This window comes from Streptomyces tatrensis, assembly GCF_049310065.1.
Taxonomy (GTDB): Bacteria; Actinomycetota; Actinomycetes; order Streptomycetales; family Streptomycetaceae; genus Streptomyces.
The window spans coordinates 795343-909275 of the sequence record NZ_JBMDLB010000011.1 but is presented as its reverse complement, the minus strand read 5'-3'; the positions used below and the strand labels follow the sequence as shown (position 1 = coordinate 909275).

The 113933-nt window shown below is 72.7% G+C and carries 102 protein-coding genes, 1 pseudogene and 1 riboswitch (2 of these 104 only partly in view); of the genes and pseudogenes, 52 read left to right on the top strand and 51 right to left on the bottom strand.

Annotation, left to right across the window (positions count from 1 at the left end; all coding sequences use genetic code 11):
- From ACODT5_RS19770 to ACODT5_RS19760, 3 genes are all read right to left on the bottom strand, one after another.
- Window positions 1–1283, bottom strand: partial view of a fibronectin type III domain-containing protein gene (locus ACODT5_RS19770; protein WP_422520639.1) — the 5' portion only. Its footprint begins 1078 nt before the window's first position; 1283 of the gene's 2361 nt are visible here — the first part of the coding sequence; it begins with the start codon at window positions 1281–1283; its stop codon lies off the left edge, out of view.
- Window positions 1284–1372: 89 nt separating this feature from the next.
- Complete coding sequence (locus ACODT5_RS19765) at window positions 1373–2587, bottom strand: alpha-L-fucosidase (RefSeq protein ID WP_422524969.1); 1215 nt, start codon at window positions 2585–2587, stop codon at window positions 1373–1375.
- 53 nt (window positions 2588–2640) lie between these two features.
- Window positions 2641–3621, bottom strand: a complete 981-nt coding sequence (locus ACODT5_RS19760; protein ID WP_422524968.1) for a hydroxyacid dehydrogenase — start codon at window positions 3619–3621, stop codon at window positions 2641–2643.
- A gap of 455 nt (window positions 3622–4076) precedes the next feature.
- On the opposite strand from ACODT5_RS19760, the gene ACODT5_RS19755 reads away from it, so the two are divergent.
- The 9 genes from ACODT5_RS19755 to ACODT5_RS19715 all read left to right on the top strand — a co-directional run bounded on the left by ACODT5_RS19755 (window position 4077) and on the right by ACODT5_RS19715 (window position 12417).
- Window positions 4077–5198, top strand: a complete 1122-nt coding sequence (locus tag ACODT5_RS19755; RefSeq protein ID WP_422520638.1) for an Orn/Lys/Arg family decarboxylase — start codon at window positions 4077–4079, stop codon at window positions 5196–5198.
- A 212-nt stretch (window positions 5199–5410) separates the two neighbouring features.
- Window positions 5411–6256, top strand: coding sequence for a CAP domain-containing protein (locus ACODT5_RS19750; protein ID WP_422520637.1), 846 nt, complete (start codon window positions 5411–5413; stop codon window positions 6254–6256).
- A gap of 231 nt (window positions 6257–6487) precedes the next feature.
- Entirely contained in the window at window positions 6488–7051 is a 564-nt protein-coding gene (locus ACODT5_RS19745) for a hypothetical protein (RefSeq protein ID WP_422520636.1), read from the top strand.
- Between the two features lie 331 nt (window positions 7052–7382).
- Entirely contained in the window at window positions 7383–8150 is a 768-nt protein-coding gene (locus tag ACODT5_RS19740; RefSeq protein ID WP_422520635.1) for a thioredoxin family protein, read from the top strand.
- Complete coding sequence (locus tag ACODT5_RS19735) at window positions 8147–8776, top strand: TlpA family protein disulfide reductase (RefSeq protein ID WP_422520634.1); 630 nt, start codon at window positions 8147–8149, stop codon at window positions 8774–8776. Before ACODT5_RS19740 ends, ACODT5_RS19735 begins: the two co-directional genes overlap by 4 nt.
- A 32-nt stretch (window positions 8777–8808) precedes the next feature.
- Entirely contained in the window at window positions 8809–9606 is a 798-nt protein-coding gene (locus ACODT5_RS19730; RefSeq protein ID WP_422524967.1) for a cytochrome c biogenesis CcdA family protein, read from the top strand.
- Window positions 9607–9667: 61 nt separating this feature from the next.
- Window positions 9668–10246, top strand: a complete 579-nt coding sequence (locus tag ACODT5_RS19725) for a hypothetical protein (RefSeq protein WP_422520633.1) — start codon at window positions 9668–9670, stop codon at window positions 10244–10246.
- Window positions 10247–10273: 27 nt separating this feature from the next.
- Window positions 10274–11005, top strand: coding sequence for a response regulator transcription factor (locus ACODT5_RS19720; RefSeq protein ID WP_422520632.1), 732 nt, complete (start codon window positions 10274–10276; stop codon window positions 11003–11005).
- A complete protein-coding gene (locus ACODT5_RS19715; RefSeq protein ID WP_422520631.1) occupies window positions 11002–12417 on the top strand; it encodes an ATP-binding protein in 1416 nt (471 codons plus the stop codon). The genes ACODT5_RS19720 and ACODT5_RS19715 overlap by 4 nt, the downstream gene beginning before the upstream one ends.
- 94 nt (window positions 12418–12511) lie before the next feature.
- Here ACODT5_RS19715 and ACODT5_RS19710 read toward each other — a convergent pair whose 3' ends face one another.
- The 8 genes from ACODT5_RS19710 to ACODT5_RS19675 form a co-directional block, all read right to left on the bottom strand.
- Window positions 12512–13144: a TetR/AcrR family transcriptional regulator gene (locus ACODT5_RS19710; RefSeq protein WP_422520630.1), complete on the bottom strand. Its 633-nt coding sequence runs from the start codon at window positions 13142–13144 to the stop codon at window positions 12512–12514.
- A 133-nt stretch (window positions 13145–13277) separates the two neighbouring features.
- On the bottom strand, window positions 13278–14138 hold the full coding sequence (locus ACODT5_RS19705) for a 3-hydroxybutyryl-CoA dehydrogenase (protein WP_422520629.1): 861 nt from the start codon (window positions 14136–14138) through the stop codon (window positions 13278–13280).
- 110 nt (window positions 14139–14248) lie between these two features.
- Entirely contained in the window at window positions 14249–15424 is a 1176-nt protein-coding gene (locus ACODT5_RS19700; protein ID WP_422520628.1) for an acyl-CoA dehydrogenase family protein, read from the bottom strand.
- Between the two features lie 139 nt (window positions 15425–15563).
- Complete coding sequence (locus ACODT5_RS19695) at window positions 15564–16739, bottom strand: acyl-CoA dehydrogenase family protein (RefSeq protein ID WP_422520627.1); 1176 nt, start codon at window positions 16737–16739, stop codon at window positions 15564–15566.
- A 65-nt stretch (window positions 16740–16804) separates the two neighbouring features.
- The gene (locus ACODT5_RS19690) at window positions 16805–18916 is read right to left on the bottom strand and encodes an acetate--CoA ligase family protein (protein WP_422520626.1); all 2112 of its coding nucleotides are present in this window, start codon (window positions 18914–18916) and stop codon (window positions 16805–16807) included.
- A gap of 1 nt (window position 18917) precedes the next feature.
- Complete coding sequence (locus tag ACODT5_RS19685) at window positions 18918–19109, bottom strand: ferredoxin (protein WP_422520625.1); 192 nt, start codon at window positions 19107–19109, stop codon at window positions 18918–18920.
- A gap of 10 nt (window positions 19110–19119) precedes the next feature.
- Complete coding sequence (locus ACODT5_RS19680; RefSeq protein ID WP_422520624.1) at window positions 19120–20427, bottom strand: NADH-ubiquinone oxidoreductase-F iron-sulfur binding region domain-containing protein; 1308 nt, start codon at window positions 20425–20427, stop codon at window positions 19120–19122.
- Window positions 20424–20903 (bottom strand): hypothetical protein, encoded by a 480-nt coding sequence (locus ACODT5_RS19675; RefSeq protein WP_422520623.1) that lies wholly within the window; start codon window positions 20901–20903, stop codon window positions 20424–20426. The genes ACODT5_RS19680 and ACODT5_RS19675 overlap by 4 nt, the downstream gene beginning before the upstream one ends.
- 404 nt (window positions 20904–21307) lie before the next feature.
- On the opposite strand from ACODT5_RS19675, the gene ACODT5_RS19670 reads away from it, so the two are divergent.
- From ACODT5_RS19670 to ACODT5_RS19640, 7 genes are all read left to right on the top strand, one after another.
- Window positions 21308–22597, top strand: a complete 1290-nt coding sequence (locus tag ACODT5_RS19670) for an aromatic ring-hydroxylating oxygenase subunit alpha (RefSeq protein ID WP_422520622.1) — start codon at window positions 21308–21310, stop codon at window positions 22595–22597.
- 63 nt (window positions 22598–22660) lie between these two features.
- On the top strand, window positions 22661–23791 hold the full coding sequence (locus ACODT5_RS19665) for a polyamine ABC transporter substrate-binding protein (RefSeq protein WP_422520621.1): 1131 nt from the start codon (window positions 22661–22663) through the stop codon (window positions 23789–23791).
- Window positions 23792–23915: 124 nt separating this feature from the next.
- Window positions 23916–24737 (top strand): ABC transporter permease, encoded by an 822-nt coding sequence (locus ACODT5_RS19660; RefSeq protein ID WP_422520620.1) that lies wholly within the window; start codon window positions 23916–23918, stop codon window positions 24735–24737.
- Window positions 24734–25564 (top strand): ABC transporter permease, encoded by an 831-nt coding sequence (locus ACODT5_RS19655; RefSeq protein WP_422520619.1) that lies wholly within the window; start codon window positions 24734–24736, stop codon window positions 25562–25564. The genes ACODT5_RS19660 and ACODT5_RS19655 overlap by 4 nt, the downstream gene beginning before the upstream one ends.
- Before the next feature lie 5 nt (window positions 25565–25569).
- Entirely contained in the window at window positions 25570–26673 is a 1104-nt protein-coding gene (locus ACODT5_RS19650; RefSeq protein WP_422520618.1) for an ABC transporter ATP-binding protein, read from the top strand.
- A 54-nt stretch (window positions 26674–26727) separates the two neighbouring features.
- Window positions 26728–28044 (top strand): flavin monoamine oxidase family protein, encoded by a 1317-nt coding sequence (locus ACODT5_RS19645; RefSeq protein ID WP_422520617.1) that lies wholly within the window; start codon window positions 26728–26730, stop codon window positions 28042–28044.
- A gap of 100 nt (window positions 28045–28144) precedes the next feature.
- A complete protein-coding gene (locus ACODT5_RS19640) occupies window positions 28145–29482 on the top strand; it encodes an aldehyde dehydrogenase family protein (RefSeq protein WP_422524966.1) in 1338 nt (445 codons plus the stop codon).
- On the opposite strand, the gene ACODT5_RS19635 is transcribed toward ACODT5_RS19640, so the two are convergent.
- Both ACODT5_RS19635 and ACODT5_RS19630 read right to left on the bottom strand, forming a co-directional pair.
- On the bottom strand, window positions 29472–29951 hold the full coding sequence (locus ACODT5_RS19635) for an Ohr family peroxiredoxin (RefSeq protein WP_422520616.1): 480 nt from the start codon (window positions 29949–29951) through the stop codon (window positions 29472–29474). The two genes, ACODT5_RS19640 and ACODT5_RS19635, sit on opposite strands and share 11 nt — an antisense overlap.
- A gap of 75 nt (window positions 29952–30026) precedes the next feature.
- Window positions 30027–30090: riboswitch (guanidine-III (ykkC-III) riboswitch) on the bottom strand.
- Window positions 30091–30148: 58 nt separating this feature from the next.
- Window positions 30149–31168 (bottom strand): AraC family transcriptional regulator, encoded by a 1020-nt coding sequence (locus ACODT5_RS19630; RefSeq protein WP_422520615.1) that lies wholly within the window; start codon window positions 31166–31168, stop codon window positions 30149–30151.
- A gap of 244 nt (window positions 31169–31412) precedes the next feature.
- Here ACODT5_RS19630 and ACODT5_RS19625 point away from each other — a divergent pair, with 244 nt between their 5' ends.
- A complete protein-coding gene (locus ACODT5_RS19625; RefSeq protein ID WP_422520614.1) occupies window positions 31413–33554 on the top strand; it encodes a hypothetical protein in 2142 nt (713 codons plus the stop codon).
- Between the two features lie 11 nt (window positions 33555–33565).
- Here the strand turns inward: ACODT5_RS19625 and ACODT5_RS19620 are convergent, their stop codons facing one another.
- Both ACODT5_RS19620 and ACODT5_RS19615 read right to left on the bottom strand, forming a co-directional pair.
- Window positions 33566–36031: an ATP-binding SpoIIE family protein phosphatase gene (locus ACODT5_RS19620; protein WP_422520613.1), complete on the bottom strand. Its 2466-nt coding sequence runs from the start codon at window positions 36029–36031 to the stop codon at window positions 33566–33568.
- A gap of 304 nt (window positions 36032–36335) precedes the next feature.
- On the bottom strand, window positions 36336–37217 hold the full coding sequence (locus tag ACODT5_RS19615; protein WP_422520612.1) for a S1 family peptidase: 882 nt from the start codon (window positions 37215–37217) through the stop codon (window positions 36336–36338).
- Window positions 37218–37755: 538 nt separating this feature from the next.
- Between ACODT5_RS19615 and ACODT5_RS19610 the strand changes: the two are divergent.
- Window positions 37756–38925 (top strand): annotated as a pseudogene (locus ACODT5_RS19610) (collagenase); the annotation flags it as partial.
- Window positions 38926–39441: 516 nt separating this feature from the next.
- Here ACODT5_RS19610 and ACODT5_RS19605 read toward each other — a convergent pair.
- Together ACODT5_RS19605 and ACODT5_RS19600 are read right to left on the bottom strand one after the other, a co-directional pair.
- Window positions 39442–41862 (bottom strand): polysaccharide lyase 8 family protein, encoded by a 2421-nt coding sequence (locus tag ACODT5_RS19605; RefSeq protein ID WP_422520611.1) that lies wholly within the window; start codon window positions 41860–41862, stop codon window positions 39442–39444.
- Window positions 41863–42016: 154 nt separating this feature from the next.
- Complete coding sequence (locus tag ACODT5_RS19600; RefSeq protein WP_422520610.1) at window positions 42017–43171, bottom strand: substrate-binding domain-containing protein; 1155 nt, start codon at window positions 43169–43171, stop codon at window positions 42017–42019.
- Window positions 43172–43382: 211 nt separating this feature from the next.
- Here ACODT5_RS19600 and ACODT5_RS19595 point away from each other — a divergent pair, with 211 nt between their 5' ends.
- A complete protein-coding gene (locus ACODT5_RS19595) occupies window positions 43383–45173 on the top strand; it encodes a glycoside hydrolase family 35 protein (protein ID WP_422524965.1) in 1791 nt (596 codons plus the stop codon).
- A 34-nt stretch (window positions 45174–45207) separates the two neighbouring features.
- Here the strand turns inward: ACODT5_RS19595 and ACODT5_RS19590 are convergent, their stop codons facing one another.
- Window positions 45208–46281 (bottom strand): peptidoglycan DD-metalloendopeptidase family protein, encoded by a 1074-nt coding sequence (locus ACODT5_RS19590; RefSeq protein WP_422520609.1) that lies wholly within the window; start codon window positions 46279–46281, stop codon window positions 45208–45210.
- A 322-nt stretch (window positions 46282–46603) separates the two neighbouring features.
- On the opposite strand from ACODT5_RS19590, the gene ACODT5_RS19585 reads away from it, so the two are divergent.
- Both ACODT5_RS19585 and ACODT5_RS19580 read left to right on the top strand, forming a co-directional pair.
- The gene (locus tag ACODT5_RS19585) at window positions 46604–47812 is read left to right on the top strand and encodes a sensor histidine kinase (protein ID WP_422520608.1); all 1209 of its coding nucleotides are present in this window, start codon (window positions 46604–46606) and stop codon (window positions 47810–47812) included.
- Window positions 47809–48444, top strand: a complete 636-nt coding sequence (locus tag ACODT5_RS19580; RefSeq protein WP_422520607.1) for a response regulator — start codon at window positions 47809–47811, stop codon at window positions 48442–48444. Before ACODT5_RS19585 ends, ACODT5_RS19580 begins: the two co-directional genes overlap by 4 nt.
- A gap of 13 nt (window positions 48445–48457) precedes the next feature.
- Here ACODT5_RS19580 and ACODT5_RS19575 read toward each other — a convergent pair whose 3' ends face one another.
- Window positions 48458–49240 (bottom strand): lytic polysaccharide monooxygenase auxiliary activity family 9 protein, encoded by a 783-nt coding sequence (locus tag ACODT5_RS19575; RefSeq protein ID WP_422520606.1) that lies wholly within the window; start codon window positions 49238–49240, stop codon window positions 48458–48460.
- Between the two features lie 12 nt (window positions 49241–49252).
- Window positions 49253–50059 carry a hypothetical protein gene (locus ACODT5_RS19570; RefSeq protein ID WP_422520605.1) on the bottom strand — a complete coding sequence of 269 codons (807 nt, stop codon included), beginning with the start codon at window positions 50057–50059 and terminating at the stop codon, window positions 49253–49255.
- A gap of 338 nt (window positions 50060–50397) precedes the next feature.
- Here ACODT5_RS19570 and ACODT5_RS19565 point away from each other — a divergent pair, with 338 nt between their 5' ends.
- The 3 genes from ACODT5_RS19565 to ACODT5_RS19555 all read left to right on the top strand — a co-directional run bounded on the left by ACODT5_RS19565 (window position 50398) and on the right by ACODT5_RS19555 (window position 53480).
- Window positions 50398–51591 carry a serine hydrolase domain-containing protein gene (locus ACODT5_RS19565; protein ID WP_422520604.1) on the top strand — a complete coding sequence of 398 codons (1194 nt, stop codon included), beginning with the start codon at window positions 50398–50400 and terminating at the stop codon, window positions 51589–51591.
- Between the two features lie 129 nt (window positions 51592–51720).
- Window positions 51721–52251: a hypothetical protein gene (locus ACODT5_RS19560; RefSeq protein WP_422520603.1), complete on the top strand. Its 531-nt coding sequence runs from the start codon at window positions 51721–51723 to the stop codon at window positions 52249–52251.
- A 35-nt stretch (window positions 52252–52286) separates the two neighbouring features.
- On the top strand, window positions 52287–53480 hold the full coding sequence (locus ACODT5_RS19555; protein WP_422520602.1) for an MFS transporter: 1194 nt from the start codon (window positions 52287–52289) through the stop codon (window positions 53478–53480).
- A 51-nt stretch (window positions 53481–53531) separates the two neighbouring features.
- On the opposite strand, the gene xdhC is transcribed toward ACODT5_RS19555, so the two are convergent.
- The 5 genes from xdhC to ACODT5_RS19530 form a co-directional block, all read right to left on the bottom strand.
- Window positions 53532–54422 (bottom strand): xanthine dehydrogenase accessory protein XdhC, encoded by an 891-nt coding sequence (xdhC, locus tag ACODT5_RS19550; RefSeq protein WP_422520601.1) that lies wholly within the window; start codon window positions 54420–54422, stop codon window positions 53532–53534.
- Between the two features lies 1 nt (window position 54423).
- Window positions 54424–56826 (bottom strand): xanthine dehydrogenase molybdopterin binding subunit, encoded by a 2403-nt coding sequence (gene xdhB / locus ACODT5_RS19545; RefSeq protein WP_422520600.1) that lies wholly within the window; start codon window positions 56824–56826, stop codon window positions 54424–54426.
- Window positions 56823–58322: a xanthine dehydrogenase small subunit gene (locus tag ACODT5_RS19540; RefSeq protein ID WP_422520599.1), complete on the bottom strand. Its 1500-nt coding sequence runs from the start codon at window positions 58320–58322 to the stop codon at window positions 56823–56825. The genes xdhB and ACODT5_RS19540 overlap by 4 nt, the downstream gene beginning before the upstream one ends.
- Before the next feature lie 346 nt (window positions 58323–58668).
- Entirely contained in the window at window positions 58669–60006 is a 1338-nt protein-coding gene (locus ACODT5_RS19535; protein WP_422520598.1) for a cytochrome P450, read from the bottom strand.
- Window positions 60007–60009: 3 nt separating this feature from the next.
- Window positions 60010–60228, bottom strand: coding sequence for a hypothetical protein (locus ACODT5_RS19530; RefSeq protein WP_422520597.1), 219 nt, complete (start codon window positions 60226–60228; stop codon window positions 60010–60012).
- 372 nt (window positions 60229–60600) lie between these two features.
- Between ACODT5_RS19530 and ACODT5_RS19525 the strand changes: the two genes are divergently transcribed.
- The 3 genes from ACODT5_RS19525 (at window position 60601) to ACODT5_RS19515 (ending at window position 64351) form a co-directional block, all read left to right on the top strand.
- Window positions 60601–62013: a family 2B encapsulin nanocompartment shell protein gene (locus ACODT5_RS19525; RefSeq protein WP_422520596.1), complete on the top strand. Its 1413-nt coding sequence runs from the start codon at window positions 60601–60603 to the stop codon at window positions 62011–62013.
- Between the two features lie 101 nt (window positions 62014–62114).
- Entirely contained in the window at window positions 62115–63440 is a 1326-nt protein-coding gene (locus ACODT5_RS19520) for a family 2 encapsulin nanocompartment cargo protein terpene cyclase (protein WP_422520595.1), read from the top strand.
- Between the two features lie 14 nt (window positions 63441–63454).
- The gene (locus ACODT5_RS19515; protein ID WP_422520594.1) at window positions 63455–64351 is read left to right on the top strand and encodes a geranyl diphosphate 2-C-methyltransferase; all 897 of its coding nucleotides are present in this window, start codon (window positions 63455–63457) and stop codon (window positions 64349–64351) included.
- 64 nt (window positions 64352–64415) lie between these two features.
- Here ACODT5_RS19515 and ACODT5_RS19510 read toward each other — a convergent pair whose 3' ends face one another.
- The 6 genes from ACODT5_RS19510 to ACODT5_RS19485 are packed head-to-tail and all read right to left on the bottom strand — an operon-like array spanning window position 64416 to window position 69799.
- Window positions 64416–65159 carry a DsbA family oxidoreductase gene (locus ACODT5_RS19510; RefSeq protein WP_422520593.1) on the bottom strand — a complete coding sequence of 248 codons (744 nt, stop codon included), beginning with the start codon at window positions 65157–65159 and terminating at the stop codon, window positions 64416–64418.
- Window positions 65156–66469, bottom strand: a complete 1314-nt coding sequence (locus ACODT5_RS19505; RefSeq protein WP_422520592.1) for a methyltransferase domain-containing protein — start codon at window positions 66467–66469, stop codon at window positions 65156–65158. Before ACODT5_RS19505 ends, ACODT5_RS19510 begins: the two co-directional genes overlap by 4 nt.
- The gene (locus tag ACODT5_RS19500) at window positions 66466–67305 is read right to left on the bottom strand and encodes an iron-containing redox enzyme family protein (protein WP_422520591.1); all 840 of its coding nucleotides are present in this window, start codon (window positions 67303–67305) and stop codon (window positions 66466–66468) included. Before ACODT5_RS19500 ends, ACODT5_RS19505 begins: the two co-directional genes overlap by 4 nt.
- Window positions 67299–68078 (bottom strand): dihydrodipicolinate synthase family protein, encoded by a 780-nt coding sequence (locus tag ACODT5_RS19495; RefSeq protein ID WP_422520590.1) that lies wholly within the window; start codon window positions 68076–68078, stop codon window positions 67299–67301. Before ACODT5_RS19495 ends, ACODT5_RS19500 begins: the two co-directional genes overlap by 7 nt.
- 10 nt (window positions 68079–68088) lie before the next feature.
- Window positions 68089–68625, bottom strand: a complete 537-nt coding sequence (locus ACODT5_RS19490; protein ID WP_422520589.1) for a DUF6190 family protein — start codon at window positions 68623–68625, stop codon at window positions 68089–68091.
- On the bottom strand, window positions 68615–69799 hold the full coding sequence (locus ACODT5_RS19485; RefSeq protein ID WP_422520588.1) for a pyridoxal phosphate-dependent aminotransferase: 1185 nt from the start codon (window positions 69797–69799) through the stop codon (window positions 68615–68617). Before ACODT5_RS19485 ends, ACODT5_RS19490 begins: the two co-directional genes overlap by 11 nt.
- Before the next feature lie 334 nt (window positions 69800–70133).
- On the opposite strand from ACODT5_RS19485, the gene ACODT5_RS19480 reads away from it, so the two are divergent.
- Complete coding sequence (locus ACODT5_RS19480; protein ID WP_422520587.1) at window positions 70134–70742, top strand: TetR/AcrR family transcriptional regulator; 609 nt, start codon at window positions 70134–70136, stop codon at window positions 70740–70742.
- Between the two features lie 77 nt (window positions 70743–70819).
- On the opposite strand, the gene ACODT5_RS19475 is transcribed toward ACODT5_RS19480, so the two are convergent.
- Window positions 70820–71398 carry a YceI family protein gene (locus ACODT5_RS19475; RefSeq protein WP_422520586.1) on the bottom strand — a complete coding sequence of 193 codons (579 nt, stop codon included), beginning with the start codon at window positions 71396–71398 and terminating at the stop codon, window positions 70820–70822.
- A 36-nt stretch (window positions 71399–71434) separates the two neighbouring features.
- Window positions 71435–71767: a rhodanese-like domain-containing protein gene (locus ACODT5_RS19470; protein ID WP_422520585.1), complete on the bottom strand. Its 333-nt coding sequence runs from the start codon at window positions 71765–71767 to the stop codon at window positions 71435–71437.
- Between the two features lie 94 nt (window positions 71768–71861).
- Between ACODT5_RS19470 and ACODT5_RS19465 the strand changes: the two genes are divergently transcribed.
- Window positions 71862–72317, top strand: a complete 456-nt coding sequence (locus ACODT5_RS19465; RefSeq protein WP_422520584.1) for a MarR family winged helix-turn-helix transcriptional regulator — start codon at window positions 71862–71864, stop codon at window positions 72315–72317.
- A 135-nt stretch (window positions 72318–72452) separates the two neighbouring features.
- Here ACODT5_RS19465 and ACODT5_RS19460 read toward each other — a convergent pair whose 3' ends face one another.
- The gene (locus tag ACODT5_RS19460) at window positions 72453–72863 is read right to left on the bottom strand and encodes a Fur family transcriptional regulator (protein WP_422520583.1); all 411 of its coding nucleotides are present in this window, start codon (window positions 72861–72863) and stop codon (window positions 72453–72455) included.
- A gap of 331 nt (window positions 72864–73194) precedes the next feature.
- On the opposite strand from ACODT5_RS19460, the gene katG reads away from it, so the two are divergent.
- Both katG and ACODT5_RS19450 read left to right on the top strand, forming a co-directional pair.
- Complete coding sequence (gene katG / locus ACODT5_RS19455; RefSeq protein WP_422520582.1) at window positions 73195–75426, top strand: catalase/peroxidase HPI; 2232 nt, start codon at window positions 73195–73197, stop codon at window positions 75424–75426.
- A gap of 191 nt (window positions 75427–75617) precedes the next feature.
- Entirely contained in the window at window positions 75618–75968 is a 351-nt protein-coding gene (locus ACODT5_RS19450; protein ID WP_266902336.1) for a hypothetical protein, read from the top strand.
- Between the two features lie 55 nt (window positions 75969–76023).
- Here the strand turns inward: ACODT5_RS19450 and ACODT5_RS19445 are convergent, their stop codons facing one another.
- Together ACODT5_RS19445 and rpmG are read right to left on the bottom strand one after the other, a co-directional pair.
- Window positions 76024–76287: a type B 50S ribosomal protein L31 gene (locus tag ACODT5_RS19445; protein ID WP_422520581.1), complete on the bottom strand. Its 264-nt coding sequence runs from the start codon at window positions 76285–76287 to the stop codon at window positions 76024–76026.
- An 84-nt stretch (window positions 76288–76371) separates the two neighbouring features.
- Window positions 76372–76536 (bottom strand): 50S ribosomal protein L33, encoded by a 165-nt coding sequence (rpmG, locus tag ACODT5_RS19440; protein WP_385377693.1) that lies wholly within the window; start codon window positions 76534–76536, stop codon window positions 76372–76374.
- 73 nt (window positions 76537–76609) lie between these two features.
- Between rpmG and rpmB the strand changes: the two genes are divergently transcribed.
- The 3 genes from rpmB (at window position 76610) to ACODT5_RS19425 (ending at window position 79254) form a co-directional block, all read left to right on the top strand.
- Window positions 76610–76846, top strand: a complete 237-nt coding sequence (gene rpmB, locus ACODT5_RS19435; RefSeq protein ID WP_422520580.1) for a 50S ribosomal protein L28 — start codon at window positions 76610–76612, stop codon at window positions 76844–76846.
- On the top strand, window positions 76846–77151 hold the full coding sequence (rpsN, locus tag ACODT5_RS19430) for a 30S ribosomal protein S14 (protein WP_422520579.1): 306 nt from the start codon (window positions 76846–76848) through the stop codon (window positions 77149–77151). The genes rpmB and rpsN overlap by 1 nt, the downstream gene beginning before the upstream one ends.
- Window positions 77152–77283: 132 nt before the next feature.
- Complete coding sequence (locus ACODT5_RS19425; protein ID WP_422524964.1) at window positions 77284–79254, top strand: potassium channel family protein; 1971 nt, start codon at window positions 77284–77286, stop codon at window positions 79252–79254.
- Here the strand turns inward: ACODT5_RS19425 and ACODT5_RS19420 are convergent.
- Window positions 79242–79688, bottom strand: a complete 447-nt coding sequence (locus tag ACODT5_RS19420; RefSeq protein ID WP_422520578.1) for a hypothetical protein — start codon at window positions 79686–79688, stop codon at window positions 79242–79244. The two genes, ACODT5_RS19425 and ACODT5_RS19420, sit on opposite strands and share 13 nt — an antisense overlap.
- 1185 nt (window positions 79689–80873) lie before the next feature.
- Here ACODT5_RS19420 and ACODT5_RS19415 point away from each other — a divergent pair.
- The 4 genes from ACODT5_RS19415 (at window position 80874) to ACODT5_RS19400 (ending at window position 83554) form a co-directional block, all read left to right on the top strand.
- Window positions 80874–81947 carry an urease accessory protein UreH domain-containing protein gene (locus ACODT5_RS19415; RefSeq protein WP_422520577.1) on the top strand — a complete coding sequence of 358 codons (1074 nt, stop codon included), beginning with the start codon at window positions 80874–80876 and terminating at the stop codon, window positions 81945–81947.
- On the top strand, window positions 81944–82162 hold the full coding sequence (locus ACODT5_RS19410) for a cation transporter (RefSeq protein ID WP_422520576.1): 219 nt from the start codon (window positions 81944–81946) through the stop codon (window positions 82160–82162). The genes ACODT5_RS19415 and ACODT5_RS19410 overlap by 4 nt, the downstream gene beginning before the upstream one ends.
- 64 nt (window positions 82163–82226) lie before the next feature.
- Window positions 82227–82841, top strand: a complete 615-nt coding sequence (locus ACODT5_RS19405; protein WP_422520575.1) for an RraA family protein — start codon at window positions 82227–82229, stop codon at window positions 82839–82841.
- A 389-nt stretch (window positions 82842–83230) separates the two neighbouring features.
- Complete coding sequence (locus tag ACODT5_RS19400; RefSeq protein WP_422520574.1) at window positions 83231–83554, top strand: universal stress protein; 324 nt, start codon at window positions 83231–83233, stop codon at window positions 83552–83554.
- A 94-nt stretch (window positions 83555–83648) separates the two neighbouring features.
- Here the strand turns inward: ACODT5_RS19400 and ACODT5_RS19395 are convergent, their stop codons facing one another.
- The 10 genes from ACODT5_RS19395 to ACODT5_RS19350 form a co-directional block, all read right to left on the bottom strand.
- Window positions 83649–85061, bottom strand: coding sequence for an ammonium transporter (locus ACODT5_RS19395; RefSeq protein WP_422520573.1), 1413 nt, complete (start codon window positions 85059–85061; stop codon window positions 83649–83651).
- On the bottom strand, window positions 85058–86431 hold the full coding sequence (locus tag ACODT5_RS19390) for an ammonium transporter (RefSeq protein ID WP_422520572.1): 1374 nt from the start codon (window positions 86429–86431) through the stop codon (window positions 85058–85060). Before ACODT5_RS19390 ends, ACODT5_RS19395 begins: the two co-directional genes overlap by 4 nt.
- 48 nt (window positions 86432–86479) lie before the next feature.
- Window positions 86480–87502, bottom strand: a complete 1023-nt coding sequence (locus ACODT5_RS19385) for an urease accessory protein UreD (protein ID WP_422520571.1) — start codon at window positions 87500–87502, stop codon at window positions 86480–86482.
- The gene (gene ureG, locus ACODT5_RS19380) at window positions 87499–88122 is read right to left on the bottom strand and encodes an urease accessory protein UreG (protein WP_422520570.1); all 624 of its coding nucleotides are present in this window, start codon (window positions 88120–88122) and stop codon (window positions 87499–87501) included. Before ureG ends, ACODT5_RS19385 begins: the two co-directional genes overlap by 4 nt.
- A 76-nt stretch (window positions 88123–88198) precedes the next feature.
- A complete protein-coding gene (locus ACODT5_RS19375; RefSeq protein WP_422520569.1) occupies window positions 88199–88930 on the bottom strand; it encodes an urease accessory protein UreF in 732 nt (243 codons plus the stop codon).
- Complete coding sequence (gene ureC / locus ACODT5_RS19370) at window positions 88927–90651, bottom strand: urease subunit alpha (protein WP_422520568.1); 1725 nt, start codon at window positions 90649–90651, stop codon at window positions 88927–88929. Before ureC ends, ACODT5_RS19375 begins: the two co-directional genes overlap by 4 nt.
- A 2-nt stretch (window positions 90652–90653) precedes the next feature.
- Window positions 90654–91199 (bottom strand): urease subunit beta, encoded by a 546-nt coding sequence (locus tag ACODT5_RS19365; RefSeq protein ID WP_422520567.1) that lies wholly within the window; start codon window positions 91197–91199, stop codon window positions 90654–90656.
- A gap of 23 nt (window positions 91200–91222) precedes the next feature.
- Window positions 91223–92122, bottom strand: coding sequence for a sirohydrochlorin chelatase (locus tag ACODT5_RS19360; RefSeq protein WP_422520566.1), 900 nt, complete (start codon window positions 92120–92122; stop codon window positions 91223–91225).
- Between the two features lie 3 nt (window positions 92123–92125).
- Window positions 92126–92431, bottom strand: coding sequence for an urease subunit gamma (locus ACODT5_RS19355; RefSeq protein ID WP_243332378.1), 306 nt, complete (start codon window positions 92429–92431; stop codon window positions 92126–92128).
- A 99-nt stretch (window positions 92432–92530) separates the two neighbouring features.
- Window positions 92531–93499, bottom strand: coding sequence for an urea transporter (locus tag ACODT5_RS19350; RefSeq protein WP_422520565.1), 969 nt, complete (start codon window positions 93497–93499; stop codon window positions 92531–92533).
- 310 nt (window positions 93500–93809) lie between these two features.
- On the opposite strand from ACODT5_RS19350, the gene ACODT5_RS19345 reads away from it, so the two are divergent.
- Window positions 93810–94757 carry an SLAC1 family transporter gene (locus ACODT5_RS19345; RefSeq protein ID WP_422520564.1) on the top strand — a complete coding sequence of 316 codons (948 nt, stop codon included), beginning with the start codon at window positions 93810–93812 and terminating at the stop codon, window positions 94755–94757.
- Window positions 94758–95125: 368 nt separating this feature from the next.
- Here the strand turns inward: ACODT5_RS19345 and ACODT5_RS19340 are convergent, their stop codons facing one another.
- Window positions 95126–95839, bottom strand: coding sequence for a YoaK family protein (locus ACODT5_RS19340; RefSeq protein ID WP_422520563.1), 714 nt, complete (start codon window positions 95837–95839; stop codon window positions 95126–95128).
- Between the two features lie 381 nt (window positions 95840–96220).
- Between ACODT5_RS19340 and ACODT5_RS19335 the strand changes: the two genes are divergently transcribed.
- The 6 genes from ACODT5_RS19335 (at window position 96221) to ACODT5_RS19310 (ending at window position 101238) form a co-directional block, all read left to right on the top strand.
- Complete coding sequence (locus tag ACODT5_RS19335) at window positions 96221–96655, top strand: VOC family protein (RefSeq protein ID WP_422520562.1); 435 nt, start codon at window positions 96221–96223, stop codon at window positions 96653–96655.
- 29 nt (window positions 96656–96684) lie between these two features.
- On the top strand, window positions 96685–97377 hold the full coding sequence (locus ACODT5_RS19330; protein WP_422520561.1) for a Rossmann-fold NAD(P)-binding domain-containing protein: 693 nt from the start codon (window positions 96685–96687) through the stop codon (window positions 97375–97377).
- A 63-nt stretch (window positions 97378–97440) separates the two neighbouring features.
- Window positions 97441–98334: an IS982 family transposase gene (locus ACODT5_RS19325; protein ID WP_422520560.1), complete on the top strand. Its 894-nt coding sequence runs from the start codon at window positions 97441–97443 to the stop codon at window positions 98332–98334.
- A gap of 281 nt (window positions 98335–98615) precedes the next feature.
- Window positions 98616–99824, top strand: a complete 1209-nt coding sequence (locus tag ACODT5_RS19320) for an RNA ligase (RefSeq protein ID WP_422520559.1) — start codon at window positions 98616–98618, stop codon at window positions 99822–99824.
- Between the two features lie 4 nt (window positions 99825–99828).
- Window positions 99829–100806 carry a phosphatase domain-containing protein gene (locus ACODT5_RS19315; RefSeq protein ID WP_422520558.1) on the top strand — a complete coding sequence of 326 codons (978 nt, stop codon included), beginning with the start codon at window positions 99829–99831 and terminating at the stop codon, window positions 100804–100806.
- A 66-nt stretch (window positions 100807–100872) separates the two neighbouring features.
- On the top strand, window positions 100873–101238 hold the full coding sequence (locus tag ACODT5_RS19310) for a PIN domain-containing protein (RefSeq protein WP_422520557.1): 366 nt from the start codon (window positions 100873–100875) through the stop codon (window positions 101236–101238).
- A gap of 22 nt (window positions 101239–101260) precedes the next feature.
- Here ACODT5_RS19310 and ACODT5_RS19305 read toward each other — a convergent pair whose 3' ends face one another.
- A complete protein-coding gene (locus ACODT5_RS19305; RefSeq protein ID WP_422520556.1) occupies window positions 101261–101758 on the bottom strand; it encodes a hypothetical protein in 498 nt (165 codons plus the stop codon).
- 236 nt (window positions 101759–101994) lie between these two features.
- Here ACODT5_RS19305 and ACODT5_RS19300 point away from each other — a divergent pair, with 236 nt between their 5' ends.
- From ACODT5_RS19300 to ACODT5_RS19290, 3 genes are all read left to right on the top strand, one after another.
- Window positions 101995–102369, top strand: coding sequence for a YbjQ family protein (locus ACODT5_RS19300; RefSeq protein ID WP_112451056.1), 375 nt, complete (start codon window positions 101995–101997; stop codon window positions 102367–102369).
- A 156-nt stretch (window positions 102370–102525) separates the two neighbouring features.
- Window positions 102526–103854 (top strand): MFS transporter, encoded by a 1329-nt coding sequence (locus ACODT5_RS19295; protein ID WP_422520555.1) that lies wholly within the window; start codon window positions 102526–102528, stop codon window positions 103852–103854.
- A 312-nt stretch (window positions 103855–104166) separates the two neighbouring features.
- The gene (locus tag ACODT5_RS19290) at window positions 104167–107604 is read left to right on the top strand and encodes an endo-alpha-N-acetylgalactosaminidase family protein (RefSeq protein ID WP_422520554.1); all 3438 of its coding nucleotides are present in this window, start codon (window positions 104167–104169) and stop codon (window positions 107602–107604) included.
- Here ACODT5_RS19290 and ACODT5_RS19285 read toward each other — a convergent pair.
- Both ACODT5_RS19285 and ACODT5_RS19280 read right to left on the bottom strand, forming a co-directional pair.
- Window positions 107582–108532 carry a helix-turn-helix domain-containing protein gene (locus ACODT5_RS19285; RefSeq protein WP_422520553.1) on the bottom strand — a complete coding sequence of 317 codons (951 nt, stop codon included), beginning with the start codon at window positions 108530–108532 and terminating at the stop codon, window positions 107582–107584. The two genes, ACODT5_RS19290 and ACODT5_RS19285, sit on opposite strands and share 23 nt — an antisense overlap.
- Before the next feature lie 32 nt (window positions 108533–108564).
- Window positions 108565–109539, bottom strand: a complete 975-nt coding sequence (locus ACODT5_RS19280; RefSeq protein WP_422520552.1) for a DMT family transporter — start codon at window positions 109537–109539, stop codon at window positions 108565–108567.
- A gap of 113 nt (window positions 109540–109652) precedes the next feature.
- On the opposite strand from ACODT5_RS19280, the gene pdxR reads away from it, so the two are divergent.
- The 4 genes from pdxR to ACODT5_RS19260 all read left to right on the top strand — a co-directional run.
- Window positions 109653–111215 (top strand): MocR-like pyridoxine biosynthesis transcription factor PdxR, encoded by a 1563-nt coding sequence (gene pdxR, locus ACODT5_RS19275; protein ID WP_422520551.1) that lies wholly within the window; start codon window positions 109653–109655, stop codon window positions 111213–111215.
- Between the two features lie 159 nt (window positions 111216–111374).
- Entirely contained in the window at window positions 111375–111842 is a 468-nt protein-coding gene (locus ACODT5_RS19270; RefSeq protein ID WP_422520550.1) for an LPXTG cell wall anchor domain-containing protein, read from the top strand.
- Between the two features lie 8 nt (window positions 111843–111850).
- Window positions 111851–112516 (top strand): SigE family RNA polymerase sigma factor, encoded by a 666-nt coding sequence (locus tag ACODT5_RS19265; RefSeq protein ID WP_422520549.1) that lies wholly within the window; start codon window positions 111851–111853, stop codon window positions 112514–112516.
- 719 nt (window positions 112517–113235) lie between these two features.
- A protein-coding gene (locus ACODT5_RS19260) for an AraC-like ligand-binding domain-containing protein (RefSeq protein ID WP_422520548.1) crosses the window boundary here: on the top strand, window positions 113236–113933 show its 5' portion. It continues 289 nt past the right edge of the window; the window shows 698 of its 987 coding nt (coding positions 1–698); its start codon is at window positions 113236–113238; its stop codon lies off the right edge, out of view.

Genomic DNA, 113933 nt, shown 5'->3' with positions numbered 1-113933 from the left:
GGCCGGTAGTTGTAGGCCGGCAGGCCTTTGGCGACCCGGCCGACCCGGCCGTCGTACGTGGCCTTCGGGGTGCCGGTCTGCTGGATCGCGGAGCGGATCGCGGTGAGCCGCTCGTCGGTCACGCCCATGCGCGGGTGCCGCAGGCTGCCGAGGCTTGCGGTGGCCAGGACCTCGCCGTGCTTTCCGGTGAGGGCGAACCCGGTCGCGCTCCCGAGGTCCCCGGCGCTCAGGGTGAGCGCGCCGACCGTGTCGTCGGCGCCGAACGTACGGACCTTGCGGGCCTCGTCCGGCTTGCCCTCGGCGACCTCCGGGCCGCCCGCCAGCAAGGTCACCGGAGTCTTGTCGCCGGCTTCGAGCCGCCATGCGAGACGGGCGCTCCCGTCCGTCGCGGTGGCCGTCAGCACGTTCGTCCGCTGCTCGTCCAGGAAGCGCGCGGGCATGGTGACGGTCTCGGCGGCGGTGGTGGCGAGCCTCGTGCCGTCGGCGGCGAGAGCGACGACCTTGTACGTGTACCGCTTGCCGGGGAGGGCGGAGCCGTCCTCGGCGGTCCAAGCGGCCGGCACCGTGCGGATCAGGGTCTTCGGGCCCGGCGTGAACTCCCGGTCGGCCGAACGGTGGACCTCGTAGGAGGCCGGAGGCTGCTCCTGCGGCAGCGCGGCGAAGTTCCAGGTGAGCTGGACGGCGCCTGTCGGCTGGACGTTGGCGCCCACGACATCGCCCTCGACGCGCTCGACCCTGACGTTGTCCACGAGCATCCGGCCGGTGCTCCGCTCCAGGGCGAGGAGCAGGTTCAAGGCCGGCGCGCCCGGTCGCGCCAGGACCACCGCGCCGGCCTTGCGCCAGGGGGTGTCTCCCGTGACCCGGCCGACGAGGGCGTCGTGGCCGAAGTTGCGCGCCCACAGGTCGCCGCCGTAGCCGGACAGGCCCACCGCGCGCTCGTCGAAGGTGATCCGGTAGGCCCGGAACGTGCCGGTGTCCGGGACGGGGACGTCCTGGCCGATGGCCGCCTTGTCGTGCGGGTCGCCGAGGTCGAGGGCGAGCGCCCGGCTGCCGTCGGGGCCCGCGCCGTCGACGACCTGGGCCCGACCACTGGCCCGGGTCTCGTTCTGCGGCCAGCCGACGATCGAGCCGTCGGCGCCGGCCTGCTCGAAGTCGCCGTTGACCACGAGGTTCGCGGCGGCCCCGGCATGGGCGGGCGCCGGCATCGAGACCGCGAGCACCCCCGCGACGGTCGCACCGGCGACGGCGGCCCTGCTCAGCCGGGACGGTAGGGCTCTGGGCATCTCTTCTCCGATGGATCAGTGGGGGAGCTGGTCGTGCACCAGCTGCCGGACGGCGAGTCACATGCGCGCGGAGCCGGAGCCGGAGCGGGTCAGCCGGCGCCTTCGCCGCGGTAGAGCTCGATTTCGCCGTCCAGTTCGAGGGCGATGACGGTGGCGTACGGGTCGCAGCGGGCCGGGGCGTCGATGCGTACGACCCCGGGCACCCTGCGCGAGGGGAAGCCGCCGACGACCCGGTGGCCGAGCTCCTCACCGGTGCCGAGCACGGAGATCTTCCGGACGGTGTTCCTCAGGCCCCGGACCTCGACGAAGTGGCGCGGGACGTCGAAGCAGACGAGGAAGAGGGTGCGGCGGTCCCCGCCGAGCATCGAGGGCCCGTAGTGGTGGCCGTAGGGCATGCCGCGCCCCGTCGGATAGACGGCCTCCTGGTTGCGGCGGATCCACTGGCCGAGGCCTTCGAGCCGTTCGGCGTGTTCCGGCGCGATCGTGCCGTCTTCCCGGGGGCCCGTGTTGAGCAGGAGGTTGCCCCCGTGGCCGATCGTCTCGGCGAACACGCGGACCAGCTCTCCGACGGACTTGTGCGCCGTGTCCCGCGGTTGGTGGCCCCAGGCGTCGCCGATGGTGTAGCAGAGCTCCCAGGGCCCCTCGGGCGGCAGGATCGGCACGCCGAGCTCGGGTGTCGCGTAGTCGCCGTGACCGAGCATCCGCCCGTTCAGGATCGTGCGGGGCCGGCGCCGGAGCACCTCCTCGCGCAGCTCCTCCATCCGCCATTGGTGCGCGTCGCGTTCCCAGGCTCCGTCGAACCAGAGGAGGTCGGGTTCGTAGCGGGAGAGGAGCTCCCTGATCTGCCCCCGGTGCACCTGTTCGAGGTAGCGCTCCCAGCGTTCGGGTTCCTCGTCGCCGGGTGCGGGCATCGCGAACCGGTTGTCGACCCAGGGCCGGTGCAGCGCCGAGGGCCGGACGGTCGGGTAGTCGGGGTGACTCCAGTCGGAGTGGGAGAAGTACAGGCCGACCCGCAGGTCGCGCCGGCGCAGCGCCTCGGTGAAGGGGCCGACGAGATCGCGCGCCGCGGGGGAGCGGCCGACGACGGAGAGGTCGGTGCGGCCGGTGTCCCACAGGGCGACGCCGTCGTGGTGCTTGGTGGTGAGCACGGCGTACTTCGCGCCGGCCCGCTCGAACAGGCGGGCCCAGTCGTCGGGGCGGTAGCGCGCGGCCGTGAACCCTTCGAGCTGCTTCATGTAGGCCTCGCGGGTGAGGTCGCCGCCGAAGAAGGACCAGGACTCGGCCACGCCGTCGACGGCGTAGATCCCCTAGTGGACGAAGATGCCGAGTTTGGCCCCGGTGAACCAGGGCTGCATGGTCATGCCGACCGGTCCAGGTCCGCGCGGCGCACGGGATGGGCGAAGGGGAGCCCCGCCGCGTACCGGGCCAGCTCCTCCACGGCCAGGTCGGCCATCCGGCGCAGTTCCGTCCCGAACGAGCCCGCGAAGTGCGGGGTGAGGAACACGTTCGGCAGGTCGTACTGGGGCGAGTCGGCGGGCAGGCATTCGGGCTCGGTCGTGTCGAGGACGGCCCGGATGCGGCCCGTCCGCAGCTCCTCGGTGAGCGCCTCCTGGTCGACGAGCGAGCCGCGGGCGGTGTTCACGAAGGTGGCGCCGTCGCGCAGCAGACCGAGCCTGCGCCGGTCGATCATGTGCCTGGTCTCGGGAGTCGCCGGCGCGTGGAGGCTGACGACGTCGCTGACCGCGCACAGCTCGTCGAGCTCCGCCCGGCGCACGCCGAGCCGCTCGGCCGCCGCCCCGCTCAGGTACGGGTCGTGGACGACGACGTCGAAGGAGTACGGGGCGAGGAGTTCGATCACCCGGCGCCCGATGCGGGAGGCCCCGACGATGCCCACGGTGCGCCGGTAGTTGCCCACTTCGGGGAATCGGGCGCGCCAGTCCTGCTCGCCGCGGACGCGACGGTACTCGTCCCGGACTTCCAGGAGGCCCTTGTTGGCGAAGAGGATCGCGGCCACCGTGTACTCGGCGACGGGAAGGGCGTTGGCCGCGGCGGCCGATGACACCTCGATGCCCCGGTCCCAGCAGGCTTCGGTGATGTGCCAGCGAACCGATCCGGCGGCGTGGACCACGGCCTTGAGCCGCGGGGCGCAGGCCAGGACCAGCTCGTCGATCTGCGGGCATCCCCAGGACGTGAGGAGCACCTCGGTCTCGCGCAGCGCGCCGAGTACGCCGGCCCGGGAGAAGTCGTCGGTGACCAGGGCCGGTTCGACCTCCGAGACGTCGGCGAGCCGGTTCAGGGTGACCTCGTCGAGCAGAGAGGGAGCCAGGGCGGGATCCATGGCGATCAGCAGCCGCGGACGGTGTGGCTTCACCGGCGGGAGCGTCGCGGGGCTGTGCGGAGGCGTGGCGGTCATGGCGAGGACCATATTGATCGCTTAAATGATCGGCAAGATCGATAGAGCGATCGATCGAAACGAGTTCAGCGACCGTGTTGAGCGGTACGGACGCAATCCTGCTGCTCCAGGCTGCGTTCAGGTCGAAGTTGCGGGCTTGGGCCTCCTGTTGTGGGACGGTGCGAGGTGAATCGATCGACCACATTGGTCGTTAGATCGAAATATCGATCTCTCCTCTTGACTGCGATCGTCGTGGTGGCCAAAATTCGAGGCATCGCACCGGACCGCTCGCGGAACCCCCGGGCGATGTCACCGCAAACCGCCTGGGACAGGCGGAATTACGCGTCCCACCGGGGCCCGACTCACGAGCGCACGGAACACCGCTCGACCGCCCTGCCCCGGTGCTCGACGCCCTGGTCGTGTCCGGCCTCGACGCCCACTGGCTGCGGCCGACCCTCGACCTGGCGCACGGAGTGGCGCACTGCGTACGGGCCGAAGACCTGGCGGCCACGGCCGGCGGACGCGGCGACATGGCCGCCCTCGTCGTCTCGCCCACCCGGTACGGAGCGGTGGCCGACGTCCGATCGCTCGCCGAGGCCGCCCACACCGCCGGGATCCCGCTGATCGTGGACGAGACCTGGCGGTCCCCGCTCCCCGGCCGGCACCCGGCACTCCTGCCCGACGCCCTCGCGCACGGCGCCGACCTCTCGATCACCTCCGGCCCCACTCCCGTCCTGCGACTGGGCGACGGGCCGTACGCCGAACTGATCGGCCCCCTGATCGAACGTGCCGTCGACCTCACTCGGGGGCCGAGCTGCGCGGACCTGCCGGACCTGCCGGACCTGCCGGACCTGCCGGACCTGCCGGACCTGCCGGCCCAGCCGTTCGCCCGGGGCGGGGGCCACGTCCCCGCCCCGCTCGAGGCGGCCGCCTCGATCACCGCGGCCATTCGGCGGGAAGGGCGCTTCTCGCTCGTCGCGGACGGCTTCGGCGACCTCGCGGGGATCGCCGGTGCCGACCCGCTGCGCATCGCCGTCAACACCCGCGTCGGAGGCCTCGGCGGTCGTGACGCGCTCCGCGGACTCGGTGCGGCGGGCCTCGGCCGAAGCGTCGACGGGGCCACCGACACCGTCCTGACGCTGGCGCTGGGTACCGGCCCCGTACCGGACGTCGACCGGCTCCTCGACGCGCTGCACGCCCTGCCGCCCGAGGCGCAGGGCACCGCGCAACCGCTGCGGGTCGAACTGCCGGAGCAGGGGCCGTGTCGTCTCAACCTCCGGGCGGCCGTCTTCGGCGGCCACCGCGTGGTGCCCTGCGCCGAGGCGGTGGGACGCGTGTCCGCCGACACCGTGACCGCGTGCCCGCCCGGCGTTCCGGTCCTGCTGCCCGGCGAGGTCGTCACGGCGGAGTCGGTCGCGTACCTGCGACTCCTCGCCAGGTCGCGGGGCGGCCGGGTGTACGGCGCTGCGGACGCGGGCGTGGAGGCGCTGCGCGTGGTGGACGAGCCGGCCTATCCCTGGTGAGTGAGTGAGTGAGTGAGTGAGCGAGTAAGTAGGTGAGTACGGACCGGTCCTCATCAGCCTGGTCGAGCTCGCCCGGTTGACGGCGCCGACCTGTGCCGAGTCTGCGGGCTTCCTTAAGGGACCTTGAAGAAGGCCTCCGGGCCGCCGTTTTCGCTGGTCATCAGCCTACGCTCGGGGACCGTCCTTCCTTCTCGCCGAGAGGTGCCACAGGCATGAGCCGCAGCCGAACCCCCGGAGCCCCGTCCCGCGTCGAGGCGCGACGGAAGAAGACGGTGCGCACGCGCATCGTGCTGTCCCTCACGACGGCGGCCGCGGCGGTGGCGGTCGGGGTCGCGGTGGCCGCCCCCGACGACGGTGGCCGTGCGACCGGGCCGAACTCCCGGGCAGCGGGCTCCGGTAGCGAAGAGGCGGTGGCAACCCCCTCTCCCGCCGCCCCCACGCTCTCCGCCGCCGCCGCGTCCGCGACGGGCGCGATGCCGTCCGCGACGCCCACCTCCGCCGCCACCGGATCCGCCACCCCCACGAAGTCGGCGGCGGCGAGCCGCCCGGCCCCCGCGGCATCGACTCCGGCCGTCAAGCCGCCCAAGCCCCCCACCCGTACGCCCTCCGCGACCACCGGTGGCGGTTCGGGCGGTTCGGGTGGCTCGGGTGGTTCCGGCGGCTCCTCCGGTGCATCCGGTGTGGAGTCCGCAGTCCTGTCCATCGTCAACAAGGAGCGGGCCGCGGCCGGTTGCGGCGCGCTGAGCGCGAACGCCAAGCTGAGCGCCGCGGCGCGGGCGTACAGCGACACCATGGCCCGCAGCGGCGTCATGTCCCATACCGGGCCCGACGGTTCCACCATGACCAGCCGTGTGGAAGCCGCCGGATACGGCTGGTCCCGCCTGGGCGAGAACATAGCCCGCGGTCAGGCGGACGCCGCCGCGGTCATGAAGGCGTGGATGAACAGCCCCGGCCACAAGGCCAACATCCTCAACTGCGGGTTCAAGGAGATCGGCATAGGTTTCCACAAGGGCGACGGAGGGCCCTGGTGGACGCAGAACTTCGGGGCGCCGAGGTAGGAACTCCCCGCCGCCCCGCCCCACCCCACTCCTCCACCTCCCCCAGCCACTTCCACCTGCCGCCCCGTCTCCCCACGGGGCCCGGCACACGTCCTCCGGCCCGTACGCGGGTCCGGAGGACGTCGGCGTTCCCGGCCGGATCGGGGTCCGGCCGGCGTGCGGGCCGGCCGGCCGCGTCCTTTCGGGGGGAGGCGGTGACGCGCGGGCCGGCGGGTCGGTCACTATGGGGCCGTGCCCCGAATTCCGCGCTACTTGCTCATATGGCTGTCGTGCACCGCCGCCAGCGTGACCGCCGTGCTCGCCACGGTGCAGTTCGTGGTCGGTTCGACCAGGCACACGCCTCCCGTCGCGCGGTCCGCCCCCATGGTCGTCGACACCCCGCCGGCCTGGCAGGCGACGCAGGGCCAGTCCCCGAGCCCGCAGTCCCCGAGCGCCACCCCCGGTGCTTCGCCCTCCGCGACCGGGCGGCCGTCACCCCCGGCTTCGACGCCCACGTCCGCGAAGGCCACGACGGGAACTCCGCGACCGCCGGCACCCACACCGCGCGTCGACTGCGACGAGGGCGGACCGGGCCTGCACACCGTCCCCTCGGAGGGCGGCAAGGTCACCGTGCGCTACGGCAGCCGAGGCGTGTGCCTGATCTCCGCGGTGCCCAGCCGGGGCTACAAGGCCGGCACCTCGCAGACCGCGGACGACACCCTGACCGTCACGTTCTCCAGCTCGGACCACCGTTCGGTCATCACGGCGACGATCAACCCGTCGGCAAGGGCCAGCGTGCGCGAAACGTCCTTCTGACCCGGTCCGCGCCACTCGACACCCTCACCCCGCTTTTTGGGGGTTCCACACCCTTGTGCACGCTCATCGCCCGAGCTTCATGAAGCGGAAGGTGAGCTGTTCCTTAGGGGAACCTCAAGATCGCGCTCACCCGGTTCCAGCGGCTCCCAGCGGTCCTATGCTCGCGTCAGCCGAGCGGCCTTCGGCGTCCGGGCACGACTGCCCGGGCACGACTGCCCGGGCAACTCCGTCCAGCCGCCGCACCGTCGAGCCGTCGCGCCACCGGGTCCACCGATCCGGAAGGCGTCTCGCGCTTCCCGTACTCCGAACCGTGCCTTGGGGTGTCTTCGCCATGACTTCTCGCATACTCCGACCCGTCCGCGCAGCCCGTCGCACCACGCGCCCGCGCTCCGCCCTGGTGACCGCGGCGGTGCTCGCCGCCGGGCTGACCGCGGCGTGCGGCCCGTCCACCCAGACCACCGGGGCCGCCGCCCCGGCGGCGGCCGGACAGCCGTCGCAGGCCCTCCCGGCCGGGACGGAGTCCGCCTCCGCGTCCGCAGAGGCGTCCCCGTCGGCGTCCGCCACGCCGCCGCCGCCGTCGGCATCGGCATCGGCTTCCGCGTCGGCCAGGGCCTCGGCCACCCCCTCGCGCGCCCAGCCCGCCAAGCCCGCCAAGCCCGCCCCCAAGCCGTCCCGCACCTCCGCCGCGCCCGCCCCGGCTGCCCGGATCCCGGGCCCCGGCTACGACAGTTCGGCCGACGCACAGAAGCTGATCGACGCGGCGCTGCGCGCGGCCAAGGCCGACGGGCGCATGGTGCTGCTCGACTTCGGCGCCAACTGGTGCGGCAACTGCAAGGCGGCCGACAAGGTGTTCGCCCAGCCGCAGACGGCATCGCTCCTCGGAGCCTCGTACCACCTGGTCAAGGTGGACATCGGCGGCAACAGCTCCGCCAACTCCGCCCTCCTGCGCAAGTACAGCCCCTCCGGCGGGACGTACAAGATGCCCGTCCTGGTCGTGGTCTCGCCGTCCGGCACCGTGCGCACCGACACGCACGTCACCGGCAATCCCGCCCTGACCTCGGACGGCATCGGCTCCTTCCTCCGCAAGTGGGCGTCATGAGACGTGCGGTCCCACGCGCCACCGTCCTGGCCGGCGCCGGCCTCGCGGTGGCGCTCGCCGGGTGCCTCTACGCCGCTGCGGGCGCCGCCCCCGACGGCGGCGACGGCAGCGACGGCGGGGAGCCGGCCGGCCCGGGGAACGCCGCCGTCAGGCCCATGTCCGCGGCCGCGGTCGTGGACGCGGGCGCCCGACCGCAGGCGCCTGCACTGGAGGGCGCCGACCTGGACGGAAAGCCGCTCGGCCTCGCCGGGTTCCGGGGCCAGGTCGTCGTCCTCAACGTCTGGGGATCGTGGTGCGGGCCCTGCCGCGCGGAGGCCGACGACCTGGAGCGGCTCAGCGGGGAGACCCGTACGCAGGGAGTCCGGTTCCTCGGGATCAACACCCGCGACCGGGACCGTGCGGCGGCGCAGTCCTTCGTCCGCGCGCACGGCCTGGGGTTCCCCAGCCTCCACGACCCCACCGGCGAGCTCCTGCTCCGCTTTCCGCCCGCGCTCCTCAACCCGCAGACCATCCCCTCGACCCTGGTGATCGACCGCCACGGCCGCATCGCCGTCAGCATCGGGGGAGCGGTCACCGACGAGGAACTGAGGCCCCTGCTCACCCGCGTCGCGCAGGAGGCGTCATGACGGCGCTCACCGGCGTGACGGCGCTGACCGCTCTGACCGGCATGGCGACGGCCGCGGAGATGGTGGCGCTCGCCCCCGCGGACGCCGCGCCCTCCCTCCTCCACGGGACGCCGGCCGTCGCCGCCCCCGTGGCCTTCTTCGCGGGACTGGTCTCCTTCCTCTCGCCGTGCGTACTGCCGCTCGTGCCGGGCTACCTGAGCTACGTGACCAGCCTGTCGGTGTCCGACCTGGCGGACGCCCGCGGCGGGCAGCGCGGCCGGATGGCGGCAGGCGCGCTGCTCTTCGTCCTGGGCTTCACGGCCGTCCTGGTCTCCGGAGGCGCCCTGTTCGGGTACACCGGACGCACCCTGCTGGCCCACCAGGAGGTGGTCACCCGGGTGCTCGGCGTCTTCACCGTGCTGATGGGGCTGTCCTTCATGGGGTTCCTGCCGGGTTTCACCCAGCGGGAGTTCCGCAGCCACCGGCGGCCCGTGCTCGGTCTGGCGGGCGCGCCGCTGCTGGGGGCGGTGTTCGCGGTCGGGTGGACCCCCTGCATCGGCCCGACGCTGGCCGCCGTACAGGCGCTCGCCTGGAGCGAGGCGAGCGCGGCCCGCGGAGCCCTGCTGATGGCGGCCTACTGCCTCGGGCTGGGCCTGCCGTTCATCCTCGCGGCCCTGGCCTTCCGCCGGGCCCTGGGCGCCTTCGGCCTGGTCAAACGGCACTACCAGTGGGTCCTGCGGATCGGCGGCGGCATGCTCGTCCTCGTCGGCGTCCTGCTGGCCACGGGCGTGTGGAACGACCTGGTGTACCGGCTCCAGTTGTGGAGCGCGGCGTACACCACGGCCGTCTAGCGCCGGGCTCAGCCCTCTCTGCCTCTCCCTTGCCCCTCCCTCCCCTGACGAAAGCACGGCCATGAACGTGTCCCCGTACGCGCACCACTCCCGCAAGGCCCGCCTCGCGGCCGTCCTGCTCTCCCTGACCGCGCTCACGGCCTGCGGCGGGCAGCCCGCGAAGACCGGCTCCGCGCCCACGACGAGCTTCACCGAGAACGGGGTCACCGTGACCCTCTCGGTCTCGGACTGGCAGCCGCCGAGGGCCACCCTGACCGCGGTGTTCACCCCCGAGGAGAAGGGCTTCCACCTCTACAGCACCGAGTTGCCCGCCACCGGCATCGAGGGCGTGGGCCGGCCGACCTCGATGGACGTCACCGGCGTCCTGCGGGCGGACGGGAAGCTGAAGGCCGCGGCGGACGTACGGACCATCCGCGTGCCCGGCGTCGACGCCCGGGTCCCCGTCTACCCGGACGGACCCGTCACCACCACACTGGCCGTCCGCCTGGACGGCAAGGGCGACGGGGGCGGCAACGGCGACGCGACCGTCCTGCTCGGGTACGCGAGCTGCAGCTCCGAGGAAGGCTGCACCATTCCGGTCTCCGACCGCCCCGTCCACCTGCACGTCACCGACGAGGGCCCGGCCTTCGCGGACCGATAGGAACGAACGTTCACCTAAGGTGTGCCCATGCCGAGCGTCCTGGTCGTCGAAGACGACCCCAGCATCCGCCAGTCACTCATCGAAGTCCTGGCGGAGCACGGGTATGCCGTCCGCAGCGCGGGCGACGGGTTCGGCGCCCTGCGCGAGGTCACCCAGTCGCCCTTCGACGCGGTGGTCCTCGACCTGGGGCTGCCCGATCTGGACGGAGGAGACGCACTGCGCATGATCCGGGGCATCTCCTCCGTTCCCGTGCTGGTGGCCACCGCACGCGACGACGAGGCGGAAATCATCCGGCTCCTCAACGCGGGCGCCGACGACTACCTGGTCAAACCCTTCTCCGGGGGACAGCTCATCGCACGACTCTCCGCCGTCCTGCGGCGTACCAGCCACCTGCCGCCCGCCCGTGCCGCACACGGAGCCGGGGGTCCGCGCCCGCCGGCGGCGGCCGAACCGCTGCGCCCCACCACCGTGGGCGAACTGGCGGTGGACCCCGGCGCCCGCACCGCACACCTGTCCGGCCGCGAGCTCCGGCTCACCCGGCGCGAGTTCGACCTCCTGGCCTTCCTCGCCCACCACACCGGCCAGGTCGTCTCCAAACGGCGGCTGCTGACCGAGGTCTGGCGCGAGCCGTACGTGGACGACCAGACCGTCGACGTGCACCTGTCCTCGCTGCGCCGCAAGCTCGGCGAACGCGCGGCCGCCCCGCGCTACCTGCTGACCGTCCGCGGCGTCGGCATCAAGCTGGTGGCGCCGCGGTGAGACGCTCCCTGGCCGGAGTGGCGCTCGCCGTCACGTCCATGGTCGCCCTCTCCTTCCTCATACCGCTTGCCGCCCTGGTGATGTCGCTCGTCAAGGAGCAGAGCGTCACCGCCGCCGAGCAGCGGGCCGCCGCCCTGGCCCCCGTACTGACGCTGACCACGGATCCGTCCGCCCTGCGGGAATCCGCCGCCAGCCTGGACGCGGCCGAGTACGTGGTCGTCCACCTGCCCGACGCCCCCGTCCTCGGCACGTCCCGGGCCCCCGCGGCGCTGCTCGAACGGGCCGAGCAGGGCCGCGAGTCCATATCCGAACGGATTCCCGGCGGCTGGATCTGCCTGCAGCCGGTGGTACTGCCCGGCGACCAGGTCGCCGTCATCGAGAACTTCGTCCCCGAACAGGAGCTGACCCGCGGGGTCACGGCCTCCTGGGCGGTCATGCTCCTCCTCGCCGTCGGACTGGTCGGCGGTTCCGTACTGGTCGCCGACCGCCTCGGCGCGAAGGTCGTCCGGTCCTCCAAGAGGCTCGCCCACGCCTCCCAGGCCCTGGGCCAAGGCAATCTGGACGCCCGCGTGGACCCCATGGGCCCACGGGAACTGCGCGACGCGGGCATCGCCTTCAACACCATGGCCCACCGCATGACCGAGCTCCTCGCCGTCGAGCGCGAACTGGTCGCCGACCTGTCCCACCGGCTGCGCACCCCGCTGACGGCCCTGCACCTGGCCACGGAACGCATGGCCGGCTCACCGGAGTCGGCCAGGGTCGAGGCCGCCGTGTGCGCACTGGAAACGGAACTCCGGGCCATCATCACCGCGGCCCGCACCCCGCTCGCCGTGGGTCCGATGGGGCAGGGCATGCTCGGCCCGGAAACCGGTACGGAAGCCGGTACGGAACACCAGGCCGCGCGCCCCGGACCGGCCGGACCGCGCTGTGAGGCGGCGGACGTCGTACGCGGCCGCACCGCCTTCTGGGCGGTCCTGGCGGAGCAGCAGAACCGCCCGTGCTCCCTCGACCTCACCCAGGAGCCGTCGGCCGTCGGCCTCTGCGAGGACGACGTGGCCGCCGTGGTGGACGCGCTCATCGGGAACGTCTTCCGGCACACTTCGCCCGGCACCCCCTTCGCCGTGCGCGTCGCCCGCACCGCCCAGGCCGTGGAACTGGTCGTGGAGGACGACGGTCCGGGCATCCCCGAACCGGACCAGGCCCTCTCCCGCGGAAGCAGCACCGGCTCCTCGGGGCTCGGCCTCGACATCGCCCGCAGGGCCGGCTCCGTCACGGGCGGCTCGGTGCGCATCTCCCGCGGCCCCCGCGGCGGCGCCCGGATCACCGTGGTCTTCGGCCTCGCGGCACCCCTGCCGTCCCGGCGCGGGCCGCGCGCCTCCCGGCGGCGTACGGGCTGGCCGCGCGGGCGGTGAAGCCCCGCGGCGGCGCGCGGGTGAAGCCCCGCGGCGGCCTGCCGCTGAAGCCCCGCGGCGGACCGCCGGTGGAGCCCCGCGGCGGACCGCGCCGTCAGACCGCCGGGACCTCCGACGCGACCTCGGGGAAGACGGGGGCGATCCCGAGGGCCGGCGCGATCGCCCGCCAGATCGTCGACTGGGCCGTCGCGATGTCGAGCCGGGGGTCCTCCAGCATCAGCCGGTTGCCGAGGCCGTCGCACAGGGCCAGCACCAGCGTGCCGACCTCCGCGACGTCGCAGTCGGTGAACTCGCCCGAAGCGATGCCCCGTTCCACGACTCCGGCGACCCAGGCGTGCAGCTGGTCGTACAGGTCCACGGCGAGGTCCCGCGCCGCGCCGTCCCGCAGGGCGCGCACCCACAGCTCCTGCCAGAGCTTCCAGTCCTGGCGCAGCTCGGCGTCCGTGGGCAGCATGCTCCGTACGATCCGGGCCAGGACGGCGGCTGCCGGGAGCGAATCGTCCTCGCTGCCGGTGTCCGTACCGGTCTTGGCGAAGGAGTGCGTCATCGCCTCGGCGAAGAGCTTCTCGCGGGTGTCGAAGTGGTAGTGCAGCAGGGCCTTCGAGACACCGGCGGCCTCGGCGACCTTGCGCATGCTGACGTGCTCGAAACCGATGTCGGCGATCACTTCGCACGCGGCCGTGAGGATCCGCTCACGCGTTTCGAGTGCCCGCTCGGCCTTGGTCACGTGGGCTGCTCCCCGTGTCGGCACCCGTCGGATGGGGTGCGTGGGTGGGTGGAAGGGCCCCGGCGGCCCCGCCCGCCGGACCCCCATCCTCGCGCATGGGGCTTCCGGGCTCCGGTCCGCCGGGGCATCGCGGTCAGGAATAGGTGTGGAAACCCCGGCCGGTCTTGCGGCCGAGCAGGCCCGCGTCCACCATCCGCGCCAGCAGGGGCGGCGGTGCGTACAGCGGCTCGCGGTACTCCGCGTACATCGACCGGGCAATCGCCTGGACGGTGTCCAGCCCGATGAGGTCGGCCAGCGCCAGCGGCCCGAGGGGGTGCGCGCACCCCAGGGTCATGCCCCGGTCGATGTCCTCGGCCGACGCGGTCCGCGACGCGGCCATCCGTACGGCGGCGAGCAGGTACGGAACGAGGAGCGCGTTCACCACGAACCCGGCCCGGTCCTCGGCGTGGACGACCTGCTTGCCCAGCACGCCGGAGGCGAACTCCCGCGCGCGCCGGACGGTTTCCGCGGAGGTGAGCAGGGAGGGCACCAGCTCGACCAGGGGCAGCACCGGGACGGGATTGAAGAAGTGGAGGCCGACGACCTGCTCCGGCCGGGACGTGGCCGCGGCCAGCCGGATCACCGGGATGGAGGAGGTGTTCGTCGCGAGGACCGCGTCCCTGCGCCCGACGGCGCGGTCGAGCCGGGCGAAGACCTCCAGCTTCGCCCGCTCGTCCTCGGCCACCGCCTCGACGACGAGGTCCCGGTCGGCCATCCGGTCCATGTCCGTGGTCATCGCGATCCGGCCCACAGCGGCGTCGCGTTCGGCTTCGGTGAGCTTTCCGGCGGCCGTGGCGCGGGCCAGGGAGCGGACGATCCGCTCCCGGCCGGCGTCCGCGGCACTGCGGCTCGTCTCCACCACCACCACGTCCCGCCCGGCGCGGGCACAGACCTCGGCGATGCCGGAGCCCATCAGACCGCACCCCACGATCCCGACGCGTTCGACATCGGTCATCGGCTCTCCCTCTCCCTCTCCCTCTTCGGACTCGGACGGTTCTCCTACGGACGGATGCGGCGGCGGTCCGGGCCGCGGACCGCGGGCGCGGCCCGGACCGCCGCTCCCGGTCACACGGAGGACGGCATCCGCAGCACGCCGGTGCCGCGCTTGACGAGTTCGCCCGCGACGATGAGGCGCTGGATCTCGGAGGTGCCCTCCCAGATGCGGTCGACGCGCAGTTCGCGGTAGAGCCGCTCGACGGGGTACGAGCGGTCGTAGCCGCGGCCACCGAAGATCTGCAGGCAGCGGTCGACGACCCGGCCGGACGCCTCGCTCGCCGACAGCTTGGCGATGGCGGCCTTCGCGTGCAGCGTCTTGCGGTCGAGGACGCCCTCGTCGACCTCCCAGGCGACCTGGTGGGTGTAGGCGCGGTTGACGGCGATGTCGACGGCGCAGTCGGCGAGCATGCCCTGGATCAGCTGGAAGTCGGCGATGGGGGAGCCGAACTGGCGGCGGTCGACCGCCCAGTCGCGGGCCAGTTCCAGGGCCCGCTCCGCCGCCCCGATCGTGCGCGCGGCGATCATCAGCCGTTCCTCGGTGAACCAGGAGCGGGTGATGTCGTAGCCGGTGCCCACCTCCCCGAGCACGGCGTCCGCGGGCAGGCGGACCTCGGTGAAGGTGAACTCGGGGTGCTCGTAGACGAAGGTGTGCATCCAGCGGGGCACCCGGGTCATCTCGATGCCCGGGGTGTCCTTGTCGACGAGGAACAGGGTCGGCGCCCGCTCCTCCCCGGCGGCCGCGAGCACGATCATGAAGTCCGCGTGGTCGCCGACGGTGACGAACCACTTCTCGCCGTTCAGCACCCAGCCGCCGTCGTGCGTACGGGTCGCCGTGGTCCGCAGGCTCTGCGGGTCGGAGCCGGCCTCGGGCTCGCTCACCGCGTAGCAGTCGCGGCGCCGGCCCCGGATCACCGGGACGAGGTACCGCTCGCGCTGCTCCGGCGTGCAGAAGGACAGCGCGTTGGCGGGACGCCACACCATGTCCCACAGGGCGCCGGTGAGCCGTCCGAGCTCGGCCTGGACGGTGACCTGCTCCAGGATGCTCAGGCCGGCGCCGCCCCACTCCGCGGGCATGTTGACGGCCTGGAGGCCGCTGTCGAGGACGGCGTCGCGGATCTCGGTGTGGGCCTGCGGGGGCAGGCCGTTGTTCTCCTCGCAGTCGAGCTCGTACTTCATGATGAACCCGGTGAGGGCGCGCGCCGAGTCGCGGAGCTCTTCCTGACGGGCGGTGAGGCGGAAGTCCATGGTGTGTTCGTCCTCGTGGTCGTGGTCGTGGTCGTGGTCGGGGTCCGGGTCCGGGTCCGGGTCGGGGTCGTGGTTCGTGGTGTGGTCGTGGTGACGGGGGCGGCAGGCGCGGTGGCGCAGTCGGCGGTGCAGGGGTCCGTCAGGAGCGGCCGGGCAGCGCGAGTGCCCCCGTACCCCGCTTGACGAGCTCGTTGGCGATGATCAGGCGCTGGATCTCGGAGGTGCCCTCCCAGATCCGGTCGACGCGCAGTTCCCGGTACATCCGCTCGACGGGGTACGAGCGGTCGTAGCCGCGGCCTCCGAAGATCTGGACGCACCGGTCGATCACCCGCCCCGCGGCCTCGCTCGCGGCGAGCTTCGCCGTCGACGCCTTGGCATGCAGGGTCTTGGGGTCGGTGTGCGGCTGGTCGGCCTCCCAGGCGACCTGGTGGGTGTAGGCGCGGTTGACGGCGATGTCGACGGCGCAGTCGGCGAGCATGCCCTGGATCAGCTGGAAGTCGGCGATGGGGGAGCCGAACTGGCGGCGGTCGACCGCCCAGTCGCGGGCCAGTTCCAGGGCCCGCTCCGCCGCCCCCACGGTCCGGGCGGCGATCATCAGACGCTCGTCCGTGAACCACTCCTTCGTCAGCTCGTAGCCGTTGCCGACCCCGCCGAGCACGTCCTCGTCGGCGACGAAGACATCGGTGAAGGTGAACTCGGGGTGCCCGTTCACCGCGGAGTGCATGAACCGGGGGACCCGCGTCATCTCGACGCCCGGCGCCTGCTTGTCCACGAAGAAGAGGGTCGCGGCCCGCTCCGGGCCCGCATCGGCCTGCACCAGCAGGAAGTCGGCGATGTCACCGCAGGTCACGAACCACTTCTCGCCGTTGAGCAGCCAGCCGCCCGCGGTGCGGGTCGCCGTGCTCGTGCACGAGCCGGGGTCCGAGCCCGCCCCGGGTTCGGTGACCGCGAACGCGTCGAAGCGCTCGCCCCGGATGACGGGCAGGAGGTACTTCTCGCGCTGCGCCCCGGTGCCGTGGGCGAGGACGTTCGCGGGCCGCCAGGGAATGTCCCAGAGGCAGTTGGTGACCTTGCCGAACTCCTCCTCGACGATGACCTGGTCCAGCAGGGACAGGCCGGCCCCGCCCCAGGCGGCGGGCATGTTGATCGCGTAGACGCCGGCGTCCATGGCGGCGCGGGTCAGTTCGCGGACCGTCTCGGCGGGCAGCGGGCCTCCCGCCTCCTCGGACTGGTCCTCGTACCCCATCAGGAGGCGTGCGTAGGCGGCGGCGCGGGCCTTGAGGTCGGCCTGCTCGGGCGTGTAGCGGAAGTCCATGGCGTTCTCCAGGGCCTAAGGGGGTTGAGCGAGGGAGGAGTTGAGGTGTGGGAGTGGTGGACGGGTCAGCCCAGGACGGCCCGTGCGTCCAGCGCCAGGGCGCCGTCCGGGCGGACCAGCAGCGGGTTGACCTCCAGCTCGGCGATCTCCGGATGCGCGGCGGCCACCGTCGTGATGCGTTCGATCACGGCGGCCGCGGCGGCGACGTCGACGGCGGGCCGGCCGCGGACACCCGCGAGCAGGGCGGCGCTCCGCAGCCCCCGCAGCAACTCCTCGGCCCGCCGCGCCGGTACGGGCGCCAGCGCGAAGGCCACGTCGCGCAGGGTCTCGGTGAGGACCCCGCCGAGCCCGACCATGGCCACCGGTCCGAAGCGGGGGTCGTGGTTCACGCCCACGATCAGCTCGACGCCGTCCGAGAGGTCCGCCATCGCCTCGACCGAGTACGAGCCGGCACCGAGCCGGGCGCGCATGTCCCGGTAGGCGGCGAGGAGCGCGTCCCGGTCGGCTAGGCGCAGCGCCACGCCACCCGCGTCGGACTTGTGCAGGAGGTGCAGGGCCTTCAGTACGTACGGGCCCTCGAACTCCGCGGCCGCGGCCCGTACTCCGGCCTCGTCGCTGACCTCACGGGCGGCCGGGAACGGCACGCCGGCGGCGCCGAGCAGCCCGCGCACCCGGTGGTACCCCGGGTTCCGCAGCGGCGCGGCGGCGGGGGGCAGGGCGGCGAGCGCGGGCAGCGCGGGCAGCGCGGGCGGCGTCTGCGGCTGCGGTGCGGAACCCGCGGCCCGGCCGGTCATCGCCGACAGCGCGCGGGCGGCGTCCTCGGTGGCGGCGAACACCGGTATCCCGGCCCAGGCCAGCACCCGGCAGCTCGGCGAGCCGGGGTACATCGACTGCACCACCAGGGGCTTCGGCGACTCCGCGAGGTGGGTGACGATCTTCTCGGCGGCCCGCATCTCGCCCTCCGCGAGCACGGAGCCGCCCGCCTGGCCGCCGCCCAGACCCCCGTCGGACGCGGCGTACCCGCCGAAGTAGCCCGTCATCAGGACCGCGTCGACCTCCTCGGCGGCGAGCAGGTGCCCGACCCCGTCGGCGTACGAGAGGGGCTCCTGCTCGCCCATCCCCGCCAGGTCGACCGGATTGCCGACCGCGGACTGCTGCCACAGCACGGTCCGCAGCCCCGCCTGGGTCGCCTCCGCGAGCTCCGGTACGTGGAGACCGGCGTCCTCGGCGGCGTCGGCCGCGATGGCCCCGTGTCCGCCGCCGTCGGTGAAGACCGCGGTCCGGCGGCCTCCCGTACGAGGTCCGGGCCGGCTGCTCACGGCGGCCAGTACGACGGTCATCTCCCGCGGCGTGCGTACGAGTTCCACCCCCGCGTCGCGGCAGGCGGCGGCCACGACGTCGGCCGAGGTGGTGAGCGCCCCGGTGTGCGACCGGGCGCTGCGGGCGGAGGCGGAGCCGCGCCCGGCGGTGAGCAGGACCACCGGTTTGCCCGCCGCGGCGGCGGCCGTGGCGAAGGCCCTGCCGTCGCCGAAGTCCTCGGCGTACACGGCGATGGCGCTGGTGGCCTCGTGGCGGGCGCAGTCCTCGACGAGGTCGACGAGGGTGACGTCGGCCTGGTTGCCGAGGGAGACGAACCGGGAGAAGCCCAGGCCGTGCGGAGCGCCGCGCAGCTGCAGTTCGAGGGCGAGGTTGCCGCTCTGGCTCAGCAGGGCGGTGCCGCCGGGCGCGAAACGGTCCGAGGCGAGGTACAGCTCGGTCGTGTTGTCGGCGATGCCCAGGCAGTTGGGGCCGACGAGCACGGCTCCGGCCTCCCGGACCCGGGCGACGACCGCGCGCTGGCGGGCCGCTCCCGCCGGGCCGGCCTCGGCGAAGCCGGCGGTGATGCCGACGATGGCCTTCGCCCCGCAGGCCAGGGCGTCCTCCACGGCCGCCTCGAAGCCGCTGCCGGGGACGGAGATCACCACCAGCTCGACGGGTTCGCCGATCGCGGCGAGGGACGGGGCCGCCGGCCTGCCGAGTACGGTGCCGCCGCGCCGGTTCACCAGGTGCACCGGGCGCCGGCCATCGGCGCGCAGCGCCTGGGAGGCCACCGCGTGGCCGTACTTCGCGGGGTCGTCGCTGGCGCCGACCACGGCGACCGAGCGCGGGTCGAAGAGAGCCGTCAGATCGCGTCCCATGTCACTTATCCACTCGGAGGGCGGAGTTGGGGCAGCTCGCGGCGCAGGCGCGCGCCGCTTCCTCGGCGCCGGGCGCCACGGCGACGGCGATGACCTTCGCGTAGCCCCACTCGTCGAGTTCGACCAGGTGGGGTGCGTGTTCCTGGCACAGTCCGTAGCCCTGGCAGCGGGTGGAGTCCAGCAGGAGTTTCACGGTGTTCCTTTCAGCACGGGCAAGCGGGGTACGACGCGTCGTCCATGGCCGCGTCGTCTGCGGCCGGGTCGGCGACCTCCGGTACGGCCACGGCGAGGCGACCCCCGTGGCCACGGCCGGGCAGGGCGGCGGCGCAGCGTGGACAGGGCTCCCGCAGGTGGGACCGGACGGATCCGGGGAAGGCGGTCAGCAGGCTGCCGGCGATGCCGGCGGCGGCGTCGAGCAGGCCGCACGCGCCGCGCCCGCGCAGCCCCAGCGACCACCGCTCCAACCGGGCGGGGGTGCCGGGCGGGGCGGCGCCCGCGGCGAGGGCGTACACGGCGTCGCGGACCGCCGCGGTGCCCGAGACGCAGACCCCGCACTGCCGTGCGCTCTCCGCCGCGAGGTGGCCCACGGCGTCGGCGGCGGTGCCCACCGGGCAGGCCCCGGCGGCGAGGAAGCGGATCGCTCCGCAGCCCAGTGCCGTGCCCGCCGCGGCGAGCGCGCCCGGTTCGAGGGGGAGGTCCAGGGCGCGGGCGTCGACGAGTCCGCCGAACAGGCCGCCCATCAGGGCTCCGGCCGGGTCGGGGCCGCCGAGCTCGGCGGCCAGCGTGCGCAGGGGGACGCCGTAGCGGACTTCGGTGAGGAGGGGGGCCGCGCTCCCGCCGGACAGCGTCACCAGGGTGGAGCGGGCGATCGACTGCCGGAGGCCGGGGTGGGCGGCGGTGAGGGCGATGCGGGCGAGCGTCTCGACGTTGGACACCAGGGTCGGTGCGCCGCCGACCCCGCGCTCGAAGGGGCGGGGCGGTTTGGCGGTGGGCAGGGCCGGGCCGCCGTCGATCCGGCGGACGACCGCGCTCTCCTCCCCGGCGACGTACGTGTGGGCGGTCTCGACGACCTCGACGGGAAGGTACGGCTCCCGTTTGGCGAGGGCCCGGCGGACGCGGTCGGCGGCCACCGGGTCCGAGAGGTAGACGTAGCCGCGTACGGCGCCGGTGACCGCGGCGGCGCGGGCGAGGCCGTCGAGGACCAGATGGGGCCTGGCGCGCAGCAGCCAGCGGTCCTTGACCGAACCGGGCTCGCCCTCCTCGCCGTTCGCCACCACCACCGGGGAGCCGCCGCGCTCGCGGACGGCACGCAGCTTGACGGCGGCCGGGAAGCCGGCCCCGCCGCGCCCGCGCAGACCGGATGCGGCGAGGTGGCGCAGCAGCTCGTCCGGGCCGGTGGCGTCGGCGTAGCCGCCGGTGGCGAGGTACGCCCCGGCGTCCTCCGCCGCGTCCGGCGCGGCTCCGAGCACGGAGCCCGGTGACGGCCCCGCTGGGAATCGGATCGTGGTCATCTGCTGTTTCCTGTACTGGAGTTGGCGCGCAGGGCCCGTACGGCGCCCTCGAGTGCGGCGCGGTCCACGGCGGTTCGGACGTATCCCGTTCCCGGGAGGCCGATGAGCATGCGGTGGTGGTCGAGGACCACCTCGCCGGCGAGCAGGGCGGCGGCCGGGCTGCCGCCCCTGCCGCCCTGCCCGGCGCCGTTGGCAACGGCGGTGACCAGCGCGGTGACTTCGGCCAGGTAGCGCAGCCAGTCGCGCCGGCTGCCGCGCAGGACCAGGCGCTCCAGGCGGCGCCGCTCCGAGGCCACCAGCTTCGGGGGCGGTTCGGGATCCAGGGGGTGGGTGGGCCCGGTGAGCCCGTTGGCCGCACTGGGCCCCGTACGCCCCGGACGGTGTGAGGAGGCGCGCAGGGCGGCGACCGCAGCGGGTAGTTCCCGCTCCGGTTCGGGGGTGAGCCCGAGCCAGTCCAGACGCCGACGACCGCTCATGCGTGCCTCCGGGAGGGGTGGGGGTGCCGCGAGCGACGGGCCGGTGACGGGGGACCGGGGGCGGGGTGGGATGCCCGGGGTTCACCGCGGGGGCGCCGATGGCGTGCGGCAGGGAGGGATGGAGTGGGGGTGCGGGCCCGGGCGGGTGCCCGGGCGGCGGGGCTGCATTCGGCCAGACAAAAGGCTCAGAAGAGGATGAACACCGGTGCAGCGACGAGAATTACGCTAGCTGACCGATCGGTCAGCGTACAAGTCTTGACCCGGCGGAAATCAGCCAGCAATCTGGCTGTCCAATCGGTCAGCAAGGCCTGGGTGTTCGCCCCGGCCCGCTGCCCACCGCTGTGCCGTCTCGCTGTCCGCCGCCGAGACCGATCGCCTCACCGCCGGTACGGAGGAGTCACCCGATGCACTCCAGAGCCCCCGAGAAGCCCCCGGCCGACCAGCCGGTCCCGCCCGACGAGCAGGTCCCGCCCGACCAGCCGGCCGCGGACCGCCAAACGGTCCCGGACGTCCCCGGGCCGGCCCTGTCGGCCCGCTACTACACCGATCCCGACACGGCCGCCGAGGAGATCCGGAACGTCTTCGCGAAGGCCTGGCAGCTCGTCTGTCACGAGTCCGACCTGCCGAACCCGGGCGCCCGGCTCGCCGCCACCGTCGCGGGCCGCGAAGTGCTCGTGGTCCGCACCGAGGACGGCGCCCTCGCCGCCCACCTCAACGTGTGCCGCCACCGCGGAACACGCCTGGTCACGGCCCCCGAACCGGCCGGCAAGGCGATCCGCTGCCCCTACCACGGCTGGACCTACCGCCTCGACGGAAGCCTGGTCGGAGCCCCGGAGGCGCGCCAGATCCCCTGCCTCGACAAGCCCGCGCTCGGCCTGTTCCCGGCCCGCGTCGAATCCTTCCTCGGCTTCGTGTTCGTCAACCTCGACCTCGACGCGGTTCCCCTGGCGCGGCAGTGCGCCGGGCTCGCCGAGGCAGTCGGCCACTACGCGGGCGCCGGACTGGTCCCGGTCGGCCGCGCACGGATCCACGACCTGGCCGGAGCCGAGGTGCAGGAGGCCAACTGGAAGGTGACGGTCGACAATTACCTGGAGGGCTACCACGTGCCGGTGGCCCACCCCGGCCTGATGCGGCTGCTCGACTACCAGGCGTACACCTGCGAGATCGAGGAGTCCTACGCACTGTTCGCCTCGCCCCTGAGGGACAAGCCGTCCTCGAACTGGGCCGAGCGCCTCTACCAGCGCATCGCCGCCCCCATGCCCGGCCTCGCCGAAGCCGACCGGCGGGTCTGGAGGTACGCGGTCATCTACCCGAACACCCTGATCGACTTCTACCCCGACCACGTCCTGGCCTGGACGGCGATCCCGACGGCGGTGGACCGGGTGGCCGTCCCCGGCGCGTTCTACACCCGGCGCGGCACGAGCCTGCGCACCCGCCTCGCCCGCCGCCTGAACATCCACATCGGCTGGATCACCAACGACGAGGACGTCGAGCTGGTCGCCCGCGTGCAGCAGGGGCTCTCCACCCCCGGCTTCGAGCCCGGCCCGCTGTCCCGCCGCGAGTCGGCGGTCGCCTGGTTCGCGGGCCGCATCCGAGCGGACCTGGCCGCAGGTGCCGCTCCCGCCGTCGCCCCTCCCGGCACCGATCCCGCCCCGGACGGCACCGATCCCGCCCCGGCCGACACCGAGCGCTGAACCACCCCTGAGGCACCTTTCGTTCACTCCCCGCCCCACGGCCCCCTACGGAGAGGACCCCGCATGTCCCCCGAGGCACACCCCCTGTCCAGACGCTCCCTCCTCCGCGCCGGCACCGCCGCCGCCCTCGGCCTCGCGGCAGCGGGCTGCGGATTCGCGTCCGATGACGATCCGGCCGGCAAAGCGGCCGGGGAGACGCCGATCGACGTCAAGGTCGACGGCGACCTCGTCTACTTCAACTGGGCCGACTTCGTCGACCCGGCCGTCTTCGAAGGCTTCGAGAAGGAGTACGGCGTCAAGGTCGTCCAGTCGAACTTCGACTCGATGGAAGGCATGGCCGCCAAGCTCAACTCCGGGAACCAGTACGACATCATCTTCCCCACGGCGAAATGGTCCCAACGCCTCGCCACCGGGGGCAGGTTGCGGACGATCGACCACACCCGGCTGAAGAACGCCGAGGCCGTGTTCGGCGGCTACGACTACTTCGCCGACCCCTGGTACGACCCCGGCTCCCGGCACACCGTGCCGTTCACCATGTACAAGACCGGCATCGGCTGGCGCCGCGACCGGCTCGGCGACCTGACCGGTTCCTGGGACGACCTGTGGAACGAGCAGGCCAAGGGCAAGGTCTTCGTGCTCGACGACCGCGACGAGGTGCTCGGCATGGGCGCGCTCAAGCTCGGCCTCGGCCTCACCACCGACGACCAGGACGAGCTCGCGCGCGTCACCGACACCCTGCGCTCGCTCCGCCCCCGCCTGCGCGGCTTCTCCAGCGACAGCTACAACAACCTGCTCAACGGCAATGCCGACATGACCCAGGCGTGGAGCGGGGACATGGCCGCCATGCTCGCCCAGGCGGAGGACCCCGCCGTCTTCGGCTTCGAAGTCGCCCGCGAGGGCGCCCCCGTCAACTCCGACTGCTACGCCATCCCCGCCAACGCGCAGCATCCCGGCACCGCGATGCTCTTCATCGACTACATGCTCCGCCCCGAGAACGTGAAGAAGAACATCGAGTACATCGGCTACCCCATGCCGGTCCGCGGCAGCGAGGACACGTACACCGCGCTCGTGGAGCCCTTCCCCCAGTGCCAGGTGACGGCGGCCGACCTCAAGGACGACCTCTACTTCCGCAACGGCACGGCGGAGGGCGAGCAGCACCGCGACGCCGCCTGGACCGCTGTGAAGGCCGGCTGACATGGCACGACCTGACCCCCGGGACCTACGGGAGGATCCCCGGGATCCGCAGGGCCGATCCGGCCCGGCCCGTCCGCCGCGCGGGGGACGGGCCCGGTCGGAGGCGAGGCTGTGGACCTGGTTCATGCTCCCCGGCACCCTGTGGATGACCGGCTTCCTCCTCGCCTCCCTGCTCCTGGTCGCCACCCTCGCCTTCGGCACCACCGACCCCCTCGGCAACCCGCGCTTCGGGCTCAACTTCGAGAACTTCGCCGCGCTCGCCGATCCGGCGTACCGCACCGTCCTGCTGCGCTCGCTCGGCTACGCGCTGATCACCTGCCTCATCTGCCTGGCCGTGGCCTACCCCGTCGCCTACGCCATCGCCCTGCGCGGCGGCCGCTTCAAGAACCTGCTGATCGCCGCGATCGTCGTCCCGTTCTTCGCCAACTACCTGGTGCGGATGTACGGCTGGTCCGTCGTGCTCTCCGACGACGGACCAGCGCTGAGGGCCCTGCGCGCGCTCGGCCTCGCCGACGGCGACACCAAGATCCTCCAGACCGGCCCGGGGGTCGTCGCCGGACTCGTCTACGGCTTCGTCGTCTTCATGATCATCCCGCTGTACGCGGCCATGGAGCGCATGGACACCTCGCTCATCGAGGCCGGACGCGATCTCTACGGCGGCCCCCTGAGGACCTTCCTCTTCGTCACCGTGCCCGCCACCCGCCAGGGCGCGGCCGCCGGCTGCGTCCTCGTCTTCCTGCCCGCCATGGGCGACTTCGTCAGCGCACAGCTCATGGGAGGCCCCGACCAGATCATGATCGGCAACCTGATCCAGGACAAGTTCTTCCAGGGCCAGAACTGGCCGCTCGGCTCGGCCCTGACCATCCTGCTGATGGGGGTCCTGCTGCTCGGGATGCTGGGCTACCTGAGGCGCACCCGCAAGGACGAGGCGGAGGCGGTCCGATGACCCCGCGCCGCCGCCGCGGAGCCGAACGCCGGCCCCGGTTCGCCATCGCCGTCACCGCGGTCTTCTTCGCGCTGCTCTACCTCCCCGTCGGCGTCGTCGTCCTGTTCTCCTTCAACGCGCAGAAGTCCCTCACCGTCTTCGAAGGGGCGAGCCTGCGCTGGTACGCCGCGTTCCTCCGCGACGACGCGCTCATCGGCTCGCTCGGCATGAGCCTGCGGGTGTCCCTGGTCGCCATGGCCGCCTCGCTCGTCCTCGGAGTGGCCCTCGCCCTGGGACTGGTCCGCGGCCGCGGCCGTCTCGGCTCCTTCGCGGGCCTGGTCATGCTCGTACCGCTGATCACCCCGGAGATCGTCACCGGCGTCGCCGCGATGATGCTCTTCAAGGGCCTCGGTATCACCCTGTCCACCGCCACCGTGATGCTCGCCGAGATCACCTTCTCCATCTCCTACGTCACGGTCATCCTGCGTTCCCGCATCGCCGCCCTCAACCCGGAGGTCGAGGAGGCGGCGATGGACCTCGGAGCCACCCGCCGACAGGCCCTGCGGCTGGTGACCCTGCCCGCGCTGCTCCCCGGCATCCTCGCGTCCGGGGTACTGATCTTCGCGCTGGTCTTCGACGACTTCGTCCTCGCCTACTTCACCACCGGCGTCGACCCGCAACCGCTCTCCGTCCGCATCTACTCGGCGATCAGGTTCGGCGTCCAGCCCACCATCAACGCCGTCGGCACCCTGATGCTCGTCGGCTCCATCGCCCTCATCGCGTTCGCCCTCGCCATCCCGCGCCTCTTCGGCCGCCGGGGCGGCCTCGACCTGCTCCCGGGGAAGTGACACCCATGCAGCACCCGAACCCCGATCCGCCCGCGGACGCGCACCCCGCCGTCCGCCTCGACCGGGTCGCCAAGCAGTACCGCAACACGGACGCCTACGCCGTCCACGACGTCACCCTCGACATCGCCCCGGGCGAGTTCTTCTCCCTCCTCGGCCCCTCCGGCTGCGGCAAGACCACCCTGCTGCGCATGACCGGAGGCTTCATCGACCCCACGGACGGCAGCGTCCTGCTCGACGGCGAGGACGTCACAGGTCTGCCGCCCAACAAGCGCAACGTCAACACCGTCTTCCAGAGCTACGCCCTCTTCGACCACCTCTCGCTCGCCGACAACGTGGCCTTCGGCCTCAAGCGCAGCGGCGTCCCCCGCGCCGAGATCCGCCAACGCGTCGGCGACATGCTGGACCTCGTACAGCTCGGGGAACTGGCCGGCCGCAAACCGCCCACGCTCTCCGGCGGCCAGCGCCAGCGCGTCGCCCTCGCCCGCGCCCTGGTCAACCGGCCCCAAGTCCTGCTCCTGGACGAGCCGCTGGCCGCCCTCGACCTGAAACTGCGCCGCAGGATGCAGGTCGAGCTCAAGCAGATCCAGCGGGAAGTCGGCATCACCTTCGTCTTCGTCACCCACGACCAGGACGAGGCCCTGACCATGTCGGACCGCCTCGCCGTCATGAACGAGGGCCGCATCGAGCAGTGCGGCACACCGGAGGACGTGTACGAACGCCCCACGAGCAGCTTCGTCGCCTCCTTCATGGGCACCTCCAACCTGGTCCCGGGGACCTACCGCTCCGGCCGTGTCCTCCTCGACCAGGGCCCCGCCCTGCCCGTCGGCACCCGGTCCGGCGTCCCCGACGGCAGCCGGGTCAGCCTCTCGATCCGCCCCGAGAAGATCTGGCTCTCCGGCTTCGAACCGGGCATGGCCCAGGTCAGCGGAGTCGTCCGGGAGACCGTGTACTCCGGCCCGACCACCACCTACCTCATCGAACTGGCCCCGGGCGTCACGGTGTCCGTCCTGGAGCAGAACACCGTCCGCTCCCGCATGGAGGACCGCTGGAGCGGCGGCGAGCGGGTCGAGATCGGCTGGAACCCCGAACACTGCCTGGTCCTCGACTGACCGCTCCCCCCAGAGCTCCGCTGCCATCCGGCACCGACCGAAGGAAGCACACCCATGAACCACGACGTCATCGTGCTCGGCGCCGGACTGGCAGGTCTCGCCGCCGCGCGCGACCTGGCCGCGGGCGGGGCCGACGTCCTCGTCGTCGAGGCCCGCGCCCGCGTCGGCGGACGCGTCGAGCAGACCACCCTCCCCGACGGCCGGCTGGTCCAGCTCGGCGGGGAGGTGGTGGGCCGGGCCCACACCGCCTACACCACCCTGGCGGCGGAGCTGGGCCTCACCCTGGTCCCCAGCTACGTCGCCGAGCCCGGCGCCCTCGTCCGCGCCACCCCCGAAGGGGTCTCGGCCACGGACCCGCCCCACTGGTTCGGCCCCGGCGACGACGCCTGCCATGCCAAGGTCACCGCCGCCTTCACGGGGCTCGCCACCACCGTCGACCCGGCCGACCCCTGGTCCCATCCCGAGGCCGCGCACCTCGACCGGCTGTCCGTCGGCGACTGGCTCCGCGCCCAGGGCGCCACCCCGGCCGTCGTACGCCTGTGGGAGATCGGCCAACTCGCCCTCGCCGACGGCTCGTGCGAACGGACCTCCCTGCTGGCGGCCCTCCGCAAACACGCCGCCGTACCCGGCACCGGCCACTACGAGTACGACGCGTGGGAGGGCCTGCGCGTCGCCGAGGGCTCGGCGACCGTGGCCCTGCGCATGGCCGAGTCCCTCGGCGGCCGGATCCGTACGGGCTCACCCGTCGAGGAGGTCGCGATACGGCGGCCCGGCCGCAGCTCCGTACGCCTGGCCGGCGGCGAAACCCTCACCGCCGCCGCCGTGGTCAGCGCCCTCCCGGCCGGCCCGCTCCGCTCGGTCGCCGTCACCGGGGTGTCCGACGAGCGGCTCTCCTCCCTGCACCGCCAACGCCACGCCCTCGCCGCCAAGTTCACCGCCGCCTACGCCAGACCCTTCTGGCGCGACCGGGGCCTCAGCGGCCTCTCCGAAAGCGAAGGGGTCCTCGGCAGCACCTGGCCGCAGAGCGAGGGCATCCTCTCCGCCCTCGTCCCGCCGGAACGCTACGGCGTCCTCCTCGGCATGCCCGCCCCCCTGCGCACCGCCGAACTGCTGGCCGACATCGCGCGCCTCTACGGCGACGAGGCGTACCGGCCGATCGCCACGTTCACCCGCATGTGGGGCACCGACCCGTGGACCCAGGGGTACGTCACCCAGTGGACCCCCGGAGACGTCATGGCCGTCGGCCCCCGGCACGGCACCCACGAACCCCCCTTCTACGTCTGCGGATCCGACCAGTGGGTGGCCGGCTACATGGAGGGCGCCGTCCGCACCGGACGCGCCGCCGCCGAGGAGGCGCTGCGCCGTGGCTGACACCGCGCACGACCCCGTGGAGCCCCCGCACCACCCTGTCGGGCCGCCCCTGCACAACCACATCGGGGGAGTGGACCGGCCCGCCGCCTCGGGCGCGACCATGACCCTCACCGACCCCGCCACCGGCCGCGTGCACCGCCACGCCCCGCGCTCGGGCCCCGCCGACACGGACGCGGCCTGCTTCGCCGCGGCGGCCGCGTACGGGCACTGGTCCACCACCACCCCGGCAGAGCGGCAGCGGGCTCTCCTCGGCATCGCCGACGCCATCGAGGCGCATGCGGAGGCCTTCACCACCGCCGAGACCGGGGACACCGGCAAGCCCGCCGAGCAGTTCCGGGACGACGAGCTGCCCGCGATCGCCGACGCCGTCCGCTACTTCGCCGGAGCCGCGCGGAACCTCCCCGGCGCCGCCGCGGCCGAGTACACCGAGGGCCGCACCTCCCTGCTGCGCCGCGAACCGGTCGGGGTCTGTGCCCAGATCACCCCCTGGAACTACCCGCTGATGATGGCCGCCTGGAAGATCGCTCCGGCCATCGCCGCCGGAAACACCACCGTGCTCAAGCCCGCCGACACCACCCCCTCCTCGTCCGTGCTCCTGGCCCGGATCGCCGCGGAACACCTGCCGCCGGGCGTGCTCAACGTCGTCTGCGGAGACCGCGACACCGGCCGCGCCCTCACCGCCCATCCGGCGGTCGCCCTGATCGCCGTCACCGGCAGCGTCCGGGCCGGACAGGAGATCGCGGCGGCCGCCGCGGCCGGCCTCAAGCGCGTCCACCTGGAACTCGGCGGGAACGCACCCGTCATCGTCCACGAGGACGTGGACGTGAAGGCCACCGCCGCCGCCCTCGCCGCGGTCGCCTACTACAACGCCGGCCAGGACTGCACCGCGCCCACCCGGCTCCTGGTCCACCACCGGATCCACGACGCGTTCCTCGCGGCCTTCGCCGCCGAGGCAGCCGGGCTCCGCGCGGGCGCCGACTTCGGCCCCCTCAACAACACCGCCCAACTGGCCTCCGTACAGGGGCTGCTGGACCGTCTGCCGCCCCATGCCGGGATCGTCACCGGCGGCAGCCGGCTCCCGCGCCCCGGCTTCTTCCACGAACCCACCGTCGTCGCGGGCGTCCGCCAGGACGACGAGATCGTGCAGGAGGAGATCTTCGGACCCGTAGTGACCGTCCAGCCCTTCGCCGACGAGGCCGAGGCCCTGTACCTCGCCGACGGGGTGCGCTTCGGCCTGGCCGCGAGCGTGTGGACCACCGACCACGACCGCGCGATGCGCGCCACCCGCTCCCTGCACACCGGAATCGTCTGGGTGAACACCCACGGCACCACGGTCTCCGAGATGCCCCACGGCGGAGTCAAACACTCGGGCTACGGCAGCGACCTCTCCCTGTCCGGTCTCCTGGACTACACCCAGGTCAAGCACGTCATGCTGTGAGCGGGGGCTCCGCCTCACCGGGGGCGGGGTCGTGACCGGGGTCGTCCAGGGCCAGGAGCGTCAGCGGTACGTTGCCGCGTACCGCCTGCGAGTAGGGGCAGACCGCGTCCGCCCGGTGCAGCAGCGGCTGGAGGTCCGCCGCCCGCCAGCCGGGGAGGCTGACGGTGAGGGCCACCGCGAGGCCGTAGCCGGCAGGCGTGTCCGTGGTGCCGAGCTGCACTTCGCACGCCACGCGCGCGGCGGAGGCGTCCGCCCCGAACTCGGCGGCGACCTCCGCGAGCGCGGAGGTGAAGCAGGCGGCGAAACCGGCCGCGAACAGCTGCTCGGGGTTGGTGGTGCCCGGGACCTTCTTGCGCGGCGGGGCCAGGCGGACGTCCAGGCGCCCGTCGTCGGTGCGGACGGATCCGGTACGTCCCCCGGCGGCGTGCGCGGTCGTCCGGTACAGGCTGCGGGTGAGTGGCGCGGTCATGGCGTACGGCCCATCTTGCTCGACGAGGACGCTGCCCGGGTGCGGACAGCGGAAGGCGCCGCTCGTGCGGCACCTCGCGCGTCGTCGTGCGTAACCGGGTACGGCGCATCTCGTCCGGGGCCTCGGGTCTCGCGTCGGCCGCCGGACAATCTAGCAACGCGGACGGCCCTCCGGGGCGCCGCCCGCGGTGACCCTCCTCACCCGCGGCCGGCCCCGTCGCGATCCGCGGACGCGGGCCGGTACCGGCTCCGGTACGCCCCCGGAGGCATGCCCTCCCACCTGTTGAAGGCGCGGACCAGGGCCGTCGCACCGCTCAGGCCGACGAGCGGCGCTATCCGGTCCAGCGGCAGGTCCGTGGTCTCCAGCAGCCGCCCGGCCCGGCCGTGGCGGGCGGTGTCGAGGAGCGCGCGCCACGAGGTGCCCTCCGCCTGCAGGGCCCTGCGCAGGGTCCGGACGCCGAGGCTGAGCTCCCTGGCGGGTCCCTCGATGACCGCGTCCGCGAGCGCTGCGCCCTCCAGCCACTGCCGTACGCGCTCGGCGACGGTCACCGCCGCGGACAGCCGGTGCAGGAGCCGGTCGGCGTAGGCCCGGTGCAGGGCGTTGAGCGCCGGGTCGTAGAGGGGGCGGCGCCGGTCGAGGTCCGCGTCGGCGACCGTGATCGCGGTCTCCGCGGCGCCGAAGGTGACGGGGCAGCCGAGGACGTGGGCGTAGGGCTCCGCCGAGCCCCGGCGGGGATGGGCGAACGACACGGCCACGGGCGCCCAGCCGTCGCCGGCGATCCAGCGGCCCGCCCGCACCATGCTGCTGACGATCGCCTCCACCCGCTGGGGGTGCATGGCCGCCGGGCCGGCGGCCGGCCGGTAGCAGACCCGGCCGACGCCGCCCTGGCGGTCCAGGGTCACCCGGCCCGACCGGCTCACCAGCGGGTGGTAGCGCTCGGCCGCCCGCGCGGCGTCCGCGAGGCTGGCGCAGGTGAGGACGAGGTGGCCCAGGATGTGCAGGCCCTCGGGCCTGATGCGGTCGCCCACGAGGAGCCCGGTGTGCGGGCCGGCGCCCACCGCTGCGAGTACTTCGTCCCACAGCGCGCGCACCTCGCCGAAGTCCGGCCGGTCCGTGGGGGAGGCCCGGGGAGCCGGCCCGCCGGCGCCCTCCGCCGTGGCGCTCAGGACGGCGAGGGCGTAGCACGCGGTGACGAGGGGCGGCTCGTTGGCTGACACGTCGGTCAGTCAATGCGGGCGCACCGTCCCCGTCAACACCGCCCGCGGGGCGGCGCCGGGTGCCGGTCCGGAGAGTCAACGCCTTGGCCGCCGGGGTGAATGACGGCGCCGCGGGCAGCTCCTAAGGTCGGCCTTCGGCCCTGGTCCGCGCCCCTGCCGGGCTCCTGTCGTGCCCGTGCGGCGCCCCTGCCGCGCCCTTGTCATGTCTTGTCATGAACGCATCGTGAAGGAGAGAGGGATGGGGATGAACCGACGAAGAGCCCTCGGGCGAAGCCGGTACCTGGTAACCGGCCTGGTCCTCGCGCTGGTCGCCCTGCTGCTCGGCCCCCAGGCCGCCGGCGCGGCGGCGGGCACGCGGTGGTGGGAGCCCGTGGCCCGCCCGGCCCCCGACTCGCAGGTCAACGTCGCCGGGGAGCCGTTCACCGGCACCGACGCCCAGGGCCGGGTCCGCGGATACGTCGACGGGCACGTGCACCTGATGTCCGATGAGGGCTTCGGAGGACGCCTGGTCTGCGGAAAGGTCTTCTCCCCGGCGGGGGCGGCGGACGCCCTCAAGGACTGCCCCGAGCACTACCCCAACGGCGTCCTCGCCCTCTTCGACATGATCACCAAGGGCGGTGACGGGCGGCACGACCCGACCGGCTGGCCGACGTTCCGCGACTGGCCGGCCCACGACTCCGCCACCCACCAGCAGACGTACTACGCCTGGGTGGAGCGGGCCTGGCGGGGCGGCCAGCGGATCCTGGTGAACGACATGGTCACCAACGGCGTCATCTGCTCCCTCTACTTCTTCAAGGACCGCGGCTGCGACGAGATGACCGCGATCAGGCTCCAGATCCAGAAGACGTACGAGCTCCAGGACCACGTCGACGCCATGTACGGCGGCGCCGGCAAGGGCTGGTTCCGGGTCGTCACGGAGCCCGACCAGGCGCGCAAGGTCATCCAGGAGGGCAAGCTCGCCGTGGTCCTCGGGGTGGAGGCCTCCGAACCGTTCGGCTGCAAGCAGGTGTTGGACGGCGCCCGCTGCACCATGGCCGACATCGACCGCGGACTCGACGAACTGCACCGGCTGGGCGTGCGCAGCATGTTCCTGTGCCACAAGTTCGACAACGCCCTGTGCGGCGTCCGGTTCGACTCGGGCACCCAGGGCATGGCCATCAACGTCGGCCAGTTCCTGTCGACGGGCACCTTCTGGAGCACGGAGCCCTGCCCCGGCGCCGAGCACGACAACCCGATCGGCTTCGGGCTCGCCGCCGAAGGCCACGAGGCGGGCCACGCACAGGCGGCCGCCGCCGCGACGGCCGAGGACACCGGAGCCTCCGGGGCCGATACCGAGGCCGAGGCCCGGATCCGGAGCGCCCTGCCGGAAGGCGTCGAACTGCCCGACTACGGCGCCTCCTTGCAGGCCGCCGCCGCGCAGTGCAACCGCCGGGGCCTGACCGCACTGGGCGAGTACGCGGTGCTGGGCATGACCAAGCGCAACATGATGCTGGAAATCGACCACATGAGCGTCAAGGCGGCCAACCAGGCGCTGCGCATGCTCGAAGCCGAACGCTACTCCGGCGTGCTGTCCACCCACGGCTGGATGGACGACAACTGGACCGAGCGGGTCTACCGCCTGGGCGGCTTCATCACGGGCCACATGTACGAGGCGCCCGCCTTCACCGCCGAGGCGCGCAGGCACGCCGCCCTGCGGGCCACGTACGGAGCCGGGTACGGGATCGGCACCGACATGAACGGCTTCGCCTGGCTCCCCGGCCCCCGGGCCGCGGCCGGGAACCCCGTCGTCTACCCCTTCCGCAGCCCCGACGGCGGCTCCGTCCTCGACCGGCAGGTCACCGGCTCGCGCGTCTGGGACGTCAACACCGACGGCGGCGGCACCCACTACGGCCTCGTACCCGACTGGATCGAGGACATCCGGGTCACCGGCGGCCAGGACGTGGTGGACGAGCTCATGCGGGGAGCCGAGGGATACCTGCGCACCTGGGAGGGAGCCGACGGCCACACCACCCCGTACGTACCGCTGGTCCGCGGCCACCGCCCCCACGCCGGCCACCTCGCCTCCTCACGCTCCCTGCCCGCCGGGTTCACCCACGAGGGGGTGTGGAAGGTGCTGCGGGACCCCGCGCCCGGCACGGTCCGGCTCTACGAGTGCAAGGTGGTGAACCACTCGCTGCTGACCCGCGACCCGGGATGCGAGGGCCAACAGCCCCTCGGCGCGGTCGGATACGTGTACACCAGCGCGGTGCCGGGATCGGTGCCCCTCTACCGGTGCTACGCACCCTCCGTGTTCGACCACTTCGTCTCCAACAGGGCCGACTGTGAAGGGCCTTACGTGAAGGAGGGCCTGCTCGGCCACGTCATGCCGGTGGCGGCCGCTCCGTAGCGACCGGCCCGTCAAGCGGGGGGCAGGGCCTGTTCGGACCAGACGGTCTTGCCCCCCACCGTGTAGCGGCTGCCCCAGCGGTGCGAGAGCTGGGCGACGATGTACAGGCCGCGGCCGCCTTCCTCCTCGCTCCTCGCACGCCGCATCCTCGGCTGGGTGTTGCTGGAGTCCGAGACCTCGCACGTGAGGGTGTCCGCCCGGATCAGCCGGAGCCGGACCTGACCACCGGCGTGGCGAATGGAGTTGGTGACCAGCTCGCTGACGATGAGCTCCGTGCTGAAGGCGAGCTCGTCGAGGTCCCAGGCGGTCAGCTGGTCCAGGACGAGTCGGCGCGCGTCGCCGACGACCGCCGGGTCGGCGTCGAGCACCCAGGTCGCGACGGAGGCGTCGTCCACCGCCCGGGTACGGGCCAGCAGGAGGGTGACGTCGTCCTTCAGCCGGCCCGGCGGCAACCCTTCCACGATGTCGTGCCGGGCCTCGCGCAGCGGCCGGCCCAGTACGTCCGCGCGCAGCAGGCGCTCCGCCAGGTCGCGCATTCCCTCGTCGACGTCCCCCGCTCCGCGTTCGATCAGGCCGTCGGTGTACAGGGCGAGGACGCTCCCCGGAGGCAGATCGCGTTCGACCGGCTCGAAGGGCCAGCCGCCGACCCCCAGGGGCGGCCCGGGGCTCAGCTCGACGTACTCCACGGTTCCGTCCGGGCCGACCACGGCCGGCGGCGGGTGTCCGGCGCTCGCCATGACGCACCTGTGGGTCACCGGGTCGTAGACGGCGTACAGGCAGGTGGCACCGGCCGGTCCGCCGCGCAGCAGCGTGCCCGCCTCGCCGTCCTCCGAGTCCTCGCTCTCCGCCTCGGCGGCGACCTGCAGGACCATGTCGTCCACGTGCGCCAGCAGTTCCTCGGGTTCCAGTTCCAGGTCCGCCATCGCCCGTACGGCGCTGCGCAGGCGCCCCATCATGGCCGTGGCGTGCAGCCCGTGACCGGCGACGTCCCCGACCACCAGGGCGACCCGGGCCGACGACAGGGGGATGACGTCGAACCAGTCGCCGCCCACTCCGCTGTCCGCGTCGGCGGGCAGGTAGAGGCCGGCGGCCTCCAGCGCGGGCGTTTCCGAGGTGGCCGGCGGCAGGAGGCTGCGCTGCAGGCCCACGGCCGTGCGGCGTTCCTTGGTGTACCGCCGCGCGTTGTCCACGGCGACGGCCGCACGGGCGGCGATCTCCTCCAGAAGCACCAGGTCGTCCTCGACCAGCGGGGGAGCGTTCCCCGTGCGCCAGAGCGTGATCCGTCCGAACCTGATGCCCCGCACGCACAACGGCGCCGTCATCGCCGAATGCGCACCCGGTACGGCCGTGGCCCACTCCGGGGCGGCGTCGCCCGGGGGCGCGGTGGGACGGGTTCCGAGCCCGGTGACCAGCTCTCCCCGGCACTCCCGCACCAAGGGTCCGGCCGGCTCGGGCGCGCCCGCCGCGAGGGGAGCGGCGAAGCGGGCCGTACCCGTACGCAGCACGTCCGCGTCCGCTCCGGCGACGGCCATCCGGATGAAGGGCCGCGCGGGATGCCCGTCAGCGGCCGGCTCGCCGCCGGTCAGAACGGTCTCCGCGAGATCCACCGCGGCACAATCGCCGAAGGCGGGCGCCAGGATCTTGACCAGGTCCTCGACGGTGCGCAGGACGGACAGCGAACCGCCCAGCGCGCCCGTCGCGCGGTACAGCAGGTCCAGGCGCCCGCGCGACCGCTCGTGGTCGGTGACGTCCGTGAACACCGCCGCCACACCCATCGGACGGGCGTCGGGTTCCTGCAGCCGGAACGCCTGGATGGTCACGACCCGGCCGCCCCTCGAGTCGTCCAAGGTGCGCGCGGTCGCGTTGAAACCGATCAGGGGGCTCCCGCTGCGCAGCACCTCCCGCAGCCGGTCGTCGATGATCCGCGCGTCCTCGGCCCACAGGAAGTCGGCGAGGCGCCGGCCCCTCAGGTCGACGGGCACCCCGGTGTACGGCAGCAGGTGCGTGTTCGTCCGGAGCAGGCGCAGGTCCGCGTCGAAGACGGCCAGGCCCACGCGGCCCTGCAGGAACAGTTCGTGCGTGAAGGCGTGGTCCTGCCGCCAGCGGGCGACGAGCTCCAGGGGTGCGCCGAGTACGAGGCAGCGGGCCTGGTTCCCAGAGGCGCCGTCGTTCAGCGGAACGACGCGGAAGCCGATCTCGACCTCGCCTCCCGCCCCGTGCCGCAGCACGGCCCGGCCCTCCCACCCAGCCGCTGCGCCCTGCCCGCCCTGCCCGCCCTGAGCCAGAACCGCTGCCCAGCTGCCCGCGTCGGCCAGGAGCTCCCGCGCCGGCCGTCCGCACACGTCTGCGGACCGGCGCTCCAGCAGGGCTTCGGCGGCCGGTGTCCAGGCGACGACGGTCCCGGCACCGTCCAGCAGCGCCGCGGCCGTGTTGGTGACAGCGAAGGGATAATCCTGGTTGCCCTCAGTGGCGCGCATGCGTGCCCATCTCGTCCGCCGGTCCCGCTGTGCCCATGCTGGTCGAAGTCCGCAACGAGGGCCAGGGGCGCTACGCCATCCGGTACCGGCTCACGGGTGTCAGCCGTCAGCGGAGGCCTGGGCGTCCCGGTTCTCCCCGGATCCGACACGGTCGGGCCGATTCAGCCACTCGTAGACGCCGGTGGCGAGCACCCCGCAGGCCGAGGGGACGGCCAGAGACCGGTGCCCGCCCCGGATGTGACTCCGGGGCGGGCACCTTCCGGGCTGCTGGGGGACGGGGCCCCCGGGGCGGTGCCGGCCGGTCTCAGAGGAGGGACACCCGGTACTTGGCGAGGGCCTCCGGCACCGGCTGGTAGAACGTCGTGCCGCCGACCGAGCAGTTGCCGCTGCCGCCGGAGGTGATGCCGAGCGCCTTCGTACCGTCGTACAGCGCGCCGCCCGAGTCGCCCGGCTCCGCGCACACGTTGGTCTGGATCATGCCGCGCACCGTGCCGCCGCCGCTGTAGTGGACGGTGGCGTTCAGGGCCGTGACCGTACCGCTCTTCGTGCCGGTGGTGGAGCCGCTCCGCTTGACGGGCTCGCCCACGTAGGCGTTGGCGGCGGTGAAGCCGCCGGGGTGGCTGAGCGAGGCGTTGTCGTAGCGGACCAGCGCGTAGTCGTTGCCCGGGAAGCTGGACCCGACGGTGGGGCCGATCAGCGTGCTCTGGGCGGAGTTGGTGTACCAGGTCTTGACCACGTTGCCGCAGTGGCCGGCGGTCAGGAAGGAGTACGTGCTGCCGCTGACGACGTTGAAGGCGGCCGAACAGCGGTAGCCGCCGCCGTAGATGGCATCACCCGGACCCAGGAGCCGGGTGAACTTCCCCGGGGTGCGCTCGATCCGCAGCGCACCCGCCTCGGCCCCCGCCGCCCTTCTGATCTTCGCGAGGTCGGCTGCCGAGACCGTGCTGTCGGCCGTCACGACGACCCGGCCGGCCGCCTGGTCCACGTGCCATGCGGTGCCGCCGACCTCGGCGCCCAGGACGGCCTGGTCGACCTTGGCCAGCTGCGTCGCCCCGAAGGACTGCGGGGCGGCTGCCTGAGCGGTGGGCAGGGTGAGCGCGGCGGCCGTCAGCAGGCCCGTGGCCACGGCGGTGAAAGCGGCTCGCCTTGCTGTGCGGGTGGGGGAACTGGTGCGCGTGATCCTCACTGATCTCCTCCTCGGAGCGTCGGGGCCCGTGGGGTTGGGGGCCCTGTGAGGCGCATTCAGGGATTGGCGTGTCCCTGACAGGCGCTGCCAGTGAAGTATGTGGAGGCGCGCCGTCGCGCACAAGACTGCCGCCGACGGAGGTCGTCCGCCCGGCCCGCCCCGCGTGCACGTGGCCGAGAAAAGCCCATGGCGCCTAGGGGGTTCTCAGTGCAATTTCACATTGCTATGTTACGCGTCACTGCCTCATCCACCCCTGCCGCCCTGTCAGGAGACCTCGTTGCGCGCTCCCGGATCCGTCCGTACTTCCCTGCTCACCGCCGCGATAGCGGCGACGCTCGCCCTGTCCGCGCTCCCCGCGGCCCAGGCCGCCACCGTGCCCGCCCCGGCATCCGCACCCGCTGCCGCGGCGAAGGCGGGACCCGCGCCGGCCAAGTCCAAGTCCGCGTCCGGCCGGGACAAGCACGACCGGGTGGAGCGGGCCGCCACCGCCGCGAACGCCACCCAGGCCGCAGGCGGCGGCTCCTGTCATTCGCCGAAGTGCAAGGCCGAACTGGAGGCGCGGCTCTTCCCGTACACGTACACCTACGACAAGGGCGCGCTCAAGGTCCGCACCGCGCTCGACCGGGCCACCGTCGACCAGCTCTACTACGCGAGCAAGCAGGTCAAGACGCAGTTCCACCGCGTCCTCGGCACCGACCAGCCGCTCGCGGGCGACACCAACGCCAGCCTCAACATCGTGCTCTACGCCTCGCGCGCCGACTACGTGGCCTACCAGCCGGTCCTCACCGGTCTGAGCACCGACAACGGCGGCATGTACATCGAGTCCACGGCGACCTTCTACACCTACCAGCGGCGCGTGCCCCAGGACTCCTCCCTGACCCTGGAAGAGCTGTTCCGCCACGAGTACGCCCATTACCTGAACGGCCGGTTCGCCGTCCCGGGCACCTTCGGCTCCGGCGCCTGGTACAGCGGTGACCGGACCACGGCGATGGACGAGGGGACGGCGGAGTTCTTCGACGGCGCCACCCGCGACGACGGGATCGCGGTGCGCAAGTCCCTGGTCCAGGGGGTCATCGAGGACACGGCGACCGGCGGCCCGCGGATGTCCGTGGACCAACTCCTCCACGCGACCTACGCCGGGGACGGCTTCCGGTTCTACGACTACGCCGGCACCTTCTACGAGTACCTGTGGCGGGACAAGCCCTCCGAACTCCAGGCCATGTACCGGTTCCTGCGGTCCAACGACGTCACCGGCTTCGACGCCTGGCGGGGTCGCCTCGGCGCCGACGCGGCGGTCCAGAGCGGCTACGACGCCTTCCTCGACGAGCAGATCGCCAAGGTCGGCGAACTGTACGTGCCGAACACGGCGTTCCAGCCCACCGGGACCCTGACCCATGACACCGCGGCCCAGGTGCAGTCGGCGCTCACCGCGGCGAGCGGGACCACGCCGCAGTGCACGGACACGGGCGCCGCCGGCACCAACCGGCGATTCGTGTGCACCGGGCAGCTGACGACCGCGCTGAGCGGCGCGACCAACCCGGACCTGGTCTTCAAGGACATGTCCGCTGCCGCCGACAGCCGGCTGATCGAGCGCGCCCTCGGCAGCGGCACCAACTTCCAGGACATGAACTGCTGGTTCGGACCGGCCGCGATCGCGGGCAGCGCCGGCACCTCGCCCTACACCTGTGAGGGCCCGCTGCGGGGCTGATCTCCGCCCCGCGACCCGGCAGGGACGTCAGCGCCGGACCATCAGTCCTCGCTGCATGGTCACGACCACCGCGTGGGTCCGGTCGCTGACGTCCGGTTCGGCGCATACCCGTAGCGGGTGGGCTTGCGAACCAGCAGGCTTGTCCACCGGCCGGTGGACTCGGTGCACCCCGGGGCGACCCGCCGCTACCGGCAGGCGGGCTTCCTGCCCCACCCGCAGATGCGCATGGTCGGCACCGTCGACCGGTCCCGCGGGTCGGCCGCGGCGAGTCCGAGCCGGCTCCGTACCTGGTCGGCGGCCACTTCCTCTGACGGGCGCGGGCGCGCGTCGCAAACCCCGGCCGCCTAGTGGCGAAGGTGAGTGCGGCGGCCAGGGCAGTGGGGGCGATGAGTCGGACGTTGCTTCGTTGCACGGTGTCCTCCTGGGAGTGGGGAGTGGGGGAGAGCCGGGCTGGCAACGTTGTCAGCCCACCGGCGAAAGGCGCGCCGCCATCGGCGGGCGCCCTCACCGGGCGGTTCAGCCGAGCCGGACCGTGATGGACTGCGGCGCCCCGGCCTGGGCCGTGAGGTCGCCGGACGTGAGGGTCAGCGCATCGCCGGTGGTGGCCCCGGTGACGGTGGACGGCTTGGAGAGGACCTTGGAGACGCGGCGGTTCCACCGGACCTCCAGCGAGGTCGCCTGCCGGGCGGGGTCCGAGACGACGACGGTCGCGGTTCCGTTCCGGTTCTCCCGGATCAGGACGGAGGCGGGGGCGTTCGTGGTGAGCTTGTCCACGGTGCCCGGCGTCCAGAAGTTGACGGCGGTGAAGCCGAGCCCGGCGACGCGGACGCCCTGCTGGTCGGCGGTGTTGGCGAGGATCTTCAGCCGGCCCCGGTCGCAGGAGCGCTGCTCGGTGGTCCGCGCGCCGGCGCCCGGCAGGATGACGTAGGCGTAGCCGGCGTCCACGGGGTCGGTGCCGTGGTCGGTGACCAGGGTGAGGTAGCGGCGGGTGACCGGGTCGGCGGAGCCGCCGGTGTTGATGTCCTTCCAGGCGCCGGTGCGCTCCTCGCGTACGGCGCCGAGCCTGGTTCCGGCGGGGAAGACGTAGCCGGCCTGGCCTTCGATGTGCGCCCACTCGGCGTCCTCGAAGGTGGCCGTCCAGCCCTGCGTGGCCGGCTGCTGCCTGCCGTCGACGGTCAGGGCGGGGGCGCCGGTGGTTCCGAGGTGGCGGTTGTCTACGGTGGTCTCGACGGGGAACCCGTCGGTGGAGCCGATGCCGGCGCCGAGGCAGACGATGGAGTCGTCCAGCCAGAACCAGGACTTCTTGGCGCTCATCGTGCTGGCCAGGCCCTTGAGGTGCTGGCCCGTGGCACCGAACTCGCCGTCGGTGGTGCCGCCGACCCAGGCCGCGTCCGGGCGGGGACCGCCCCAGTTGCCGCCCTGCCCGTCGGCGAGGGGCTTGCGGGAGGCGGTGATGCCGGGCAGCCGGTACGGGTCGACCGTGGGCCAGTACGCGTCGGAGTACTGCTCGAGTCCGAAGTCGGCGCCCCACCAGGACAGCCAGCCCGCGCCCGTGTGGTAGCCGCGGGCGTGCTCGCCGTTGCCGAACTCGTAGTGCGCGATGCGCCGGGACGCCATGCTGACCGAGGCAGCCCAGCCGCGGCGCCGGTGGGTGACCCGGTCCATGTTGTGGAAGAGCCGGTGCCCGACGGGCTCGGGAGCCGCGGTGACCGAGGTGTCGTCCTGCAGGCCCTGCAGCAGCGAGGCCCGGATCAGGCTCAGGCCGGGGTTCTTGAGGGCTGGGTAGTGGTAGTCGCGCCGGAGCCAGCCCTTGACCATGGCGCGCCACCGCGCGTTCTCCTCCGGGGAGGCGCCCTGGCCGAGGAGGACGAGGGTGGCGAGGAGGCCGTGGGCGCGCAGGTGGTCGCTGCCGCCCTGACGGCTGATGCCCCAAGAGGAGACGTTGTCCATCATCAGGCCGTTGTAGATGAACGGTGCGACGGCCGATTCCACGGTGTCGAGGAAGAGCTGGGTGTTGGGGTCGTTCAGCTGCCAGGTGGAGCCGCGCAGCAGCGCGAGGATCCGGCCCACGCCGTCGTGCAGCACCGAGCCGTAGCCGCCGATGTACGGCACGGAGGTGTGCTGGATGAAGGAGCCGTCGGCGTAGAAGCCGTCGCCGGAGGTGACGTACGGGAAGACGGGCGTCAGGGCCCGGGCGGCCAGGGCGATCTTGTCGGGGTCCTCGCCGACGACCCCGCGCAGGATGATGCCGCGGCACAGGTCGACACGGTTCGCGCCGGTGCTGGTTCCGGTGTACGAGGCCACGGCCGAATCGGGCAGGAAGTGGTCCACGGCCGCGCAGAAGCGGGTCTTCTGGTCTTCCGTCAGGTGGTCGTGGATCAGTACGCAGGTGTCGATGAGGGCCTGCGGGGCGCCGATCTGCCAGTTCCACCAGTTGCCGTACGGGACGGTGGCCGGGTTGTACACCTGGTCATGGACGTGCTCGAGTCCGGTGATGACCGCGTCGAGCAGGGCGGTGTCGCCGGTGAGCCCGGTTCCGGGCTGGCAGAAGGCCTGGGCCATGACGTTCAGCCTGGTGTAGCTGTCGTTCATGCGGGCCGAGAAGGCGTACGACTCCGCGTCGAGGTCCGGATCCGGGTCGGTCCAGATCACGCCGGGCCACAGGGAGCCGCCGGCGGGGGCCATCGTGGAGAGGTGACCGCGGGCCGTGGCGCCGAGGTTGGCGAGCAGCGTTCTGAAGGGTTCGGCCGTCGGACTGAATCCGGTGCCCAGGATCAGGTTCCGCCATTTCGCGCGCAGGGCGGCGAACTCCTCGTCGGTGGCGGCCGCCCCGGCCGCCGTGGCCGGGAGGGAGGTCCATCCCGTGAGCCCCAGCGCGAGGGCGCTTCCCCCTGCCGCATGCAGGAAGGTACGACGGGGCCAGGCGGAAGAAGTCATGGAGGAACGAATCTGGTGCGGCGGAATCCGGTGCGGCGTTGGTCTCGCTGGTTGGCCAGACTTCGATTCCGGTGACCGGAAGTCAATGCTCCGCTCCCATTCGGTCAAGAAGCGGTCACCGGGCCTCCGTTCGGGTCACCGGGCCGCCGTTCGGTCAGCGAGCCGCCGTTCGGGCCGGCCGTCCGCGGAGCCGGGTCCCGTCCGCGACGGGGGAGGGGATGCCGCAGGAGCTGCGCACCTTCAGCCGCGGCAGCAGCGCGACGTGCGAACTCTCGGCCCCGGGGTTCTCCAGCCGGCGCAGCAGCAGGTTCAGCGCTGCTTCGCCGACCGCGCCCTTGACGGGTCCGACCGAGGTCAGGGGCACGTCCGCCAGCGTCGCCAACTCGTCGTCGTAGCAGACGATCGAGAACTCTTCCGGCACGCGCAGGCCCCGCTCGGTCAGCCGCTGGAGCAGGTCGATCGCGGCGGAGTCGGGGTGTACGAGAGCGGCGCGCACCTCGCCCGCGCGAGCGAGGTCGAGCAGCCGGTCGAGGCGCCGCTCGAAGCCGTCGGCCCCGCCCGGCCCCAGCCCCCCTATGGCGGGGGAGAGGTCGTCCTCGGGCAGCCCGAGGGACCCGACCGCGGCGCGGTACCCCTGCCGCAGGGCGGGCGAGGTGTGCGTGGCGCGGGACAGCAGGGCCACGCGGCGATGACCGAGGGCGGCGAGGTGGCGCACGCCGGCGGCGGCGCCGTCCGCATGGGCCGAGCTGACCCGGTCGATCTCCGCTCCGGGCGAGCCCGCCGGCACGTGCCGTTCCACCAGCACGGCGGGGACCGGCAGGTCCGCGAGCTCCTGGAGGTCGCCGGGGCCCGGGCCGTCCACGCCCCAACTGGGGGTGAGGAGCAGGCCGGTGGCGCCCGCCTCGATGAGGGTGTCGATCCGCGTCTTGTCCTGGTCCCTGTCGTACTCGGTGGTCGCGACGAGCAGCCGGGCGCCGACATCGGCGGCTGCGTCCCGGGCGCCGCGAATGACCGACGGGTAGAAGTACCCGGCCGCCGGGACCACCATCCCGAGCACGAGCCCGCGGGGTGCGACCGCGGGCACCTCGCCCGCCGGGCGTGCCTCACGGGGGCTCAGCCGCGCGGTCGGCCACAGCGCCGACCCGTGCAGTCTCCGTACGAGCCCCGCGTCGCAGAGCGCCGCGACGTCCCGCCGCGCGGTCTCCACGGAGATCCCGAGCTCGGTGGCGAGGTCGGAGATCCGCACGCTCCCGTACTCCCGCACGAGCCGCAGCACCCTCTTGTGCCGCTCGTCGACCCTCTCCCGCATGCGATCTCCCTTGACCCCTCGGGCTGCTTCAGCCTAGCGTGATCCGTGGCCCGTAGAAAGCGCTTTCTATGCGGGGCTCGCCTCCTGCCGGAGCCCCGTCGGCCGACGAGTCGAGCACCACCGGAAGTCACCGAAAGAGAGCGCTCACGTGAAGCCACCCCACCCGCCGGTCACGACGTCGATCACGGCGCCCGCCGCGGCGCCCGTCGCGGTGCCCGCCGCGACCCCGGTCACGACGCTGGCCACGGACGCGACCGGCTTCCTGCGGAACGGCCGCCCGCACCGGATCGTCTCCGCGGCCATCCACTACTTCCGGGTGCACCCCGACCTGTGGGCCGACCGCCTGCTGCGCCTGCGTGCCATGGGCGTGAACACCATCGAGACCTACGTGGCCTGGAACGTCCACGAGCCCAGCCCCGGCGCGTTCACCTTCGACGGGCCGAACGACGTGGCGGCCTTCGTCCGGACCGCCGGCGACCTGGGCCTCGACGTCATCGTCCGGCCCGGCCCCTACATCTGCGCCGAATGGGACTTCGGCGGACTGCCCGGTTGGCTGCTGGCCGACCGCACCATCCGGCTCCGCCGCCGCGACCCCGCGTACCTGGCCGCCGTCGACGCGTGGTTCGACACCCTGGCCCCCGTACTGGTCCCCCTCCTCGGCAGCCGGGGCGGGCCGGTACTGGCCGTGGGCGTCGAGAACGAGTACGGCAGCTTCGGCAACGACACCGGCTATCTGGAACACCTCCGCGACGGCCTGGTCCGACGGGGCATCGACTGCCTGCTGTTCACCACCGACGGCGCCGATCACGGGTTCCAGCTCGGCGGCCGCATCCCCGGCGTCCTGACCACCGGCACCTTCGGCTCGCGCCCCGAGAGCTCGCTCGCGACCCTGCGCGCGTACCAGCCGGAAGGGCCGCTGGTCTGCGTGGAGTACTGGCACGGCTGGTTCGACCACTGGGGCGAGCCGCACCACACGCGCGACGCCGAGGACGCCGCCGCGACCCTGGACAGCCTGCTCGCCGCAGGCGCCTCGGTGAACATCTACATGGGCCACGGCGGCACCAACTTCGGCTGGTGGAACGGCGCCAACCACGACGGCGCCACCTACCAGCCCGACGTGACCAGCTACGACTACGACGCCCCCGTCGGCGAGGCCGGCGAACTCACCCGGAAGTTCCACCTCTTCCGCGAGGTCATCGCCCGGCACACCGGCCCCGTCACCCACGAACCCCCCGCTCTGCCCCCGCGCGTGGTTCCCCGGCTGCTCTCCGTGGACGGCCGCGCCTCCCTGGCCGACTCCCTGGACGCACTCTCCAAGCCCGTGCACCACGTCGAGCCGCTGACCATGGAGGAAACAGGCCAGTCCCTGGGCCTGATCCACTACCGGACCCGCCTGCGCGGACCCCTGCCCGAGGCGGCGCTGCGCATCGACGGACTGGCCGACCGGGCCCAAGTCTTCCTGGACGGACGGGAGATCGGGCTGCTGGAGCGGGACGAGCCGCTCGCGGCCCTGACCGTCGCCGTGCCCGAAGGGGGTGCGGAGCTCGACATCCTGGTGGAGAACCAGGGGCGGATCAACTACGGCCCCCTGCTGGCCGATCGCAAGGGCATCCGCGACGGTGTCAGGCTGGACAACCAGTACCAGTTCGGCTGGGAGATCAGGCCGCTGCCCCTCGAGGACCTGTCCGGACTCGAGTTCGGCCACGGCGAGCTCCCGGACGGCCCGTCCTTCCACCGGGTCACCGTCGAACTGGACTCCGCAGCCGACGCGTTCATCGCCCTCCCGGGCTGGACCAAGGGTCTGGTCTGGCTGAACGGCTTCGCCCTGGGCAGGTTCTGGGAGCGCGGCCCGCAGAAGACGCTGTACGCACCGGGTCCCCTGTGGCGTGCGGGCGAGAACACCCTGGTGATCCTCGAACTCCACCGGCCCGGGGCCACCGTCGAACTCCGCGACGCACCGGACCTCGGCACGGAGGCGCCCGCGCCCATTCCCGTCTGGTAGGCCGCACCGACCGGTGCCGAACGGGCCCCCGCGGTCAGAGCCCGGCGCCCTGGCCGCGGAGGTAGGCGACGGGATCGATGTCGGTGCCGTAGCCAGGACCGGTGCGGACCTCGAAGTGCAGGTGGGGGCCGGTCGAGTTGCCGGTGCTCCCGGAGAGGCCGATCTCGGTCCCGGCGGTGATCTGCCCACCGGGACCGACGGCGATCGTGGAGAGGTGGGCGTACTGGCTGTAGAGGCCGTCCGCGTGGTGGACGACCACCTCGTTGCCGTACGCGCCTCCCCAGCCGGCCCGCACGACGGTGCCGTCGGCGACGGCCAGGACGGGGCTGCCCGCGGGTACGGCGAAGTCGACACCGGTGTGGTAACCGCTGCTCCAGGCACCCGCGACCCGGTAGCCGGTGGTGACCGGGGCCGCGACCGGCGCTCCGGCGAACGCGGAGAGGGGACCCGGCACGTTCGGAGCCGCCGGAGCGATCGGGTGGGGCGCGGTGTCGACGGGCTCGCTCCCGACCGACAGGCGGACGCCGGGCTCGGGGAGCGCCTGCGGGGAGTCGCCCAGCACGTTCCGGTTGTCCTCGAACAGCCGCTGCGGCCCGCCTTCGACGTTCAGCGCGGCGGCGATGGAGCCGAGGGTGTCGCCCTGCCGGACCTTGTACGTGGCGTGGGGCGGGTCGGCCGGTCCGACCGGCTCCTTCGACGGCGAGGCGGCCGGTTCCTGAGCGTCCGCGCCGGCGTCGGGTACGGGCCGGGCATCGGGTACGGACTGCGCACCGCCGGCGGCCGAGGTCAGGCCGACCGCCCGGAAACAGACCGGCCACGCGCCGGGGCCCTGGCTCAGCAGGACCTGCCGCGCGACGCCGATCTGCTCCTCCTTGGCCGCCCCGTCGGCGCCGGCCGCGTAGGCGCCCCCGCCGAACTCCAGCCAGGTGGACGCCGTGAACTGCAGGCCACCGAAGAAGCCGTTGCCGGTGTTCGCGGCCCAGTCGCCGCCCGCCTCGCACTGGGCCATCGCCTCCCACACGTCATCGGTGGCCGCCTGCGCCCCGGACGCGGGCAGGACGGCGACCGCCGCGCCGCCGACCACCGCCAGGGCCGCGAGACGCCGCACCCCCAACAGGACCGAGGAGGCCGGGCGGGCGGAGGCGCGGTGGCGGCGGGGGCAGTGGGGAGGGCGGGGACGACGGGGACGACGGGGGCGGAGCGACATGCGGAAGGGGCCTTTGCTGGGAACGGGAAGCTGTCTGCGGGGAGGTCGCCCCACCGTACGAATCGCGGCCAGGGCACCGGGACGCAGAAGACCGCGCCGGCCACGGACGAAAGTCGACCGGGCGCACGGCCGGGGGCAGACGAAAGTAGGGGATCGTGCGACAAGAGTGGATGCGGCTCCGAGGGCCGGCGGAATGCCCGGTTTCGGCGGCTATGCTCCCCGCATGGCAGCGCAGGATTCCCCTAGCCCGAGCCCGAGCGAGGACTCGGCGACGGGCAGCCGGCGCCCGTCGCGCGTCGACGTCGCGGTAGCCCTCGCGGCCTGCGCGTACGGGGTGGGCGAGGCGTTCGTGTTCACGGGCAGCGGTCTGCTCACGGGCCGCCCCGAGTGGGCCGCCGTCGCCGCGGGCCTCCTCGGACTCCTGCTGGTGTGGCGCTCGGTCGCGCCCCTGCTGGTGACCGCCGCCGTGCTGGCGGGCCACGTGACCCGCAACGCCACCGCGGCCCTGGTGGTGGTGATGTACACGATGGGCTCGCGCTACCGGTCGAGGCCGCGACTGCTCGCCGGGTTCGGCGTCGCCGCAGTGGCCTCCGAGCTCTGGGCGGTGGCCGCGAGCGGCTTCGGTCTGTCCCCGACGGACGGGATCGCCTACGTCGCCGCACCCCTGCTGATGGGCCTGCAGACCGCGGCCCGCAAGGACCTCATCGTCAAGGAGCAGGCTCGCTCGGCTGCTCTGGAACGCGCGCAGGACCTCCTGACCGGGCAGGCCCGCGCGGAGGAGCGGACCCGCATCGCGGGCGAGCTCCACGACGTGGTCGCGCGCCGGATCAGTCAGCTCGTACTCGCCGGCGGCGCGCTCCAGGTCGGCGCCGAGCGGGGCACGCCATGGGTCCGTGCGGAGGCCGAGCGGATGCGGCGTACCGGCGTCCTGGCGCTGGAGGAGATGCGGGAGGTCGTGGGGGTGATGCGGAGCGGCGCCGACGCGCCCGTGGTGCCCGCCCCCTCGATGGCGGACCTGGAGTGCCTCGCCGAGGACTTCCGGCACGCGGGAATGGACGTACGCATCGTGGTCCGCGGCCGCACGCAGGACCTGTCGTCCGTCGTGCAGAGCGCCGTCCACCGGGTCGTCAGGGAGGCCCTGACCAATGCGCTCAAGCACGCCCCGGGCGCCCGGGTCCTCGCCGAAGTCGACCGGGGTCCCGCGGCGATGACGGTACGCGTGGACAGCGGCCCCGCCGCGCCGGGCCGGGAGAGCGGCCTGCCCTCGGCGGGCTTCGGGCTGGTCGGCCTCGCCGAGCGGCTGCGGCTGCTCGGCGGGACCTTCACCGCGGACCGCACGGCGGACGGCGGCTTCCTGGTCCGGGCGAGCGTGCCCCTTCACCGTCCGGACGCCGAGGGCGGCCCGGAGACCCACGAGACGGAGCCGAAGTGATCAAGGTACTGCTCGTGGACGACGACCCGTACGTCCGGCACGGACTGCGGACCATCCTGGAGGGCGACCCCGGTATCGAGATCGCCGCCGAGGCCGGCGACGGCCACGAAGGCGTCGAGGCCTTCCGGTCCCACCGCTGCGACGTGGCCCTCGTCGACATCAGGATGCCCCGCATGGACGGCCTGGCCGCGACCCGGGCCCTCCTCGCCCTGCCCAGCCCGCCCGCCGTGATCGTCCTGACCACCTTCCGCCTCGACGAGTACGTCAGCGAGGCCGTGCTCGCCGGGGCCGCGGGATTCCTCCTGAAGGACACGCCGCCCGGGGAACTCGTCCGCGCCGTGCGCACGGTGGCGGACGGCCACGCGATCCTCTCGCCCGAGGTGACCCGGCAGGTCCTGGACACCGTACGGCGGGGACGGAACCTGCCCACCACGGACGAGCAGGCCAAGCTGGCGGCCCTGACGCCCCGCGAGCTGGAGGTCCTCACCCTGCTCGGCCGCGGCCTGTCCAACGCCGATGTCGCCGGCCGGCTGTTCGTCAGCGAGAGCACGGTGAAGATGCACGTCAGTCGTGTCCTCACCAAGCTCGCCCTCGACAACGGGCTGCGGAGCGGTGCTGCCTGCTCGAACTGACCAGGTGAGCTGCCTACTTGACGAAGGTGACGTCGGAGACGGCGTAGAAGGTCTCGGCGGAGCCGGCCTCGCGCTGCCAGATCGTGTAGATGATGTGGTTGCCGTCCTTCTCGGGCAGCTTCACCTTGAACTTGTAGTTCCCGGAGTAGACGTTCTTGTTCCGGGTCTCCGTCTTGTCGGAGAGGTTCGGGTCGCTGACGTAGGCGAAGGGGATCGGTTCGAGGTCGTCCCACTTCAGGGGCTTGGAGAGGTCGGCGCCGTCCTTGGTGACGTAGTACTCGATGTGGCCGCCGGCGTGGTGCGCGGTCGCGTGGTAGCTGAGCTCCACCTCGGCGCCGGAGCGGAGGGTGGACCGGGTCCAGTCGGCACGCGGCAGGTCGAAGCCGGAGTACTCGCCGCCGCCGTTGTCCGCGGAGGCCAGCTTGCCGTCCGGGATCAGCGTGCGGTGCTGACCACTGACGCCGTCCACGGTGCTGCTGCCCTGCAGGACGCTCTGGGGCTGGTTGAAGGCGTTGGCGACCGTGGCCCTCGCCGCGGGGCCGCCGCCCTGGTTCTTGACGCCCTCGGCGAAGGCGGCGCGGCACGCGGGGTCCTTGATGCTGACGGACTCCGGGTTCAGGCCGGTGCCGTCGTCCTTGACGTTGCCCCAGTCGTTGCCCTTGTGACAGATGGCCTGGCGGCTTTCGAAGGGCGAGCTCGGGTACCCGTGGGCGCTGGCCGGGGCCACCGAGGCGAGGACGCCGGCGGCGATCGCGGCAGCGGCGAGGGAGACGGAGACGGTGGTGCGCTTGTTCATGATGCTGTAGCCCTACTTGCCGCTGGTGATGGTGACTTCGTTGGTGAACTCGCCCGTGTGGTGGCCCACCGGGCGGACCTTGACCTTGTACGTGACGCCGGCCCCGGTCCCCAGCGGCAGCACCTGCTTCAGCTGCTTGACCGGGACGCCGTCCTTGGACAGCCGGCTGTCGCCGAAGATGGCGGTGGCCGCGAGCTTGCCGTTGACGTGGATCTCGTAACGGTCCGACGGGGCGCCGCCGGTGGGGATCGACAGGTCGGCGAAGTAGAGGTCGACCTTGTCCTTCTTCGACCAGGTCTTCGCCGTCAGCTCGGCGGAGGCCTCCTCCGCGGAACCCGCGCCGTCGGACTCGGTGCAGGCGCCCAGTGGGGCACCGTTGAGGGTGATCTCGCCGACCGGGTGGAGGTGGTGGTGCGCCTCGGACAGGGTGTTGTGCAGACCGAAGCCGTACTCGGGAAGCGACTCGCCCGCCTTGAGGCTGCCGGTGACCGTCACCTCGTTGCCCTCGACGACCTCCTGCGTGATGCCGGCCCGGTTGTTCTCGAACCGGGCGTCGCCGGGGAGCTGCACCTTCAAGGTGAAGGGCTTTTCCGCCTCGCTGTGGTTGACGATCTTGATGCAGGTGCTGGAGTACCACTCGGAGGTGCTCTGCTTCACCAGCTCGCCGGTGACCCCGTCGCACGTGTTCGGAGCGGCGTGGGCCTGACCGAGGCCGGAGAAGAGGGTGGGGACGAGGATGCCGGCGCCGGCCGCGGCCAGGGCGCTCGTGGCGATGGCGAGACGGCGCAGGCGGCGGCGGCTCGTGGAAGTCGAAGACATGCTGGATGACGCCCTTTCAGGCACGGGAAGAACAGAGGTCGGGAACAGAGGTCGGGAACAGAGGTCGGGAGCAGGAGCCGGGAGCAGAAGGGTGAGCGAACGCCCTCGGGCCCCGGGCCCACACGCCGGGGGACTGGGCCCCGTGTGGCTCGTCAACCACGCTAGGCAGCGCCGCCACGGTGCGAGACGGCCGGAAGGACACTCCGCACCCCGACGAAAGTCGGCCGTCAGGGCCGGATGGGCCACGGCCCGCCCGCGTGCGGCCGTGTCGCCGCCGGCGCCGGTGCGGCCCCTGCCATCGTGGGCCACCGCGTCCGTCTTCCCCTGGAGGTACCTCCGTGTCCCGACGCCCGCACGGCCACTCCGGCCGGATCCGCCCCTCGCTGCGCCTGGCCGCGGCCACCGCCGTGTGTGGCGCCCTGCTCGCCGTCTCCGTGCAGCCGGCACAAGCGGGAGCGGACCGCGATCCGTCCCCCGGGGGCGCCCTCCGGCAGGAGCTGCGGGAGCTGGTGGAACGGCCCGACGGGCCCCCCGGGGTCATCGCCGTCCTGCGCGACGGCGACCGTACGGAGGTCTACCGGGCGGGCGTGGCCGACGTGGAGAGCGGCCGGCCGCCGCGGGGAGGAGACCACATGCGCATCGCCAGCGTCGCCAAGGCCTTCAGCGGAGCGGTGGCCCTCGGGCTCGTCGACCGCGGCAGACTGCACCTCGACGACACCATCGGGAAGGTGCTGCCCGGGCAGCCGGCCGCGTGGCATCGAGTGACGCTCCGTCAACTGCTCAATCACACCAGCGGGTTGCCCGACTACTCCTCCTCCCAGGGGTTCATCGACATCGTCTCCGAGGACCCCCGCCACCGCTTCGACTCCCGCCGCCTGCTGGACTTCGTCGCGGACCAGGACCTCGCCTTCCGGCCGGGCAGCCGCTACGCGTACTCCAACTCCGACAACATCGCCGTCGCCCTCATGGCCGAGGCCGCCACCGGACGCCGGTACGAGGCGCTGCTGCGCGAGCTCGTCTACGAGCCCCTGGGCCTGCGGGCCACGAGCCTGCCCCAGGGATACCGGCTGCCCGAGCCCTACCTGCACGGCTACCAGATCGACCCGGAGGAGGGGCCCGTCGACGTCAGCGAGGCCGTGGGCGCCTCGGGAGCCTGGGCGTCCGGAGGCATCGTCTCGACGCCGAAGGACCTGACCGCCTTCATCCGCGGCTACGCGGGCGGCGCCCTCGTCTCGGAGCGCACCCGCCGCCAGCAGTTCACGTTCATCCCCGGCGCCCTGTCCCAGCCCCCCGGCCCCGGCCGCACCGAGGCGGGCCTGGCGATCTTCCGCTACACCACGCGCTGCGGAGCGGTGTACGGCCACACCGGCAACACCGCCGGCTACACGCAGTTCGTGGCGGCCACGGCGGACGGCAGGCGCTCGCTGACCTTCTCCATCACCGCGCAGACGTCCCTGACCGTCAACCCCGACCTGCTCGCACAGGTCCGGGAGGTCCAGGAGGACTTCGTCTGCGCCCTGCTGCGCAAGTGAACAAGTGAACAGGTGACCCGGCCGCTCGCACCCGCACGGTTCCCGCGGGTGCGAGCTTCACCCCCATGGGGGAAGCTGGGAACACCCCGGTGATACCGGCGGTGCGCAGAGTGGCGAGGAAGGTCTTCCGTGAACGATTCCGCAGGTGGCCGCCCCGTACACGCATCCCGGCGCACCGCATCCCGGCGCAAGGTGCGCACCGCCGCCCTGCTGTGCGCGGTGGCGGCGATGACGGCCGTCGTGCTGCCGGCCTCCGCGGCCCCGTCCCCCCACACCGGCGCCGCCGCGTCCTCCGCCCGGACCGCAGTCACACAGGACCCGGACCCGGTCGTGGTCGTCGACTGCTTCGCGCAGGCCCAGATGCGGCCTTCGGAGTACCTCCTGGCCTGCGGCGACGGGAACAACCGGCTCGTCGGTCTCCGCTGGGAGACCTGGGGGCCGGGCAGCGCCACGGCCACCGGCACCGACATGGTGAACGACTGCCGCCCGTACTGCGCGGCCGGCCGCTTCCACGCCTACCCGGTCAGGGTGACCCTGAGCAATCCGCAGGCCTGGCCCGACCACCCCGATCTCCGCCGCTTCACCACGATCCGGCTCGTCTACACCGACACCGCTCCGGAGCCGGTCCCCAAGGACGTGACCTACAAGCTGGTGTACTGACGCGGAATCCGGGCTCCCGGGTTACGGTCGGCGGCATGGACCTTGATCGGCAAGGGTGGCGCCGGTGTCTGCTGAGCGGGGCGGTGTTCGCCGTGTGCATGGCCGGCACCACGCTGCCGACCCCCCTCTACGGGCTCTACCAGGAGAAGTTCGGCTTCTCGGCGCTGATGGTGACCGTCATCTACGCCGTGTACGCCTTCGGTGTCATCGGCGTACTGCTGCTGGCGGGCAATGCCTCGGACGCCGTGGGCCGGCGGCCGGTCCTGCTGGCGGGGCTCGGGTTCGCCGCGGCGAGCGCCGTCTGCTTCCTGTGCGCCGAGGCGATGCCCTGGCTGTACGCGGGACGGCTGCTGTCGGGTCTGTCCGCCGGACTGTTCACCGGGGCCGCCACCGCGTACGTGATGGAGCTGGCACCGCCCGGCGGCGCCTCGCGGGCCACGTTCGTGGCGACGGCCGCCAACATGGGCGGACTGGGCTGCGGCCCGCTGCTCGCCGGGATCCTCGCGCAGTACGCCTCCTGGCCGCTGTACCTGCCGTTCGTGGTGCACCTCGTGCTCGTGGCGGGCGCGGCCGTCGTCCTGCTGCGGCTCCCGGAGACGGTCCGTGAGCGCCGGCCGCTGAGCACCGTACGACCGCAGCGGCCCGCTCTGCCCCCGCAGGTGCGGACGGTGTTCGGGCCGGCCGCGATCGCCGCGTTCGTGGGCTTCGCCCTGTTCGGGGTGTTCACCTCCGTCAGTCCGGCGTTCCTCGCGGAGTCCCTGGACGTGCACAACAAGGCCTTGAGCGGGCTCGTGGTGGCGCTGGCCTTCTTCGCCTCGACCGCCGGACAGCTGGCCGTCGGCCGTGTCGGCGTGGAGCGCTCCCTGCCGCTCGGGTGCGCCGCGCTCCTCGCCGGACTGGCGCTCCTCGCGGGCGCGCTGTGGTGGGACCTGCTGGCGCTGGTGGTGCTGAGCGCCCTCGTGGGCGGACTCGGGCAGGGGCTGGCCTTCCGCGGGGCGCTGTCCGCGGTGGCCGGGGCGTCGCCCGCGGACCAGCGGGCAGCCGTGATCTCCACCCTGTTCCTGGTGGCGTACACGGGCATCTCGCTGCCCGTGATCGGGGTGGGAGTACTGGAAGGACCCCTCGGGCTGGAGGGTGCGGGACTGGTGTTCATCGGCTGCATGGCGGTGCTCGTCCTGACCGCGGTCGGCTACCTGCTCAGGCGCCCGGCGCGGGCCGCCGCGCACTGAGCGCGCGAGACCGCCCGGCCCGGCGGCCGGCGGCGCGCGGGTCCGGGGGACTCACGCGCCACCGGCCGCCGCGGGGTACGCCACCTCGGCCATCGTGTCCGGGACCGCGACTGCGGCCGGGACCGGGACCGCCCAATGCCGGTCCTGCTCGAAGGCGCGGAGCAGGTCCGCCGCGACGCTCACCGCGATCGTGGCGGGCTCCTTGCCCGTGATCTCGGACAGCCCGATCGGAGTCGTGATCCGGTCGATGGTGCCGGCGTCGTGACCGCCCTCGGTGGCCAGGCGCTGCCGGAACCGCGCCCACTTCGCGGACGAGCCGATCAGACCGATCGACCCGAGACCGGGGGTGCGCAGGGCGGCGTCGCACAGCGCGGCGTCCTCGGCGTGATCGTGCGTCATGATCAGGACGTGGCTGCCGGGCGGCAGCTCCCCGAGCACCGTCTCCGGAAGCAGCGGGGTGTGGTGCACGTGGACCTGCGCCACCGCGTCGCCGAGCACCCCGAGCCGTTCGGGGTCGAGCATGTCGGGGCGGCTGTCGACGAGGTGCAGGTCGAGGTCCTGACGGGCCAGGATGCGCGCCAGTTCCAGACCGACGTGCCCGACACCGAAGACGGCCACCGCCGGGACCACCGGCAGCGGTTCGAGCAGCACGGTGACGGCTCCGCCGCAGCACTGCACGCCGTGCGGGCCGGTGACCTTGTCGTTGAGGGCGAACTCCATCAGCTCCGGCTCCGGATCGGCCGCGCCGTTCAGTTCGCGCGCCCGGTCGATGGCGACGGCCTCGATGTTGCCGCCGCCGATCGAACCCCAGGTCCCGGTCCGTCCCACGACGAGTTTGGCTCCGGCCCGCCGGGGCGCGTGGCCGCGCACGGCCGCGACGGTCACGAGCACGCCGGCTTCCCGGCGTGCCCGCAACCGCGCGACCGCGGCGACCCAGCTCATGTCAGACATTGCTCGAAGCGCTTGCGTCGGCGAGGACCCCGCTGTCCTCGGGCGTCAGCCCGTCGCCGAACGACGCACCGCCCTGGCGCGCTCCTTCGACCGCCCAGTACACCGCCTCGGGCGTGGCCGGCGAGGCCAGCTCCACGCTGATCCCGGCGGGCCCGAACTCCGCGGCCGCCTGCCGCAGGGCTTCGCGCACCGAGAAGGCCAGCATCAGCGGGGGCTCGCCGACCGCCTTGGACCCGTAGACCGCGCCCTCCTCGGTGGCGTTCTCCATCAGCCTGACGTTGAACTCCTCGGGCATCTCCGAGAAGCTCGGCAGCTTGTACGTGCTCGCCGCCTGGGTCAGCAGACGGCCGCGGTTCGGGCCGTCGCCGGAGTCCCAGCGCATGTCCTCCAGCGTCAGCCAGCCCGCACCCTGGACGAAACCGCCCTCGACCTGACCGATGTCGATCATCGGGGAGAGGCTGTCGCCGACATCGTGGACGATGTCCACCCGCCGGATCCGGTACGCACCGGTGAAGCCGTCCACTTCCACCTCGGTCGCGGCCGCGCCGTAGGAGAAGTACTTGAACGGCGAGCCGTGGAACGCCTTCGCGTCCCAGTGCAGGCCCTCGGTCCGGTAGAAGCCGGCCGCCGAGAGCTGGACCCGCTGGAAGTACGCGGTGCGCACCAGGTCGTCCCAGGCCAGCTCCTCGTCGTTGCCGAGGGCGCGCGCGACGCCCTCGACGATGCGCACGTCCGAGGCGTTCGTACCCAGCTGCGTGCCGGCCACCTGGAGCAGCCGCTCGCGGATCTGCTCGCAGGCGTTCTTCACCGCCGCGCCGTTGAGGTCCGCCCCCGCACTGGCGGCGGTGGCCGAGGTGTTGGGCACCTTGTCGGTGCGCGTCGGGGCCAGCCGGACCTTGTGCAGCGGGATGCCCAGCGTGGTCGCGGCCACCTGCAGCATCTTGGTGTGCAGGCCCTGCCCCATCTCGGTGCCGCCGTGGTTGATCAGGACGGACCCGTCCTTGTAGACCAGCACCAGCGCACCGGCCTGGTTGAAGGCGGTGAGGTTGAAGGAGATGCCGAACTTGATCCCGGTCATCGCGAGCGCCCGCTTGGTGTGCGGGTGCGCGGCGTTGAAGGCCGCGATCTCGCGCCCCCGCTCGGCCAGGGCGGCGTCGTCCTTGACCTGCTGCCAGATGACGGAGATCCGCTCGGGGTGGGGGACGGGCTGCCCGTACGGCGTCGACTGGCCCTGGCGGTAGAAGTTGCGCTCGCGCAGCTCCATCGGATCCAGGCCCAGCAGCGGCGCGCACCGGCCCATGATGTCCTCGATCACCAGCATGCCCTGGGGTCCGCCGAAACCGCGGAAGGCCGTGTTGGAGACCTTGTTGGTCTTGGCGATGCGCCCGGCGATCCGCGCGTTGGGGAGCCAGTAGGTGTTGTCGATGTGGCACAGCGCGCGGGCCACCACGGGCTCGGACAGGTCCAGGCTCCAGCCGCCGTCGGCGGTCAGGGTGGCGTCCAGGGCCTGGATGCGGCCCTCGGTGTCGAAGCCGATCTTCCAGGTGGCGTGGAACCCGTGGCGCTTGCCCGACATGGTCAGGTCCTGGGTCCGGTTGAGCCGTACGCGGACCGGCCGGCCGGTGAGCTTGGCACCGAGCGCGGCGATGGCCGCGAACCCGTGCGGCTGCATCTCCTTGCCGCCGAAGCCGCCGCCCATCCGCAGGCACTGCACGGTCACCTCGTGGCTGTGCAGGCCGAGTACGTGGGCGACGATCTCCTGGGTTTCCGAGGGGTGTTGGGTGCTGCTCTGGACGAACATCTGCCCGTTCTCGTCGAGGAGAGCGAGCGCCGCGTGCGTTTCCAGATAGAAGTGCTCCTGGTCGGAGAACTGGAACTCCCCGGTGAACACGTGCGCGGAGTCCTCGAAGCCCGCGTCCACGTCACCGGTCACCATCAGGGGCCGGGCGCCGTGGAAGCTCCCCGTCTCGATCGCCTCCCGCAGGGTGATCACCGAGGGCTCTTCGTCGAGCTCCACCTCGACGGCCGCCGCACCGAGCCGGGCCGCCTCCACGCTCTCGCCCAGGACCCAGGCGACCGCGTGGCCGTGGAACATGACCGTGTCGGGGAAGAGGGGTTCGTCGTGCTTCATCCCGGCGTCGTTGACGCCGGGCACGTCGGCCCCGGTCAGTACGCGGACCACACCGGGCACGGCGAGCGCCGGCTCGGTGCGCAGCGCCGTGATCCTGCCGTGGGCCTTCATGACCTGGACCGGGTAGGCGTGCAGGACGTCCTTGGTGCGGTGGACCAGGTCATCGGTGTAGAGCGCCGCACCGGTGACGTGCAGGTTCGCGCTCTCGTGCGGCATCGAAACCCCGACGACGGGCTTTTCGGGACGCTGGGACAACTGGCTCATGACTTCGCCGCCTCGGTGGTTTGCACGTACAGCTTGAGCAGGCTCTGGCCGAGCATCGCGGAGCGGTAGAGGGCGCTGGCGCGGTGATCGTCCATCGGGGTGCCCTCGGCCCGCAGGATCCGGGCCGCGGCCTCGACGGTTTCCGCCGTCCAGGCCTTGCCCTCCAGGGCCGCCTCGGTGCCGAGCGCGCGGATCGGGGTGGCGGCCACGCCGCCCAGGCCGATGCGCGCCTTGCGGACGGTCCCGTCCTCGATGTCGAGGGCGAAGGCCACCGCGACGCTGGAGATGTCGTCGAAACGCCGCTTGGCGATCTTGTGGAAGGCCGTGACGGGCGACAGCGGCAGCGGGACGCGCACCGCGCGGATCAGCTCGCCGGGACGGCGCACGCTCTGCCGGTAGCCGGTGAAGTAGTCGGCCAGGGGGACCTCGCGCTCGCCGTCGGCGCCGGCCAGCAACAGCGAGGCCTCCAGCGCGAGCAGCACCGGCGGGCTGTCGCCGATGGGGGAGCCGGTACCCAGATTGCCGCCGAGGGTCGCGCTGTTGCGGATGAGCCGGGACGCGAACTGCGGGAACAGCTCCGCCAGGAGCGGGACGCTGCCGTCGAGCCGGCGTTCGATCTCGGTCAGCGTCTGCGCCGCCCCGATCTCGATGTGGTCGGACTCAACGCGCAGCACCCGCAGTTCGGGCAGCCGGTCGACCGCGACCACGCAACTCGCGCGGCGGGAGCGGATGTTCACCTCCACGCCCCAGTCGGTGCTGCCGGCGACCACCACCGCCTCGGGGCGCTCGCTCAGCAGCCGCACCGTCTCCGCGAGGGTGGCGGGCCGCAGGAACACGCTGTCGTCCTGGGCGTATTCGGTGGCGGCCGGCTCGGGCGGGGACTGCTCGCGGCGCTGCGCCAGGACGTCGTCCTCGGTGGGCGAACCGACGGCGAACGCGGCGTCGCGGATCGGGCGGTAGCCGGTGCAGCGGCACAGGTTGCCGCTCAGCGCGTGCAGGTCGAAACCGTTCGGGCCGTGCTCGGAGTCGGCGCCTTCCGCCGGATCGGCGCCCGGGCCGGCGGCAGGGTCCGCGCCCGGGTCCGCGTGTGCGCAGCGGTCGGGCCGGTAGTACTCGGAGGCCATGCTGCAGATGAACCCCGGTGTGCAGTAACCGCATTGGGAGCCGCCGCGGACGGCCATCTCCTCCTGTACGGGGTGCAGCGCGGTGGGTGCGCCGGACGCGTCGACGGTGGCGAGGCCTTCGGAGGTGACGACCTCCTGACCGTCGAGGGCCAGGGCCGGTACCAGGCAGGCGTTGACGGCCACCCAGTCGGTGGGCTTGTTCACCCCCGGCCGGGCCACGAGCACCGAACAGGCGCCGCATTCGCCTTCGGCGCAGCCCTCTTTGGTGCCGGTGAGACCGCGGTCGCGCAGGAAGTCCAACACCGAGGTGTGGGCTGCGGCCGGAGAGATCGGTGTTTCTTTCCCGTTGACCGTGATCCGCGCCGCTACCACGGCACGTCCCCGTTCCGGGGCGCGGTCGATCGGACTGTCCTAGTTGCCATGGCAGGAGCTTTCTCGTTCAGTGGCCGCGGCTCGACAACCCGCGGCTCGACAACCCGCGGCTCGACAACCCGGAGCGCGGCGAATCGGCACGCGAGGAGGCGCCGTAAGTGGTGACAGAGTGGTGGAGAACTTCCGGGGCCGCGAGTGGGCACGCCGGGAAATGGGGGCTGTTCAGCAGCCGTGTGCGACCCGACCCGGGGCCCAGGCGGTCTGGTGTGCGAGGCGAAGCGGTACGGAGATGGTCGACATCCGGCTTCGCCTCCTTCCAGTGGGTCCCGAGTTGGTTCGGTCGAAGTTACGTGCCGGAGATTGATCGGTCAAGCACATCTCGGTCGATACTACGAGGGCCGGCGACGTCGAGGGTGAGGCCGCGCGGCTGGAGGATGGTGCGGGTGTCGAAGGCCGTCGTGGTGCCGGGGGACTGGCTGATCCGGTAGTCGCGGGTGAGGGTCGCGGCGGCGATGGTCATGGCCGTCGTGGCGAAGTGCGTACCGAGGCAGTTGCGCGGTCCGCCGCCGAAGGGCATGAACGCGTACTTGGGCAGGGGGGTGTCGGGACGCTCGATCCAGCGGTCCGGGTCGAAGGCGGCGGGCCGGTCGTAGTGCTGCGGATCGCGGTGGAGGACGAAGGGGCTGACGCCGACCCGCTGGCCGCGGCGGAGCGGGAAGCCGGCGAGCTCGGTGGGTTCCTCCACGGTCCGCTGGACGAGCCACAGTGGGGGATACAGCCGCAGGGTCTCCTTCACGACCGCCCCGGCGACGGGCAGCCCGGGCACATCGGCCGCGGTGGGGGGCCGCCCGGCGAGTTCCCGGTCGGCCTCGTCCCGTACCCGGCGGCGCAGGTGCGGATGCCGGTCGAGGAGCAGCAGCAGCCAGGAGAGCGCGGCGGCGGTGGTCTCGTGGGCGGCGAACAGGTTGGCGACGATCACGCTGGTCGCGCCCTCGCGGGTGAGGGCGCCCTCCTCGCAGGCGGTGTCCAGGAGGTCAGCGACCGCGGGCGGGGAGTCCTCCCGCCGGGTGGCACGGCGCCGGCGCATCAGGGCGGAGACCTCGTCGGCGAGGTCGCGGGAGGCGCGGCGCAGGCGGCGCCGGCGCAGCGCGTGCCAGCGGGCGGGCAGGGGCAGGGCGGGAGGCAGCAGCGCGTCCTGCAGACGGGCCAGGAGGCCGGGGACCGTGCTCGACTCGGGCCCGAGGCAGAATTCCGCGATGAGGTGGGCGGTGAGGTCCTCCAGCGCGGGGATCGCCTCGATCCTGCCGCGTGCGCGCCAGGTCTCCGCGTGACGGGTGACCGTGGCCGCGAGACGGTCGCCGGCGGCCCGCGTACCGGTCCGGTTCAGGCCGCGGCCGGCGAGTGCGCGGGCCCGCATCCACAGGGCCAGGTCTTCGGAGGCTCGGCTTCCGTCGGTCGCTTCGCCCAGCAGGTCCTTGGCGATCGTGTAGGTGGTGTTGGTGTGCTTGAGCACCTGCTCCGCGAGGACGGGTGAGTTCACGAGGTACAGGTCGTCGTCGAAGCGGACCAGGTCGCCGTACTGCTGCTGGTCGAGCAGGAAGCCGAGGTGGTCCCGCTCGAACGCACGCCTGTTGCCGTGCCGCCCGGCCCCCGAGGGGCCGGGCGGCACGCGGGTCGACAGCACGGGCTAGCGTCCCTGGACGCCGTAGTAGTAATACGCGGTGGACGTGTCCTGGCCGCCCAGCGCGCTCTTCACCGCACTGCTGCGTTGCACCTTCGCTCCGGAGGGGTCGTTGGCCAGGTGGGCGGAGCCCGATGCGGCGTGGGCCGATCCGGCGCCGAGGAGCGCGGCGACGGCGGAGACGGCGATGAGGAGCGACTTGCGCAGGGGGATCAGGGCAGCCATGGCCGTCCTCCTTGTTCCGGGGGTGCAGGGCGGCGGGTCCGCCCTGTCCGATGCCCTCATTGCGCCATCCCGCGGGCCGCGCGGGCACGCCCCGGGAACCCGTGACGTGACCGCCCGGCCCGTTTGTGGCACACTGCCCGGCTTTCGGCCGTGACCTGCGGGCGGGGGAGCCGGGAGGGCCCGGCTGAATATCGTCGGTCCGCCGAACAAACCCCGGGCGGGACAGGATCACCGGAACGAAGCAATGGCAACGTCTTTTCACGGTGGGGCGGGGATCTGCGCCGTTACGGTTCCCCGGGATCTGGACGGACGCGCCAAGCCGGCGGCAGACGTTCGCCTTCCTTTCCCCGCTGATGAAGGAGAGCTCGACCGATGACCGTTGACACCAGCCCGGAAGCACAGCTGGATCCGCCCAAGCAGTCCAGCCTGGGCACGTCGGCCGCCCGCAACCTTGCCACCACGACCAAGTCCGCTCCGCAGATGCAGGAGATCACCTCCCGCTGGCTGCTGAGGATGCTCCCCTGGGTGGAGACCAAGGGCGGCGCCTACCGGGTGAACCGCAGGCTGAGCTACACCGTCGGCGACGGGAGCATCGAGTTCGTCCAGGACGGCGCCCGCGTCCAGGTGATCCCGCGCGAGCTCGGCGAGCTGGCCCTGCTGCGCGGCTTCGACGACGAGGAAGTGCTGACGGCGCTCGCCGGCCGCTGCGTCCAGCGCGATTTCCGTGCCGGTGAGGTGCTGGTCGAGCGGGGTGCTCCCGCCGAGCAGATCCACTTGATCGCCCACGGCCGGATCAGCCAGACCTCCGCGGGCAAGTACGGCGACGAGATCTCCGTCGCGGTGCTCGCCGACGGCGACCGGTTCGGCGAGAACGCCCTGCTGGACTCCGACGCCCAGTGGGACTACACCGCCACCGCCGATACCCCCGGCACCCTGCTCACGCTCTCCCGCGCCGACTTCGCCGGCATCGTCTCCGGGGCGCCGCACCTCCAGGAGCACATCCAGCGGTTCAGCTCGCTGCCCCTGCAGCGGCAGAACAAGCACGGCGAGGCCGAGATCGCGATGTCGGCCGGCCACACCGGCGAGGCCGAACTGCCCGGCACCTTCGTCGACTACGAGTCCAAGCCGCGCGAGTACGAACTCTCCATCGCCCAGACCGTGCTGCGGGTCCACACGAGGGTCGCCGACCTCTACAACGGGCCGATGAACCAGACCGAGGAGCAACTCCGGCTCACCATCGAGGCCTTGCGCGAGCGCCAGGAACACGAGCTGGTGAACAACCGGGAGTTCGGCCTGCTCCACAACGCCGCCTTCAAGCAGCGGATCCAGACCCACTCCGGCCCGCCCACCCCGGACGACATGGACGAGCTGCTCTGCCGCCGCCGCGGCACCAAGCTCTTCCTCGCCCACCCCCGCACGATCGCCGCGATCGGCCGCGAGATGAACGCCCGCGGGCTCTACCCGGACCACGTCGACGTGGGCGGGCAGCAGGTCCCGGCCTGGCGCGGGGTCCCGATCCTGCCCTGCAACAAGATCCCCATCACCAAGGAGAACACCAGTTCGATCCTCGCCATGCGCACCGGCGAGGACAACCAGGGCGTCATCGGGCTCCGCCAGACCGGCCTGCCGGAGGAGTACGAGCCGGGCCTGTCGGTCCGCTTCATGGGCATCGACGAGAAGTCGATCATTTCCTACCTGGTCACCACCTACTACTCCGCCGCGATCCTGGTGCCCGACGCCCTCGGTGTCCTGGAGAACGTGCAGATCGCCCGCCGCACCGACTGACCGGCCGGCGGCCCCGTCCGACGACAGCCCGGACCCTCCCGGGCCGGCCGAGCGCGCCCGGGGTCCGGGGACAGACCACCCACCTCACCAAGGAGTCACGGATGCCCGAGCCCGGGCCTTCCCCTCTGCAGTCGAGCCTGCCCGGCGCCGCGGCCCAGTTCGGGGCCCACGTCCTCGGCACCGCCCAGGCCCACGCGTCCGGCGGCCTGCCGGGCCCGCCCGTACTGCCCGGCCTGCCCGCGGGACCCGGCCTGCCCTTTCCGTCGCCATCAGCGGCTCCACCCACGACAGCTGCCCCGCCCACCACACCCGCTCCACCCGCCCCGAGCGCCGCCCTGCGACGGCTCCTGAGCGGACCCAGCGGCCTGGGCACGGAGGGCCTGCACCCGGCCCGAAGGGAGGAGCCCCGCGCACCCGCGGCGGCTCCGGAGCCCGGGGCTCCGGCGGTCGGGAACCCGATCCCGGGCCTCTACTACCACCCGGTGCCGGACCCGGACCCGGTGCGGGTCGAGGAGGTCAGCCGGCGCATCAAGGCCTGGGCGGTGGACGAGGTCGACCTGTTCCCCGAGGACTGGGAGAAGCAGTTCGACGGGTTCCAGGTCGGGCGCTACATGGTGGCCTGCCATCCGGACGCTCCGACCATCGAGCACCTGATGGTCGCCACCCGGCTGATGGTCGCCGAGAACGCGGTGGACGACTGCTACTGCGAGGACCACGGCGGTTCGCCCATCGGCCTCGGCGGACGCCTCCTGCTGGCGCACACCGCCATCGACCCCCTCCACACGACGAAGGAGTACGAGCCCGCGTGGGCGGCGTCCCTCCAGTCCGACGCGCCCCGGCGTGCCTACAGCTCCGCCATGGAGTACTTCCTCGCGCAGGCCAGTCCCTCGCAGGCGGACCGCTACCGGCACGACATGGCCCGGCTGCACCTGGGGTACCTCGCCGAGGCGGCCTGGAGCCAGACGGAGTATGTCCCCGAGGTGTGGGAGTACCTGGCCATGCGGCAGTTCAACAACTTCCGCCCCTGCCCCACCATCACCGACACCGTCGGCGGATACGAGCTCCCGGCCGACCTGCACGCCCAGGCGGCCATGCAACGGGTCATCGCACTCGCCGGGAACGCCACCACGATCGTCAACGACCTCTACTCCTACACCAAGGAACTCGCCGCCCCCGGACGGCACATGAACCTTCCCGTGGTCATCGCCGACCGGGAGGGCACCTCCGACCAGGAGGGCTACCTGAAGGCGGTCGAGGTCCACAACGACCTCATGCACGCCTTCGAAGCGGAGGCCGCCGCCCTGGCCGCCGCCTGCCCCGTCCCGAGCGTGCTGCGCTTCCTGCGGGGAGTCGCCGTCTGGGTCGACGGCAACCACTACTGGCACCAGACCAACACCTATCGCTACAGCCTGCCCGACTTCTGGTAAGGACGGACCTATTCGTGACCAGCATCGATCTGACCACCGGCTCGAACTGCACCACCCCGGGTTGCGTGATCATTCCCGGCCCGGCGACCCCCTACCAGGGGGACATCGCCCGCTACTGGAACAACGAGGCCAGGCCCGTGAACCTGCGCCTCGGTGACGTGGACGGGCTCTACCACCACCACTACGGCATCGGCGACGTCGACCACTCCGCCCTCGGCGACACCGACGACAGCGCGTACGAGAAGAAGCTGGTCGCCGAGCTCCACCGGCTGGAGTCGGCGCAGGCCGAGGTGCTCCTGGACCACCTCGGCGCCATCGGCCGCGAGGACACCCTCGTGGACGCCGGCTGCGGCCGCGGCGGCTCGATGGTCATGGCCCACCAGCGCTTCGGCTGCAACGTGGAGGGCGTCACCCTGTCCGCCAAGCAGGCGGACTTCGCCAACCAGCGCGCCCGCGAGCTCGGCATCGAGGACCACGTCCGGGCCCGCGTCTGCAACATGCTCGGCACGCCCTTCGAGACCGGGCAGGCCACGGCGTCCTGGAACAACGAGTCGAGCATGTACGTCGACCTGGACGACCTCTTCGCCGAGCACTCCCGCGTCCTGAAGGTCGGCGGCCGGTACGTGACCATCACCGGCTGCTGGAACCCGCGGTACGGCCAGCCCTCGAAGTGGGTCTCCCAGATCAACGCGCACTTCGAGTGCAACATCCACTCCCGCCGGGAGTACCTGCGGGCCATGGCCGACAACCGCCTCGTGCCGCAGGCCGTCATCGACCTGACCCCCGCGACCCTGCCCTACTGGGAGCTGCGGGCCACGTCCTCGCTGGTCACCGGCATCGAGGAGGCGTTCATCGAGTCCTACAAGGACGGCTCCTTCCAGTACGTGCTGATCGCAGCCGACCGCGTCTGACGACCGGCTCCGGTGCCGGGCCCGCCCCCCGGCGGGCCCGGCACCACCGGTCACCGGCCGGGTCTCAAGGCAGCAACAGGGCAGCGTGCGCGAGGAGTTCCCCGTACACCTCGGGGCGGTCCCGGTCGATCACGGGGAACCCCTGCCCGAAGTCGCCGTTCACCCAGCGCGCCTCGATGCCGGGGTTGGCCAGGTCGGTGCCGTCGTGGAGGAACACGTGCGGGCTGCAGTCGACCCGCCCCCCGCGCGCCGACTCGTACTGGGCCGTCACGGCGGCGCGCGCCGATCCCGTGTCCAGGGCGTTCGCGAGCTCGTCCACCTCGACGGCGCCCGTCGCGGCGGCCACGTCCAGGATGACGTGGCGCATCGAGATGCAGCGGCCCTCCGCCCAGAAGGCGCGGCGCAGCGCGCGGTCGAGCCGCTCGCTGGCCTCCAGGGACTGGGACTTGGCCGCGTGCACCGCTTCGAGCGCGGGCAGGGTGGTGACCGGGTAGGTCCAGTCGGGCCCCTGCCACAACCGCCAGCCTGCTTCCGGTTCGAGCGCGCCGAGCACCGAGATCTCGGAGTCGACGCCGGGTCGGGCGTTGACCTCCCGGTTGAACAGCTCCAGGGGAAAGGCCCGGAAGTCGAACCAGATCCGGCCCTCCAGACCCAGCTCGCGCCGGGTCTCGTGCAGCCGGTGCACGGCCACGTGGGCGAAGGAGCAGTTCAGGTCGGTGTAGACGCTGATCGTGTCGGGGGTCGCGGGCAGCCGCGGGTCCGTGGGACGGCCGTCCCTCGCCCCGCTCGTGATGCTCGTGGCGGTCACGGGGTCCAGCCTTCCTGCTCGGGCCGGGTGCTGTGGGAGAACCGGGCCACGGTGACGTCCCCGGAGACGACCGAGCCCTCCCAGCCGTAGACCTGTCCGAAGGATCCGGATCCGGTGTCGGCCGGGTGCCGTCTGGAGAAGGTGAGCGCGATCCGGTCGCCGGGCCGTACGGGCACGGCGTCCCGGACCGGCAGGTAGGCGTGCTTCCAGCTGTCCGAGGTCGTACGGGCCCGCGGATCGTCCGCCGCGACCTCGTCACCGGAGATGTCCAGGGCCACGGTGTCCGAGAGGGTGGCCACGAAGTAGCCCTTGAAGCCGGTGAACAGCCCCGCCCGCTGGACGGTGTACACGAGCGGGATCTCGTACGAGTTCTCGTGCGCGCCGTGCGTCCCCTCGAAGGCGTAGCGGCGTAGCAGGCGCGGCGCCGAGAGCTGGCCGGCCACCGGGATGACCGCGTCGTAGTAGAGGTCGAAGGCGTCCCGGGCCCCGCGCCCCTTCAGCAGCTCGGCGAACTCGGCCGGGCTCCCGGAGTCCTGCGGTGAGCCGCCCTGCACCGCGCCGTGGGCCGCCTCCGCGCTGACCGGTACGAGATAGCTCTCCACGGCCGCCGGGAGCATGGCGCCCCCCGGTCGCAGGAAGCGGCTCCGGGCATCGTCGAGGATCGCGACGCAGTTCTCGTTGTCGGCGAGGTTGCCCATGATCTCGGAGATGATCAGGTCCACCCGCTCGGGCAGGTCGATGTCGAAGGAGAAACCGCGCAGCGGATGGAAGCGGTCCCCGAACCCGGCCTCGGTGAGCCGCCGCGTCGCGGTTTCCAGGATCTTCTCGTTGAGGTCGATGCCGTAGACCCGCGCCGCTCCCGCCTCCAGCGCCCACTGGGCCAGGATGCCGGTACCGGTGCCCAGGTCGAGGACGGTCGCGCCGGGCCGCACCGCCTCGGTGACGGCCGCCTTGTACGCCGTCATGCGCAGCCGGTCGCCCAGCATGAGGTCGTGGAAGCCGTCGTCCCATTCGAGGAGCCGCTCGGACGCCGGCAGCCAGACGTCCTGCGGTGCGTACAGCTGCCCGAGCACGCCCGCGTGGTGCACGGTCAGCGGCTCCGCGGACGGGCCGGCCACCGGGCAGCCGGTGGTGAGGTCGAAGCCGGTGCCGTGCAGCGGGCACGTGATGCGCAGGGTGCGCGCATTGACCTGCCCGTGCACGAGCCGGCCGAGCCGGTGCGTACAGGCGGCGTCGATCACGAACTCCCGTCCCGCGACACGGACCCGTACCCGGTCACCCGGCAGCTCTTCCAGCACGGCGTCGCTCATGCCACCTCCCGCGCGCGCTCGACGGCGGCGTCGAAGGCGCCCCCGATCAGTCCGGACAGCAGCTGCGCCCCGACCCAGAGCTTCGTCGCGTCGAGCCCGCGCGCCGCTTCGTACTCCTTGATCGCGGTCTGCATCTCCCGCATGTGGAAGGTGTCGATGTGCAGGTGTTCCGTGTAGTACCGGCCCTGCTCGATCCCGAGCCGGGCGCAGGCGCGGGCCTGCACGGTGAAGGCGTCGGGGATGCTCGCCTCCAGGTAGGCGAGTGCGCCGAGGAAGTACTCGACGTCTCCGGCGCGCTGGGTGAGCCAGTAGAAGACGTTGAGGAACGCGTACGTCTCGTCGGCGGTGGTGTCGAGGAAGCTCTCCAGCTCCTGGGGGAGCCCCAGTTCGGCGAGCAGGTCGAGGTAGAGCTTGGAGTGGGTCTGCTGGAGGTTGCCGCAGCCGAACTCGTCGATGAGCACGCGCATCACGGCCATCTGCGCGCGGATCGGGAGCCGGGGTACCGCCGGGAAGAAGTTCTGCGCCTCGGTCAGTCCGTCGAGCGCGAACTCCCGTACCACGTGGGCGAACTGTTCCCGGGTGGCCTTCTCGGCGAGGTAGCTTCCGGCCGGGCCGGCCTCGCGTTCGAGCGCCAGCAGTCCGTCCAGGCGCTCCTTCCACTCGGCGCGGCCGGCGAGCGGTGCGGTGCGCTCGGCGAGATCCCCGACGAGCGGCTCGATCCAGGCGGCCTCCAGTGCCTCGATCCGGGCGAGGACCGCGGAGCTCTGGAGGGTGCGGTTGTGGAGGAACAGCCGCTTGTGCGGGCTGTCTTCGGGCTTCGGTGTCACGTTCAGCACGGGACCTCCCGGTCGGTCTCGATCACGGCGCGCCGCAGCAGTTCGGTCTTCAGCGAGCGGTACCAGTCGTCCCGGTCCAGGCCGTAGCGTGCGTACGCGGCGTGCAGCTGCGCCGCCCGCTCCTCGCCCCGGTCGGTCAACAGGGCCCGGCAGAGCTCCGGTTCGACGTTCCCCAGTGCGACGACCCAGCCGTCGACGGGTCCGGACTCCAGCAGGAGGTGTTCGAGCCCCTGGACCACGGGTACGCCCGGGCCGGCGGCGATCAGCGCCCGGGTGAACTCGGGCTCCCCGGCGGAGTCCTTGACCCCGGCCACCCCCGGCAGCGCGCAGACGCGCAGCAGGGTGCCGAGTTCGAGACTGTTCCCGGAGACGGCCGACTCGTGGTAGACGATCACGGGCAGTCCGGCCCCGGCCACGGCCTCGAAGTGGCGGTACATCTCCTCCTGGGTCACGTCCGCCCCGTACGGGGTGGTGACCACGACCGCGGCGGCGCCGAGGCCCCCCGCCGTGCGGGCGAGGGCGAGGGTCGCGGCGGTGGTGGGCCGCAGGATGCCGGCGAGGACCGGTAAGCCGTCGGCGTGCCGGACGGCGGCGGTCAGCGTGTCCCGCCACTGCCGGTCCGACAGGGCGCCCCCCTCGCCGGTGCTCAGCGCCGGCAACAGGGCGTCCCCGTAAGGCCGTACGGTGGCGATCAGGCGGGCCATGCTCTTCTCGTCGATCTCTCCCGCCGCGTCGACCGGGGTGACGAGCGCGGTGGTCATTCCGGTGATCATCGGTTCTCCGTCACAGGGTCTCGGCCGGCACGCGCAGGGCGAGGGACTGCTGGTAGAGGTCTTCCAGCGGCCCGGGGAAGCGGGCTTCCGGTCCGCCGGGTCCGGGTCCGGTACCGCCGTCGGCGCCGGTCACGGCGCGCACCGCGAGCCCGGTCGTGGCGGCGAGGCGCGGACTGGCCGTGTGCAGCAGGCCCTTGCGGACCTCGACCATGCCGAGGAGCAGCCGCTCGTGCACCGGAAGGGACGCGGGCAGCTCCGTGCCGGTGGCGTGCAGGACGTCGGCTTCCTCGTAGCCGAGCCGCCGGATGTCCATGACGGTGTGCAGGTTGTCCATGAACGGGTAGTAGGCGTCCTGGAGTTCGCGGGAGAAGCCCCAGATGACGTCGTCGCAGCGGCCCACCTGCTCCAGGCTCATGACGATCCGGCCGTCGAGCCGGTCCACGAAGAAGGCCTTGCAGGCGCGGCGTACGTCCTCGTCCTCGCTGTTCATGCCGAGGAAGAGAGCGGCGTCGGCGTACTCGTCACGCACGTGGCGGTCAGACGGCATGGCGGTCGAGCACCTCGCGCATCCGGGCCATGGCGTCGGAGAACACCTGCGGGTCGCGGGCGAGGGCGAAGCGGACGTAGGCCTCGCCGCGGTCGGGCTGGCTCCAGAAGAAGAACCGCCCGGGCAGGACGTACACCTCGGCCTCGGCCAGCAGCCGCTGCAGTTCGGTCGCCGTCAGCTCGGGGTGGTTGATGCGCGCCCAGGCGACGCTCACTCCGGCGACGGGCTCCTGGTACTCCAGGATCGTGCCGTCGATCGCCTTGCGTATCGCCTCGCGGTTCTGGGTGAGGACCTCGCGGACGGAGCCGAGCCGGTCGCGGGTGGAGTCCTCGACGTACTGGGTCAGCATGTTGAGCACGAACGGCGAGACGTTGAGCAGCACGCTGGTGTGCAGGTTGTAGACGTCCTCGCGGATGTCGTCGCTGGCCGTGATCATGGCCGCCTTGGCGTCCTGGACGGGCCAGGTCTTTCCGGTGTCCTCGATGGCCAGGTACGAGATGCCCGAGCTTTCGAGGAGCTCGTAGATGTCGAAGCGGGCCAGCTTCTCGTCGTAGAGCGTGAACGAGGCGAAGCAGAAGTCGATGACCAGCAGCTTGTTGTGGTCCTTGCAGAAGCGGACCACCTCTTCGAAGCCCTTGCGGCCGTGCTGGAGCAGTGTGAAGCCGGTGGGGTTGTTCGGGTCGACGAGGAACAGGGCGTCGGTGCGGACCCGGCGCTTGAGCTCGGAGTAGATGCGGTCCGGGTCGTGGAGCGCGGACTCGTCGATCGGGTACATCGGCACGCCCATGTTGTGCAGGACGTCGTAGAGGTTGTCGAAGCAGGGCTCGACCAGCGTGACCGACTTGCGCTGCTGCTTGAGGTACATGCCGGCGACCATCGTCGAGATCGAGGCGGCGTACGAGAGCAGGGTCTTGTTCTTGGCCAGGGCGGTGTGCTGGCGGTGCAGGGTGAAGAAGGCCTCGATGAAGCGCTCCTCGGCCGTTGCCTGCAGCCCGCGCTCCGCCTCGTACCAGAGCTCGGGCAGCCGGGCGACGATCTCGCGCTGGCTGTCCGACTGCTGCTGGTGGGTGTGTGCGTCGGCGAGGTTGAACCTGGTGCGCAGCGCCTGGATCTCGTGCTGGGTCAGGTCGAGGAGCTGGTTGTCCGGGCTGGTCGGGCTGGGGTGCGTGGTCATGCGTCCTCCGATCAGGAACGGGCGTGCCACGGGAGAGTTCGCGCAGTGCGGGTGCGTCACGGTCGCGGAACCTGATGGACCCGGCATCGAGGAGGTGCGGTGACCCTCGATCCGTGTGAAGGTGATCCCCCGTAAGCGGACTGCGGTCCGGTTGGAACGACCCTGGCACATCGGGTTCTCGCGAGCAAGGAAACGAACGGCGAAGACCGGGGGAGCGGTTAGGTGCCGTTCCGGCCCCCACTCCGGGCACGGCCCGTGTCCGTGCTGAGTACACTCACGAGACCCACACCCACACCCACACCCACACCCACGACGTCACGAACGAAGGCACACCATGAGCGCGGGGTCGCCTGAAGTGGCCGAACCCATCCGGGAGCCGGCTCGCGAGCGGTCGGACGCGGCGCGCAACCGTGGCCGCATCCTGGTGGTCGCCGCGGAACTGTTCAGGGAACAGGGCGTCGACAACGTCTCGCTCGATGCCATCGCGGCGCGCGCGGGCGTCGGCAAGGGCACCCTGTACCGCCGCTTCGGCAGCAAGTCAGGGCTGGCCGTGGCCCTGCTCGACGCGCAGGTGGGCGAGCTGCAGGACAAGATGCTCCACGGGTCGCCGCCCCTGGGGCCAGGTGGTGATGCGGGCACGCGGATCACCGCCTTCTTCGAGACCTATCTCGATCTGCTCGACACGAACCTGGAACTGGTCAGGCTTTCGGAGACCACCGCGCCCGGCGTCCGGTACCAGATCGGCTCCTACCGCCTGTGGCAGCGACACCTGGCCGACCTGCTGGCCGAGGCGCGGCCGGAGCTGGACGCCCAGGGCACCTCGCACCTCCTGCTCGCCATGGTCGACGCGGATCTCCAACAGGCGCTCCGCGAGGGCGATTTCACCCCGGGGCGGATTCGCGGGGCGCTGCGCGAGCTGGTGCGGCGGGTCCTGGAGGCCTGAGCGGCACGCCGCGGGCAGGGCTGGTCCCGGTACGGCGCGAGCCGTACCGGGACCGCGGCAGGTCGACGCACCGGGCGTCAGACCTCCCTGACCGCCTCGATCTCCAGGGAGAGCTCGATCTCCTTGGAGACCAGGAACCCGCCGGTTTCCAGGGCCATGTTCCAGGTCAGGCCCCAGTCCTCGCGGTTGATCTTGCCGCGGGCCGAGAAGACCGTACGGTCGTTGCCCCACGGGTCCTTGGCGTGGCCCAGGTAGTCGACGTCGAGCTCGACGCGACGGGTGAACCCCTTGATCGTGAGATCGCCGGCGAGCGTGCCGCTCGTGCCGTTCCAGCTCACCGACGTCGAGGTGAAGGTCGCCCGGGGGTGTTCGGCCACGTCGAAGAACTCGGCGGACCGCAGGTGGTCGTCCCGGGCCGTGTCCCCGCTGTTGACGCTGGCCATGTCGATCACCGCGGTGACCTTGCTGTCCTCGGGCCGCTCGCCGATGTAGACGGTGGCGTCGACGCCGGTGAACCGGCCGCGCACCTTCGTGAGCATGAAGTGCCGGCCGAGGAAGCCGACCTCCGCGTGCCCCGGGTCGACCTTCCAGTCGCCCACGGCCGGGAGTTCGACCCCGTCCACGGTGCGGGTCGGTGACATCGCGCTACTGGTCATCGTCGTTTCCTCCTGCTCGTGTCGGGACGCGGAACCTCAGAGGCCGGACTCGGTCGGGAGGCCGCCGCCGATCCAGTCCTGCTTGCCGTCCTTGTACGTGAAGACCTTCGAGTAGCCGAGCTCCGCGAGCCGCGCGGCCGCGATCCCCGAGTTGGAGCACGTCGTGTCGGTGCAGTAGACGATGACCTCGGCGTCCTTGTCGGGCAGCAGGCCGGGGGCCAGCGCGTCGACGTCGTCGAGGGGGAGCATCAGCGCCCCCGGCAGGTGCGCCTCCGCGTAGTACTGCTCCGGGAGGGCCTCGACGACCGAGACCTTGCCACTGTCGAGCTTCTGCTTGACCTCGTCGCGGGAGAGGTTCTGAACCGCCATGTAGCCAGCCTCCAAAAATCAAGGATCAATAAGTGCGTACGCACGCACCTTAACAAGTATGTGCGGGCGCACGCAATGGGAGTAGGATCGCGGTGTGAACGGACAGGACGATCGACTCGAGGCGTGGCGGGCGATGCTCCTCGCGCACAACACCGCGGTGCGCGCCATCGAGAGCGACGTGCAGCGCGACGGCCGGATCCCCTTGACGTGGTACGACGTGCTGCTCGAACTCAAGGCGGCCGGCGAGCACGGGCTGCGGATGCAGGAAGTGGCGAACCGAGTGGTCCTCAGCCGCACCCGGGTCAGCCGCCTGATCGACGAGATGGTGCGCGCCGGGCTCGTCTCCAAGCTGCCCGACCCCCACGACAAACGCGCCTCGTGGGCCGTCATCACCCCGGAGGGGGCCGAGGCGCACCGGGTGACGGCTCCGGTCTACATGCGTAGCATCCAGAAGCACTTCTCCGCGCACCTCACCGACGCGGACGCCGCGGTGATCGCCCGGGCGCTGTTCAAGGTGGCCCAGCCCGCCACCGACGTTCAGCTGGGCTGACGTCCGCCCGGGAATGACCGTTGGGCCGGCCGGCGTCCGGCCGGGACCGGCGTCCACCTCGCGTACGGTGCGCGCGAACCCGTACGGGCGTATGCGAACCGGGCCCGCCGCTCCGTGCGGCGGGCCCGGCCCGTCTCACGCACAGGCGGAGCAGAGACCCCGGTAGGTGACGTCGACCCCGGACACCGTGAAACCGAACCGCTGCTCGGCCGGGAGGCCGGCCAGCGGGTCGCCGGTGGGGTGGACGTCGCGGATCAGGCCGCAGCCGGAGCACACCAGGTGCTGGTGCGGGCGGTGCGCGTTGGGGTCGTACCGTTTGGCCCGGCCGTCGGTGGTGACCTCCAGGACCTCGCCGAGGGAGACCAGCTCGCCCAGGGCGTTGTAGACGGTGGCCCGGGAGATCTCCGGCAACCGCTCCACCGCGCGGGCGTGCACCTCGTCGGCCGTGAGGTGCACGTGGTCGCCGTCCAGCACCTCCGCGACCACGCGCCGCTGGGAAGTCATCCGCCAACCGCGCTCGCGCAGCCGCTCCAGCAGGTCACTCATATCGGCTCACCACTTTCAGATTCGCAGGGGCGGTCCGGCGGGGTACCCGGGAATCTACCCGCGGACGTCCGGGATCCGACAGGATGTGGGCTTGGTGTCGTTCTTGACTTGGATTGCGTCCATCGTAGGATCGGTCGTGTTGATAGCCAAGGGACAGGAACGGTCCGGAGCAGCGCGAGACTGGACTTGAGACCGTCCGCCAGGTGAGCGCCCCGGCCGTCAGGACGACCGTGAAACCGGGGCCCGCTGCCAGGTCCCGTGCCCCAGAAATGTTCCATCGCATGCAGTTCCTGATCACCGTGACCGCCTGGTCCGGTCCGGAAGGATTCCCATGTCTGAGAACCACGATGCAATTGTCACGGACGCGAAGGCCGAGGGCGGCGCCGGCTGCCCGGTCGTGCACGACCGCGCCGCGCACCCGACCCAGGGCGGCGGAAACCGCCAGTGGTGGCCGGACCGCCTGAACCTCAAGATCCTCGCCAAGAACCCGGCCGTGGCCAATCCCCTCGGCGAGGACTTCGACTACGTCGCGGCGTTCAACACGCTCGACCTCCCGGCGGTCAAGCGGGACATCGCGGAGGTGCTGACCACCTCGAAGGACTGGTGGCCCGCCGACTTCGGCCACTACGGCCCCTTCATGATCCGCATGGCCTGGCACAGTGCCGGCACCTACCGCATCAGCGACGGCCGCGGCGGCGCCGGAGCCGGCCAGCAGCGCTTCGCCCCCCTCAACAGCTGGCCGGACAACGGCAACCTGGACAAGGCGCGCCGACTGCTGTGGCCGGTCAAGAAGAAGTACGGCCAGAGCCTCTCCTGGGCCGACCTCATGATCCTCACGGGCAACGTCGCCCTGGAGTCGATGGGCTTCGAGACCTTCGGCTTCGGCGGCGGCCGCGCGGACGTCTGGGAGCCGGACGAGGACGTCTACTGGGGTCCCGAGACCACCTGGCTCGACGACGAGCGCTACACCGGCGACCGCGAGCTGGAGAGCCCCCTCGGCGCCGTCCAGATGGGCCTCATCTACGTCAACCCGGAGGGCCCCAACGGCACCCCGGACCCGCTCGCGGCGGCGCGCGACATCCGCGAGACGTTCCGCCGGATGGCGATGAACGACGAGGAGACCGTCGCCCTGATCGCGGGCGGCCACACCTTCGGCAAGACCCACGGCGCGGGCCCGGCGGAGAGCGTCGGCGACGACCCCGAGGCCGCCCCGATCGAGGCGCAGGGCCTGGGCTGGGCCAACTCCTACGGCAGCGGCAAGGGCGGCGACGCCATCACCAGCGGTCTGGAGGGGATCTGGACGAACACCCCGATCGCCTGGGACAACACCTTCTTCGACATCCTCTTCGGCTACGAGTGGGAGCTGTTCAAGAGCCCCGCCGGCGCCCACCAGTGGCGGCCGAAGGCCGGCGCCGGGGCGGGCACCGTACCCGACGCGCACGACCCGTCGAAGACCCACGCGCCGACGATGCTCACGACCGACCTCTCGCTGCGCATCGACCCGGCCTACGAGCAGATCTCGCGGCGCTTCCACGAGAACCCGGCCGAGTTCGCGGACGCCTTCGCGCGGGCCTGGTACAAGCTGACCCACCGCGACATGGGCCCGGTCGTGCGCTACCTCGGACCCGAGGTCCCCTCCGAGGTCCTGCTGTGGCAGGACCCGCTGCCCGCGCTGACCCACTCCCTCGTCGACGACGCGGACGTGGCCGCCCTCAAGGCCAAGGTCCTCGCCTCGGACCTGACGGTGTCCCAGCTCGTCTCCACCGCCTGGGCCGCGGCCTCTTCCTTCCGTGGCAGCGACAAGCGCGGCGGCGCCAACGGCGCGCGCATCCGCCTCCAGCCGCAGAGCGGCTGGGAGGTGAACAACCCCGACGAACTGGCGACCGTACTGCGCACGCTCGAGGGGATCCGGGAGTCCTTCAACTCGGCGCAGACCGGGGGCAAGGAGGTCTCGCTGGCCGACCTCGTCGTCCTCGCGGGCGGCGCGGGCGTCGAGCAGGCCGCCAAGGACGCCGGTGTCGAGATCCAGGTGCCGTTCGCGCCGGGACGCGTGGACGCCTCGCAGGAGCAGACCGACGTGGAGTCGTTCGCCGCGCTGGAGCCGGCCGCCGACGGGTTCCGCAACTACCTCGGCAAGGGCAACCGCCTGCCGGCGGAGTACCTGCTGCTCGACAAGGCGAACCTGCTGAACCTCAGCGCCCCCGAGACCACCGTCCTCGTGGGCGGCCTGCGGGTGCTCGGGGCGAACCACCAGCAGTCTCCGCTCGGCGTCCTCACCACGACCCCCGGGTCCCTCACCAACGACTTCTTCGTCAACCTGCTCGACCTGGGGACGACCTGGAAGCCGACCTCCGAGGACGCGAACACCTTCGAGGCCCGCGACGACGCCACGGGCAAGGTCAAGTGGACCGGCAGCCGCGTCGACCTGGTCTTCGGGTCGAACTCCGAGCTGCGCGCGCTCGCGGAGGTCTACGCGAGCGACGACGCGAAGGAGAAGTTCGTCAAGGACTTCGTCGCCGCCTGGGACAAGGTGATGAACCTGGACCGGTTCGACCTCGTCTGATCCCGGCGTCCGGGCCGGCCGGCCGTGACCGGCGGCCGGCCCGGACCCCGGCGGGGCCTGTGGGCCCCGGCCTCCGGCATGCCGCCGCGGGGCCGCGTTCACCCGGACGGCGGAGCAGCGGAAGCCGCCCGCGCCGTGCCGGGGCAGTCTGTGCGTAGGACCGCCACCACCGCACAGACGAGGACCGCGCCATGTCCCACAGCAGGCGTATCAGCATCATCGCGGGAACGGCAGCGCTGCTGCTGACGGCCACCGCCTGTTCGGGCCTGGGCCGGAGCACCGTCGGGATGCTCGAATTCCGCGGCCACGACTCACCGCTCGAGGTGAGCTACATCAACACCTCGGTCAAGGGCTGCCAGAAGATCGGCCTGCCCAAGGGGGCGACCCACGTGGAGAACAACACCCTCGTGGACGTCGTCCTGTACCAGACGGAGGACTGCCGCAAGCTCGACCGCGGCGACGGCACCTACGTGGGCACGACCCTGTCGAACGTCACGGCCCCCGAGGCCCTGCCCTGGCGCAGCTTCAGCGTCATCCACTGACGCGCGGCGAGCCCGCCCACGACGACCGCGGGCCCGCGGCCCGCGGCGCCCCGTGTCACTGCTCCCCGCCCCGGCCGTAGCGCCGCTGGAACCGCTCGACCCGTCCGGCGGTGTCCAGGACGCGGGCGGTGCCGGTGTAGAAGGGGTGGCTCGCGGAGGAGATCTCCACGTCGACGACGGGGTACGTGTGTCCGTCCTCCCACTCGATCTGCTGGGCGGGCGGCCCGCCGGCGAGGGTGGAGCGGGTGAGGAAGGCGTAGCCGGCGGCCTTGTCGCGGAAGACGACGGGGCCGTACGCGGGGTGGATTCCGGGCTTCATGGCGATGTCCTTGGAGAGCAGGGGTGGGGAGCGTGGCGGAGCGGGGCGGAGTCGGGCGGGGGCCGGGTGGGGCCGGGCCGCGGATCAGCGTTCCTCGCGGAAGTCCACGTGCCGTCGTACGACCGGGTCGTACTTGCGCAGGGTCATCCGGTCGGGGTCGTTGCGCCGGTTCTTGCGGGTGACGTAGGTGAAACCGGTCCCCGCGGTCGAGCGGAGCTTGATGATCGGGCGTACTTCGTTGCGTGCCATGTGGCTACTATATGGGAATGGTTTCCATTTCCAATACGGCGGCCGGTGGCCGTCGCGAGAGGCAGGCCACGCCATGTCCGCCCACTGCCAGCTGACCGGGGCCGAGCCCGGCTTCGGCAACAAGATCTCCCATTCGCACCGCCGCACCTCGCGTCGTTTCGACCCGAACATCCAGCACAAGCGCTACTGGCTGGCGAGCGAAGGGCGTCATGTCCGCCTCACCCTCAGCGCCAGGGCGATCAAGACCATCGACGCGATCGGGGTCGAGGCCGCAGTGGCCCGGATCCGCGCCCGGGGGGTGAAGGTCTGATGGCCAAGCAGGGGAAGATCGCCAAGAACGAGAAGCGCAAGGTCCTCGTCGCCCGGTACGCCCTGCGGCGCGCCGAGTTGAAGGAGGTGCTGCGCAAGCCCTCCTCCGACGAGTCCGAAATGGCTGCCGCGCAGCGGGAGTTGCGGCGACAGCCGCGCGACGCAAGTGCGACGAGGGTGCGCAACCGGGATGCCGTGGACGGGCGGCCGCGCGGGCACCTGCGGAAGTTCGGGCTGTCCCGGGTGCGGATGCGCGAACAGGCCCACGCCGGGTTCCTGCCGGGAGTGACCAAGTCCTCCTGGTGACGGTGGAGTCGGGCCGCGCCCGCCTAGTGCTGTGGCCCGGCCGCCGACGGACCGGACCGGCCGGCACGGCATGCTGGGGCGGTGTCCTCTCCTTCCGTGCATCCTCACCAACAGACCGACTCCGCCGACCTGATGGTCGTGTGCGGGGACGACGGGCTCGCCCACCGGCTGGCAGCGGAGCTCCGCGACGTGTACGAGGAGCGGGTGACGCTGGTCGTGCCCGCCGTCCGCGAGGTCCGGCCCGGGGCGGGGCCCGGACAGGGTCGTACCCGGGCCCGGGTCGGGGCCGGGCGCGCGCTGCTGGGGCGGTTCCCGGCCGCGCGGAACCGTACGGCCGCGGGCGGCCGGGCCGCCGCGGGGGAGGCGCCCGTACCGGAACTGCGGGTGCTGGAGGCCCCGGCCCCCGACGAGGAGGCGCTGGCCGCCGCCGGGGTGGCCGGGGCGGCGGCGCTGGCGCTCGTGTACGAGGACGACGAGACGAACGTACGGGCCGCCCTGGTCGCCCGTCGGCTGAACCCCAGGCTGCGACTCGTCATCCGCCTCTACAACCGCAAACTCGGCCAGCACCTCGAGGAGTTGCTCGACCAGGCGGCGCTCGTCGCGGAGCCCGGGCTCGACCGGCGGGGGCTCGACTCCGCCACGACCGTGCTCTCCGACGCCGATACGGCAGCCCCCGCCCTCGTCGCCTCCGCCGTCGCCGGCACCAGCAAGGTGATCCAGGCCGACGGGCTGCTCCTGCGCGCGGTGGAACGCACACCTCCCGGTCCCGGCGAGGTCGCCGACCCGGGCCTGTGCACGCTGGCCCTGCTCTCCGCCACCGCCGTGGACCCGGCCGGCGCCGACGGCTCGGAACTCGGCGGCGACCGGGGCCCGCAACTCCTCCCGGACGCCCGGTCCGTGGCGGCCGCGACCGGGCGGGGGATCGTCGCGCTGGAAGCGGTCTCCCACGCCGCGGCCGCACCGGAAGGGCGGCGGCTGAACCAGGTCTCCCTGCCGGTGGGTTCACTGTTCTCCCGCAGGCTCCGCTGGTCGCTGGCCGGGATCACGGCCGCCGTCGGCGCCCTCGCCGTGGCCTCCTCCCTGGTCACGGGGGACACCCCGCTGCACGCCGTCTACCTGACCCTGCTCGACGTCTTCGCGATCAACGACCCCGCGCTCGACCAGCCCACCGAGCGGCAACTCCTGCAGATCCTGGCCGGCTTCGTCGGGCTGCTCCTGCTGCCCGTCCTGGTCGCGGCGGCGCTCGAAGCACTGGGCGCCTTCCGGACCGCCACGGCCCTGCGCAGGCCGCCGCGCGGACTCTCCGGCCACGTCGTGCTGCTCGGGCTCGGCAAGGTCGGCGCGCGGGTGCTCGCGCGACTGCGGGAACTGGGGATCCCCGTGGTGTGCGTGGAGTCCGACCCCACGGCCCGCGGGATCGCCCTCGCACGGCGCCTGCACGTGCCCGTCGTGGTCGGCGACGTCACCGACGAAGGGGTCCTGGAGGCCGCCCGGATCCACCGCGCCGACGCCCTGCTGGCGGTGACCAGCTCGGACACCACCAACCTGGAGGCCGCGCTGTACGCCCGCTCGGTGAAGCCCGACGTGCGGGTGGTGATGCGGCTGTACGACAACGAGTTCGCCACCGCCGTCTACCGCACCCTGCGCGAGGCCCATCCGACGGCACTCACCCGAAGCCGCAGCGTCTCCCATCTGGCCGCGCCCGCGTTCGCCGGGGCGATGATGGGCCGCCAGGTGCTCGGTGCGATCCCGGTGGAGCGCAGGGTGCTGGTGTTCGCGGTGCTGGAGGTGGCGGGCCATCCCCAGCTGGAGGGCCGCACCATCGCGGAATCCTTCCGGCCCGGTGCCTGGCGCGTCGTCGCGCTGGACACCGCCGCCCCGGAGAACCGCCGCCCCGGGCTCACCACGGAGCCGGGCTACGACACGGCCAGGCGGCCCGCGCTGGTGTGGGACCTGCGCCCCGGCTACGTCCTGCGGCCGCAGGACCGCGTGGTCATGGCCGCCACCCGGCGCGGCCTGGCGGAACTGCTCGGCCGCGGGCAGGCCCGTACGGCCGGGGCCGGGGCCGGGGCCGCGGGCACGGGGGCGGGTCAGCCCGGCTGAGCCGCCGGCGGGACGTCGCCGGTGGGCAGGAGGACGTGGTGCGTGCCGTGGCCGGCGGCGTCCACGTGCACCACGTGGGCGCCCACGCGCACGGTCTGCGTGCCCGCGGCGGTCCAGCAGCCCGAGGGACCCCCGGAGTGCGGCAGCGGGGACCAGACCTCCAGGAGGGTGCTGCCGTCGAGGTTGGTGCCCGTTTCGATCAGGCCGCCGCCGTCGCCGTCGGGGCGCAGGGCTCCGACGTCGTGGCCCGGGGCGCCGACGTCGTGGTGGAAGGTGACCAGCGCGCCGTCGTACGAGGTGGTTCCGGCGAAGCCGCGGCTGTCCGCGTAGAGGGTGTCGGTCTGGAGCCACACGACGTGCTCGGTCTCCCGGAGCGGGCCGCCGTTCCGGCTGATTCCGGCGCGGAGCCAGGCGCCGTGGCGCGGCGCGTCCATGGCCGGGCCTCAGGCCCGGCCGGTGCGGACGCCGGCGGACTTCACGCGTGGGGTGGGACAGATCTCCATGGCCCCACGGTATCGGCGTGCGGCCCGAGCGGCCGTCGCGACGGAGGCCGGACGGGCCAGGCCGGGACGGGGCGGCTCCGTCCCCTCCCGTCCGGCCCCGCCCCGGTTCGGAAGACGATCACCGGGCTGTCGTAGCATCACGGACATGCAGCCCATCCGCGCCCTTCGCCGCGCCTCGGCCGTCGCCGCGGGCGTCGTGGCGGTGCTGCTCCTCGTCTGCGGAGGGCTGTTCACACATCCCGCGCCCGCGGGGGACACGGCGGGCATGCGGATGGCCGGTTCGCTCGCGTTGGCCGGGACGCCCGGGCCGGCCCGAATGCCGGCGATGGCCGGGACACCTGGGCAGGCCCGAATGCCGGCGATGGCCGGGACACCTGGGGCGGCCAGGGTGTCGGCGATGGCCGGGATGCCTGGGCAGGCCCCGATGCCCGCCATCGGAGGGACGCCCGCGATGGCCGGGATCCCGGGAACGGCTGGGACGCCTGCGGGCGCAGGGACGCCCACCACGACGGGAACGCCTGGGATGGCCGGGATGCCTGAGGCGGCCCGGATGCCGGGAACGGCCAGGACGCCTGCTAGCGCAGGGGCAGCCACCACGGCCGGCATGGCCGGGGTGTCTGGGATGGTTGCCATGGCCGGTACAGCCACCATGGCCGGCACGCCCGCGATGGCCGGGTTGCCTGGGATGGCTGCGATGGCCGGTACAGCCACCACGGCCGGGACGCCCGCGGTCGCCGGGACGCCCGCGAGGGCCGGGACGCCCGCGGTCGCCGGGACGCCGGCCGTGCACATGCGCGCGGAGAGCGGTGCGGGTGGCGGAGGTTGTTCGGCCTTCGGGCAGGAATGTCCGCTGGCGTCGGCGTACGCGCCCACCGTGCAGGCCGGTCCCGCCGGGGATCTCGCCGGTTCCGCCATCTGGGGGACCCGGTCCGTGGCCGACGGCATTCCGCGGCCCGCGCCGGCACCGGAATGCTCCCGACCGAGAGCACCGGATCTCGACTCCCTCTGCGTCAGCCGGACCTGACCGGCCCCGCACCCGTGCCCGCCCGCTCGCCGGACGGCCGGGGTGCTTCGCCGTGTCCTGATCCACTGCGACGTACAGGGAGTCCGTTCCCCATGGCTTCATCCACCGCGTTGTTCGTCACCGGTGTCTCCACCGGGCTGCTCGCCGGCGGCGCGTCCTGCGCCGCCGTCCAGGGAGGCCTGCTCGCCGGGGCCGTCGGCCGCCGGTCCACCGAGTGGTCCCGGGAGAGGTGGCAGCGCAGCGGCCTCTTCGCCCCCGTCGGGGCCTTCCTCGGTGCCAAGCTCCTCTCCCACACCCTTCTCGGCGCCGCCCTCGGCCTGGTCGGAGCCGCGGTCCAGCCCGGTCCGCGCACCCGGGCCGTGCTGATGCTGGTCGCGGGCGTGCTGATGGTCCTGTTCGCGCTCGACATGTTCGGCGTGCGGGGAGTACGCCGCTTCGTGCCGCGCACGCCCGCCTCCTGGGGCCGGCGGGTCCGCCGGTCGGCCCGGTCCACGGCCGTCACCACCCCGGCCGTGCTCGGCTTCCTGACCGTGCTGATCCCCTGCGGGGTGACCCTGAGCGTCGAGCTCCTCGCCGTCACCTCCGGCAGCCCCCTCGCGGGAGCGGCCGTCATGGCCGGCTTCGTCCTCGGGACCGGCCCGCTATTCGCCGCCCTCGGCTTCTTCCTGCGCTCCGCCGCCCGGCTGTGGCAGGGGCGGCTGACCCTGGCGACCGCCGTCGTGGTGCTGCTCGTCGCGGTGTGGACCCTCGGCAGCGGGCTGCGGCTCGGCGGCTGGTGGCCCACCGGAGCCCCGGCGGCGGCCGCCGCCCCGATGGCGGCCCGGACGGTGGTGCTCAACCCGGACGGCACGCAGACCGTGACCATCCGGGCCCGTACGAACGCGTACGCGCCGGCCGCCGTCACGGCCAAGGCCGGTGTCCCCACCACCCTGGTCGTCGCCACGCAGGGGACGGGCGGCTGCGTCCGTGCCTTCGTCATCCCCGACCTCGGCGTCCAGGAGATCCTCCCCACGACCGGGACCACCGGCATCGACCTCGGTGCACGGCAGCCGGGGACGCTCGAGTACAGCTGCGGCATGGGCATGTACGGCGGCCGGATCACCTTCGAGAGCCAGGTCGGGAGTCAGGTCGAGAGCCAGGTCGGGAATCAGGAGGGCACCCCGTGAAGGACCGCATGGAGTTCACCGTGACCGGCATGCACTGCAACAGCTGCGGGCTGCTGATCGACGACGAGGTGGAGGAGCTGGCGGGAGTGGTCGCCAGCACGACGAGCGTCCGCGCGGGCCGCACCGTCGTCGACACCGACCGGCCCGTCGACCCGGCCGCCGTCGTCGCGGCGATCGCCGCCGCGGGCTACACGGCGGAGCACCACGCTCCGTGATCCGTGTTCTACGATCTCGGTGCCCGGCGGGCCCGGGAACACCGGAGTTGAGAAGAGGACCGACATGGACAACGGTTTCACGGGCGTCCCGCCCACCACCCTCGCCGACTTCCTGGGTCGCGAGCAGGTCATGGACATCGGCATCCGCCCGCTGTGGGACTCCCCGCGCGTCGCGGGACCCGCGTACACGGTGCGGTGCGAGCCCGGGGACAACCTGATGCTGCACGCGGCCATCTACCGCGCCGAGCCCGGCTCGGTCATCGTCGTGGAATCGGGCGACCTGGACTACGCGCTGGCCGGCGGCAACTTGTGCGCCGTCGCCCAGCGCCGCGGCATCGCCGCGTTCGTGCTCGACGGGCTGCTGCGCGACCTCGCGGAGGTCCGCGAAGCGGGCTTCCCCGTCTTCGCCCGCGGAGTCGTCCCCGTCCCCGGCGCGAAGAAGAAGCTCGGCTCGCTCGGCGGCCCGGTCCGGGTCGGCGGCGTGAGCGTGCACCCCGGCGACATCGTGGTCGCCGACGAGGAGGGCATCGTGGTCACCCCGGCCGCCCGGCAGGAGGAGATCCTGAGCGCCGCCCTGGACAAACTGGCCAAGGAGGCCGGTGAGTCCCTGGACGCCTGGGAGGAGCAGCACCGTGCGCGCATCGAGAAGGCGTTGGGCGAACTCGGCTTCACCGGCTGACCGTACGCGCCGACCGCACGTGCGCCGGGTCCCCGTGTCAGGGAGCCGTCAGGGCTTCCGCGTCCCGCGTCAGGGGTCCGTCAGGAGTCCGCCGGGGGAGTCCCCAACGGGCCGTCGCCGCCGTTCCCTTGAGGGGACGGAGCAGCAGCGGACGGGGAGGGCGGCCAAGGTGCGGGGACGAGTCGTGGTGGGGGTGTACGGATCCCTCGGGAGCCTGACGGCATTGCACGCGGCGCACGCCGAGGCCCGGGCGCGAGAGGCGGAACTGTGGGTCGTACTGGCCTGGCAGCCGCCGCTCGGCGGCCCGGGCGCCCGGCGGCCCGGGCGCCCGGCGCGGCGGGGGAGGGACCCCGCTGCTGACCGCCTCGCGGGACGCGGCGGTCGAGCGGTTGCGGGAGGTCCTGGACACCGCCTTCGGGGGTTCGCCGGAGGGCGTGACCCTGGCCGGGCTGGCGGTGCGGGGCACCCCGGGCGCGGCCCTGGTGGGCACCGCCCGGGATCCCGGTGACCTGCTGGTGGTGGGTACGGGACCGCGCCACCCCCTGCTGCGCGCGCTGCGGCCCTCGGTGTCCCGGTACTGCCTGGCGCACGCCCCCTGCCCGGTGCTGGCCGTGCCGCCCGGTCCCCTGCGGGCCGACCTGAACGCCGTACGCCGGCGCATGGTGTGGCGGCGGCCCCTGGATGCGGGAGACCTGCTCCGGCGGGCGGCGTGATCCGGAGCGGGGCGTGACCCGGCGGGTGGCATGACCCGGCCCCGGTCGCGCAACGCGACCGGGGCCGGGGGCGGATCGCCTGGTGCGGCCGTGCTCAGCCGCGGGCGTCGCCGCCCTGCCGGTCGCCGCCGCCCTGCGGGGCGGTCAGCAGCACCTCGCGCAGCCGGGCGACCAGGGCGGAGGCGCTCTCCGGCTCCTCCTCGGCCCCCTTGGCGCGGGAGTCGTCGCTCGACAGCTGCTCGAGGTTGTCGGAGAGGGCGTCGGCGTAGGCCTGCTCCTTCTCCACCATTCCGCCCGGCTGGCGCAGCCCGATGGTGACCTCGATGGCCTTGCCGATCAGTGCGGTCATCACGAACGAGTACAGGCCGAGGATCACCGTCGCGGTGAGCTGCTTGCCCAGCAGGTCCCAGGAGCCGCCGTAGAAGAGGCCCTTGTGGCCCGTCAGGGTCCCCGTCGCGCAGAGGCCGGCCATGACCATGCCGACGATGCCGCCCCAGCCGTGGATGCCCACCACGTCCAGGGTGTCGTCCACGCCCAGCCGGTACTTCCAGCTGATCGCGAACGCGCAGCTGAGCCCGGCGAGGAAGCCGATGACGGTGGCCCAGACCGGGCTCACCCCGCCGGCCAGGGGGGTCATGGCGACCAGGCCCGTGACGGCGCCCATGCACATGTCGAGCAGGCCGACCTGCCGGGTGCGCCACCAACTGGTCACCGCCCAGCCCGCCATCGCGGCGCCCGCCGCGAGCTGGCTGTTGAGGAAGGCCATCGCCGCGCCGCCCGGGGTCTCCAGGGAGGAGCCGGTGTTGAAGCCGAACCAGCCGAACCACATGAGCGAGAGCCCGATGACCACGAGCGGCAGGTTGTGCGGCCGGATGCCCTGGCGGTCGAAGTCCGCGCGCTTTCCCGCGACGATGGCGAGGGCGAGTCCGGCGGCCCCCGATCCGATCTCCACGACGGTGCCGCCGGAGAAGTCGACGGCGCCGAGCTGCTTGGCGACCCAGCCGGCCGGGTCGAACACCCAGTGCGCCATGGGGATGTAGACCAGCAGGGTCCATGCGATGACGAAGGCGATCCAGCCGCCCATCTTCGCGCGGCCCGCGATGGAGCCGGCGATCAGGGCCACGGTGACGACCGCGAAGGACAGGTGGAAGACCACGAAGGTGACCGTGGGCACGGACCCGGTCAGCGAGCGGGCGTCGATCCCGCGCAGGAAGGCCTGGTCGAGCGTGCCGATGACGCCGAGCCCGCCGGCATCGGGGCCGAAGGCCAGGGAGTAGCCGATCGCGAACCAGAGCACGGTGACGATGACCATGCAGAAGAAGATCATCTTCAGCATGGCGACGATCTGGCCGGTGCGGACCATGCCGCCGTAGAAGAAGGCCACTCCGGGAGCCATCAGCAGCACCAGGGCCGTGGCCATCATCAGCCAGGCCGCGTTGCCGGAGTCGGCGACGGCGGGTGCGGCCCAGACCGCCGATGCGGCGGCGGCAATCGTGTGCGCGGTCACTTGTCACGCTCTCGTCGGTCCAGTACGGATACGATTTCGGCGAGCAGCGCGGCGTCCTGCTGCTCCGCCCCGTCCTTGGCGGCGCCCACCGTGGCGGGCTCGCGGGCCGGGGCGGCGGCTCCGCCGATCCGGTCGCGGATCTCGTCCAGGGTCTCGTTGTCGTAGGCGACCTCCTCCTCGCGGCCGGGTACGTTCTCGTACTCCTCGGAGGCGCGGAAGCCGACGGCCTTGTCGATCACCTTGGCGATGAGCCAGGTCATGGTGAAGGCGAAGCACCCGACGGCCAGGACGGCGACGGCCTGGCGCCAGAGCTGGTCGAGCCCGCCCCCGTAGAAGAGGCCCTTCTTGCCGCTCATCGCGGCCGTGGCGAAGAAGCCGATGGAGAGCACGCCGACGATCCCGCCCCAGCCGTGCACGCCGACCACGTCGAGGGTGTCGTCGACGCCGATCTTGAACTTCATGTTGACGGCGAAGCAGCAGACCACACCGGCGATGAAGCCGATGATCAGCGCGCCGAGCGGGGAGACCTCGCCGCAGGCCGGGGTGATGGCCACCATGCCGGCGACCGCGGCCGAGGCCACACCCAGCATCTCCACGTGGCCCAGGCGCCACTTCTCGATGATCGGCCAGCCGATCATCGCGCCGGCGGCGGCCAGTTGGGTGTTGAAGAAGGTGGTCGGTGCGCTGCCCTCGACCTGCAGGGCGGAGCCCGCGTTGAAGCCGAACCAGCCGAACCACAGCAGTGCCAGACCGATGATGACCAGGGGCAGGTTGTGCGGGCGGATCGTCTCGCGCTCGAAGTCCTTGCGCTTGCGCAGCACGATGGCCACCGCGAGCCCCGAGGCGCCCGAGCTGAGCTCGACCGGCAGGCCGCCGGCGTAGTCGAGTGCTCCCAGGGACTTGTTGATCCAGCCGTCGGGGGCGAACACCCAGTGCGCGGTGGGCACGTAGACCAGCATCGTCCAGGTGACGACGAAGACCAGCCACCCCTTCATGGTGGCGCGGCCCGCGATCGAGCCGCTGATCAGTGCCACCGTGATGATCGCGAAGGACATCTGGAAGCAGGCGAAGATCACGGTCGGGATGGAGCCGTGCAGGGAGTCCATCCCGATGCCCCGGAAGAAGGCGTGGTCGAGATTGCCGATCATGCCGCCGCCGGCGTCCTTGCCGAAGGCGAGGGAGTAGCCGACCGCGACCCAGAGGATGGTCACCAGCGACAGGCAGGCGAAGCTCATCTTGAGCATCACCAGCACGTGCTTGGTCTTGACCATGCCCCCGTAGAAGAAGGCGAGGCCGGGGGTCATCAGCAGCACCATGGCGGTGCTCGCCATCATCCAGGCGGTATTACCCGTATCGTAGCCACTGGGCATCTGGTGGAGCTCTCTCTGGTCGTGAACGGGCTTGCGGGAGTGTGGAGTTCATGTCTTGCGCAGGTCGGGGGCGGGTACGCCGATCAGCCTGCGCCGCACCGCGTCCCAGACGGCCCCGAGCGCCAGGGTCACGGCCTCGGTGTGCTCGCCGAGCACCCGCACCCAGGCCCCGCAGTCCTGCGGCAGCACGCTGACCCCGTACGGGAGTCCGCGGTCGGCCAGGGTTCCGTGCATCAGGTCGGCGAGCTCGCGGGCGGGGGCGAGCGGGCTGACCGCGAAGAAGCAGGCCATGACGGAATGGCCGGCCAGCACGGCAGGTCCGTCGACGGAGCAGCGGTCGGAGTTTCTGCCGCCGCGGTGGCCACCGATCCCCACGGCCCCGCCGGGTTCCAGCCGTACGGTGTCCAGTGCCACCAACTCGCCTCCCGGTCGGCGCAGTTCGAAGTCGGAGGCGAAGACCTGATAGGCGTTGCGCTCCCCGTGCGCGAGCCGGCCGGACAGGACGGTCTCGCTGACCAGCACGGTGGCCGTGGGGTCGGCGGTGACCACCGTGCGCTGGTAGAAGCGGGAGTCGACGTAGGGGATGACCGGGTCCGGCAGGTACTCGACGTACGCGTCCGGGCCGACGGTCAGGAAGGTCTGGGCGACGGCGTAGTCGTGCTCCATCCGGTAGACCTTGGTGGCCGCCTGGGTGGTCACGTGCGCGGAGGTGCCGGGGCCGAAGGACAGGTCGGTGCGCAGCCGGTCGGCCTGGATGACCCCGCCGCCCGTGGACATCAGGAAGGTGATGGGCAGGTCGGGGCGGTGCGGGTCGAAGTAGAGCGGCCGCATGATCTGGAGCGGGGACTTCTGGTAGTGCCGCACCAGCTCGGTCCGCTCGCCCACCTGCTCGAAGCCCAGCTCCAGCAGGCCGACCTTGCCGGGGCGCCCGACACCGAGGGTGTCGGGCACCGAGGAGTGCCGCAGGACCTCCAGGGGGACGCGCGGCGGTTCGTAGTGCGCGGCCTCCAGGCGTGCGGGCGGCAGGAGGGCGCGGGGCGGAGTGTGGGGCGGGTCCGCCACTACGCTCACGCCGGGACCCGGCGGAAGGAGTCGATGAAGGTGGCCACGTCCTCCAGGCCCTGCCCGGTGAGGCAGTTGGTCAGGACCACGGGCCGCCCCTCGCGCACGCGGTGCGCGTCGGACTCCATGACGTTGATGTCGCAGCGGACGTACTGGGCGATGTCGATCTTGTTGATCACGAGCATGTCGGACTCGGTGATGCCCGGACCGCGCTTGCGGGGCATCTTCTCGCCCTCCGCGGTGTCCAGGACGAAGAGGAAGAGGTCGACCAGGACCGGGCTGAAGGTGAGGGTGAGGTTGTCGCCGCCCGACTCGTAGAGCAGGGTGTCGACATCGGGGAACCGCTCCAGCATCTCGGCGCCCGCGGCCAGGTTCATCGTCGGGTCGTCGCGCACGGCGGTGTGCGGGCACGCGCCGGTCTCCACGCCCACGACGCGCTCGGGGTCGAGCACCCCGGCCAGGGTGCGGCGGACCTGGCGGGCGTCCTCCTGGGTGTAGATGTCGTTCGTGATCACGGCGGGCCGGTGCCCGCGCGCGATGAGCACCGGAACCAGGGCCTCGATCAGCGCCGTCTTGCCGGAGCCCACGGGGCCGCCGACACCGACGCGCAGGACGTTGTCATCGGTCATCAAAGTCACACACCTCAAGTAGAAGTCAGCTTGCTGAAAGGGAGAGCGGGGCAGCGGCCCACACGGCCGGTACGCCTTAGGTGGCGAACAGCCGTGCCTCGGCCCGCTCGTGACGGCCCGACATCACATCGGCCATCGGAACGCACCCGCCGAGATCGGCGAGTTCACGGCGCAGGGCCGCCCTCGCCACCTCCTCGATGACGGGTGCGATGCCGCGCAGCACCACCTGTGCCTTGCGGTGGTCGGTGAGCCGCAGCCGCAGCGCGGCCCCGGTGAAACTGGCCGAGTAGGCGAACAGGTCGCTCACCACGGCCTGTTCGGCCGGGACGTCGGCGGCCGCGTACGCGACCCCGGCGGCCACGGCCTGCGAGCCGGGGGCCCGCTTGGCGGCCACGAGTTCCGCGTACCGTTCCAGCGGCTCCCCGCCGACGCACTCGCGGGCCAGGTCCAGCAACTGGCGGCCGGTGCGGGTGGCGGCGCGGCGCAGCCCCTCGTTCAGCTTGGCCGCGTTCAGCCGCTGGTCGGTCTCCGTCAGGGCCTCCCAGTCACCGGCCAGCGCGGCCCGGTGGGCCAGCGCCAGCGCGGTGGCGTCGGAAGGCCCCACCGAATGCCGCAGCAGGTCGGCCAGCAGCACCGGCACGCCCTCGGGGGTCACGGCCTTGGCCTGGGCGTAGCCCTCCAGGCCGTGGGAGAGGGTGTAGAAGCCGCTGGGGAAGGCCGAGTCGGTGAGCTGGAGGCTGACCAGCAGGGCCTGTACCGGCGTCACCGTCGCGGGGCTGGCCACGGCGGAGTTGGCGGCAGCGCTCATGCCAGGTAGAACAGGTGGTTCAGGGGCAGTTCGCGGGCCGGCTCGATGGTGGCCGGAACTCCGTCGAGGGTGACCTTGTAGGTTTCCGGGTCGACGGCGATGGCCGGGAGGGCGTCGTTGCGGACCATGTGCTGCTTGCCGACGGTGCGGCAGTGCCGCACCGGCAGGACCCTGCTGTCCAGGCCCAGCTTCTCCGGAACGCCCAGGTCGATCGCGGCCTGCGACATGAAGGAGACCCGGGTGGCCTGCTTGGCCTTGCCGTACGCGCCGAACATCGGCCGGTAGTAGACCGGCTGCGGGGTCGGGAGCGAGGCGTTCGGGTCGCCCATCAGCGCCCAGTTGATCAGCCCGCCCTTGATGACCATCTTCGGCTTGGCGGCGAAGGAGCCGATCGGCCACAGCACGATGTCGGCGAGCTTGCCCGTCTCCAGGGAGCCGATGTGCTCGGCGGTGCCCGTGGCGATCGCCGGGTTGATCGTGATCTTGGCGAGGTAGCGCAGGGCGCGGAAGTTGTCGTTGCGCTCGGTGTCGCCGTCGAGCTTGCCGCGCTGGTCCTTGCAGTGGTGCGCGGTCTGGAAGGCGCGGGTCCAGGACTCGCCGATGCGGCCCATGGCCTGGGAGTCGGAGGAGAAGATCGAGATGACCCCCTCGTCGTGCAGCACGGTCTCGGCGGCGATCGTCTCGGCGCGCACGCGCGAGTCCGCGAAGGAGACGTCCTCCGGGATGTCGTGCGACAGGTGGTGACAGACCATCACCATGTCGAGGAGCTCGTCGACCGAGTTCACCGTGTACGGCAGCGTCGGGTTGGTGGAGGACGGCAGGACGTTGGGCTCGCCGGCCACCCGCATGATGTCGGGGGCGTGGCCGCCGCCCGCGCCCTCGGTGTGGAAGGTGTGGATGGTGCGCCCGTCGATGGCCGAGCGGGTGTCCTCGAAGAAGCCGGACTCGTTCAGGGTGTCCGTGTGGACGGCGACCTGTACGTCGTACTGGTCGGCCACGTCCAGGGCGCGGCTCAGCGCGGCCGGGGTGGTGCCCCAGTCCTCGTGCACCTTCAGGCCGCAGACGCCCGCCTCGACCTGTTCGATGAGGGCTTCCGGCAGCGAGCCGTTGCCCTTGCCCAGCAGGCCGACGTTGACCGGCAGGTCCTCGGACGCCTGGTACATGCGGCCGATGTTCCACGGACCCGGGGTGCACGTGGTGCCGTTGGTGCCGTCGGAGGGGCCGGTGCCGCCGCCGATGAGGGTGGTGATGCCGTTGGACAGGCCGTGCTCGGCCTGCTGCGGGGAGATGAAGTGGATGTGGCTGTCGATGCCGCCGGCGGTGGCGATCATGTGCTCGCCGGAGATGACCTCGGTGCCCGGCCCGATGACCAGCTTGGGGTGGACCCCGGACTGGGTGTGCGGGTTGCCGGACTTGCCGAGGCCCGCGATGAACCCGTCCTTGATGCCGAGGTCGCCCTTGACCACGCCGAGGATCGCGTCCATGACGACGACGTTGGTGATGACCAGGTCCAGGGCCCCCTGCAGGCTGGTGGCCTGCGGGTCCTGCGCCATGCCGTCGCGGATGCCCTTGCCGCCGCCGTAGACGGCCTCGTCGCCGTAGTGGCCCTCGTTGTGGTCCTTCTCGACCTCGACGACCAGATTGGTGTCCGCCAGGTGGAAGCGGTCGCCGACGGTCGGTCCGAACAGGTCGGTGTACTGCTTGCGGCTCAGGACAGCCATCTCTACTTGTCGCCCTTCTTGGAGGTCTTGGCCTTCTTGGCGGCCGCGGTCTTGACGGGTGCCTTGGAGGCGGGCTTCGCCGCGGGCTTCGAGGCGCGCTTCGAAGCCGGCTTCGCGGCGGTCTCCACGGCCGGAGCGGCGGCCTGTGCGGCCGCGGCCTGCTGCGCCGACTCCGCCCGGGCTCCCAGGAATCCGAGCTCGACGGCCCGGTTCATGGCGCGGACGCGGGTGTCGGTGGAGCCGAGGCCGCCATTGGTCAGCGAGCTGAAGCCGATCAGCCGGCCGTGGCCGCTGTACGCGGTGAGTTCGACCTCGCGGGTGTCGCCCGGCTCGAAGCGGACGCCGGTGCCGGCGGGGAGGTCGAGGTGCATGCCGTAGGCGGCGTTGCGGTCGAAGTCGAGGGCTCGGTTGACCTCGAAGAAGTGGTAGTGCGAGCCGACCTGGATGGCACGGTCACCGGTGTTGGAGACGGTGACCTTGGCCTTGCGGCGGCCGGCGTTGATCTCCACGGTGCCTTCGCCGTAGAGGTATGAGACGCCACCTGACATGGTGGTACTTCCCTTCCTTCGGATCAGTGGGGGGAATGGCCGTGCGGGTGGCCGTGACCCCGGCCGTCCGCGCGGCGGTGGCTCTCGCCGTCTGCGTGGGTGTGCGCGTGCGTGGGGTGGGCGTCCGCATCCGAGTCCGTGTGACCGTGGTCGTGGTCGCCGCCCGGGCCGTGGGAGTGTGCGTACCCGTGCCCGTGCTCGGCATCCAGCCCCTCGGCCACGCCGTCCCGCCCGTGGGCCAGCAGGTGCAGAGCCTCCTGCGTGCGGGCCCGTACGACCTGGGCGATCGCGGCCTCGGACAGCAGCGGACCGGTGTCCAGGACCCCGGCCGGAAGCCCGGCGGGCGGGGCGAACGCGGCCCGGATCAGAGCGATGTGGCCTGCGCCGAGGCGGCGGCAGCGCTCCGCGCCCTCCGCCAGGTCCGGGTCACCGCCGTCGAAGGCGACCTCGACCCAGCGGTGGTGCCCGTACTGGCGCACCAGCCGGGCCACCCGGAACAGATCGGCGTCCTGGAAGGGGCCCGCGGGGGGTGCGGTGACCAGGACGGCGGAGGTGTCGGGCGCCTCGCGCACCGCCTTGAGGGCGGCGGTACGGAGCCACGCGGTCAGGTGGTCCGCGGTGGCGAAGGGGGGCGCCAGCACGAGCCGCCCGGGCGCCTCCTCCCGGCTCAGCCAGCGCAGGGCGCGGGCGCAGTCGGCGATCAGCCCGGGGTCGCGCCCCAGCGTCATCGGGACCACGCACACCGGCTCGGGCGAGACGGCGAGCGCCGCGCGCACGGCCTCGGCCAGCGGCCGGCCGGGGTGCACGGCACCTGCCGCGGAACCGCCCTCGTGACCGCCGGCCAGGATGACGCTGGCCGCTGATTCCGGTGCCCCGCCGGGCCGTTCGGGGCGTTCGGGTCGCTCGGGTGCGATGATCGCCACCGCTCAGGCGCCGACGGGGTCGTGGCAGGAGACGAGCTTGGTGCCGTCCACGAAGGCGGCCTCGACCTGGAGCAGCGGAAGCATCTCCCGCACGCCCTTCATGACATCGGCGGCGGAGACGATCTGCTTGCCGAGCTCCATGCACTCGGCGACGGTCCTGCCGTCCCGGGCGCCTTCCAGGATTCCCTCGCTGATCAGGGCGCAGGCCTCGCTGTAGTTGAGCTTGACGCCCCGGTCCCGCCGCTTGCGGGCCAGGTCGGCCACGACGTAGATCCAGAGCTTGTCCATCTCACGGGGAGCGAGATTCATCGGTCACTCACTTTCGGCTCTCAAGGTGGTTCAACTACCGCTGCTGCCACGGCTGTCGCTGTTGCTCCTGCCGTTGCTGCGGCTTCGGCTGGGGTGATGTCAGGTCCGTCGCAGCCGGGGGATCTGGGGGACGGCGGCGACGAAGACGACCGTGGTCAGGACGAACGGCCAGGTGAAGGTGTGGCCCCCGAACGGGGCGAAGAAGGCGGTCATCGCGGCCGTGAGCCCGGTGGCCGCCGCGGCGCCCAGGACGGCGTACGCGAAGCTCCAGTTGGACCGGACGATGAAGACGCCGCACAGGGCCATCGCGACGAGCACGCTGCTGTAGCCCATGAGCCCCTGCGAGACGCCTTCGGCCGGCGAACCCATCGCCCAGGCGACGAAGATGGCCGTGACGCTGCCGACGCAGGCCATGACCCCGGCGACCCGGCTGGCCACGAAGATGCCGGCGAGGAAGATCAGGCCGACGTACCACTGCGGCATGAAGAAGATCTGGCCGACGTTGGCGAAGAAGGCGCGCCAGAGCTGTCCCCAGTCCAGCACGGTGGTTCCGCCGGCGGCCGCGGGCAGCGCCGCCAGATCGGGTCCGGTGTGCCACACCCGGGAGAAGCTCGGCGCCGCGATGGTCATGACGCTCGCGATGATGCAGAACGGCGCGGTGAACGTGGGGATGTTCCAGGTGCCGAGGATCGTCGCCAGCGCCGAGGTGACGACCACGACGGTGACGCTGCCGCCGATCGCGAGCAGCAGCGTGGACAGGTGGTCCCACCCGAGGAAGACGGCGAACCCGAGCGAGACGAGCGTGCCGTTGAAGCCGCGCAGTCCGGCCGAGACGATCTCGCGGTCGATGCCGAACGCATAGGCGGTGGCCGTGCCGACGACCGCGCCGAGGAGTCCGTAGAGGGCGTACTGCCAGCCGGCGGCGGCCAGCGCGGCGAGGAAGAAGATCCCCGTGATCGCGCTCGGCATGAAATCGACCTGGGCCACGCCGCGCAGAACTTCCTGGACGAAGCTCGCGGGTTGGGCGGGGGGAGCCTGGCGTGCGGGCTCCGTTGCCAAGGCCTGCATTTCATTCTCCCATGTGCAAAAAAGAGAGGGCCCTGAAGGGCCCGTGAATCGTCGGTGCGTTGACGACGACAGTACCGGTGGATCGGAGTAATTCCGCCTGGAGATGGGCGTGTCGAGGGAAGGGAGGGAATGCGGCCGGGTTGTCATAAATGTGCTCGTCATTCCCGCTTCCGCAGAGAGAAATAGGATCGGAATACTGAATATCGAATGGCGGGGGAGGGGGCACTCGCCGAGCCCGGAAGGGTCATTGCCGCGGCCCCGATGGCGCGCCGCGGCGGCCGGAACCGGCGCGGTGGTGTCCCTTGGCGGGGTGCGAGTCATTGCGGGTGCCCGGTGGTGGGCCGAGCTGTCACCGGCCGCGGGCGCCGCCGTCATGGCGGCCGGGATCATCTCGGCGGGCCTGCACCTGATCGGCCGGGACGCGCTGTCGATCGCCGCACTGGCCGTCTCCGCCGCACTGTGGCTCCTGCTCGCCGCCGACTTCGCCGCCCGCCTCCTGGGTGACCGGAGCCGGTTCTGCGCCGAGGCCGACACCCCGGCGGCCCTCACCGCCGTGGCCGCCACGACCGTGCTGGGCACCCGGCTCTCCCTCCTCGGATGGCAGCCCGTTGCCCTCGGGCTCCTGGCGCTGGCCGCCGCGCTCTGGCCGGGGCTGATGGTCGCCGTACTGCGCCACTGGGGCTACCAGATGCCCGGTGCGGCCTTCCTCGTCTGCGTGGCCACCCAGGGGCTGGCCGTCCTGGCGGCCGCCCTGGCCGGCCCCACCGGCCATGACTGGCTCGGCCGGGCCGCGCTGGCCGCCTTCTGCCTGGGGCTGCTGCTCTATGCCGAGGCCCTCGTACGCTTCGACTTCCGCCAGGTCGTCTCGGGCGCGGGCGACCACTGGGTGGCCGGCGGGGCGCTCTCCATCATTGCCCTCGCCGGGTCCGGGCTCACGGCGTCACCGCTGTGGACGGGCTGGGCGCACGCGGGGCTGCGCACCGTCACCCTGGCGGCCCTCTGCGTCTCCCTGGCCTGGTACGCCGTGCTCCTCGCCGCCGAGGCGGTCCGACCCCGCCCCCGCTACGACATCCGGCGCTGGTCGAGCGTCTTCCCGCTCGGCATGACGGCGACCGCCTGCCTCTCGGCGGCGGCCCCGACCGGGGTGGCGTGGCTGCGGCCGCTCGGGACGGTGCTGCTCTGGGTGGCGGTCGGGGCCTGGGTGTTCACCTTCGCGGCGTTCCTCGTGGAGCGCGGGCGGGAGCGTCCGCGGAAGTGAGGGTTCCCGCCGGGAAGGGGAAAGGCGGGGGCCGGGGGAGAGGGCGGGGGTGGACCGGAATGTCAGAGCGGAACGGCACCGCGGAAACTTCGCTGCCGAAGCGCCGGAGGTGAAGGCAGGAGGTGAAAGGCGCGAGGTGAAAGGTCGGATGTGAAAGGCCGGGGGGAAGGGGCGGATGCGAAAGGCCGGATATGAAGGGTCGGAGTCGAATGGACGCCTTCGTGTCGCCGCCACAGGGAATTCCGCTGCGTGCGCCCGGATAGGGCATGCGGGCATGGGTGGACGAATGAACAGGCGTGCTGTGGATGGCATTTGCCGAGCCGACGTGCCCGGCGGCCGGTGCGCCCTCCGGAGGTGAGCACGACCCGCTACGGCCGCCGCCCGGTGCCGTCCCGGCGGGGCGAGAGGGCTACGCAGCCCAGCAGGACCACGGCCAAGGCGAGTGCCCACACGGCGCCATGACGAAGCGTCAACAACCCGCCGGCGAGGGCTCCGAGGAGCAGGGCCACGACCGTCACGAGGCGGCGGAGCGGCCCGGGGCCCCACGGATCGGCCGCCAGCCCGGTCAGGGCCCTGGTGACGACGGTGGTGGTCAGATCGGGGATCGCGAGCCGGTGCACGACGGCGTTCTGCAGGCCCATGCCGAGGGCGAGAAGGGCGATGACGCCCGGCGGCCCCGCGCCGAGCGCGGTCAGGGCGAGAGCCCCGGTCACCAGGACCGTCTGGACCGCCACCAGCGGTGCGAACATCCTGGCCGCCCCGGTGGTCCGTCGCAGCCGGCCGGCGGCCGCCGCCCCGGCCAGGAAGGCGCCGACGGCCAGCAGGGAGTCCGGGGCGGACAGGGAGCGGTCCCCGGCGATCGCGAAGCCCAGGAAGACCACGTTGCCCGTCATATTGGCCACGAAGACGTGGCCGAGGCCCAGGTAGCTCACCGCGTCGACCACACCGCTGACGAAGGTCAGGACGATCAGCAGCGGCGGCAGCACCCCGTGGGGAGACTCGGCGCCGTCCGCCTCCGGCGGGAACAGCCGCGCGGCCAGGGGGTGCAGGATCCCGTGCCGCCGGGGTGGGAGGGAGGTCATGGGGTGCCTCTGGTCATCGCGCGGGCCGGTCCGCGACGGGCGGCTCGGCGCACCCGGGAAGGGGGAGCGGAAGGGGACATCGTCCCCGGAAAGGCTAGCGATGCCGGGCGCACACGAGGGGCAGCGACCCGCAGGCCCCCGGGTGGGCGCCGGGTCGGCCCCGGCCGACCCCGGTCGTCACGCCGGGCGGGGGCGGGGCGGGGCATGGTGCGGTCCGGCGGGGACGGGCGTACGCGGTGAGCAGTCCGCCCGATCGGCCCTCGAACCGGGAGCCCCGGCAGGGAAGTTCCCCTCGGCCGCTGCCCCGGCCCCCGCCTCGCCCACCGTCCCGGACGGCGTTCCTGCCGCCGCTCGACGGGGCGCCGCGGGTAGGGTCGCCGCATGGCCTACACGTTTCAGATCACCGTGGACTCCGCCACACCGCACGCCCTCGCCGACTGGTGGGCCGAGGTCCTCGGGTGGGAAGTCGAGGCCGGCGACGAGGAGTTCATCCGCGAGATGATCGCCGCCGGACGGGCGACCGAGGAGGACACCACCACCCACCGGGGCGTCCTCGTCTGGAAGGCCGGCCAGGGGATCCGCCACCCCGAGGGCCTCGAGCGGGCGCCCCGCATCCTCTTCCAGTTCATCGAGGAGCCCAAGACCGTCAAGAACCGCGTCCACCTCGACGTCCGCACCGGCGAGGACGACCCGCGGGCCCTGGTGGAGCGGCTCCTCGCCAAGGGGGCCCGGCACCTGCACGAAGGCAACCAGGGCCCCTCCACTTGGACCACCCTCGCCGACCCCGAGGGCAACGAGCTGTGCGTCTCCCACTGAGCCGGGCCGCCCCCGCCTAAGGTGGCCCCGTGAACGTCATCCTCTTCGGTGCGACCGGCATGATCGGCCGGGGCGTGCTGCGCGAGTGCCTGCGCGACGAGTCCGTCGAAAGCGTGCTCGCCATCGGCCGCAGCCCCCTCGCCGTCACCCACCCCAAGCTGAGCGAGCTCGTCCGGGCCGATCCGACCGACCTGTCGGTGCCCGGCCTGGACCTGGCCCCGTACGACGCCTGCTTCTTCTGCCTCGGCATCTCCTCCTTCCGCATGAAGGAGGACGAGTACCGGCGGATCACCCACGACCTGACGCTCGCCGCCGCCCGCCCCCTCGCCGCCGCCAACCCGCGGCTGACCTTCGCCTACGTCTCCGGCGAGGGCACCGACAGCACCGAGAGCGGCCGCTCCATGTGGGCCCGGGTCAAGGGCGAGACCGAGAACGACCTGCTGAAGCTCCCCTTCGAGGCGTACATGTTCCGGCCCGGAATCGTGCAGCCGGACCGCGGCATCCCCTCCAAGACCCCGCTCTACCGCGCCGGGTACGCCGTCGCCGCACCGCTCTTCCCGGTGCTGCGGCGCTTCGCCCCCCACCTCGTGACCACGACCCGGGAGATCGGCCGCGCCATGATCGCCGTCGCCGAGGCCGGGCCCGCGGTCGCCGGCACCCAGCGGATCCTGCGGCCCCGGGACATTAACCGGGTGGCCGGCACGGGCCCGAAGGGGACCTAGACGAGTCATTCCGAATGCTGACGGTGTGTTCGGGAACGCAGACAGGGCGTCCAAGATCGTTGTGTGACGAACAACCTAGACGCCCTGCTGACCGCACTGTACGTGAAGATCGACGACGAGATCGGAGGCACCCGATGGCTGGGCCGGCCTCCACGGTTGACGGACTCCGAGCTCGTCTGCCTCGCCGTCGCGCAGGCACTGCTGGGCTTCACCTCGGAGTCGCGGTGGCTGCGGTTCGTGGACTCCCGCCTGGGTGCGATGTTCCCGTACGTGCCCAGGCAACCGGGCTGGAACAAGCGGCTGCGGGCTGCGTTGCCGCTGGTCAAGAAGGCGATACGGCTGCTGGCCGCCGATACGGACTTCTGGTTCGACAACCACTGGATCGTCGACTCCACCCCGGTGGAATGCGGCCGCTCGCGTCCAACCGTGAAACGGTCGGACATGGCCGGCTGGGCTGGATACGGGTACTGCGCCAGCCACAGCCGGTTCTTCTGGGGCCTGCGCCTGTTCCTGGTCTGCACCCCGACCGGCATGCCGATCCTGTGGGCCCTGGCGAACCCGAAGATCGATGAACGCGAGGTACTGACGGCGATGCTGGACCGCGAACCGGAAGCGGTCACCGACCGGCCGGGGCTGCTGATGATCTCCGACAAGGGCTTCGCCTCCAAGGAGTTCGAGTCCGATCTGGCACTGCGGGGAGCCGAGTTGCTGCGGCCGTCGTTCAAGCGGGAGAAGAAGCGCAAGGGCGAGGGTCTGCTGAAGTCGGTGCGGCAGCTGATCGAGTCGGTCAACGACACCCTCAAGGGCCAGCTCGACCTGGAACAACACGGCGGGCGAACCTTCGAGGGTGTCGCCGTCCGCGTCGCCCAGCGCATCCTCGCGATGGCCGCCGCGATCTGGCACAACCACAAGACCGACCAGCCGATCACGCGCTCACTCATCGCCTACGACCACTGATCACATCGGAATGACTCGTCTAGGGCCTGTCGTCAAACTCCCGTCTGCCTCGCGACGCCTGGCACGTGCTCTCGCCGCACCGGACGGAAGCCAAGTACGTCCAGTACGCGGGCTTCCGCCCGGCGCACCGAGAGCACGCACCAGACGCCGCGAGGCCGCCCTTCGGGCGACGACGGGAGTTTGACGACAGTCCCTAGGACCCGCGCTGACGAGCCGATATTCGGTTTCGGCCAGAGCCTCCCGCACCCGAGAATGAGGTTTCTCGAACCGGGAGGAACCCCATGAGCCAGGACCGCCTGACTCTGCACGACCTGATGCCCGCGCAGGCGCTGACCGAGGCCATCGATGCCGGGTACGTGGCCCGCAAGGCCCACCCCCAGCTGCCGCTGTCCCTGTACAGCTACACCCGGACCGCCCAGTACGACCAGGTCTGGAACCAGGTCACCACGATCTGCCGCGGGCTCGTCGCCGACGACGTCACGGGCGAGGTCGTCGCGCTGCCGCTGCCGAAGTTCTTCAACGTCGGCGAGCACGAGTCGGGCCGGCCCTACGCGCCGGCCCTGCCCGACGAGCCGTTCGAGGTGTACGACAAGGTCGACGGCAGCCTCGGGATCCTCTTCCACTACGCGGGGAAGTGGCGGGCCGCCTCCAGGGGTTCCTTCACCAGCACCCAGGCCGTCTGGGCGCAGCGCCGCCTCGACGGGCGGGACACCTCCGCGCTGGTCCCCGGCACCACCTACCTCGCGGAGATCCTGTACCCGCAGAACCGCATCGTCGTGGACTACGGGGACCGCCGCGACCTAGTCCTGCTCGCCGGGTACGGAGCGGACGGCGCCGAGGTGCCGCTCGCCGAAGCCGCCGGCCACTGGCGGGACATCGGCTCCGTGGTCAAGGTGTGGCCCGCCATGCCGCTGGACGAGCTGCTCGCGCTGACCGGGTCCAGCACCCTGCCGGGCGGCGCCGCCGCGACCGGCACCGACGCGGAGGGCTTCGTCCTGCGCTTCGCCTCGGGCGTCCGGGCCAAGGCCAAGATCGCCGAGTACGTACGCCTCCACAAGGTGCTCACCGGCGCGACCGAGCGGGACATCTGGCGCGGCCACGGCATCCAGCGGTTCGCCGGCCTGCCCCTGAAGCAGCTCGCCCAGGGCCTCAACTGCTCCGTCGCCGAGATCGAGGCCTCGGGCGGCAAGCCGCTCGACGCACTGCTGGAGCAGGTGCCCGACGAGTTCGACCACTGGGTGCGCTCGGTGATCGAACGCCTGGAGGCCGAGGCCGCGCTCCGCGAGCGCGCCATCGACGAGGCGTACGCCTCGCTGGCCCACCTGGCCGGCGACCGGGGCGCGTTCGCCCGCGCCACCAAGACCATCCGCGACAGCGGGATCCGCGGTGCGCTGTTCCAGCGCCTCGACGGCAGGACGACCGAGATGGTCACCTGGCGGCAGGTGCGGCCCGAGGCGTCCGACCCCTTCACGCACGACGAGGAGAACTGAACCCGTGTCCGAAGTACCCGAAACCGAGACCCCCGCGTCCCCGACAGCGGCCCCGGCGGCTCCCGCGCTGCCGGTGGTCCACGTCATGACGGGTCTGCCGGCCTCCGGGAAGACCACCGCCGCGCGCGCCCTCCAGGCGGAGTCCCGCGGCCGGATGCGCCGCGTCAACCTCGACGACCTGCGGGCCATGCTCGACGTGCCGGACCCCGAGCGCGCGCGTTCGTACAAGCACGAGCAGACCGTGCTGGACATCCAGGACGCGGCCGTCAGCGCGGCCGTCGAGGGCGGTTTCGACGTGGTCGTCGACAACACCCACCTGACCTCGCACATCCCCAAGCGGCTCAAGGCGGCCGTGGCGGGACGGGCCACCTTCGTCGTGCACGACTACACCGACGTGCCCGTGGAGGAGTGCCTGCGGCGCGACGCCGCGCGCGAGCGCCAGGTCGGCGAGGAGATCATCCGGATACTCGCGGACAAGCACGCGAAGGCGAAGAAGGGCGGCTGGCGGCTCACCGCGGACTGGCTCAACGACCAGCCGGACGTGTCCCCGTACGTCCCCGACCCGGCGCTGCCCTCGGCGGTGATGTGCGATATCGACGGCACGCTCGCTATGACCGGCGACCGCAATCCGTACGACTTCTCGCGCTGCGGCCTGGACACGCTGAACGCGCCGGTGCGCGACGCGCTGGACTCCTTCCGGCGGGCCGACGGCGACACCGTCGTCCTGCTGTCCGGGCGGGGCGAGGAGCACCGGGAGCCGACCGAGGCCTGGCTGCGGGAGCACGAAGTCCCGTACGACGAGCTGTGGATGCGGGCGGCGGGCGATTCGCGCCGCGACGACATCGTCAAGGCGGAGCTGTTCAACGCGCACGTGCGCCACCGGTACGCGGTCCGGGTCTCCCTGGACGACCGCGACCGCGTGGTGGCCATCTGGCGCCGCATGGGGCTGGCGACCTGGCAGGTCAACTACGGGGACTTCTAGCACGGCGGTTTCCAGTACGGCGGCTTCCCGTACGGCCCCTGTCGGCCGGCTCGTCATACTGGGGAGGTGGACGAGCCGAACGTACTGATCGTGGACGGTGCCAACGTCGTCGGGTCCGTGCCGGACGGCTGGTGGCGGGACCGGCGCGGCGCCGCCGAGCGGCTGCGCGACCGGCTGGCCCTGCGCGAGGAGGGCGAGGAGATCGTCCTCGTCGTCGAAGGCGCGGCCCGGGGCGTCGCATCGGTGCCAGGCGTACGGGTGGACGAGGCGCCGGGCAGCGGCGACGACCGGATCGTGGAGCTCGCGGCCGCCTGCGCGGAGCACGGCGGGTGCGTCGTGGTCACGGCGGACCGGGAACTGCGGACACGGGTACGGGCGTACGGTGCGCGGTGCGTGGGCCCGCGCACCGTACGCCCGGAGATGCGGCCCTAGAAGGTCCGCCGCGGGGCCGTGCCTAGGAGCGGCAGTAGCGGACCTCGTCCAGGTTCTTGACGTAGCGGGCGGAGACCCAGCGGTCGTCGCGGTCCTTGGCGGCCTTCGCCGACTTCGGGGTCATGGCGTTCTTGCGGTCCTCGTCCCGGGAGTCCTGCTCGTCGCGCCCGTCCCGCTCCTTCAGCAGGTACCAGAGGTTGTTCCCGTCGACCCGCTCGCCGCGCGTCTTGCACTCGATGGAGAGCTTCTCGTGCGGGTGCACCCGGCCCACCTTGTGGGAGTGGGTGGACGGCCTGCTGCGGACGGTCAGCGCGCCGCGCGAGATGACGACGCCGCGGGCGTGGCGGCGGTTGTCGTACTCGTCGTCCCGGCCGTAGTCGTCCTCGTCCTCGACGGGGGTCGTCAGGACCGGGCCGCGGGACGCCGAGTGGTCGGCCGCGACGGCCGTGCCCGCCCCGACCAGGCCGAGCACCAGGCTTCCGGCGGTGAGGGCGAGGATGGTCCTGGTGGGCTTCAGCATGAGCCGGCTCCTCCGAGAAGACGTCCGCCCGGCCGCGTCGCGCGGCACGGGGCGGCAACCAGGCGGTTGCCACGGACGACTATGGCGACGCGGGGCCGGGAGGCCGGGCTGACGCACCGTGAATTAGCCCGAAATGCCCAATATGCGGGGTGGGTGGAGGTGCTGTCCGGCTCATTCGGAGGCCCGGCTCCCTCCTCCGGATGCGGGTACCGCGCGGCGCCGCCAGAGTGGATGCCATGGGTATCGAGGATTACGGCGGCGGCCCCGGCGCGCAGCAGACCGGTGTCATGGTGGTGACGACGAACGACGTCCCCGGCTACCGGGTCGAGCAGGTCATCGGAGAGGTCTTCGGCCTCACCGTGCGCTCCCGCCATCTGGGCAGCCAGATCGGCGCGGGCCTGAAGTCGATGATCGGCGGCGAGCTGAAGGGTCTCACCAAGACCCTGGTGGAGACCCGCAACCAGGCCATGGAACGCCTCATCGAACAGGCCAAGGCGCGCGGCGCGAACGCCGTGCTGATGATGCGCTTCGACGTGACCGACGCGGCCGACGTCGGCACCGAGGTGTGCGCGTACGGAACGGCGGTCGTCCTGGTTCCGGCGAGCACCTAGGCCGCCTTCCGGCCGGGCGCCCGGCGGGCCGGGCCCGCGGAGAAGTTCCCTCCGGGCACTCTTGGCGATCACCGGGAAGAGGCTCTAGCCTCCCGTGGTGATCCACGAAGAATTCACACGTATATCCGATGCCGGGGCGGCCGCCCGGGCCGCGCAGTGACCGCGCCGCTGGACCCGCGCGGCGCCGGACGCCGCTACGTGACCGCCTGCGTCCTCTACTGGTTCCCCGTGGGCCTGGCCGTCAGCCCGATGATCCTGCTCTTCACCGAGCGCGGCATGTCCCTGCCCGCCGTCGCCGCGTTCTTCGTCGCGCACTCCGTCACCGCCGCCGTCCTGGAACTGCCCACCGGCGGACTCTCCGACGTGCTCGGCCGCCGCGCCGTGCTGGCCGCGGCCGGCCTGCTGAACCTGACGGCCTTCGTCCTCCTGGGCCTGGGCACCGCACCCTGGGTGCTCGCCCTCGGCATGGGCCTCATGGGTGCGGGGCGCGCACTGTCCAGCGGGCCCGCCGAGGCCTGGTACGTCGACACGGTCCAGGCCCACTCCGGCCCCGACGCCGAACTGCGCACCGGACTGGCCCGCGGCGGCACTGCGGTCTCCATCGCGCTGGCGGCGGGCACCCTGCTCGGGGGCGCGCTCCCCTGGCTGCTCGCCCGGGGCGACGGACTCGCCGCCGAGCTGAGCCGGGCGACCTCCGGGCTGGTGCTCCCGCTCTCCACGCCGCCCCTGCTGGGCGCGGTGGTCGTGACGGCCTTCGTGCTGTACGTCCTCGCCGCGCTCCCCGAGCCGCCCCGCCCGCCCAGCACCCTGCACTCCGTACTCCACGGCATCCCGGCCACCATCGCCGACGGCGTACGGCTGGGCGGCCGCGACCCGGTGATCCGCCGGGTGCTGCTGAGCGCGGCGGCCGCGGGCGGCGCCCTCGCCACGCTCGAACTGCTCACACCGGGCCGCGCCGCGTCGTTCACCGGGGCACCCGAGTCGGGCGCGATGCTCTTCGCCGTCCTCGCCTGCGCCGGCTTCCTCTGCTACGGGCTCGGCAGCAACCTCGCACCCCTGACCGCCCGGCTCGCCGGCAGCGGTGAGCGCGCGGTCCTGGTGGGCCTGTGCGCCGGCGCGGGCGGACTGCTCCTGCTCGGCGCCACCGCGCGGGCCGCGGGCCCGTTCGCCCTGGCGCTCGCGATCCTCGGCTACGGCCTGGTCTACCTCGGCCTCGGCTCGGCGGGACCGAGCCAGAACGACCTCCTGCACCGCCGGGTGTCGAGCGCGGGGCGGGCCACGGCGCTGTCTGTCCAGTCCCTCGCCCTGCAACTGACCGGGGCGCTCACCGGTTTGCTCGCCGGCGTGCTGCCGCGGGGCCCGATGCCCTGGCTGATGGGGGGAGCGATGCTCCTGGCGGGCGCCCTGTTGTGGATCCGGCGCGGCGAGTCCGCGGCTCCGTACCCGACTCCTCTGGGGGCGGAGGGCGGCGTCGAGCGGGTGTAGAGGGGGCGTCCGTCGGGCCGGCTGCCGGCGAGCCGGGGTCCGGTGGGTCCGTCGGACCGGTCCGGGTGCGCCCGTCGCACCGGGCCGGTTGCGTCCGTAGGGCCAGGCCGGGGGCGTCCGTAGGGCCAGGCCGGGGGCCGCCGCGGGGCGTGCACCCACCCGACCCACCCGTCACATAAGTCCAGGACGGGGTTCGGCTTTGTCCATGGGCCTGCCGGGCCGGGGTACGCAGGCTGTCAGGTCAGTGAGCGGACCGCCGGCCTCCACGGTGTGCGGTCTTCCGCCCAGGAAGCGCCGACTCCCGGAGGTCCGATGCGAACCCCCCTCTGGCCGGCCGCAGCCGCGGTGGCCGGTCTCGTGGCCACCTTGGTCGTGGCCCTGCCCGCCACCCCCGCCGTGGCGGCCGCCCCCGTGACGATCACCTCGCCCGAGCTGTCCGTGAGCGTGGACAGCGCCTTCCCCCGCGTCATCAGCTACACCCGCACCGCCACCGGGGACGTGCTGAACGGCAACGAGGACACCATCGGCGCGATCGTCGTCAACGGAACCACCTACACCCCCACCGTCACCGCGACCCCCTCCGCCTCCGGCGTGGACTACGCGCTGGCCTTCTCCGGAGTGACCATCAGGTCCCGTCTCTCCGTGACCGGTTCGGTGGTGGAGTTCAAGGTCACCGCGATCGAGGACACGGCCGCCCTGCGCGTACGCAGCTTCGCGATCCCGAACCACAACCTCGTCAGCGTCCGCAGCAGCCAGAGCGGCGCCGCGCTCTCCACCGCGAAGATGCACACCGCCACCACCGGCACCGGGGACACCTTCACCCCGATCACCGCGAACACCCCGGTCGACGCCTCCGCCACGACGGTGATGTACGGCCTGGCCAACACCGGCAAGCTGGCCGCGGCCATCGACTCCAACTCGTACTACGACGCCCCCACGGGCGCCGCCGCCAACGAGAACGGCCGGATCAGCAAGCAGGTCACCGACAAGGGCACCTACCGCCGGGCCGGCCTGTGGAGCGGATCCTGGCTCTACCGGGCCACGGGAGCCGCCGACACCGACACCGAGCCCCTGCCCTACGTCCGCGTCGCGATCACGGCCGACCGCAACGCCGACTCGACCGTGGACTGGCAGGACGCGGCGGTCGCGTACCGGGACATCTGGACCGCGCCCACGGGCTGGCAGCAGACCGCCGACCGGGTCGTGCAGCGCATCCCCTTCAACTTCGCCTCCGCGGCCACCCACCCCTTCTCCGAGACCCTCGACGAGACCAAGCGGGTCAACCTCGCCACCGACGGCCTCGGCCAGTTCGTCCTGCTCAAGGGGTACGCCTCCGAGGGTCACGACTCGGCCCACATGGACTACAAGAACATCGGCTCCAAGCTCGGCGGCGCCACCGACCTGAACACCCTCACCACCGTCGGCCACACCTACAACGCCGACTTCGGCGTCCACATCAACGCCACCGAGGAGTACCCGGTCTCGGCCACCTTCGACCCGGCGCACCAGACGGGCGGCCTCGGCTGGGACTGGCTCGACCAGTCGTACTACGTGGACACCCGCAAGGACGGCCAGTCCGGCGGGCGCCTCAAGCGGCTCCAGGACCTCAAGGCGGCCGCCCCCGGCCTGGACTTCCTCTACGTGGACGTCTGGTACGGCGACGGCTACCTCTCGCGCAAGCTCGAACGCGAGATCGGCGGCCTCGGCTACCAGCTCGCCACCGAGTTCCCCGCCTCCCTGACCGGACAGTCCCTCTGGCACCACTGGGCCACCGACGTCAACTACGGCGGCACCGACCTCAAGGGCATCAACTCGAACATCGCCCGCTTCATCGCCAACCACACCAAGGACGACTGGATCGCCGCCAACCCGCTGCTCGGCGGCGCGGAGATCACCGCCTACGAGGGCTGGCAGGGCAAGCGGGACTTCACCTCCTTCCTCACCACCACCTTCGCGACGAACCTGCCGACCAAGTACCTCCAGGAATCCCCGATCGTGAAGTGGACCGCCGGCACGGTCACCCTCGCCAACGGCACCACCGTCACCACCTCCGGGAACACCCGCAAGATCACCACGGCCGGACGGACCGTCCTCGACGGATCCGCCTACCTGCTCCCGCGCGACGGCAAGCTCTACCACTGGAACGACAAGGCCGCCTCCACCACCTGGACCCTGCCGGCGGGCTGGTCCTCGCCCAAGCTGTACAAACTGACCGACACGGGACGCCAGTTGGTCGGTGACCTGGCCGTCACCGGCGGGCAGGTCACCATCAACGCCGCCGCCAGGACCGGCTACGTCGTCACCAACGGCGCCGCCCCCGCCCAGGCCGACCCGAACTGGGGCGAGGGCGCCCCCGTCAAGGACCCCTCCTTCTTCTCCGGCAACCTGAACGCCTGGTCCGTCACCGGAAGCGGCGCCGCCGTCACCCGCAACGCCCAGGGCCAGAACGAGCTCACGATGGCCGCGAGCACCGCGCCCGCCGTCTCCCAGCAGCTCACCGGACTCGCCCCCGGCACCTACGCCGCCTCCGTCTGGGTCTCCACCCCGGCCGGACGCGCCGCCACCCTCACCGTGACCCCCGCCGGAGGCACGGCCGCCTCCGTCTACGCCGACTCCTCGCCGCTGACCAACAACCTCGGCGGCAGCGAGAAGAACGGCACCAAGATGCAGCGCATGAAGGTGCTCTTCGACGTTCCCGCGGGGCAGTCCGCGGCCACCCTCAAACTGTCGGCGGCCTCCGGCTCCGGAACCGTCTACCTGGACGACGTCCGGGTCGTCCGCTCGGCCCGCACCCCGCTGAACGGCCACTGGTTCACCGAGGACTTCGAGAACGTCGACGCGGGCTGGGGCCCCTTCGCCTTCGGCGGCGCCGGCGGCTCCGCCACCGACCCGCGCACCCACATCGCCCAGCGCAACGCCCCGTACACCCAGGCGGGCTGGAGCGGAAAGCTGGTCGACGACGTGATCAGCGGGCAGAACTCGCTGAAGTCCCACGAGGAGCGGCAGGGCCTGGTCTACCGCACCCTCCCGCAGACCCTGCGGCTGACACCCGGCCGCTCGTACAAGGTCACCTTCAGCTACGAGAACGGCTTCAGCGGGGACTACCAGTTCATCACCGGCTCCGGGAGCACCGAGACGGCCACCGCGCTGAACCAGGCCCGTACGGCCACCACCTTCACCAAGACCTTCACCGCGGGGACCGACGCCTGGATCGGCGTACGGAAGGTGACCGGCGAAGGCTCCCACAACGAGGCCGACTTCATCCTCGACGACCTCGCCGTCGACGACCTGGGCGCCGGGAGCGGCGGCGAACTCCTCGTCCCGCAGACGCAGATGAGCGTCAAGGCCGTCGACAGCCAGGAGACCGCCGGCGAGAACGGCGCCGCGGCCAACGTGCTCGACGGGGACAGCGCCACCATCTGGCACACCCAGTGGTACCAGGCCACCGCGCCGATGCCGCACGAGATCACCCTCGACCTCGGCGCCTCCTACAACGTCTCCGCCCTGCACTACCTGCCCCGCCAGACGCAGAGCAACGGGCGCATCGCCGACTACCAGGTCCTCACCTCCACGGACGGGGTCACCTGGGGGACGGCGGCCGCCTCCGGCACCTTCGCGAACACCACCGCGCAGCAGGACGTCGCCTTCACGGCGCGCACCGCGCGCTACGTCAAGCTCAAGGCCACGAGGGAGGTTTCGGGCAATCCGTGGACTGCGGTCGCGGAGCTCAACATCGGCTACCTGCCGTGACGGGGGCGGGCGGGGACTGGTCCTGCGGCGACGGCCCCTGCGGCGACTGCTCCTGGGGTGACGGCTCCTGGGGCGAGGGGAGCCGCCGCACCGACTGCTGCTGCACCGACTGCTGTTGGCGGAACCGGACGGGCGCCACGCCCACCCGGCGGCTGAACAGCCTGCTGAAGTAGGCGGCGTCCTCGTAGCCGACCCGCCGGGCGACCCCGGCGACCGGCAGGTCGGTGCGGGCCAGCAGCTCCTTCGCCCGGCTCAGGCGGATGCCGAGGAGGTACTCCTTGACCCCCTCCCCGGTACTGCCCCGTACCGCCCCGCGCAGTTCGGGGAGGGACATCCCTAGCCGGGCGGCGTGCTCGGCCACCGAGATCGGGAGCAGCGCGTCCCGGGCCAGGGTGTCCATCACGGTGTCCCCGTGCCGCGACACCTCGGCCCGGGCATAGCGCAGCGCGACGAGCAGCCCGTGCACGGCCGCGGCGGCCTCCACCTCCAGCAGGGGGCCGCCGAGCCGGGCCGCCCGTACGATCCCGTCGACCACGTGCCGCACCCCGGCCGTGCCGCTGAGCGGTACCAGCGGGCGGTCGGGGGTGACGTAGCCCAGGTCGGTGTACGCCTCCACGCTGTGGCCGGCGAAATCCACGAAGCACTCGTCCCAGCCGGTCTGCGGATCCGGGCCGTAGTGGTGCTCCACCCCGGGCACGAGCCACAGCAGCGCCGGGGCCGTCACCGGCTGCGGGGCCCGCCCGCCGTGGCTGAACCAGCCCCGGCCGGCGCAGACCACCACCGCGACGTGGTGGTCGAGGGCGCGCGGGCCGACCACCGGCAGCACGCCCTGCTGCACGCCCACACCGAGGCACACCAGCCCGAGCCGGCGATGGTTGGCGGTCGGAGAGAAGTACCGCATCCAGCTGCTGTACGGAGGCGTTGCCATCTGCGGATTGTGATCCACAAGGCGGGGAGCGCTCAAGGGGCCGCGGACTCCTGGGCGTTACGAGGCTTTCGCGCATCGGAGGCGCCCGGCGAGACGGGGCCGACCGGCGCGACCGGGACCACCGGCGCGGGCAGCGTGACCGCCGGCCCGCCCGGGGCACGCTCCGGCCGGAGGCCGAAAGCCAGCCCGGCGACCACCACGGCCAGGCCCAGCCACACCGCCGGCCCCGGCACCCCGCCGCCGGTCACGGCTCCCGCGCCCGCCGCCGCGAGCGGGGCCACGCCGGTCAGCAGCCCGGCCCGGCCGGAACCCACCGCAGCAACCGTGCGGTACCAGAGGAGGAAGGCCACCGCCGTCACCATGACGGCGAGATAGCCGGCGGTCGCCCACTGGCGCGGGCTCACGGTCAGGAGCTCCGAAGGCCCCTCGAAGCAGGCCGTGAGCACCGCCAGCATCACCGCGCCCATCCACACCGCGTGCAGCGACACCCCCCACGCTCCGTGGCGCCGCAGCACCGGCACAGCGAACAGCGTGAAGCCGGCCTCGCAGCCCAGTGCCAGCGCCGCCCATCCGACTCCGGCCGCGTCCGTCCGGCCCGTTCCCTCCACCAGGACCGCCCCGGCGACCACCACCGGCGCGGCCAGCAGCACCCGGCGGCTGGGCGTGCGGCCCTCCATCAGCGGGCCGATCACCCCGAACAGGACGGGTGCGCAGGCCACGGCGACGGCGATCACGGCCGGCTCGGCGTGCGCGACGCCCCGTACGACGGCCACGTTGAACAGCACCAGGCCGGTGGCGGCGACCCCGGCCAGCCACAGCCACTCCCGGCCGCGCGGGGCCCTGACCGGCACCCGGGCGAGGCGGGCCAGGCCGAAGAGGAGCAGCGCGGCCATCGTGTAGCGGATGGCCTGCACCCCGAAGAGCGGGGCGTCCACGAGGGAGCGGGAGACGGTGACGCTGCTGCCGACGAGCACCATGCCGGCGATGCCGGGGGCGAGGTCGCGCAACTGCCGGGACGAAGGGGGCGAAGGCTGTGCAGGCGGTGAAGGGTGCGAAGCGCGCGAAGCGTGTGAAGGGGTTGAGGTGTTCATAACGTCGAGCCTGGCGCCACAATGGACCCGTGGACAGGTCCAAAGAGAGTGCCATCGAGGGGTCCGTAACAGCAGGTTTCGAAGCAGAGGGGTCCGAAGCAGAGGGGGCCGAAGCAGCGGGGTCGGACTTCCTCCAGCTGGACATCGGCCGGGCCCCGGCCGGCGGGCGCACCGACTGGCTCGCCGACCGGCTCCGAGCGGCCATCGCCGACGGCAGGCTCGCCGTCGGCAGCCGCCTCCCGGCCAGCCGCGTCCTCGCCGCCGAGTTGAGGGTTTCCCGGGGGCTGGTCACCGAGGCGTACCAGCGGCTGGCGGAGACCGGCCAGGTGGCCGGCCGCGGCCGTGCGGGGACGGTCGTGGTGGCCGCACCGGTGACCGGAGGGCAGCCCCCGTCCGGGCCCGCGCCCTCCGCGCTCCCGGATCCGGTCGACCCGTTCGGCACCAGGGAATGGGGCGCCCTCGTCGACGCGTTGCGCGCGGCCCCGGGCCGGATCGACCTCTCGCCCGGGGCGCCGGACCTGGCCGCGTTCCCGCGCACGGCCTGGCTCCAGGCGGAACGCCGGGTCCTCGCCGAGCTGACCCCCGCCGACTTCGGCTACGGGAACCCGCAGGGCACCCCCGCGCTGCGCGAGGCGATCACCGACTGGCTCGCCCTGAACCGCGGAATCCGCGCGGACCCCGACGAGGTGGTCGTGGTGGCGGGCGTGGCGCAGGCGCTCGGGCTGCTGGCACAGGTGCTGCGCGCGGAAGGCGTACGGCACGTGGCGGTCGAGGACCCCGGCTCGCTCGGGACGCGCCGCCAACTGGAACACGGAGGCATGCGCCTCCTGCCCGTACCGGTCGACGGGGGCGGCATCGACACCGCCGCCCTGGCGGCCGGCCCGGCCCAGGCGGTGGTGCTGACACCGGCGCACCAGTTCCCGACCGGGGTCGTCCTCGACGGAGAACGGCGCCGCGAACTCCTCGGCTGGGCGGCGGCCGGGGGAGTCGTCATCGAGGACGACTACGACGCCGAACACCGCTACGACCGCGCCCCCGTCCCCGCCCTGCGGGCCCTGCTCCCGGAGGCCGTCTGCTACACCGGAAGCGTCTCCAAGCTCCTCGCCCCCGCCCTGCGGCTGGGCTGGCTGCTGGTCCCCCGGCGCCTGCTGGACGCCGTGATCGAGGCCAAGCGCTATGCCGACCTCGGCAATCCCGTCCTCGCCCAGCTGGTGCTGGCCCGGCTGATGGCCTCGGGGGAGCTGGAGCGCCACCTGCGCTTCGTACGCCGCCGCCACCGGACCAGACGGGACGCGATGCTCCGCGCGATCGCCGCCGAACTGCCCGGCGCGCGGGTGCACGGGGCGGCGGCCGGGCTGCACCTGATGGTCACCTTCGACCGGGACGCCGCTGGGCCCGGCGGCATCGACGACACGGTGCTGGCCGCCGCGGCCCTGGAACTCGGGGTCAAGGCGCACCCGCTGTCCTGGCACCGGATGACCCCGGGCCCCCCGGGCCTAGTGCTCGGCTACGCGGCGGGGCCGGTGGGGGAGATCGAGGAGGGCGTGGCCGTCATCGGTTCGGCCCTGCGGCGGCTGCGGGAGGCGCGGTAGTCGCGGGGGTCGCGGGGGTCGCGCAGTGTCCGGGTGGGCGCGGCGCCCGGAGCCGCGAAAAGTTTTTCGGAATCGGCGGCAACCTCCCGGGCACTCGCGCGTCGTGCGGGGGTGAAGGGCGTGATCCCGCGCCCCCGCAGCCGACCGTGGAGAACCACCGTGAAGAACCTGAAGCGCGCCCCGCTGTCCGTCCGCAGGGCGGCGGGCCTCGCCGTCGCCGCCGCCGGGGTGGCCGTCGCGCTGGCCGGGCCGGCCTCCGCCGCACAGGGGGCGTCGTCCGCCTCGCCGACGGCCGCTACGCCGAGCACCGCGCCGAGCGTGGCCCCATCGGCCCCCGCGCCCTCGGTGAGCCGGCCCCCGAGCGCGACGCCGAGCGCGGCCCCCAGCGTCCGCCCGAGCACGGCCCCCAGCGTCCGCCCGAGCGCGTCCCCGACCGTCGCCCCGGGCGGGACGCCGACCGCCGTCCCGAGCGCGGCCCCGAGCGCGACCCCCGCCTCGCCCGGCGGGTCCGAGCTCGCGCATACTGGCTCCTCCGCCACCACGGCCGCACTCGGCGCCGGGGCCGCCGTGCTGATCACCGCCGGGGCCGCGACCCTGTACACCCTGCGGCGCCGCGCCAACGGCTGAGGACCTCCGTGCTCCACCTCGCACCATCCCTGGGCCCCGCCACGACCGGCTTCGACCGGCCGTGGCGGGGCTTGTGGTCGTTCCTGCTGCGCCGCGAACGCACCCGGGCCGCGCAGGCCCCGCCCGCGCCGCCGGAGCCGTACCGGCACGAGTACACGTACGGCCACCCCTCCGAGGCGGGCGGCCCGCCGCCCACCGTGACCGAGCTCTACCACGCCCACCGGCTGCGGATGGTCCGGCTGGCGGTGCTGCTCGTGGACGACCTCGGTACCGCCGAGGACGTGGTGCAGGACGCCTTCACGGCCTTGTACCGGCGCCACGGCGAGCGGATCACGGAGGTGGACAACGCGCTGGGCTACCTGCGCACCTCCGTCGTCAACACGGCCCGCTCCGTGCTGCGCCGCCGCCGGACCGCCCGCGCGTGGACCCCGCAGGCACCCGCCGACGTCCCCTCCGCCGAGGCGTCCGTGGTCCTCGACGAGGCGCACCGCGAGGTCCTCGCCGCGCTGGGGCGGCTGACGCCGAGGCGGCGGCAGGTCCTGGTGCTGCGCTACTGGGCCGACCTCAGCGAGGCGGAGATAGCCGAGACGCTGGGGATCAGCCGGGGGGCGGTCAAATCGAACGCGAGCCGCGGGCTGGACGCGCTGGAACGGATTCTGGAGGGTCGGATATGACGCGTGGGCAGGAGCAGCCCGCGGGGCCGGACAGGGAGCCGGCCGAGCGGCCCGTGGAGTACCGGCTGCGGCATGCCCTGGACGCCCGCGCGGCCGGGATCACCGTGCGCGAACTGCGCCCGGCGCAGCCGCCGGGGCCGGGGGTGCGGCGCCTGTCGTGGGCCCGGCCGCGCGGTTTCACGCTGCCCCTGGTGGGGCTGGCGGCGGCCGCCGCGGTGGTGGGGTACGCCGTACTGTCGCCGGACGCTCCGGTGCGCCCGGGGCCGGTACCGGTGCCGCCGGCCGCGCCGCCGTCGCCCACGCCGACCGGCCTTGCCCCGGGACCGGTCCCGGTCGGTCCGTCGCCGTCCGTTTCCCCGTCGCGCCTTTCGCCTTCGGCCGCGCCCACGAACTCGTACACGCCCACCGTGAGCCCGTCGCGGACGCCGGAGGCCGGTACGGGTGCGTCACCACGGCCCAGTTCCTCCGCCTCCGCTCCGTCGTCCCCGTCCCCGTCCCGGTCTCCGTCTCCGTCCCCGTCGCGGGCCTCGCCCTCGTCCTCCTCCCCGCCGCCCACAGCTTCGCCGGGCCGCGGCTGAGGGAGCGGGGGCGGGGCGGGGGCGGGGGCAGCGTCGGGAGCGGCTCGGTCGAGGCGCCACGCCGTCCCCAACCCTGCGCCGACGGAGATCCGTTGGCCGCATCCTTGGATCCTGTAGAGCAGTTCGAACAGGGGGCGCGGGATGTGGGACGTGGTGTCGTCGGGCGGGGTACCGGCGGGGGAGCGGTTCGACTGGTACGCCGACATCATCTCGCGCGAGGTGATGCCGGCCGCCCTCAGCAGCGAACGGCCGGCCGAGTTCCAGGGCGAGGCGGCCGTGGTGGACCTGGGGCCCCTGCGCGCGTCCAAGTTCACCCTGTCGCCCCTGCGTTCGCGGCGCACACCCGCGCTGATCCGGCGCGGCGATCCGGAGCAGTACCAACTGGCCCTGCTGCGCACGGGCGTCACGTCGATGTCCCAGCACCGCAACGAGTGCACGGTCGGGGCCGGGGACCTCATGCTGTGGGACACCTCGCTCCCCTCCGACAACACGATGCTCGCGGAAGGCGGCCAGGTGCGGGCGACGATCCTGATGCTCCCCCGGGACGTCCTGCCGCTGCGTCCCGAGCGGCTGGAACGGCTGCTGGCCCGCCGCATACCGGGCGACCGCGGCATCGCGGCGATCCTGGCCTCCTTCATGACCGCCCTGGAGGACCACGCCGCCGAATGCGAGCCGCAGGAGCTGGCCCGGCTCGGCGCCGCCGCCGTGGACCTCGCCACGGCCTGCCTGGCCCAGCACCTGGACGCCGAGGACCGGATCCCCTCGGAAGCCCGCACGGAGGTCCTCCTGCGGCGGATCAACGCCTTCATCGAGCACCACCTCGCAGACCCGCAGCTGGC

Coding starts and splice junctions, on each gene's coding strand:
- ACODT5_RS19760 (WP_422524968.1), bottom strand. CDS start 3,621: ATGGATCCCGCCCTGGCTCCCTCTCTGCTCGACGAGGTCACCCTGAAC.
- ACODT5_RS19750 (WP_422520637.1), top strand. CDS start 5,411: ATGAGCCGCAGCCGAACCCCCGGAGCCCCGTCCCGCGTCGAGGCGCGA.
- ACODT5_RS19740 (WP_422520635.1), top strand. CDS start 7,383: ATGACTTCTCGCATACTCCGACCCGTCCGCGCAGCCCGTCGCACCACG.
- ACODT5_RS19735 (WP_422520634.1), top strand. CDS start 8,147: ATGAGACGTGCGGTCCCACGCGCCACCGTCCTGGCCGGCGCCGGCCTC.
- ACODT5_RS19725 (WP_422520633.1), top strand. CDS start 9,668: ATGAACGTGTCCCCGTACGCGCACCACTCCCGCAAGGCCCGCCTCGCG.
- ACODT5_RS19720 (WP_422520632.1), top strand. CDS start 10,274: ATGCCGAGCGTCCTGGTCGTCGAAGACGACCCCAGCATCCGCCAGTCA.
- ACODT5_RS19705 (WP_422520629.1), bottom strand. CDS start 14,138: ATGACCGATGTCGAACGCGTCGGGATCGTGGGGTGCGGTCTGATGGGC.
- ACODT5_RS19700 (WP_422520628.1), bottom strand. CDS start 15,424: ATGGACTTCCGCCTCACCGCCCGTCAGGAAGAGCTCCGCGACTCGGCG.
- ACODT5_RS19695 (WP_422520627.1), bottom strand. CDS start 16,739: ATGGACTTCCGCTACACGCCCGAGCAGGCCGACCTCAAGGCCCGCGCC.
- ACODT5_RS19690 (WP_422520626.1), bottom strand. CDS start 18,916: ATGGGACGCGATCTGACGGCTCTCTTCGACCCGCGCTCGGTCGCCGTG.
- ACODT5_RS19680 (WP_422520624.1), bottom strand. CDS start 20,427: ATGACCACGATCCGATTCCCAGCGGGGCCGTCACCGGGCTCCGTGCTC.
- ACODT5_RS19675 (WP_422520623.1), bottom strand. CDS start 20,903: ATGAGCGGTCGTCGGCGTCTGGACTGGCTCGGGCTCACCCCCGAACCG.
- ACODT5_RS19670 (WP_422520622.1), top strand. CDS start 21,308: ATGCACTCCAGAGCCCCCGAGAAGCCCCCGGCCGACCAGCCGGTCCCG.
- ACODT5_RS19665 (WP_422520621.1), top strand. CDS start 22,661: ATGTCCCCCGAGGCACACCCCCTGTCCAGACGCTCCCTCCTCCGCGCC.
- ACODT5_RS19660 (WP_422520620.1), top strand. CDS start 23,916: ATGCTCCCCGGCACCCTGTGGATGACCGGCTTCCTCCTCGCCTCCCTG.
- ACODT5_RS19655 (WP_422520619.1), top strand. CDS start 24,734: ATGACCCCGCGCCGCCGCCGCGGAGCCGAACGCCGGCCCCGGTTCGCC.
- ACODT5_RS19650 (WP_422520618.1), top strand. CDS start 25,570: ATGCAGCACCCGAACCCCGATCCGCCCGCGGACGCGCACCCCGCCGTC.
- ACODT5_RS19645 (WP_422520617.1), top strand. CDS start 26,728: ATGAACCACGACGTCATCGTGCTCGGCGCCGGACTGGCAGGTCTCGCC.
- ACODT5_RS19640 (WP_422524966.1), top strand. CDS start 28,145: ATGACCCTCACCGACCCCGCCACCGGCCGCGTGCACCGCCACGCCCCG.
- ACODT5_RS19635 (WP_422520616.1), bottom strand. CDS start 29,951: ATGACCGCGCCACTCACCCGCAGCCTGTACCGGACGACCGCGCACGCC.
- ACODT5_RS19625 (WP_422520614.1), top strand. CDS start 31,413: ATGAACCGACGAAGAGCCCTCGGGCGAAGCCGGTACCTGGTAACCGGC.
- ACODT5_RS19620 (WP_422520613.1), bottom strand. CDS start 36,031: ATGCGCGCCACTGAGGGCAACCAGGATTATCCCTTCGCTGTCACCAAC.
- ACODT5_RS19605 (WP_422520611.1), bottom strand. CDS start 41,862: ATGACTTCTTCCGCCTGGCCCCGTCGTACCTTCCTGCATGCGGCAGGG.
- ACODT5_RS19600 (WP_422520610.1), bottom strand. CDS start 43,171: ATGCGGGAGAGGGTCGACGAGCGGCACAAGAGGGTGCTGCGGCTCGTG.
- ACODT5_RS19585 (WP_422520608.1), top strand. CDS start 46,604: ATGGCAGCGCAGGATTCCCCTAGCCCGAGCCCGAGCGAGGACTCGGCG.
- ACODT5_RS19575 (WP_422520606.1), bottom strand. CDS start 49,240: ATGAACAAGCGCACCACCGTCTCCGTCTCCCTCGCCGCTGCCGCGATC.
- ACODT5_RS19570 (WP_422520605.1), bottom strand. CDS start 50,059: ATGTCTTCGACTTCCACGAGCCGCCGCCGCCTGCGCCGTCTCGCCATC.
- ACODT5_RS19555 (WP_422520602.1), top strand. CDS start 52,287: ATGGACCTTGATCGGCAAGGGTGGCGCCGGTGTCTGCTGAGCGGGGCG.
- xdhC (WP_422520601.1), bottom strand. CDS start 54,422: ATGAGCTGGGTCGCCGCGGTCGCGCGGTTGCGGGCACGCCGGGAAGCC.
- xdhB (WP_422520600.1), bottom strand. CDS start 56,826: ATGAGCCAGTTGTCCCAGCGTCCCGAAAAGCCCGTCGTCGGGGTTTCG.
- ACODT5_RS19530 (WP_422520597.1), bottom strand. CDS start 60,228: ATGGCTGCCCTGATCCCCCTGCGCAAGTCGCTCCTCATCGCCGTCTCC.
- ACODT5_RS19525 (WP_422520596.1), top strand. CDS start 60,601: ATGACCGTTGACACCAGCCCGGAAGCACAGCTGGATCCGCCCAAGCAG.
- ACODT5_RS19520 (WP_422520595.1), top strand. CDS start 62,115: ATGCCCGAGCCCGGGCCTTCCCCTCTGCAGTCGAGCCTGCCCGGCGCC.
- ACODT5_RS19505 (WP_422520592.1), bottom strand. CDS start 66,469: ATGAGCGACGCCGTGCTGGAAGAGCTGCCGGGTGACCGGGTACGGGTC.
- ACODT5_RS19495 (WP_422520590.1), bottom strand. CDS start 68,078: ATGATCACCGGAATGACCACCGCGCTCGTCACCCCGGTCGACGCGGCG.
- ACODT5_RS19490 (WP_422520589.1), bottom strand. CDS start 68,625: ATGCCGTCTGACCGCCACGTGCGTGACGAGTACGCCGACGCCGCTCTC.
- ACODT5_RS19485 (WP_422520588.1), bottom strand. CDS start 69,799: ATGACCACGCACCCCAGCCCGACCAGCCCGGACAACCAGCTCCTCGAC.
- ACODT5_RS19480 (WP_422520587.1), top strand. CDS start 70,134: ATGAGCGCGGGGTCGCCTGAAGTGGCCGAACCCATCCGGGAGCCGGCT.
- ACODT5_RS19475 (WP_422520586.1), bottom strand. CDS start 71,398: ATGACCAGTAGCGCGATGTCACCGACCCGCACCGTGGACGGGGTCGAA.
- ACODT5_RS19470 (WP_422520585.1), bottom strand. CDS start 71,767: ATGGCGGTTCAGAACCTCTCCCGCGACGAGGTCAAGCAGAAGCTCGAC.
- ACODT5_RS19460 (WP_422520583.1), bottom strand. CDS start 72,863: ATGAGTGACCTGCTGGAGCGGCTGCGCGAGCGCGGTTGGCGGATGACT.
- katG (WP_422520582.1), top strand. CDS start 73,195: ATGTCTGAGAACCACGATGCAATTGTCACGGACGCGAAGGCCGAGGGC.
- ACODT5_RS19450 (WP_266902336.1), top strand. CDS start 75,618: ATGTCCCACAGCAGGCGTATCAGCATCATCGCGGGAACGGCAGCGCTG.
- ACODT5_RS19445 (WP_422520581.1), bottom strand. CDS start 76,287: ATGAAGCCCGGAATCCACCCCGCGTACGGCCCCGTCGTCTTCCGCGAC.
- rpmG (WP_385377693.1), bottom strand. CDS start 76,536: ATGGCACGCAACGAAGTACGCCCGATCATCAAGCTCCGCTCGACCGCG.
- rpmB (WP_422520580.1), top strand. CDS start 76,610: ATGTCCGCCCACTGCCAGCTGACCGGGGCCGAGCCCGGCTTCGGCAAC.
- rpsN (WP_422520579.1), top strand. CDS start 76,846: ATGGCCAAGCAGGGGAAGATCGCCAAGAACGAGAAGCGCAAGGTCCTC.
- ACODT5_RS19425 (WP_422524964.1), top strand. CDS start 77,284: ATGGTCGTGTGCGGGGACGACGGGCTCGCCCACCGGCTGGCAGCGGAG.
- ACODT5_RS19420 (WP_422520578.1), bottom strand. CDS start 79,688: ATGGACGCGCCGCGCCACGGCGCCTGGCTCCGCGCCGGAATCAGCCGG.
- ACODT5_RS19415 (WP_422520577.1), top strand. CDS start 80,874: ATGGCTTCATCCACCGCGTTGTTCGTCACCGGTGTCTCCACCGGGCTG.
- ACODT5_RS19405 (WP_422520575.1), top strand. CDS start 82,227: ATGGACAACGGTTTCACGGGCGTCCCGCCCACCACCCTCGCCGACTTC.
- ACODT5_RS19390 (WP_422520572.1), bottom strand. CDS start 86,431: ATGCCCAGTGGCTACGATACGGGTAATACCGCCTGGATGATGGCGAGC.
- ureG (WP_422520570.1), bottom strand. CDS start 88,122: ATGACCGATGACAACGTCCTGCGCGTCGGTGTCGGCGGCCCCGTGGGC.
- ACODT5_RS19375 (WP_422520569.1), bottom strand. CDS start 88,930: ATGAGCGCTGCCGCCAACTCCGCCGTGGCCAGCCCCGCGACGGTGACG.
- ureC (WP_422520568.1), bottom strand. CDS start 90,651: ATGGCTGTCCTGAGCCGCAAGCAGTACACCGACCTGTTCGGACCGACC.
- ACODT5_RS19365 (WP_422520567.1), bottom strand. CDS start 91,199: ATGTCAGGTGGCGTCTCATACCTCTACGGCGAAGGCACCGTGGAGATC.
- ACODT5_RS19355 (WP_243332378.1), bottom strand. CDS start 92,431: ATGAATCTCGCTCCCCGTGAGATGGACAAGCTCTGGATCTACGTCGTG.
- ACODT5_RS19350 (WP_422520565.1), bottom strand. CDS start 93,499: ATGCAGGCCTTGGCAACGGAGCCCGCACGCCAGGCTCCCCCCGCCCAA.
- ACODT5_RS19340 (WP_422520563.1), bottom strand. CDS start 95,839: ATGACCTCCCTCCCACCCCGGCGGCACGGGATCCTGCACCCCCTGGCC.
- ACODT5_RS19335 (WP_422520562.1), top strand. CDS start 96,221: ATGGCCTACACGTTTCAGATCACCGTGGACTCCGCCACACCGCACGCC.
- ACODT5_RS19320 (WP_422520559.1), top strand. CDS start 98,616: ATGAGCCAGGACCGCCTGACTCTGCACGACCTGATGCCCGCGCAGGCG.
- ACODT5_RS19305 (WP_422520556.1), bottom strand. CDS start 101,758: ATGCTGAAGCCCACCAGGACCATCCTCGCCCTCACCGCCGGAAGCCTG.
- ACODT5_RS19300 (WP_112451056.1), top strand. CDS start 101,995: ATGGGTATCGAGGATTACGGCGGCGGCCCCGGCGCGCAGCAGACCGGT.
- ACODT5_RS19290 (WP_422520554.1), top strand. CDS start 104,167: ATGCGAACCCCCCTCTGGCCGGCCGCAGCCGCGGTGGCCGGTCTCGTG.
- ACODT5_RS19285 (WP_422520553.1), bottom strand. CDS start 108,532: ATGGCAACGCCTCCGTACAGCAGCTGGATGCGGTACTTCTCTCCGACC.